The organism is Brevibacillus schisleri, assembly GCF_055685845.1.
The window spans coordinates 5,321,903-5,435,427 of sequence record NZ_JBVNDM010000001.1 but is presented as its reverse complement, the minus strand read 5'-3'; the positions used below and the strand labels follow the sequence as shown (position 1 = coordinate 5,435,427).

The following is a 113,525-nucleotide window of genomic DNA, read 5'->3' as shown; positions in this document are numbered from 1 at the left end:
TGTTGATCGGGGTATGGGTTGTTGTTTTGCTGTACGTTATGATCCTGATCACAAGCGTAGCTTATTTTTCCGAATGGCAAATGGACAATCTCATTTATCCCATTTTGAATTTGTTTAAGGCTGTAGAGCTGTCTTTTTTGGAACGGATCGAAAATCTCGGGATTGGTCTTTGGGTCTTCCTCATTCTTAGCACGAGTACGGGATACTTGTGGGTTGCGCGTACAGGTATTGAAGAAATGGCAGAAAAGACTCGGCTGTGGCATCTGCTTTTACCGACCATCATTTCGTTTTTATTCATTGTGGGGCCATTATCTGTAGAAAAACAACGCTACATTTATGACAAGGTGACTGTTTATATAGCCTATGGATTGATCTTGTGGCCGATTTTTTTGTTATTGCTTCATTCCTTGAGGTTCGGTAGAGGAGAGCGGATATCATGAAGAGGGCGAGCTGGTTCATTGTTACGGTTATCCTCTTGCTCAGCCTTTGTGGGTGCGGGGGCGAACTCGAACGGCCAGCACTGGAAGACATGGCCATGATTGGGGTTATGGGCTTCGATTATGTGGATCGGGAAAAGATAGATGTCACCGTATCCGTACCGGTTCCCTCCAAAAATAAAGAATCCACGCAGGTGTACTCGACTTTTTCCTCGATGACGAGCGAGGCGATGCTGAATCTCGCGACAAAAGCAGAGAGGACCATGTCCCTCTCGCAATTGCGGGTGATTTTGTTCAGTGAAGAATACGCCCGCAAAGTAGGGATCGGAAAAGTCATCCTTGATCTCTATCGCAATCCGATTGTAGGAGAAAATGTATACATTGCCATCGTAAAAGGAAAAGCGAAAGATGTCATCAAAAAAACCTATAACCACAGGCCGGAAATCAACACGTATTTGAACAACTTGCTTCGTCCGCGAGTGGAAACGGCCTTTTCGTCTTTTGCGACCATTCACGATTTTGTTTTTATGATGACCAGCAACACGATGGACCCCAATCTTCCTTATCTCATTCATAGAGACGGAGAGATTCAGATCACCAAGGCGGCCCTTTTTCGAGTAGACAAGATGATCGGAATGTACTCACAGCGAGAGGGGAAGCTCGTTCAGGGGTTTCTGGGAAGAGAACGCTTGCCACGCATGAGCTTCGAGTTTCAGCACGAGACGAAAACTGGTAAAAAACAAACAGAAAAGGTCGTCTTCGATTTTGTGCGGGCAAAAACGAAAGTAAGAAGTGTAGGCAGCCTGAAAAAGCCTGTTATCCACATCGATCTTAAGGTAAGAGGAATGCTGGTAGGCTATTCAGGCAGCAAGGATTTGGAGAAGCGGGCTCAATTTCGGACATTGGTTCAAGAGCTTGAGAAACGGATCAAAAAGGAAAGCATGGAGATGTTGGTGCGTTTTCAAAAGCAAGGGGTTGACCCGGCGCAGCTAGAGGAGAGCATTCGCCAAAAATATTATGGCAAATGGACACGCGAAACGGGTCTCGCCCTTTATAAAAAAGCGAAATTCAACGTCAAGGTACATGTGGATATCGTCGGTTTTGGCACATTGAAATAAGGAGCAGCAGCATACCAGTGTGGTTAGAACAGACGCTTGAATTCGCGCCAGATCGCACTCAAAGTCCGGCGATTTACATTTTGGAGCTTGCCGTACAACAGGTTCGTCAACCCGATGAAGGTGAGCTCCTGATCTTTCGTATACGGATACCAATTGAACTCACGCTTGCGTTTGCCCGGATCATGGATGACAGAAATACTATGCGTAAAGGCTTGCAATCCTGAAGGCCCGCGATAACGGCCGATGCCACTCTGTTTGACCCCACCAAAAGGAAGATGGGGATTGGCGTAGCTGATAATAACGTCGTTGATGCACACATTGCCGCTGTCGAGCTGACGAGCTACGCGATCCGCTTTTGTTTTATCGCCTGACCAGACGGAGGCATTCAGTCCGTACGGTGAGCTGTTAGCCAGACGAACAGCCTCCTCTTCGGTGGCAAAAGTCATGATGGGCAGCACCGGACCAAAGGTCTCTTCCCGCATGATTTTCATGTCAGATGTCACGCTTGTGAGAATGGTCGGCGCGATATACATGCTGTCAGAGGAAGGAAGTCCTCCAGTGACCGCGGTCGCCCCAGCGGCCAGTGCTTCGTGCACATGTTCACGGACAATTCCGATTTGTTGGGAAGACGTCATCGAACCGACCTCGGCCTGATCCGGATAGCTTTGGCGCAATGCTTTTGTCTTTTCGGTGACCAGCTTGAGAAAATCAGGATATACCTTTTCATGGACAAAAAGCCGTTCCACAGACATACATACCTGTCCCGAGTTCGTAAAAGCCCCCCACACCGCGCCATTTGCTGCCCGCTCCAGATGAGCGTCTTCGAACACGATCATCGGGTCTTTGCCACCTAGCTCCAATTCAACAGGGATCAAATGCTCCGACGCCGCAGCCATAATTTTTTTGCCTGTCGCAACAGAGCCTGTAAAAAATATTTTATCTGGGCGAGCAGCTACTAGCGCCTGTCCAGCTTCGCGTCCCCCATGAAGGACGGTCACGACTCCATCTGGCATTAAAACAGCGGAAAACACCTCCTCAATGAGCAGTCCGGTAGAAGCAGTCACCTCGGAAGGTTTTAAAAGAACGGTATTGCCTGCTACGAGGGCTGATAATACAGGAATAATGGCAAGCTGAAACGGATAATTCCACGGAGAGATGACCGCGACGACACCCATTGGCTTGTAGTGGATATACGATTTCTTCGGCCACAGCACGATAGAGGTTGGTACCGGCTGATCGGCCAACATCTGATAAGCATGTTTTTCATAAAAACGGATCGTGTCGACAGTGACGAAAATTTCGGTCATGTACGCTTCCAGCGTAACCTTTCCGGTAGCCTCACTAATTTTTCGGGCGATTTCTGCGCCGTGATCGACTAAATAGTGCCGCAACCGTGTCAAATAGTCCAGACGCTCGGCCAACGATGTAGTAGACCAAGCTGGAAAGGCAAGGCGCGCACGTGCCATCGCGTCTTCTACTTGTGCTGGAGTCGCTTCCTGTAAAGAGCCAAGCTGTTCACCAGTGGCGGGATTTTGCAAAGACATGACTGTCATCATGATTCACCTCGATTCAGGAGATTAGGATTCAGTTGAGAAGAGTGTATACATCAAATGGGCAAAGGTCTGTTCAAAGCGGGCAATCGCTTCTTCCGGATTCTGTAACTCATCGAGTAAAAATTGAAAGAGGAATCCGTCGATTGCAGAGTAAATGAGTGAGATTGCGGAGTCTTCATCGATGGTCAAGGAAGTTTGTTCTTCGAGCCGCAATCGTACGAGCATACAAGAGATGAGCTGATGCAGACGGGATCGAATGACTTTTACCTGTTCACCAAATACTGGAACGTACATGGCCTGTACCTGCAAGTCATACCAGAGCCGATGCAGCTTTCGATCTTCTTGTAGACTACGGCACAAAACACGGCCTAAAGCTGAAGACCATTTTCCGGATGGAGCTGCGAGTACTTCGCGTTCCAGCTCCTCCATAAAACGTCCTTTGTAGCTAGAGATTACAGCGAGCAAAAGCTCTTCTTTGCTTGCAAAGTAATAATGCAGAATGCCAAGTGAGACGCCAGATTCCTTGGCAATGTCACGCAAGGAAACAGCGGCATACCCTTTTTCAGCCAAACAAGCAGTCGCTTGCTCAATCAAAAATGCCCGTTTTGCTTCGGCTTTTTTCTGGGTAGTCACTTTCTCACCTCTTTTTTGGACAACTGTCCAGTTTTTCTGTTTTTATTGTATTTTACGGATGATGTCTGTCAATGAAAAGAGCTGCCCATAAAAAAAGAAAGAAGCGGCTTCATTGCCGCTTCTTTTGCCGTTCCCATCGTCGTAAATACGGATAAGGATCAAATGACCAATCTGCGCCACCTGTCTCCCGGTACATACCGTAATGCAGATGGGGAGGGAATTTGCCGGAAGTGCCGGGCTTCCCATAACCAGAGCTGCCAATATATCCGAGGACTTCTCCTGGCTCCACGATGTCACCTGGCTTCAACCCCTTTTTAAACGAGGACAGATGTGCAAAGTAATGGTACACATTGCCCATGTCACGCATGCCAATTCGCCATCCGCCAAATCTGTTCCAGCCGATTACTTCGATGACTCCGTACGCTGTGCTGAGGACAGGGGTGCCGTGACTTGCAAAAATATCTGTCCCCTCATGGATGCGACGACCACCCCAGCCGCGTGGCGCCCCCCATGTACTGCGGTAGCTATAATCGTACCTCGCGGGGATAGGAAAATGCCGCTCATCTAGGTCCAGGTGTTGATACTTTGCATACACCTGTGCGAACTGCCTGATCGTCTTCACGGAACGATCCCGCTGATAGTAAGACCAGAGACCGATTTGCCAATCTTCGTGGGAGAAGCCGTACTGGGATAGGTAATGAATGAAAGTAGTGAGTGCATCGAGATCGTTGTGACGATCTGCGACACCATCGCCATCTCCATCCATCCCAATCCCTTGAAAAAATTGGATAGATACCGGATTCGTATCCTCCGTGTCAGGATTGAACGCTCCTGCCCAACGATCACTTGGGATGTCCACAGCTGTTAGCCGCGAAACGTTTTCCTGCTCCTGCTTCTTTCGGCGTATTTTCATGGTACGCTCGTATTGATCAATGGCTGCCAAATAATTCCACGGGATGCCGTACATCGATTCCAAGCGCAAAAAAACTTGCAGGCGCTTTTGAAGAACCGGGTCTTGCTCTTTGACGGACGGAGCGATTCCGGCGGCGGATTCTAGTGGAGAAATAGCTGCAACCACGCACAAGCTGATCTGAATGATTAGGCGGAAAACTCGCATGCCGTCTCCCTCCTGCCTCGTAGTCTTTTGTTGTAGTTTCTGCCAGTTGGAGTGAATTATCCAAGATACTTTTGGAAGGGCTTTTGGTTGTTACCGAGGAAAGTTTTGTGAATTTACGGTGATAGAGGCAGGAGCACACCCTATCGTCAAAGAATTGAAATCAGGAGGAGTGTATTCCTTAAAAATCGTCATGAGGAGGCTGTGTGATGAGCAAAAAAGTGTTGATTGTAACAGGCGACGCTGTAGAGGCACTGGAGGTTTTCTATCCGTATTACCGCTGCTTGGAAGAAGGGTATGAAACGGTCATTGCAGCGCCCAGCGTGAAAACCCTGCACACCGTTTGCCATGATTTCGAAGCACACAGTGAGACATACACAGAAAAGCCAGCTTATCAGCTTCCCGCCCATGTTGCCTTTTCAGACATTAATCCTGAGGCGTTTGATGCTTTGATTATTCCGGGTGGACGGGCACCAGAGCATATCAGGCTCAATGAACACTTGAAGCCGATTGTCGCGCACTTCTTCGAGACGAACAAACCAGTCGCAGCCATCTGCCATGGCTCTCAAGTATTGACGATTGTTCGCGAGCACTTAGCCGGTCGTGAAATCACAGCGTACCAGGCTTGCAGACCCGATGTAGAAGCGTGCGGAGCGATTTACCAAACGGAAACGCTCCATGTCGATGGCAATCTTGTTTCCGGACATGCTTGGCCAGACTTGCCAGGCTTCATGCGTGAATTCCTCCATTTGCTCAAGTAAACAACCAGTTCCCCAAACTTCCGTCATTGCTGGCGGAAGTTTTTTTCGTTCTGACAATGCTTTTCATCCAGCCTGTTCCTCTGTATCATAAAGGGAAAATATGTTCGTCTGTTTCATGTGAGGAGTGGTAATGATCGTGCTGTCATTTATTCATACAGCGGATGTCCATCTGGATGCGCCGCTTCAAATGTTGGGGGAGCGATACGAGCTGCGTCAGGATGATTTTCGTCAAACGATGAAGAGAATCCGTGACCTCGTTCGGGAAAAGGAAGCAGACTTCTGGCTCATTGCTGGAGATTTGCTGGAATACCACGGGGGGAGACGATCCACTGCCTTATTTTTACGTGATCTTTTTGCCAGCATCGCACCAATCCCTGTCGTGATCGCACCTGGCAATCACGATCCGTGGCGAGCGGATTCGTTTTATCAAACATTGGAATGGTCGGGGAACGTCTACTGGTTTACACCCGAGTGGGGGGTGTATGAATTTCCCGAAAAGTCGTGCGTGATTTACGGCTGGGGCTTCGGGCAGCCACATGTGTACGAGTCGCCACTCGATACATTTCCAGGAAAATTGGAAGGGTATACCCATCATCTGATGGTTCTGCATGCCAGTGTGCTTTCCAATTCAGGAGAAGGAGAGCATCATCCGTATGCGCCTGTCACCTTGCAGCAGCTTGTACAGACGGGAATGGATTATGTTGCGATGGGACACATTCACAAGCCGGAATCATTCATGCATCCTGTCAAAAAACAACCGTTCGCAGCTTACCCAGGCTCTCCAGAAGGATTGACGAGCAAAGAAGCGGGAGAACGACATGTTTTGTATGGAGAGCTGGATCATGATGGTAGGTTGCAGCTCACGGCGATTCCTGTCCAGTCACGCAAAATTCAAAAGCTGGAAATCAAAGCGAATGGAGTCGAAACAACTGAGCAGCTCATTGATCGAATGGAGCAGCAACTCATGGAGGAAAACGACTCCGATATGATGTACATCACGCTGATAGGGGAGCGAGCAGCCTATTTTCAACCTCCCTTGTCCGTCCTTCAACAGCGATTTTCCCGATTTTTTTTGTTGCAGCTGACAGACCAGACCTGGCCTGATGTGGATGAGGACAAGCTGATCGCAGATGGTGGCGTTTGGGGGAGATGGCTTTCCAAACTGGCAGAGGCGGAGTCCCGTGCGCAAAATGAGGACGAGCGAGAAATCGTCAGGCTAGCCAAACAAGAGGCTCTGGCGCGGATCGGAGGGACCATTCGATGAAAATAGAGGAGTTAGTGCTGGGGAGCTTCGGAAAATGGCAGGATGCTTCCTTTCGTTTTGCTCCGGGCATCAATCTGTTTTATGCTCCCAATGAGTCAGGAAAATCAACCATCCTACAAGGTATTTTCGCTGCCCTATATGGAATGAAACGCGATTACGTCAAAACGGCGCGATACTTGCCTGAATATGAAAAGTACCGTCCGTGGCAGAGTGGCTCATATGAAACGATCATTACGTACAAATTAGCGGGCAAAACCTATCGTCTGCACCGTCAATTGACGAAGGAAAGGGAGGAGGCACGCCTCTTTTTGGACCCGGAATGGACGGAGCTGACTGATCTTTATTTGGAAGACAGGCGCAAGGAACGGAATTTTATTGAAAAGCATACGGGCCTTACACGAAGTCTATTTACGGATTTGACGTGGATCAGGAGGGAACCGCTTCAAGCGGCTGAGCATTTGATTCCGACTTTTACGACTGCGGAAGAAGCCAATCCGGCTGTCCAACAAATTTTGGTGGAGCTGGATCGAGAGCTTACCCTCATCGGGAAAAAAGAACGGGCCGAAAATACGCTTTTGGGAAAAGCCGCTACGAAGGTGGCACAAAAAGAGCAGGAGAAAGAAAACGCAAAAGCAGCTTGGCGTACAATCAGCCAACTGACGCTGCATATAGCGGAAGCGAAAGAAGAATGCCAGCAATTAGAGCTGCGGCGAATCCGATTGCAGCAGCATCTGGAGCGTTCGATTGGACAAGCAAAGGCGTTGCAGGAACGCTGGCAACGCAGCCATGCTCCTGTCAGTCAACAAGACTGGGAGTGGTGGGAGCAAACAGCTCATTCAGAGGGCGAGTTGGCCATTCATCAAGAGGCAAGACGAGGTCTCACGCAGGTAAACATGCCGACGGTAGCGGTACAACAGATGGATGACCAGCTTATCCCCTTGCAGCACGATTATGAAAAAGGGACACAATTGCTCAAACAGCGAGAAGCACTGCATATTCGTTTGGCGACATTGGCGGTATCTGCCCTTTCTACAAGTCCGCGAAGATCAGCATCACGCAGCACCCGACAAGACAATGAGGCAAAAAGGAGACGGGGAGCTGCCCTTATGTGGGGCGGCGCAGGGATATTGTCTGTTCTCGGGTTAATCGGCTTCGTGAGTGGACATCCCATTCTGGGAGGGATTTCTGCGACTGTCGCTTTGTTGCTGTTTGGTTTTGGGGTTTTCTTGCTGCGAGCAGGCGGGAGTAAGGGCGAAGTCAAACAGACAGCAGATCAAGCTGCGGTACAGGATAGTCAAAGGGTACAAGAAGAGATCGCTTCCATCGATGCGGAGGTCGCCACACTTGTTCAGAGATGGGGTGCGAGTAATTGGGATACATTTTTGGAAAAACGGGAAGGGCTACTGAAAAGCACAAACAAGCAACAATCTGAGCAGTTTCTATCGGAAATGGCGAAAACGAAGCAGGAAGCTGATCTGTCTGCAAGCTGGGGTGAGGCACTTCGCAACTTGCTGGATCAGGAAAAAAACGTGCTTGAAACCGAGCAAGGAAAATTACGTATCGAGATGGCAGGGATTGAGGAGAGACTACAGGAGCTGCGGGAACAAATGGCAAGAGGAAGTGGGGAGATGGCGGTTCACGAGAGCCTGTCATTATCTCGCGCAACGGATGAGCTTGAGGAAGCGCAGGCAGCACTTCGTCAGCTGCAAAATAAGCGGGATGCCCTTCAGCTGGCTCGGGAAATGCTGCAGGAGGCAGTAGGAGAATGGCGGCGAGATAGCACACCCGCTGTGAATCAGCAGGCTTCGGAAATCATCGAGCATATTACAGGGGGAGCGTATCGGGATGTCAGACTCGATCCCCGTGACGGATTTGCCGTTCGTTTGCTTGCGCCGACCAAACAAATGGTGCTCGAGCAGGACCAATGCTCCACTGGGACCATCGATCAGCTTTACCTTGCCCAGCGTTTGGCCTTGGTGCATCATGCCAAGCAGTCGGAGCCATTGCCTCTCTTTTTCGATGATCATTTTGTCCATTATGATGAAGAACGCCTTTGTCGAACGCTTGACTATGTCACAATGCTGGCACAAGAACATCAAGTGTTTCTCTTCACCTGTCATGAGCGAGAGCTACGCATGCTTGCGCCATTGCTTCGCCAAGAGGAGGGCCATGCCGTTCACCGAATCGGGTAATTGTTTCCGGGGCAGGAAAGAGGTTGCCCCTCCGAAATCCAACCTCTATAATGGAAATTGTTATTGTCTTGTACCATGATGTCACATGAGGAGTGAGCCCTATGACGCAACGCAAGCCGGAGTGGCTCAAGATCAACCTTGTTTCAGGATCAGAACTAGCCAGCTTTAAAGAGCTTAAGCAAACCATGCGCACGAAGACGCTACATACCGTTTGTGAAGAAGCAAAATGCCCCAACATTCATGAATGCTGGGCAAGCGGTACAGCAACTTTCATGATTTTGGGTGATATATGTACCCGTGCCTGTCGGTTTTGTGCAGTAAAAACGGGATTACCGACGGAACTGGATACAGCTGAACCGGAACGTGTAGCAGAAGCAGCCGAACAAATGCGTTTGAAGCATGTCGTTGTTACTTCCGTTGCTCGTGATGATTTGGCAGATGGAGGCGCACAGATTTTTGCCGATACGATTCGTGCGATTCGTCGTCGACTGCCGTTTGCTTCCGTAGAAGTATTGATTCCCGATTTTATGGGGAACTGGGATGCGTTAAAAGTGGTCATGGACGCAAAGCCTGACGTACTCAACCACAACATTGAGGCGGTTCGCCGGATGTCAGATCGCGTACGGGCAAGAGCCAAATACGATCGGACGCTGGAACTGTTGAAAAAGGCGAAGGAATTCCAGCCGAGCATTCCGACGAAGTCCAGTCTGATGATTGGTGTAGGCGAGACGATGGAGGAAATCATCGAAACGATGGATGACCTGCGTTCTGTCGATGTCAACATCATGACGATTGGTCAGTATTTGCAACCGACCAAGAAGCATTTGAAAGTAGAAAAGTTTTACCATCCAGAGGAATTTGCTCGCTTGAAGGACGAAGGCATGAACCGTGGTTTTAGCCACGTGGAGTCAGGACCATTGGTGCGCAGTTCGTATCACGCTCACGAGCAGGCGAGTGCGGCGAAGGAAACGATTGCAAAAGAATCCATGCCGAAAGCGCAATAATAAGTAACCCCCTCAACCGCCCATAAGAGCGTTGAGGGGGTTTTTTTACTACTTGGGGGAGAGGGCTTTTAGCGGCTGGTTGTTGTCTTCACGTTATGGGATGTTCCGCCCATACGCTTGACGAGCGTGTCAATGCTTTTCGCATCTTCTGTACGCGCTGTACTCACATTGCTGGAGCGACTTGCTACACGAGCGATTTCTTGAATGTCATTCGGATTATCGGTGACATACACTTTGTAATAGCGTGGTGAAACCGATTCGGCGTTCATTCTTGCCTGTTTTTTCGCTGTGCGCGCATCTGCTCCTTGTGTATGCAAGCCTACAAAAACTTCTTTGTCCGTTACCAAGACGGTAGAACGCTGTACGCCAGGGCAGCTAGCAGTGACATTCCCTACAGCTTTTGCCAATGCTTCACGGTCTACATAGACGTTTGTTACACTGGCAGTTCTCATATGCTGACGGTCAGTCTGCACATAACCCATGTGTGGCATTCCAGTTTGCATGACACCTGCTCCACCGCGGTTTGTACCATGCTGCTGGTAAATGGAATGGTTTGTACCAGTTGGCGCATTGTAAACACCCGTTGTACCCATACCAGCTTTATGATCCGTAAAGGCATTGTACGGTCTCATTCCACTTGTGTAGGCGTTGTAGTTGTTTACATGTGGGTAAGTACCGTTTGGATATGCACCATAGTTATTCCCAGCATTGTTGGTCAGTCCCATGCCATTACGAACATGAAGTCCATCACGAGTGCCGTCGTAGTTGCGGACGTGGAGCCCGTCGAAACTAGTGGTTCCAGCACCAGTGTAATTACGGGTATGATGATACCCGTCAATGTTCGTCGAGCGCATGCCATCGTAGTTACGGACGTGCATTCCATCAAAATTTCGGACGTGCGGAGCAGACTGGTTCGACATCGTCTTGTTCGGATGCGTGTAATTAGGCGCAGCATTATTTGCACAACCAGAAGCCAACAGCACAATACCTGCAATTGCAGGATACAACCATGTCTTTTTCAATGGTAACACCCCCTACACGATAGAATGTCCAAAGGCACAGGTCAGTTATCGTGGGAAATTTAGCTCATGTTGCGTGAAATATGATAAGATGGACGTAGTATACATGCGTAAGGAGGAAGCGAGTTTGATTCGCACGCAAGCCGGTACTTATGAAGTCATGGAAGTAAATCGAGACGGCTGGAACCTTGAGGCGTTCAAGGAGCGCTATAGCGACATCCTCGACAAGTACGATTATATTGTAGGGGACTGGGGCTATGGTCAGCTTCGTCTTCGTGGGTTTTATATTGACGCTAATCGCAAAGTACCGTTCGAGCAGCGGATCGCCGCTTTGGATGAGTACCTGCATGAGTTCTGCAATTTTGGTTGTCCGTACTTCGTTTTGCGCAAGGTAAAAGCAAACGTTGGCAATGGTGACGACCAAAGCGGGCAAGACGAAGCTGGTTTTGATGCCATCATTGATATTCGTCAGGACATTCCTCGTGAAGAGGGTGGCTCTTCGCCTTATGTAGAACGAAAAGAACGTAGACGTTATCACCCGCGTCAAAATAAACAGGATCGCCAGAACAATGCTGGCGCCGATCGCAATGGGGCAGGGAGAAACGAACGTGGGGAGAAGCCAAAGTTCCAAAAGGATCGCCCTGATAAAAATGGCAAGGATTCCAACTCACGAGAGCGCCGTCCCAATCAATTCAAACCCAATCGCGAACGCGATAAAGTCCCAACAGGACCAAATACACCAAAGCGTGAATCCTAAAAATGAATCAGAATAACCGAAGCATAAAGAAGAGCCCTGGATGTCAGGGCTCTTTTCGTTTTTCGATCTAAAAACCACCGAGTCCGCCAAAACCACCGGGTCCACCGATACCACCGATACCGCCGGGTCCACCGAAGCCGCCGGGTCCACCGAAGCCGCCGGGTCCACCGAAACCACCGGGTCCACCGAAGCCACCGGGTCCACCAAAGCCACCGGGACCCCAACCAGGCCAGCCCCATGTGGGCCAATAACCAGGCCAGCAAGTACTGCATCCCCACCAAGGATATGGCTGTGGGACGACAACGACCTCAGGACCGCGTCTTCTACGGAAAAAGACTGGATGAGCCTGATCTTCTGGAATGTATTGAAAATCCTGGCCTGATGAGTAATAAGGTGGTTGATCATATTGTGCAGGAACAAATTGGTTTTGATCGTATTCGTTTTGATCATATTGAACTTGATCGTATTGGTTTTGGTCATAAGAACTTTGCTCATAAGAGCTTTGGTCGTATGGATAAGATTGCATGATGCGATTCGCACTCCTCTCGTTATCTGTCTGTGCATCTGTGCAGTAGCAGTATACGAGGCATACGCCTGTAAGGAGCATTGTCCAGCAGGAAATGGGCGGAGGTTATCAATAAAAAAAGGAAGAGCCCGCAATGGCTCCTCCTTTGGTGAATTAAATGGCTGCTTCCAAAAATGCTTTCAATTCTTCGGCTTCACTCTCATTCAAGTTGAACGCGAATTCCAGATAGCCTTCTTCTTCCAGATCATCATGTCCAATAATCGCGGAGCGTCCATTTTGAATGTTGATGACAATCGCCTTCCCATAAAAACGGTTGGTCGTTGTAATCGCGAGGTCAAAACGCGTAGCTTCGCCCGTGAAGCTGACAAAGCGCGTTCGAGTATCTTCGGCTTCGTCGTACAAGTAGAACAAATCATTTGCCATGTAAGTGTCCCTCTACTTCCATAAAAGATTTGGTTTGTGTTCGGTATTGTGTACAGCGCGGACAAAGCGAATGGTTTTGGTTTTGGCACGCATGACGATCGAATGTGTTTCCACCATATCATCGCCGAGGTAGCGTACACCTTGCAACAGCTCTCCATCAGAAACGCCTGTTGCCGCAAAAATGGCGTCGTCCCCTTTGACCAGATCGTTTAGCGTCAAGAGCTGCTCTGGATTATCGAGCCCCATTTTGATGCAACGCTCGCGTTCGCTATCGTTTTGTGGCTTGAGCTGGGCTTGCATGTCGCCACCCAGGCACTTGATCGCTGCGGCACTGATTACGCCCTCTGGCGCACCACCGATCCCCAAGAACAGGTCAATCCCTGTATGCGGCAGACAGGCAGCAATCGCTGCACCCACATCGCCATCTCCAAAAAGCTTCACGCGCGCACCCTTTTCACGAATGGCATCAATAATCGACTGATGGCGGTCACGTTCCTGAATAATGACCGTCACATCTTGTACGCGCTTGTTGTTTGCTTTTGCTACAACCTCTATCATTTTATCCACGGGATCGTAAAGGTTGATTTGTCCGGCAGCACGTTTGCCGACGGCCATTTTCATCATGTACATGTCTGGTGCATGCAACAGGGTGCCACGGTCCCCGATAGCGATAACAGACATGGCATTGTTGTGACCCTTGGCGACAATCGTCGTTCCTTCAAGCGGGTCAACCGCCACATCTACCTCAGGCCCGTCTGCTTCCTGGTTACCGAGCTTTTCACCGATATAGAGCATGGGGGCCTCATCCAGTTCACCTTCGCCAATGACGACAGTACCCCTCATGTTGATCGTGTCAAACATGGCGCGCATGGCGCTGGTCGCTGCTCCGTCTGCTTCATTCTTTTTCCCGCGTCCCATCCAGTGAGAAGAGGCGAGTGCAGCCATTTCCGTTACCCGCACAATTTCCAGTGCCAATTCGCGTTCCACAGTGTGTTCCTCCCCTTATGCTTGCCGACAAAAATTCACCCCATCATTGTAACATAAAGTGAACATCAAAAAGTCGTCTTTTCAGCACCGAGAAAGTTGAAGGTGAACGCCACTTTCGATGTCGGATAATCCCTTAGTACAACTGCGTGATCAAAAGACGAACGTGATTCGTGACAGGTCGTACAAATTTGGTATACTGAGGGATGAAAAGAGGTGAAACCGGTGAGCAATTCCTATTTGCAGGAAGGGGAATTGGTGCTTCTCGTCCTGGTGCTAACATTTGTGTTTACTGTTTACTACTCAAAACGCAAATCAAAAAAGCGAAAGTAAGGAGAAATATATGTACGACGTGAATACAAAACGAATCGACCAAGTATTGGAACATATGTCTCGTATGCTGGATCTGTTGAACAAGCTCAGTGAACGAGGAGCCAAAGAGGTTTTGGCAGATGAAGTAGCTGTTGCTGCGATGGAGCGAGCCCTGCACTTGTCTATCGAAGGAATAGTGGATGTCGGAAACGCGCTGATCGATGGATTCATTATGCGAGATCCGGGAAGTTACAGCGACATCGTGGAAATTTTGCGGGATGAGCAAGTTATCACGGATGAACAGGCTTTGATCCTGACACGTGTAACTGATTTCCGCAAGCATCTGGTCAATGATTATACAAGTGTGCCGATCAATGAGATGTACAGTCTAGTAGAAGAAGCGACCAGTACTATTCGTCAGTTTGAGCCACAGGTAAGAGCCTTCTTGAAAAAAGAACTTTTTTAAAAAGTCGTTTTTAGTCTATCGCCATGTAGCGGATATTTTATACAAAAGACTTTCGTTTGTTTACTAAAACGTCTTCATCCACTACAATAGGTAGAAAGGACGGTGATACGTATGACAAACGAAGGAACGTCCACTCGTGATCAAATCCTGCACATGCTCAAGGTCAAAGGTTCACTCCCTGTCAGCGACATGGCCGTCGAGCTGGGGATTACTGAAATGGCGGTACGGCGTCATTTGAACACCCTGGAGAGAGATAATTTGATCAAGTCTACGCTTGTTCGCCAAGCGATGGGACGCCCAACGAATGTTTATTCATTGTCGCAGGAAGCAGACGAACTGTTCCCGCGCAATTATTCTCATTTGACATTAGATTTTTTACAAGACATAAAAGAAATCGACGGTTTGTCCAAAATAGAAATGCTATTTAGACGCCGCGAGAATCGCTTGGAAGAGACTTATCGCTCCTACATGCAAGGCGACCTGGAAAATCGTGTAGCCAAGTTGGCCGAGCTGCAAAACGATAAAGGCTACATGGTGGAATGGGAAAAGGACGAAAACGGAGACGGCTACCGGATTCAGGAGTTCAATTGCCCAATCTCACAAGTAGCCCGTGAATTCAACCAAGCGTGTAGCTGTGAGCTTTCCTTGTTCCGTCGGGTTTTGAAAGCCAATGTGGAGCAAACCACGTGCATGGCAAAAGGCGGAGACAAATGCGTGTTTCACATCAAGGAAGCGAAATAAAATAGTCATAACGAAGGTCCACTCGAGTCGGGGTGGATTTTTTCTTTTGTTTACAACCGACTATTCTAAATAAGAACGATGCAGGCACAGGATTCGGTTAACGTCCTGTGCTTTTTTCTATACTCAGGCAGGTATTAAGTACCTTTTTTTCTTCATTCTAGAAATCTTAATGTTGGTTTAACGTTTTCTTTATGTTGGACATTTACTATTTATCATGTAAAAAACAACAAAACACACAAAAAAAAACAGGAAGGCGGAGTTTTAACAGGGTAAAACTGGTAAACCGGACAGAAAAACAGATGAGGAGAGATCCGTAATGAAAAAAATGGTATCAAGTATAGCTGCTTCTGCCATCTTGTTGGGTGGAATCCTGCCAGTCGTTGATTTTGCTCATGCAAAAGACAAAATTCCTGAGAAAAAGATGACGATGACATTTGACGTGATCAGTGATATCCAGGGAGACCTCCGAGATTTTAGTCACGTTTTGCAAGACATCAATGAGGAAAATCCAAAATCCAAAGCGCTGATCATTAACGGTGACATTACTCCTCGCGGTTACGATTTTGAATATCAAGCTGTACAAGATGTGCTCGATAAAAATCCTCATCCCGAAAACGTGTGGTCCAGCATCGGCAATCATGAGTTTTATGTGCCGAAGTGGAAGAATCCCCAAACGCTTGCACAAAGTTCATGGCCAAACGGCACAACGGAAGAAGAGCTGTTCGATAACTTTTACCAATTCAGTGGAGAAGACAAAGTCTATCACCAAAAAGAAATCGATGGATATCCTTTCCTCTTCCTCGGCACAGAAAAATACATGAAATACCACGATCCAAAATTGTGGGATGAAGTATACATGAGCGACGAGCAACTGGATTGGCTGAAAGATAATCTGAAGCGTTATACCAAGAAGGACAAGAATAAGCCCATTTTTGTATTCTCCCACCATGTGCTCCCGGACAGTATCTCCGGCTCCAGACAAAGTCCATACACGAACGATTACCTGGATGTGGACAAGCTTCTTGACATCTTGAAAGACTATCCGCAAGTTGTTTTCTTTTCGAGCCACACTCATTGGGATCTGAACCTGCCGGATTGGGCAGGCAAAAAGAAAGTCAAAGGCGGAGACAAACGCGGCTTTACCGTTGTAAACACGGCCGGCATTGAAACGGGATGGATGTCAGCAGGTCCAGACGGGGGCGAAAAAGTCACGCCGGATGGAGGAGCTTTCAAGCAAGGACTACGCTTGCAGGTGTACGGTAATGATGTCGTCATCCAAGCGTATGACTACCAACACGACAAAGTAATTAAGCAGCTCAGCATCCGTTATGGAAAAATCGAGCAGTTGCCACCGGATGTACAGGCGGATGATGAGAATAATGTGCTTGTGAACGCGACGGAATACATGGAGTACGCAGTTGGCAAGCAAAAAAACTGGCGGGATTATGATCCCGAAAATCCACCGACATTTCCAGGATACCAGAACGTGTATGTCCGTCATAAAGGGGAAATGAACCTGGAAGCCGGCACGCCAGTCATGGTCAAATTCAAGAAATAACGGGACTTCCGTACATTGTTCGTGATAAGAGGGCCGATGGGTCCTAAACAAAAAGCAGGAAGCGGTGGATGCCGTTTCCTGTTTTTTGCGATAGGAAGGAGGAAGGATTACACTAAGAGGGGAGAGCCTGTTCAACCGGCTTAGGACAACAGATGGGAGTTGGAACAACGTGAAACCATATAAAGGCTATTTGCTTGATCTGGATGGGACGATTTATCGGGGAAAAGAAGCGATTCCGGGCGCAGCAGCATTCATCACCCACTTGAAAACTCATCAGATTCCGTATTTGTTCCTGACAAATAATTCATCAGCCTCTGCACAGCACGTCGCAGAACGGCTGGTAGCAATGGGCATAGAAGCACAGGCTCGGGACGTGTATACCACGAGCATGGCGACCGCTACCTATTTACAAGAGCATGCACCAGCGGGTACACGCGTCTACGTGATTGGAGAGGCGGGCTTGCATGATCAGCTGACGAATGCAGGCTATGTGATTACCGATGAAGATCCGGCTTATGTCATTGTCGGGATTGATCGTGCTTTTACGTATGAAAAGCTTGCGATTGCCGCACGCGCTATCCGTGCAGGAGCAACTTTTCTCGCTACAAATGCAGATGCTGCCCTGCCGACAGATGCCGGTCTGTTCCCCGGCAATGGTTCACTGGTGGCAGCCGTCTCCGTTGCCTCCGCTACCAAACCAATCGTGATTGGCAAACCAGAGTCCATTATCGTCAGGTACGCACTGGATCAGCTTGGTACTGCTGTGGCTGACACGCTGATCGTCGGGGACAATCTATATACGGACATTGAGGCAGGTGCCAACAGCGGCTTGGACAGCTTGCTCGTTTTGACAGGCTATTCCACGCGCGAAGAAGCAGAACAGCATCATGCTGCTCCTACCCATATCGCGGAAGATTTGCCGGAATGGCAGCAGCGAATCTCACTATGATTCAGCGCATTCTTCCTGCTGCTTCTGGCGGTGGGCAATGCGGCTGGAGGCGGCGGCTGCGACCGCACCAACAAGATCGTCCAAAAAAGTATGGACACCATTACGCTTGTCGTTGAGATCGGCGAGTTTGCCGTGCTTCAGCTTGTCTACATAACCGAAGTTGGTGAATCCGATGCTTCCGTACAGGTTGACGATGGCGAGGGCGAGTACCTCGTCTATGCCGTATAGCGGCTCGTCTGTTTCAATAATCGCCTGGAGCGGGGGAAGCAGCTGCTTTTGTTCAGCGAGGATATCGAGCTGAATCCCGGTCAGCAACGCGTTTTGGACTTCGCGTTTTTTCAAGACGGACGACACACTGTCGAGACACATGTCCAAGGTGATGTCCGGGATATATTTTGACTGTAGGAACATGACAATTTCAGCAATGTCGTTCATGCTGACTCCTCGTTTTTCCAACAGCTCAAGAACGAAATCTAGACAACTCTCACTATTTAGTGGATGCTCACTCATGCTTGTCGCTCCTCCTTTTCCGCATGAATGCATCTAGTATCTGCATACAGATAGGCACCTATCCCGATCTACCGACATACAATGCCAGAAGAGCAGTATGCAAGGAGGGTGAACAGCTGTATGGAAGAAAAAGAGCTTCTTCAGGAGAAGTACGGTTTTGAACTCCAGGGATATCGTACGACGGGGGCAAGCAAGGTACTGGAAACCGATCGAGGCCTTTACTACATGTTCGAGGCGCCAGCCGGATATAAATACAAAAGCAAATTTATTGAGAAAGTAAAACAGCATTTGAGTCAACAGCAAAACATTCGCTTGTTAAAGCTGGTGAACACAACAAGCGGGCAGGCTCACATCGTTGATGATGAGCAGCTTTACTATTTATACAGGGGCGTGCGAGAGACGGTTCCTGAAAATCCCTATTATGCCGGTGGGCAGTCGCTCGCAAAGTTCCATCTGGCCACGAGTGATTTTTCATCTGACAAGATGTTTATCCCCTACAGTTCCCTTGGCAACTGGCCGAGCACGTGGCACAAAAAGCTGCGGAATTTTCATGAGTACCGGGATGAAATGGATGAGGAAAATGTAGAGCTCGCGCCAATGGATGAATATTTGTTGACCTGCTTCACGTACATTACTCAGCTCGGGGAATTGTCCGTTCAATATTTGTTGGATGCTGGTTACGATAAAGTCGTGAAGGAAACTGCTAGTCTCGGGAAAGTAGCCTACCAAAATTTTGATCAAGGGTATATGCTATGGAAAGAGAAGGATGTACGTCTAGTGGCAGGCGAATGGAACTGGGTTCTTGATATGCGTACGCGAGATGTGGGGCAGTGGATCAAAGCCGAGACAAAGCGAAATGGCTGGAATGAAGAGGCTGTGTCCAGCTTTCTCGACGGCTACAACAGCGTCTCTGCTCTGTTGCCAGATGAATATGCCGTGATTTATGCGCTCATGCTCTACCCAGGCAGGTTTTTGAAGCTCGTGGAGACTTATATGGAGTTGCCGGTAGAAGAGCGCCAGGAAGTCAACCTCCAAGCATGGCAAACGCAGTTGGAAGACGAGCTAACCAAAATGGAAGACGGACTTCGAAAGTACCCGCTATTCATTGCTGAGCGTTATGACGTATCCATTCCACAAATTGATTGGTTGTGGAGGAAAAAAGATGATCAAGCAACAAGTTTTCGTTACGAGGAAACTCAATCCTGAAGTGATCGCGATGCTTGAAAAAGTAGCCGAGGTCGAGCAATGGACAAAAAATGCGCCGATCCCGCGTGAATTGTTGCTGGAAAAGATTAAACATGTAGATGCCGTCTTGACCATGCTGACAGAACGAGTGGACGAAGAATTTTTGGCGAGTACAAAACGACTCCGTATCGTGGCGAACATGGCGGTCGGTTACGACAATATCGATTTGGAAGCGTGCAGACGACACGAGGTCATCGTAACCAACACGCCAGATGTCCTGACAGAGTCTACTGCCGATTTGTCCTTCGCTTTATTGATGGCGACAGGCCGCCGCTTGACGGAAGCCAACCGATTTTTATTGCAGGGGGAATGGACATCGTGGAGTCCGACCCTCATGGCTGGGCAAAATGTATATGGTTCGACTCTGGGGATTATCGGGATGGGGCGAATTGGGGAAGCTGTGGCAAGACGCGCCAAAGGATTTGGCATGCGAATCCTGTATCACAACCGGAATCGCAAACCGCAGGCTGAGCAAGAGACAGGAGCACAGTATGCTGATTTGGCGGAGCTTCTGCAAGAGTCCGATTACGTCGTTCTGCTTACACCGTTGACAGAGGACACACGCATGTTAATGGGGGAAAAACAGTTTTCGCTCATGAAAGAAACCGCTGTTTTCATCAATGTTTCTCGTGGTGGGACAGTCGATGAGTCCGCACTGTATCAGGCGTTGGTAGATAAAAAAATTTGGGCGGCCGGACTGGACGTTTTTGCGGTCGAGCCAGTCCCGATGGATAACCCGCTCTTGCAACTGCCGAATGTAGTCGCATTGCCACATATCGGTAGTGCAACTGTACAAACAAGGGCGGAGATGGCGAGGTTGGCTGCTGCTAATATCGTAGCGGTGTTAAGTGGAAGGGGACCACTGACTGCCGTATGAACACGTTCTTTGTTTTGATTACAGGACTCTTCGTGCTGCTCTTGATTGCAGCAGTAGCCGTTTCGTTTCACGTAACCTGGCGCTTGACGCATCCTGTAAGAAAACCGATTCACATGGAACCCCGAGATTTTGGAATCGAACAGGTGGAGCCCGTTGTTTTTTCAAGCAGGGAAACAAAGATTTCGTTGGCTGGTTGGTACGTGTCGGCAGAAAAAAATGGGCAGGTTTCGAATGGAAGTACGCTGGTCTTTGCTCACGGCTATAGTCAAAACAGATTAGAGCCACATCTGCCAGCGTTGTCTCTGGCTGCAAGACTGGTTCAGGCTGGTTTTGATGTATTGATGTTCGATTTTCGCAATGCAGGGGAGTCCAGCAAAGCACTGACTACGATTGGTCTTCGAGAACAGCAAGACCTCCTTGGGGCCATCGATTTTGTAGCAGCGAAGAAGCTCGAGCACAGACTTGGTCTCGTCGGATTTTCCATGGGGGCGGCAACCTCTTTGATGGTTGGCGGAGTAGATGAACGCGTCACAGCGATTGTAGCAGATTCACCATTCTATTCCTTGCGTGAGTACTTGGCTGAGAACTTGCCGCAGTGGACGGGCCTGCCCCGGTTTCCGTTCAACTGGCTCATCCTTACCTTGTGTCCAGTTTTGCTAGGAGCCAACCCGCGGGACGTCAATCCGTATCAGGCAGTCCAGCAAGCGAACAAACCGATTCTTTTTATACACGGGACAGGCGATACGACGATCCCGCTTGTTAACAGCGAACGACTTTTTGAGCTGACCCAAGACGACAATTCCGAGATTTGGATCGTACCGCGAGCGGGCCACGTCCGCAGTTATGCGTTAGTTCCTGAAGAGTATGAGAATCGTGTCATTGCCTTTTTGGAAAAAGGAATGGGAAAGGGAAAATGAAAAAAGCAGCTACGCGGTTGCTGTAGCTGCTTTCATGTCGATGTGACTGGATTAGAATACTTGTTGAACTTCTTTGATGCCTGGGATTTCTTCCACCAGTGCACGCTCGATTCCTGCTTTCAGGGTGATGGTAGAGGAAGGGCAGCTACCGCAAGCACCCATCAGGCGCAGCTTCACGATGCCATCTTCTACATCAACGAGTTGTACGTCTCCGCCGTCACGTTGCAGGTAAGGACGCAGTTTATCGAGAACTTCTTGTACTTGATCCATGATATCCATGTTACATTCACTCCTTTCCAACCTCTCCTTTATTATAATCATACCATGGTGAGAAATCCATGGCTTACATGCCCTGTTGACACTTTGAAATTCAGCTGGCAAACCGAAGTTTAGTAGCATGGACTTTTTGTAATCTTTGCATGTTATAATGAAAAAGAAAGAAGCAAGTACTTCAATATAAGGAGTCAGATCTTCGTGAACGTATTTCGCAATGTAAAGGAACTGATTGGTAATACGCCGATCGTCGAAATTACTCAATTTGAGCTTCCAGAGGGTGTCCGCTTGTTCGCCAAGCTGGAGTATTTTAACCCAGGAGGCAGCGTAAAAGACAGACTCGGCATAGAGTTGATTCGTGCCGCAGAGGAAAACGGTCAGTTGGCCCCAGGTGGTACTATTATCGAACCGACAGCAGGTAATACAGGAATTGGTGTAGCGCTGGCCGCTGTAGGAACAGGTTATAAAGTCATCTTCTGCGTACCAGCGAAGTTTTCCGAGGAAAAGCAAGAGCTGATGCGTGCCCTAGGAGCAGAAGTCGTCAATACACCGACAGAGCTAGGGATTAAGGGTGCAATCGCAAAGGCAAAAGAACTCGCAGAATCCATTCCAGGTGCTTTTGTTCCACAGCAATTTGCTAACCCGGCGAATCCAGACGCACACTACAAAACAACAGGTCCAGAAATTTGGAGTCAAATGGACGGACAAGTAAATGTATTTGTGGCAGGCGCTGGTTCTGGCGGTACTTTCATGGGTGCAGCTCGCTACTTGAAGGAACAAAATCCAAACGTAAAAACGGTCATTGTCGAGCCAGAAGGTTCCATCTTGAATGGGGGAGAATCTGGCCCGCATAAAACAGAGGGGATCGGCATGGAGTTTTTGCCTCCATTCATGGATACGAGCTACTTCAATGCCATTCACACGATTCTCGATGTGGAAGCATTCGATCTGGTCAAGCAGCTGGCTGCCAAGGAAGGCTTGCTCGTAGGCAGCTCCTCAGGTGCAGCTATGGCAGCGGCACTGCGCGAAGCAAGAGAAGCAGCTCCAGGGACAAATATCGTTACACTGTTTGCCGACGGCAGCGAACGTTATCTAAGCAAGAAAATTTACCAGGGGGGAATTTAAGATGCGCATCAAAACTCGTCTGATCCACGGCGGAATCGATGGAGATCCACATACAGGAGCCGTATCCGTTCCAATTTACCAGGTAAGTACGTATAAACAGGAAGCCATTGGCGTCCACAAAGGCTTCGAATATTCCCGTACAGGGAACCCGACCCGCCACGCATTGGAAACATACATCGCAGAAATCGAAGGCGGCGCACGCGGCTTTGCATTTGGTTCTGGGATGGCGGCACTTTCTACCATCCTTTCCATGTTCAATAAAGGTGACCATCTCGTGGTAGGTGACGATGTATACGGTGGTACTTACCGCGTCGTTACACGTGTATTCTCCCGTATGGGTCTGGAAGCAACCTATGTAGATACGAGTGATCTGGCAGCAGTAGAGGCGGCAATTCGCCCGGAAACCAAAGCAATCATTATGGAAACACCGACAAATCCACTGCTGAAAGTAAGCGACATCAGCGCGTTGGCAGGAATCGCGAAAGCAAAAGGCGTGCTGCTCGTAGTAGACAACACGTTCATGACGCCATACTGGCAAAATCCGCTGGATCTCGGTGCTGACATCGTGTTCCATAGCGCAACGAAATATTTGGGCGGACACAGCGACGTAGTAGCTGGTCTGGTTGTAGCAAAAGATGCGCAAGTGGGCGAAGACCTCCATTTTGTGCAAAATGCAATTGGCGGTGTGCTTGGACCACAAGATTCTTGGCTCTTGCTGCGCGGTATGAAGACGCTGGGAATTCGGATGGAAGAGCATGAACACAACGCTCGTACGCTCGCAAAATGGTTGTCTGAGCGCAGCGACATCAAACGCGTCATTTACCCTGGATTGTCCAGCCATTCCGGTCATGAGCTGATTCAAAAGCAAGCGCGTGGCTTCGGTGGCATGATTTCCTTCGACGTAGGTAGCGCAGAGCGTGCTGACGAAGTGTTGGCAAAGGTTAAATACTACACGCTGGCAGAATCGCTGGGTGCAGTGGAGAGCTTGATCAGCGTACCTGCACGTATGACACATGCTTCTATCCCGGCAGAACGCCGTGCTGAGCTGGGTATTACAGATGGCTTGGTGCGCATCTCTGTTGGTATTGAAGATGTTCAGGACTTGATCGAGGATCTGGACCAAGCATTGTCCTAAGCTAGCTGACCCGGGGGAGGGCGGATATAGTGACTGTCGATATCAAGGTTTTTGGGACAGAGCAATTGTGCGCGAGTTGCGTCAATTTGCCATCTGCAAAGGAAACAGCCGAATGGCTGGAGGCGGCACTCTCTCGCAAGTATGGGAGTGAAAGCATCCGCATCGTTTATAGCGACTTTCAACAGCCGCAGACAGACGATGACAAAAGCTGGGCGAATCGCATTATCGAGGAAGATTTATGGTATCCGCTTGTCGTAATTTCCGGGGAAATTGTCGGTGAGGGAAATCCGAAATTAAAGGATATCTATGAAAAGCTGGAGAGCATGGGCTTGCAGCCGATTGCTTCGACAGCAGAAGCCGAATAAACGCATAGAGGGAACGACAATCACTTTTTAAAGCGACCAGATGCATGAGCCTGGTCGCTTTTTTCAATTGCGTATGGGACTGGAGCCGCGATCTCATCCACCAAAAGCAAAAAATCGTAGATGCCGTCTATCAGGCGGTCAGACAGCAATATCAAAAGTGTGCTGGATAACGTCAAGTAACGTACTGTTTACTTTTTGTATATCATTCGTAAACATTCTGTAACGAAATAGAGCAGGCCTCATCCTATAGTAGTAAATGTAACCAATAACTTACCATCTAGTGGAGGCCATAACGATGAATAAAAAATGGATGAAGCCTGTTACATATTTGCTGCTCGCAGGAGTTGTAGGCGTAGCTGGATTTTCTGCAATGAATACACAAGTAGCTCACGCAGACTCTGAAAAAGGAAAGCTGTTCTCTGCCGCAACTGAATTGAAGCTCGCGAAAAACACCTATGTGATTGATCAAAAAACGGCTGACGTGAACGGCGATAAGAAAGATGACGTCGTATACCTGATTGGCGAAAAAGAAAAAGCGGATGACATCTATTCCTCCAATATGAACATCGTAGTGAAAGACGGAAAATCCGGCGCATATAGCCAAACGGATATCAAAGAGCTGGGCGGCTATGAAGGCGAGCTGACCCTCGTTGACTTCACCGGTGACCATGTTGCGGATGCCTTCGTGAAAACAGCGACTGGCGGAAGCGGCGGTGTTTACAGCCACGTAATCGCTACCTTTGAAAACAATAAGCCAGCCGTGATTTTTGGTGAAAAGGAAAACGAAGGAATCCGTTACGAGGGGAAATTCGTAGATGGCTTTAAAGTAGAGGGCAAAGGCTCCCACCTGGATAAGCCGCTGACGCTTGATGTGAGTGCCAACCAAGATGTATACGTAGCTGCCAAGCTGTATGACAAGGCAGGAAAAGTACAGCAAACAGAAGATGCTGTTTCTGTATTCTCGTATCCATTCGGTTCTTTGACGCCAGTCGATATGGATGCGAACGGTACATTTGAGCTCGTAGGGGAGCAACGACTTGTAGGTATGAACAACACAGATACTGTTTCCCGCATCAACTCCGTTTGGGGCTACCAAGGGGAAGGCAAATGGAATCCATGGGAAGTAGAGTACTCTACTTTCTTGAAAAAGCATCCAGGTGAAGCGATCAACACCATGATTGAAAAGTAATAATAGTAGAGCTTGATCCGCAGCCTCCTTTTCATGACAGAAATGAAAAAGGAGGCTGTTTTTCGTTGCCAGCGAATGGTTCTAGCAACCGACTTTTTCTCATATGGATTTTGGGTACAGGGGTAACCAAAGGAGGAAGAGCGGATGGACCAACCAATTGCTCGCTACTACGAGTTAAAGGAAATTCAAAAGCAGCTAGAGGATGAATTGAACGAGCTGCGGAGTAAACTAATTGAAGCTTACAGCGAAGCCGGCAGCGTAGAGGAAGGCGAATACAAGCTGCAGATCTCTTATCAGGAGCGGCGAGAATACAACGACGATCGCCTTTACAATGCCTTGCCAGATCCTTCGCTTTGGCGCCTCATGTCGAAGGCCGATACCGGGAAAATTTCGAGCTTGCTCAAGCTGAATGTCATTCAAGAGAAGATACTGGCAGACACCTTTGAACCGAAAAAAGTACCTGTTTTACGTGTCCAAAAGCGATAAGCCAGCAAAATCCAGGGAACCGTCAGGATTAATCTTGACGGTTTTTTACGTTCAAACAATTATCTTGTATAATGGAATGATATTGCCAATTTATGAGAGGAGGATCGTGCAGATGAAAGTCTTATTTTGCAGTCAGCCATTTCAAGAAAACAAAGTCGATGAAACCTACGAATATGAGTATACGTGCGCAAAACAACTTGGCTTGGATATTCATCTGATCAGCCTGGAACAACTGATATACCAGAACAACCCGTTAGCGGCTGTGAAACAAATCCAACCCTCTCCTGAAAAAGTTTTGGCTATCTACAGGGGATGGATGCTAAAACCGATCCTGTACCAAAAATTATACGACGCCTTGCTAGCCAAAAATATAGAGTTAATCAATACACCCGAAAAGTACGTGCATTGTCATTACCTGCCTGAATCTTATGAGGTCATCAAAGATTTTACCCCGCTGTCGGTCTGGCTACACAAAGAAGAGATAGACGCGTCATTTGAAAACGTGTATCGGATCGTAAATAGATTTGGACAGGCTCCGATCATGATCAAAGATTATGTGAAATCTCGAAAACACGATTGGAATGAGGCGTGCTATATTCCCAATGCTTCCGATAAAGAAAAGGTACAGCAAGTGACCAGCCGATTTTTGGAGCTGCAACAGGATGAGCTGAATGAGGGGGTCGTCTTTCGAGAATTTGTAAAGCTTCAGTTTTTGACCCATCACTCACAGAGCAACATGCCATTGTCCCAGGAATATCGCGTTTTCTTTTTGGATGGCGAACCCATGTACATGGCAAATTACTGGGAGGAAGGACAATATGACGATACGCCGCCAGACCTCCAGCCATTTTTAGAGGTAGCGAAAAAAATCAAGAGTCGCTTTTTTACTATGGATATCGCCAAGCTGGAAAATGGCTCGTGGACCATCCTCGAGCTAGGGGATGCACAGGTGTCTGCTCTGCCTGAACAGGCTGATAGATGTGAATTTTTCACGAGGTTAAAAAGAAATTTTCTGTAGAAAGAGGGATTTCCCATGAAAATAGGCCTGGCTCAGACGAGGTTCCCCCAATCAGCGGCGGAGGGGCTTGCAATCATTAAGCAGCAGATGATAAATGCTGCGCAAAACAATTGCGATTTGATTTGCTTTCCTGAATCGATGATTCCGGGGCTGCGCGGTGTTGGCTATGAAGTGGAAGCATACGATCATGAGGTACAACGGAGAGCTTTGGAAGAGATTCGTGCTCTGGCGAAGGAACGCCAGCTCGCCGTCATTTTACCGATGGAATGGAAGGATGAGCGCGGCTATCGTCTAGTCGCCTTTGTGGTGGGGAAACAGGGAGAAGATCTTGGGTTGCAAATAAAAAATCAGATCGACCCAGATGAGGATCAGTTTGACTATATTCCGGGCGAAGGGCGGCAAATGTTTACGATAGAGGATGTGGCGTTTGGCATTGTCATTTGCCATGAAGGATGGCGATATCCAGAGACGGTACGGTGGGCGGCACGCCGTGGAGCGAGCATTGTTTTCCATCCGATGTTTACAGGGGAGGTCAGCAATCCCGATTTTTACAACGGGGCGATGGTTTGCCGAAGCTTGGAAAACAATATCTACTTCGCCAGCGTGAACTACGCGATTCCGAATCAACAGGTGACGACGGCTTTGATCTCACCGACCGGGGAACGGCTGTGTGTGGCGGCTTCAGGGGTCGAGGAGCTGCTTGTGTTAGAGATTGATCCTGCGAAAGCAACGCGATTATTGGCCCAGCGATTCCAGCCCGGGTTGGTTGAATAGGAAAAGGTATCTTCTAACCAACCATAAAAAGCTGACGTCCAACCATCCCGATGTCAGCTTTTTTGCCAATCTACATCTTCTTGTCCACATATCGCCCGTACTTGGGGACAGCTACCCGTTCAAACTCCGCAACCAATTGGACCAATCCATCGGCCAATTCCTCGCCATACATAGGTTGACCGTGACCAGTAATTGCATACGCAGGGGCGAGATTGGCAAGCTTTTCGACGGATTGTCGAGCTGCCTGCCAATCAGTTGTCAAATAAACAGGGGGACCGGTCAGTTGCTTTTGCTGAGTCACGACTTGATACAGAGAGTCCTGTTTTACCGTAACAAAAGCGTCCCCTGCGAGGAGAGTTCTGTCTTCATCTCGAAAGAAGGAAATGTGCCCGGGGGAATGTCCAGGTGTATGTATCCAGCGCCATCCAGGCATTCCCGGAACACTCCCGTCTTCGGGCAAAGGATGAACATGGCTACCCAAATCGATTGGTTCATTTGGAAACAACGGGGATATCTTCGCAAGCAGCCCACCTTCAACAGTTCCATCTGGCTCCGGATAGTATGTTTGGCCTGTCAAATAGGGGATTTCAAGCGAATGGGCATAGACGGGCACTCTCCACGCTTTTACGAGCTCGATGACTGCCCCAACATGATCGAAATGACCGTGAGTGAGCAGGATGGCCCTCGGCTTGGCATCCTCACCAAAGCGCTCCTGGGCAATCCCGATGATTTGTTCCGCCGATTGTGGCATCCCCGCATCTACCAGAACCCATGATTTTGCATCTCCGACCAGCACGATGTTCACAATTTGAATGGTGTAGCATTCTACATCTGGTCTGACTGTCTCTTCGACGCCATTACGAAAGGAAGTCATCGGCATGTAATTGTCGGCTAGTGTATCTTTCATATCCTCATATGTGTTGGGTTCCACTAAAAAACCTCCAAGCTGGTTATTCCGGTCTACGATATTATGTGGGTTTCGCTCGGAGATTATCATCGACACGTTTTTTTGAATTATTTGACGATAGGTCCCGTAAGCCCTTCCGCCCAATCCAATATAAACGCTGCCTGACCGGGATTGAGTGTTTGCGGGAGATTGTCTCGTGTAAAGAACGTATGCTCAGAGCTCTCAGGGCCCTCTTGTTTGAGTTCACCATGAAACGAGGTTACTCGAAAGATGATTTGCACACTGAACACTTTGTCGCCGTTCGGGTATTCTCTGCAACCCGATGGGCCGGAGTATATTCCAAACAGCTCTGGCGCCTCAATGATCAGATTGGTTTCTTCTTCTACTTCACGAAATAGTGTCTCTACAAAGGTTTCCCCGATTTCCATCAGACCTCCAGGTAGACACCAGTTGTTCTGGTCTTTGCGCCTTTGCAGCAAAATACGTCCAAGCTCGTCCTCGATGATCGCTCCACAGCCTACAGTTATCAGCCGTTCTTGCCCGATCAAACGGCGCATTGTTTGAATATAATCATTCATCTGGAAAAATCCCCCTCCTAATCCTTTAATTATACAAAAAGAAAACCTGTTAGACCATCCGGTCAACAGGCTTGTTTGCTATCCCATATGCTTTTTGTACATCCATAGCTGACCGCTCTTGATGACACGAGCCATCTGACCAACCAGAGACATTTTCCCCATGCTGGCAAAGCCTTCCTTTTTGCCGAGGGAACCGAGGAAGCCTTTGTGCTTGAGAGCAGGCAATGAAGCTGGATACTCCTCACCTTTGATGTCTTTTTTCAACATCAAGGCAATTTGATCGCCTTGGATCTCAGCAGTTTGTGCGCTCGGCGCGATGATGGTGCTTGCACAGTCACCTACCACATACACGTTTGTATGGGATGGGATTTGATGGTACTGATTGAGTTTGGCGCGTCCGATGTTGTCTGTTTCGATCGGCAGAGAGCGCACGATTTTGTTCGCTTGAATACCTGCTGTCCATACGATAACATCACTTTCAACAGGCTGGTTGTGGTTGTACACGATCCCTTGCTCGATGCCAGTGACATTCGCCATGGAAACAAGCTGTACATCGTGCTCAATAAACCATTGAGAAGCATATTCCTGAAGCTTTTTCGGGAATGGGCTCAAAATGCTTTGACCGCGGTCGATGATGCGCACATTCAGGTCGGGACGGCTCTCGCGCAGCTCAGCAGCCATTTCCACTCCGGAAAGTCCACCGCCCACAACGCTAACCGTGCCGTATGGGTTCACATTATTGATTGCCATGTATGTGTTGCGAGTAGCTCCCATGGTTTGAATCGAACACGTAAATTGATCAGCACCAGGGATATCATGGTAACGATCCTCACAACCCAATCCGATTACAAGCCAATCGTAGGAGAGGGTGTCCCCGTCAGCAAAATTGACGACCTGCTCGTCCATTTCCACGCCAGCAATTTCACCGTATTTGACGGTCAGACGCGGATCGTTTGGAAAAGTAACACGCAGGTGAGATTCCGGTGTAGTACCTGCCGCCAGAGAGTAATACTCTGTTTTCAAGCCATGAAACGGCATACGGTCTACGAGGGTTATAAACACGTCATCTGGTAAATCAGGGGACAGGACTCGCTCAATAATACGAAGACCCCCGTATCCTCCTCCAAGGATCACAAGTCGTTTCATAGAAGGTCTAGTCCTTTCTTCTGTCCGTTTTTTACAGCACCCACTCTATTTTTAGTCTCTTTCACTAAAAATGCAAGCAGAATCTTTTTCCCGTTTTCTCCGCTGGATTTTTATCAAAGTCGCGGTACAATAAAGTACGTGATGATGTCGAAATAATCGGTAGGTGACAATAGATGAAACCACTAGTAGAATTTTGCGCGAGCAATGTTTCCTCTTATACGCAATCCGTCGTGGATGCATTGGAAAATGATCCTGATCTGGATGTGGACGTACTCGAGTACGGCTGTCTGGGGTATTGCGGTGAATGCTACATGGAGCCATTCGCGCTTGTAAATGGCAGCTTGGTACAAGCTCCAACAGCCGATGAATTACTGGTGAAAATCAAGAATAAATTCCGGGAGGAAGAAGAGCTGCTGGATGCAGATTTTCCTCTGTAGATTGTTCTCTTAGGATGTTCATTGGGAAGCATGATCAACCGCGCACGTATCAAAATAGTAAAGCTGATGCCCAAGTGATCTGGAGCATCAGCTTTTTTTTGGATTAATGTTCTTTGATCACGTTGTAGAAGGTATCGCGTTCCAGAGCGCGTTTTCCTGCGCCTTTGATCAACCAAACCAACTCATCTACTGTCAGGGCTTGCTGGGTAAGTGCACCGGCTGAGTGGCTGATGCGCTCCTCGATCAAGGTTCCGTGAGCATCGGAAATTCCCATTTGCAGAGAAAGCTGTGTGAGCTGGGTACCGATGTTGATGAAGTATGCTTTGACATGCTGGAAGTTATCGAGCATCAGACGGCTGATCGCCATTGTTTTCAAATCATCAATGGCAGAGTTACGGCGTTTGATGCCTGCTGTTGCTTTGATCGGTTGAACAGCCAATGGAATAAATACCATGAAGCCGTTTGTGTCATCTTGCAGCTCGCGCAGGCGGAGCATGTGGATCACGCGCTCTTCCAATGTCTCGATGGAGCCGTACAGCATGGTGGTATGTGTTTTCAAGCCCAACTCATGAGCCGTGCGGTGTACTTGCAGGTACATGTCTGTACTTGCTTTTTCCGGGCTCATTTTCATCCGATAGCGCTCAGTCAAAATTTCAGCGCCACCACCAGTAAGGCTTTGAAGACCAGCCTTCATCAGCTCTTGCAAAACCTCGCGGATGGAGAGACCGGAAATGCGGGAGAAGAACTCAATCTCTGCACCTGTATACGATTTAATCGTCACATCCGGGTAGGCTTTTCTCAAGGTACGAAGGGTGTCGAGGTAGTATTCAAATGGCTTGTGCTGGTTATGTCCGCCAACGATATGGAATTCACGGATACCTGGATGGAAGCGCGTTTCTACATAATGAAGCAACTCTTCCATGCTCATTGTGTAGGCACCTTCATCCCCTTCATCGCGGCGGAAGCCACAGAATTTGCAATGAGCTTCGCATACGTTGGTTGGGTTGATGTACAGATTTTGCAAAAAGTAAACGTTATCCTGATTCTTGCGATAGTTAACAACGTTAGCCAATTGTCCAATCGTCAAAAGATCGTTGGAATTAAAAAGGGTGACACCATCTTCCAAGGTAAGTCTTTCGCCATGCATAACTTTTTCAGCGATTCCGGCGAGAGATTTGTCTTGTATGGCAATCGTTTCAAGCGCCATTCCAAACACTTCCTTTCAAAGTCAATGGTTCTTAGATGAAAGAGCTTAATCCAGTCGTACCCAATCGATATTCGTTCCATGGGAGTGGAAAGCTCTTAGGAATAAAGTGAATCTCGGGCAACAAGAGCACCTATATTATAAACCTCTTGGTAAGTACGAACAACATCATAAGTTCTCCAACTCTACACTTGGCTCCTTCTCGCCCTATTTTCCCACTCGTTTGGTCATGAGAAGCTGTTATTTCTTTGTGTGAAATATTGTAAAAAACTAACAAATATCGGCATTAAATGGGGAAAGTAGGAATTTTACGTTTGCGAAATTCTAGCTGTTCTTGTAAAATATAGTAAGAAAGCCTGATCTATTATTAGGAGGAGCTTCAAATGCGGGACGTTTTGCTCGAGAAAATCGAACTCCTTCGACAGCGTATGGTAAATATGGGGTTAGAGTTTGGGTTAGATCATCCAGATGTCCTAGAATACAGTATACAAATTGATCAACTACACAACGAACTGAACCAGATCGATCATAGTCTGTCTAAGGCAGAGAACCGGAAGAAATCGTATAGATTTTATTTAATGGAAAACAATGCACATTTTGCATAGGAAGGGGAAACCCTTCTTTTTTATTTGGAAAAGAGAGAATGAGCGCGTAAAGTGCAGGGGAAGCTTGTGGGAAGAAGCGTTTCTTAGTAAACTGAATATACTGGTTGTAACAAGTGCAGGAATGATGAGCCTGTGAAGGAGGGAAAGAAGCATGATTACATTGACAGAGCGCGCCAGTCTGAAAGTAAAAGAAATGTTGGCAGCAGAAGGCAAACCCGATGTGTTTTTGCGGGTAGGTGTCAGAACAGGTGGTTGCAGCGGCTTTACCTACGGGATGGGCTGGGACGAAGAGATGAAAGAAGGCGACGAAACCTTCGAGCAAAACGGTGTGAAAATTGTTGTCGATAAGGACAGCTACCCATACATTAAAGGTACAGAAATCGATTTTAAGGAATCGATGATGGGTGGAGGCTTCTCCATCGAGAATCCGAATGCAGTCGCTTCTTGTGGTTGTGGATCTTCGTTCAAAACAGCGTTGGCTGAAGGAAAAGCGGAGAAATGTGACGACTAAGACAAAAAAGTCAAATAAAACGGAACCCCTTCGACTTGTGTGAATGATTGCGCACGAGTTGAAGGGGTATTTTGTTGTGCAAAATAAAACGAATTTACAAAATATGGACTTAAACTTATATTAGAAATAATTGGAAACGTACCCGCAATCCATACTTCGGTATGGATTTTTTTGCGGCAACCTGTCACAAAATGACAGCTTTGTTTGTTATACCTGCGAATCGGAGGTGAGAGGGCTTGGATCATAACGAAATGGAGCAAGTGCTAAAGGAGGTCAGATCCGGGGATATCGACCAATTTGGTTTGATCATCGATGCGATGCAAAAGCCGTTGTTCGTGTATTGCTATCACATGCTGGGACACCGACAGGAAGCGGAGGATGCTGTCCAGGAGGTTTTCTTGAAGGCATTCGAGCAGTTGGACAGCTATCGTCACAACGTTTCTTTCTCGGCATGGATGTACAAGATCGCGTATCATCATTGCCTGAACTTGTTAAACAGGGCGAAGCTGAATCGCGTGGTCACTTTTTTGCGTGCGGGGATTCAAACCGTCAGTCGCCATGAGGGTGAAAAGAAGATTGAAGATACGGAGTACTTGAACAACCCTCTTCATGTAGCGATATCAAAGCTATCTGTAAAGGAGCGGAATCTCCTAATCTTGCGCGTGGTGGAAGAACGCAGCTACGATGAGCTGGCCTTGTTGTTTGATATAAAGCCAGCTACGCTGCGAAAACAGTATGAGCGGGCATTGAAAAAATGTAAATCTTACATGCTCGTGAGTGAAGGCGGTGATAGACATGACTCGATCTCAGCAACCCGATGATTGGAAACAGCAGTTACTAGCAGCCGCCGATGATTTCGATGTCAAGGATCAAGTCCTTCAAAAAATCAAGGAACGAAAAAATATATCGGAGGGAAAACAGATGAAAAAAAGATTAGGATTACTTGTCGCGGCTATTCTTGTGTTTGGGGGAACATCCGCTTATGCAGCTATAAAGGTATACGAATTGAAGAATGAAAAAGGGGAAGCAGTAGTGAAAGTGCAACAGACTACTGCACCACAAGAAAAAAGTAGCGAAGAAACGATAAAAACCTTTGAAGACGCACGAAACTCGCTTAAGCAAGGAGAAGGTGCAGCGATTTATATACCTGGACCGGACAATCCGAAAAAACGTGTTTCCTTCACATATATTCCTGTTGAACATCTGACCACACCACCGTTGCAGAAAGAAGTGGGAAGCTTTTACGAGGTACCGGCAGAGATAGCGGGTGGCTACAAATTCGTAAAAGGACATGTTGAGTATCCATTTGATTATAGCCAACCAGAATTATTCGCTGAAATGCACAAGGAGGCTGAGAAGGACAAGAAACAAATCGTCATGCGAAAAGTATCTCCTAAGCCGACATTAAATAGAGTCTTTACGTTGTACAAAGGGAGTGAAGGCACAGAGACAGACGGAGACGTGTACATTGCCATCACGAATTTTGAAGGGGTGAAATGGATCGAAGAAGCAGCAGGAGAGGATGCAATTGTAGAAAAAGTGAAAGTACAAAAATATGAGGGAATGTATGTGGCCCAGAAGCTATTGGATGGAAAAGAACAAAAACTTGTAAAAGTTTATCAAGAGGACAAAAACAGACTCATTGAAGTGGGTGCCCTGAATCCTGCTTTGACGAAAAAAGATTTACTGATGATTGCCGAGAATTTAAAGTAGATACACGACGGAGACGAGGGAATCTATCGTCTCCGTTTTGTTTGGAACCAAAAGAGATAGAACAAGAATCCTACAGCGATGATGACCACGATTCCTGTAAAGACATAATCAGTCCAGAGTCTGTAAAATATTTTGTGTAAACTCTCAACCTCTAAACTACAATTAGGAGTAGAAAGGTTGGGAGATTTTTATGATGTCAAAAGAGCAGATCAAGCAGTGGATCAAAGAGAAAAACATGAAGTCAGTGGACGACGTGCAGTCAGCGTTAAAGGATCTATTCGCAGACACGATCCAAGAAATGCTGGAAGCTGAAATCGAGTCCTCTCTTGGATACGCCAAGCATGACATGAAAAACAAGCGGACAACCAACAGCCGCAATGGGTATAGCAAGAAAACCGTCCGTTCTGAGTACGGGGATGTTGACATCCAAGTCCCTCGAGATCGAGAGGGTGATTTTGAGCCGAACATTGTAAAGAAACATCAATCCAATGTGACAGGGATCGAAGATCAAATTCTCGCCCTCTATGCCAAAGGCGTATCCACACGCGATATCCAAGACCATCTGCAACAGCTCTATGGCATCGAAGTCTCACCAACGCTCATATCCAATGTAACGAATAAGATTGTACCGATGATCAAAGAGTGGCAAAATCGCCCCTTACAAGCGGTTTATGCTGTTGTTTTCCTTGACGCCATTCACTTTAAGGTAAAACAGGACGGAGCTATCGTCAATAAAGCCGCCTATATGGTCATTGGTATTGACCTTGACGGTCATAAAGATGTGCTCGGGATCTGGATTGGGGAGAATGAATCAGCAAAATTCTGGCTGCATGTACTCAATGAACTGAGAAATCGTGGAGTGCAGGATATTCTCATTACGAGCGTCGATAACCTTCGAGGCTTTACAGAAGCCATTTCAGCATGTTATCCGAAGACGGAGATTCAGAAATGTGTCATCCATCAAATCCGAAACTCCATCAAGTATGTTTCCTATAAGGATCTAAAAAAGATTACGTCCGAACTGAAACCCATCTATAAGGCTCCAACGGAGCAAGCTGCATTGGAAGAACTCGAGCAATTTGAACAAGCCTGGGGCAGTAAATATCCCTTGATGGTTCGTTCCTGGCGAAATAACTGGGATGAGATTGCGACTTTCTTTAAATATCCCCCAGAGATTCGAAAGCTGATCTATACAACCAACGTCATCGAGAGTTATCATCGACAGCTCCGAAAAGTGACAAAGGGAAAAGCCATGTTTCCCACAGACGATGCCCTTCTGAAGATGCTATATCTCGTGACCATGGATGTTCTGCGAAAGTGGACGGGACGCGTCCAGAACTGGGGACAGATTCTCTTGCAGCTATCCGTTTTCTTTGAAGATCGAGTACAGCCGTACATTCGGTAACAAATGAAAGGCTTCATCCCCGAAGGGATTATCTTTCTCTCCACCAATGCGTCAAGGGTTCGCTTCGCCTTACGCCCTTGACTCTATTGGCTTCGAAAAAGAGGTCCCAATTAGGGGGATGAAACCTTTTCATATATCGGTTGATTGAGTTTACACAAAAATCTTGACAGACCCTCAGTCCATACTAGATTGGTGGAACGGATCGGTATGGCACCAGGACCTAGCGCTTGCAGATCCCCTCCGGCATCGGACTTAATGGCTGTTCGTGTACAGATATTGGTTTCCAGCTCATTTAGCTCCCAATAAGAGGCATAGACAAGATATTCTTGACCCGGTTGAAAAGGAATGCCGCATGAACCTCCAAGACCGCTGGTGACGATCTGAACTTGTGTCTGATCCACTCCTTTCCACGTGGACTGCACCTCGAAAATAACATCAAAGCCCCCTCGCTCTGGTTTATCCCAAAAGGGAAGCCAACGAAGCCAGTCTGTTCGCTCATTTACCTGGAGCACCTTGCCTGTAAATACAGCAGCAGACTGATCCTTTGCTGTTAAAGGGTCAGGAGGTCTGGCACAACTACAGGCCGACGCAGGAAAAGGATGGATGAAAAAGGTGAAAAGAAGCACGAACGAGAAAATGATAAAAATACATTGAACGTTCCTGAAAATCATCACTAATCCACTCCTCTAAACCATAAGACGGAGAAAAGCGAGGATTGTTCCGAAAATGATGGCAACGATTTTTTTGTGTATCCTGGTGGGAATAATCTTTCTCGCCTACCATACGACTTATGTCAAAACATCGACAGTGAAGCTGACGATCCCTTCTGTCCCTCCACTTACAGTGGTTCATCTTTCTGATCCTCATGGACGAATACGCTTTTGGAATGGAGAGCTGCACAAACTGGTGAATGTCCACGAGCCGGATTTGGTGATGGTGACGGGAGATTTGACCCAGCACAGTGGGCAGTTGCCGCGTGTGTTAAATGAGCTAGCAAAAGTAAAGAGCAAGGACGGAATCTTCTTTGTTCCTGGCAATTACGAGAGAGAGGCAGGAAGATTTCAGAAAAGGATCTATTCCGCTGCTGTTTCCCGTTCCCAAAAAGAGGCCTGGCGGCAGGTGATGACGGTATTGGAAAACGAGAGTGACGTGATAGAAAAAGACGGAACTCGCATTTGGATATACGGCTTTGATAACTCGATTTACGGCAATGAACGGCATACGGAAAAAGAGATTCGGCAGGCGAACTTGACGATCTTTTTAGCTCACTCTCCGAACATTATCTCGTTGATTCACAACGAGGGTTTGAAAGCTGACCTTCTCTTGACCGGACATACCCACGGGGGACAAGTCCGCATGTTCAATCGTACTGTTGGTGCTTACAAGCATTTTCATATCGGGCAAAAAGAGGATCCATTCGTTGGTCTATTTTGCATTAGTCGCGGATTAGGTGCTTCCAGGCTGCCAATCCGGCTCAATTGTTTTCCGGAGATCACGGTATATATGATCAATCCATCATGAACGCTCAAGTTCAACAATCGTTCCCCATTTCGTCACTGTTCGTTCACAGGATGTCAGATTTTGGATTGGTCTCATCGAGTAAGATGGAAGTGTAGAAAAAGAAGAAAGAAGGGGTCAAAAGTGAACAAGAAGTGGGGTCTATTGATTTCTTCAGTTGCATTGTCTGCAATGTTGATGACAGCATGCGGCGGAGACAAGGAGCAAGCTGCTAGCACGGATGCTGCTGCGACTACTGGCACACAAGTGAATATCGAAGCTAGTAACTGGAAATTCAATCAAGAAACCTATGAAGTAAAAGCTGGCGAAGAGTTCACGCTCAACTTCAAGTCGACAGAAGGCTTTCACGGTATTGGTATCCAAGGGCTGGATGTAGACCTTCAAAAAGATGGCAGCAAAACGATGAAAATCGATGCCGCTGGTGAGTACACCATCTTTTGCAACGTGATCTGTGGACCGGATCATGGCAAAATGGTAGCAAAATTAGTCGTGAAATAATTCGATTCTTTTATGGCATAAAAAACAAACAAGCACTTTGGCCTGCATAGCAGGTCAAGGTGTTTTTTCATTTCACTAGTGGGGACATACTACATGGGCAGCCACTCATCGAGTAAGGGAGGGAACCACATGTCCAAGCACAACAACAAAGACAAACGCCCAACGGAAGCATCCGCTGGCTCACGCAGCACTCCTCCGAAAACGGGAGAGAACACTGGGCATAATCTGCGGAAAGAAGACCGATCGTAACATACAGGCTAAAACGAAAGTAGGAAAGAGTCCTCCCTGACGGGGCTGTTGACAAAAAGGGTTAGGGACCCAATGCCCTAACCCTTTTGCCGTTTTTTCACTTATACGTCGTCGGATTGTTTTGTTTCGTAACCTGTGATTAGTTTGCTTTTATCATTCGTTTAATGTTAATTGCCATTGCAGAAAAGAGGCAGTGTTCGGATACATTTCGAATGCCTCTTTTGTATGTTTCTTTTAAGTTATGCTGCCTTTTCATTGTACCGAAGGTACCCTCGCACCATATTCTTCTTTGCCTTTGGATAACACTGTACTCTTGGCTTTGCTTCCTTGCTTGGTTGCGTTCTTTAGCCTCTTGGAATAATGGTCTTTCTATTGTTTTGCGAGATGCGGTTTGTCCAAAACATTGTTGGCGTAACTCACAGGACTTACAGTCCTTTGTTTGGGCAGCATAAATTTTGCTATAACTTTGTTTCCAACTGTGCCACTTAACATGAGTAAATTGAAGTGCCTTGCCATTCGAGCAATAATAGGCATCGTTCATTTCATCAAATGTAAATTGTACTGACCTTTCGGTCTGATCAATAACACCTTTTATCGGAGAGATATAACCGGTTATCTTTAAATTTTCTAATTCATGGTGTACTCCAGAGCGATCATACCCTTTATCTGCGCCTACTTTGCCAATATGTAAACCAAATTTCTCTTTTTGTATCTGTAATCGCTTTATAAATGGTTCGTGGTCATTCACATTAGCAGCCGTAACGTGTATATCAGTTATGATTCCATGCTTAACGTCCACACTGGTATGCGCTAAATAGTGAAATCCCTTGGGTTTATTAGGACGGTTCAATAAACCTGACTCCGGGTCTGTTGTGCTCTGTTTTACTTCCTTCTCAGGAGGAGAGGTTTTAGGTTTTCTTCCTCGTTTTTTCCTAGTGGGATCGTTATCTCTGTCTTTTTTAATTCTCCGTGCTTCCTTTTCTAGCTCTTCAAGGTACTCAGTAGGCTTTTTCTCCACTAAAACTTTTTCTGACCTATTAATCGATGCATTCGCTTTGATGTGAGTAGAATCAACAACAATTATTTCCCCAGTAACTAAACCAGTTCGAATACATTCCGAGACGATGTGATCGAAGATCTCCTGAAAAATATGACTTTCTTTAAATCTACGACGGCGGTTCTGGCTCAGTGTGGAATGATCGGGAACAGTGTCAGTTAAGTCCAATCCTAAAAACCATCGATAGGCCAAATTCACTTGGATTTCTTGTTCCAACTTCCTTTCGGAAGGGATGCCATAAAGATACCCGATAAGGATCATTTTCATTAACAAAACTGGATCAACTGAGCGACGACCTACAGGCGAGTATAAGTGTTGCACTTTCTCATAGATAAAAGAAAAATCAATCTTATTACGAACAACACGTAAAAAATGATTCTCGGGTACAAGATCATCCAAATTTAAGAACATAAACTGGTGCTGTTTGTCTCCATCGATTCCCATCATGAGATAGCCCTCCAAAATAAAAAGAACCGTATAGAAATGATTTCTACACGATTCCCAGAAACCCCTATCTCTACGGCAATTTGTCAACAGCCCCTGACGGAGGGCTTTTTTGCTTGTTATATACATGTTTTCGCGATTTTTGCACATCGTAAGGAGGAAAAGTTTTCAAGTCGGTGATGCGATCCAAAAAGGAGATGAGTGACACTGGATAAGAAACACTACTACGTGACCTTGCAAGCGGGAACGACCGTGGCAGAAATCCGCGATGAAAAAGGCTCCGCCACGTACGATTTTGAGATCGAAGCGACCGATGTAGAAGTTGGCATGATGCGCGATCTCTTCAATAACTGTATGCACGGCGATTTCATGATGTGGATGCATGGACATACGCTATGGTCTGACATGCCGGATCGGGACAACGACGAATACGATGACAACCTGCGGGCCATCTATCAGCTTATTTATGAGTATGGCACGGAAAAAACGAAAAGCGATCTGGAGCAAATGGGTCTGGTAAAGCTATTGGGGTTGGATAGAGAAGAATTGCGTCCTTTTTAACGGATCAATCATAGACGTTTTCTAAAAGAAGAAGGAGTGAACAGCATGAAGATGTGGAAGCAAGGAATGATGACTACAGCGCTGGTAATGGGTCTCGCGATGCCAGGAGTCGCGTTGGCCCAAGATGTGTCTGCAACAGTTGCGCAGGTGACCAAGCCGACTCACGGCCATGATGAGCATGGAGAAAAGCACATGAAGGTGCGACATAGCTCAAACAGAGGCGTTCATCAAAAAATGTACATGCGCTTGCTGGCGGAAAAATATGCACCAGATAGCGTTGGGAAATGGCAGTCAGCGTTTAAAGAACGCGATCGTTTAATGAACGAGTTCGGGGCGTTGAGTGACGACCCGAAGTGGCAGGCGAAGCGTGAAGAACGCAAGCAACTGATCAACAAGCTGAATGAACAAGTGAAAAAGGGCGAAATCACCAACGAACAGATGGAAAAGCAGTTCAAGGAATGGAAAGACAAAAACATGGGGCCGAAAGAAGAACGTGACGCCCGAAGAGCCCGAATCGAGCAAATGAAAAAGACACACGAAGCTTTTGACTCGGCGATTGAATCTGGTGATACTGCCAAGATTAAGGAGTCGCTTCAACAAATGCTGGAACAAATGCAAGCAAACAATTCTCGCATGGCGGAAAAGCTGGCCATGAAGAAAAAATAACGATTCGAACAAAAAAAGGACGTGGCCGACTTACTGGTACGCGTCCTTTTCCATATCGGTTACAAGCATAACGGGGGTCCATTCGTCCAGAAAGACCTTCTCTTCCATTTGGCAGGAAGGACACCAGCCTGTATGGACGCATTGGTGGCGCGTACGATCTAAGTAACCGTTGTCCATCTTGGCATCGTCTATCTCCCGGTATGGGCTGTAACTCCCATAAAAGTCATACAAACGGCCTGCATCTTGCAGAGCTTGACCGCATGCTGAACAGGCTTGTTGGAGCGGTGTGAAGCCATTGCAAACTGGGCAGAGATGATTCAAAGTGTAATCGCCTCCTCGTTGCTTCTACTGTGCACGCCAACAAAAGCGGTTATGCAATGGAATGAAAAATCCCTGTCGCAGCCATCGGAGGCAACAACAGGGACGAAACATTTTTACGATTTGAAGTTGTCCATGCTTGAAGAATGACCAGGCTGCAATTTGGCATCCGGATTAAAGTAGGAGACCGCATTGTTTACAGCGGTAGGTGCCTCACCAAATCCGACAGCAATCAGCTTGACCTTACCAGGGTAAGTAGCGATATCGCCTGCTGCGAAAATGCCAGGGATGTTTGATTCCATGCGTGTATCGACCACGATGGAGCCTTTTTCAAGTTCCAGCCCCCAGTTCTTGATTGGACCGAGAGAGGAGATGAAGCCGAAGTTGACAATGACTGCATCGACTTCCAGATCCATTTCTTCTTTTGTCGTGCAATTGGCCAGCGTGAGTTTTTCGATGCGCTCCTCGCCGTGCAAAGCTGAAATTTCGTAAGGTGTCGTGACGTTTACTTTGGAGGACATAAGCATTTCTACGCTATGTTCATGTGCGCGGAACTTGTCTCTGCGATGGATGAGGTGTACTTCTTTTGCGATAGGTTCTAGCATGAGGGACCAGTCCAAAGCGGAATCACCGCCGCCAATAACAGCTACACGCTGTCCCTTGAAGGAGTTCAGATCGGTAACAAAATAGTGCAGATTGGATTTTTCATATTTGACGGCATCTGGGTGTTCCAGCCTGCGAGGTTCGAACGCTCCTACCCCAGCAGTGATGATGACGGATTTGGAGTAGTGAGTGCCTTTGTCCGTAGTGATTTCAAACACATCGTCTACTTTTTTTACGACATTTTCCACTTTTTCTTCCAGGCAAACGGTCTGCTGAAAGCGGGAAATTTGATCTTTCAGATTATTGATCAAATCTTGTGCTAAAACCTTTGGAAATCCGGCAACATCATATATGTACTTCTCCGGATAAAGAGCGGATAATTGCCCGCCTAGCTGGGGCATGCTCTCAATGATTTTTACACTGGCCTGCCTCATCCCGCCGTAAAAAGCGGTAAATAACCCGGCAGGGCCTCCACCAATGATCGTAATGTCGTAGATTTGCTCGTCCTTTTGCAGAAAATTCAATCCAAAGCACCTCCGAATTAATCGTAAGCGAACTCCTCAACCATTATAACCCATCTAAGTGGAAAAACAGGAGAGAAAATTCGAAAGATGATAGGCAAAAAAACCTTGCAAATCCAATTGGTTGTCGATAAGATGAGGATGACTGTAAAGAAATTGTCACATTTTTCTATGGCTGACTTTGTGCATTTTTTCACAGAGTGGTTCAGATGGCATCGGAGGGCAATAATTCCGATACTACACGGATCATAAATTGGGGCATCTTAATTTGTACCAGACCACGTGAAAAATCGCACAATCTTCCTGAAGTTACCATGAATAATGACATCATACATGATTGGAAGGGATACTGATGGGTACACCCAAAATCCTGATTCTTGGCGCTGGATACGGTGGTTTGCTCACAACGTTGCAGCTTCAGAAAAAGCTCAACTACAATGAGGCGGAAATCACCTTGGTCAACAAGCACAACTATCACTACATCACGACTTGGCTGCATGAGCCGGCTGCAGGTACTGCACCAGCGGATCACGCCCGCGTCAGTCTGGATGGCATTTTGAACAAGGACAAAGTCAACTTTGTCAAAGGAACGGTGCAAGCCATTCAGTCAGAAGAGCAGACCGTTACGCTCGATAATGGCGAGGTGCTGTCGTATGACTATCTCGTTATCGGATTGGGAAGCGAGCCAGAAACGTTCGGAATTGAGGGACTCAAGGAGCATGCGTTTAGCATTCGCAGCATCAATGCGGTCCGCAATATTCGCGAGCATATTGAATACATGTTCTCCAAATTTAAAAATGAGCCGGATCGTATGGACTACCTTACGTTTGTCGTGGGTGGAGCTGGCTTTACAGGTATTGAGTTTTGCGGAGAGCTCGGCGATCGTCTGCCAGAGCTGTGCCGAGAATTTGATGTTGATCCAGAACTGGTGAAAGTCTACTGCATTGAGGCAGCACCAACTGCATTGCCTGGCTTTGACCCAGAGCTGATCCAATACGCCATGGATGTATTGGAGAGAAAAGGCATTGAGTTCAAAATTGGAACACCGATCAAGCAGTGCACCCCAGATGGCGTACTGTTGGCTACCGGAGAAGAAATTAAATCGAAGACTGTTATCTGGGCAGCAGGTGTTCGCGGCAACAGCATCGTGGAAAAAGCAGGCTTCGAAGTCATGCGCGGTCGCGTCAAGGTAGACGAATTCTTGCGTGCACCTGGTCATGAAAATGTTTTTGTCGTAGGGGATTGTGCTTTGATTTTCAACGAAGAAGGACGTCCGTACCCGCCAACTGCACAAATCGCGGCGCAGGAAGGCGAGACGCTGGGTGAAAATCTCGCTGCCTTGATCCGTGGCGATCTTCCGCAAAAATTCATCCCGCATCTGCAAGGGACACTAGCTTCTCTTGGAAAAGGTGAGGGTATCGGGCAAGTTGGTTCGAAAAAGCTGTTCGGCAGCACAGCAGCCATGATGAAAAAAGCGAGCGACCTGCGCTACTTGTACAAAATTGGCGGCGTCGGTCTCGCACTGAAGAAAGTAAAGCTGTAAAACGATGCGTCACGCGAGCATTCAAGTCCGAGGGCTCATGGTCCGCGAAGAGATGGATCGGTACAACGCTATGATGGAAGTGGGCCTTTATCTGGAGGAGCAGGGGCGACACGATTTGGCATGGCATGTACAGCGTGAAGTAGATATTCTCATCCTGCCTGCCATCGAACGGCTCAAGGAAAAGGGCCGCGAGAGGGATCGGGAAAATCTGCGATACATGATCGATAATGGGCTCCTAGATGACGAGGATGATTGAGAGGTACCCCCGGCGATGAAGAGCCGGGGGCTTCGTTTAGTTAAGACATGAAAGGAGCGAGACGGATGCGGGAAGGGAAGGTTTGGCTAGGCGCCTGCGGAATTGTCATTCGCGGGCAAGAAGCATTGGTTGTCAAAAAAACATACAGCGGACTAAAAGGGCAATGGTCATTTCCTGCGGGATTCGTGCAGGAGGGTGAGACAGTAGATGAAGCAGCAGTGCGTGAGGTGCTGGAAGAAACGGGTGTCGAGGCAGTCGTGCGACAAGTAGCGGGAATCCGTTCAGGCGTCATTCGAGAGTCCATTAGTGACAATATGGTCGTTTTTTGGATGGATTACATAGGGGGAGAACCGCGTCCGCAGGAAGGTGAGATCGCGGAGGCGAAATTTATGCCCATACAAGAGCTGCTTCATGATCCGTTGTCTTCGACTTATTTGAAAATCATATTGCCGGACTATATCAAACGGGAACAGGGAATGACAGGTCAATCGTTTGCTATCGATCCCATTTTTCAATACACTTCCTATAAAATCTTTAAGTAATCCTGCGAATAAGCTAGATAAACTGCAATGTTTCCGTTTACATTGCGGTTTTTTTATGATTTTTTCGCGATGAACTGCATTGTAAACCAAGGGGAGATTCTGATATAGTTAGATACATCTAAATAATCTGAAAATACATGCAATTAATCTTCACGCATGTATGCCGAAAGGGGAGCTCAACATGAGACAAAAACAAGAACAGTGCCCATACTGCCATGGCCAAGGGTATTTCCAACTGCTCCTGGGGGGCTCGGAGAATTGCCCTAACTGTGACGGAGCCGGTACACAGGAAGCTCAGAAGGAAGCTGTTTCTTCTCATCCATAATGAGTAAGGAACCTCGTATAGAAAACCGTCGAAGCGAATGCATCGGCGGTTTTTTCTGTCAGGCGTGCAACACATACGCTTGGCTTCTCTTATTGACCGATCCCTCGCCTTTTTGCTACACTTAATACCGAAAATAGCCCGCCTTTCCTGTATTTGCATAAAAAGTGGCAAAAGGTGGAGAAGGTGGCAGGAGGTCTATTTCGTCGATGAACTTGATGCAATTTATGGTATCCATTGTTCTGTTCTCCGTGCTAGGGTTTGGCATTGGGTTTATTTTAAACATGATTTTGAAAACGACATGGTTTCCAGTTGTGATCGGCGTTGGTGTAGTCGTAGGTGCACTTGTCTATCAACAAATCGTTCCGGGAATTTGGGATTCGCTCATTTTGGGCTGCGGCATGGCAGGTACAGTCGCGAGTGGCTGGACCATTCACACGCTTCGCAAAAAAGGATATCGGATGTTTTAAAACAAGCACAAGCAGGCCGTCGTTTCGGGCCTGTTTTTCTTTTGGCATTTGATTGGAAAAATGGGGTAACAGACTGAATATTTCTATAATCAACCAAAATTTGTGTATACTTTCCTCCTCGTCGGGACATGACTAGAAACGAGAGGAGGTTTACCAAGAAATGAATGGAAAGCAGTTCGTAAGTATCGTCGCGCTGTTCATCCTGGTCTTGACGGCCTTCGCAAGCGATGGATACAGCTATAATGTTGTGGGAGACTACGGTGTCTCGTCCACTTTTGGAATCAAGGAAACGAAAGAGGGGCAACGTGTCGTCAAAAAACGGACGGTATCTGCCAGTTCTCTTACTCAAGTGATTGATAAAGCGGATGTATTTCACGATCAATATCCAAAAGTACGTGTAGTGGCAACAGGCTACTATGCCGGATACGAATCGACGGGCAAAAATCCATCTCACCCGTCCTATGGCATTACCTATTCAGGTGTAAAAGTACGTAGAGACGACTATTCCACGATTGCAGCTGATTTGCGCGTTTTCCCGCTGGGGACCATTTTATACATTCCCGGTTATGGATATGGTGTGGTAGCTGACAAGGGTGGAGCGATTCGCGGCCATAAGATTGACCTGTATTTCGAGACCAAGCAGGACGTATTCTCGCAATGGGGGAAAAAGTCGGTGGACGTGTATATCGTAAAAAAAGGCGAAGGCAAAGTAACGGAAGCTTTTCTGAATAGCTTGAATGAAAAAGGAATCGCAGCCATGGCGGAGCCCGTCAGCGGCCAACAACAAACTGAATAGCAACGAATGAAAACAAATGGATGCCGCATCGGTGGCATGAAAGAAAAAAGAAAAAACGTTCAAGGCACAAGCTTTGAACGTTTTTTGTGTCATTTTGTATGAATCAAATCAACCAGCTTTTCCAATCCTTCCAAAATGCGAGGAGAAGGGCGGCAATAGAGGCCTTCTTCCAACAAGTGGACCTGATTGTTTCGAATCGCGGTCATATTCATCCACTCTGGGCGATTGGTGATCAGATTAGGCTTGATTCGCTTCAGGTCAATTCCGCACCAGACGACGCAAATATGATCCGGATTGCGTTCCATGACCATTTCCCGCGTAGCCTTGACGTTCGCGACAGGATAATCTGCAAAAATATTGATGGCACCCGCAATGTCACTTACATCGGTCAACCAGTTTTCCTGACCCGGTGTGTAGATGGGATTCGGCCACCATTCCCAGTACAGCTTTGGGCGTTGCTCGTACGTTGCTGCCTTTTGCCGGATGCTTTCAATGGTTTCGTCAAATTGGATCGCAAGCTGCTCGGCTTGCCTCTGTGTTCCTGTCGCCTCACCGACGAGTTGGATATCATGAGCGATATCCCCGATGCGGGAAGGGTTCAGGACGATATGAGGAATGTCTCTGTTACCCAAAGCTTCTATATTCTTCTCCATGCCAGGAACAGAGAGGGACGCTACGACCAGATCCGGTTGGAGAGCAGCGACCCGGTCCATATCGATTGTCAAATCGGGTCCAACCCGGGGGAGATGCTGCCACTCCAGCGGCCAGTCAGAGTGATCATCCAAACCGACGACATGCTCATGCAGGCCTAAATAATACAGGATTTCGGTATTGCTGGGACAGATGGAAACAATGCGCATAGGAGCCCTCCTTTAAAAAAACGGATGGAGCAATAACGCAATCATGACGCCTAACCAACCGCCGATCAATACCTCGATCGGTTGATGACCGAGCAGTTCTTTCAATTTTTTCGCTTTTTCTTGGCTAGGGCGTACTTTTAACGATTTCATTCCTTCTAGCAGGTGGTTGAATTCATCGACCAGCTTATTTAAGACAACAGCTTGCATACCGGCATGGCGGCGGACACCTGCGGCATCAAACATCACAATCACACCGAGAATCGCGGAAATAGCGAACATGTTGCTGCCAAAGCCCTCACGCAGTCCCACGGCTGTGGATAGGGCTGTCACGGCAGAAGAGTGAGAGCTGGGCATACCGCCTGTACTCATGAGCAATGACCATTGCCACGTTTTTGTGGCAAAAAAATGGAGGGGAATTTTGATAAATTGGGCGATCCCAATGGCTAGCAGTGCTGCCCATAAGGGGAAGTTTTCAAAAAAATCCGCCACGGAAAATCCATTCCTTTCTACTGTGCGCTTATCTCTAGGATTATTGTAACAGAAGGGCGTTGTCTTAATCCGTGAAGTTTTTGTTTGGATGTAAAGTGACTGCCAATCTGTGTTACCATGAAGATGGAGGTTCGAAACGGAGGCATGCATCCATGGGATATCCTGAGCAGTATTTGCAGTTCATTGAAAAATTCAATGATGGAGAATACTATGAATGCCACGATCTGTTGGAAGACATCTGGATGGAAGACAAGTCAGACAAGTTTTTGCAAGGATTGCTGCAATTGTCAGTCGGACTGTACCACCAAGAGTACGGCAATATCAAAGGTGCTCGCTGGATGTTAGGCAATGCACGAAAGTATTTGACTCGTTACCAGCCAGTTCATTGGGGACTGGACGTAACAAGAGTTCTTCGTTACATAGATGAATGCGAGAAATTGTTGCCGGAAAAGGATGTCATTTCTTACACAGAGGCAAAAGCCATGACGTTTCCACCCTTGCGCTTATATGTCGACACATCCTGTTAAACAAATGTGCCCATATAGTATCCTACCACACAGAAAGAGGGAAGAGTATATGAAAGTAGCAGTAGAAAATCGCATACAGCTTGTAAATATCGCGTGTGATGAACTGATTGTCCCGCTATGGAAGGGTGAGGAGCTTTCGCAAGTATACCCGGAATTGGACGAAGCTTTTGGGGGCAGTCTGAGTGGCTTGCAGCAGGACAAGGAAATTACGGGTGAGGCAAAGGAAATTACGGTTGTTCACGGGATGAACAAGGTAGCTGCAAAAAAACTATTGATCGCCGGGATGGGTGAACCGGGGAAATTTGATTTCGTCGCAGCCCGAAATGCATGGGGACGTGCAGCCAAAACGGTTGTAGGAAAAGGCAACGGGAAAACAGTCGTGATTGATTTGCCAACAACAGAGCATATGAGTGCCGACCGTCTGGCGCAGGCAGTTACGGAAGCCTTTGGACTTGCCGAATACAATTACGAGGGCTACCGTCAAAAGGCAAAGCGTGAGTTTGACCCAATTGCGACGGTGCAGATTTTGGCAGCAGATGCAGATGCTTCATTGGTACAGGCGGGTGTTGCTCGTGGTTCGGCGCTCGTATCCGGGACGAATCTGGCGCGTACGCTCGTCAATGAACCAGCTAACTACTTGACTCCACGCGCTTTGAAGAATGCAATGGTCGAGGTAGCAGAGCGCTATGGCATGACTGTGGAAGTCATGGAAAAAGCGAAGCTGGAAGAGCTGGGAATGGGCGGGGTTCTCTCTGTTGCACAAGGCAGCGAGCTCGAGCCTTATGTCGTCGCAGTCAAATATCAAGGAAGAGACACGTGGGACGATGTCATTGGCTTGATCGGTAAAGGCGTGACGTTTGATACAGGTGGGATCTCCATCAAGCCAGTAGCAGGCATGGAAGACATGAAGTCGGACATGGGTGGAGCGGCTACGATGATCGGCGCATTGGAGGCGCTGGGACAGATTAAACCAAAGGTAAACGTACTGGCTGTCGTCGGTACCGTGGAAAACATGCCATCCGGAACGGCATTCCGTCCAGGCGATGTCATCACGACCATGAGCGGCAAAACGGTTGAGATCATTACGACAGACGCAGAAGGTCGTCTCGTACTGGCTGATTGCATCACCTATGCAAAAGAGCAAGGCGTGTCTTGCCTGGTGGATGCCGCTACCTTGACAGGTGGTATCGTGGTCGCACTCGGTCATTTCTGCTCAGGTGCTATGACCAACGACAAAGCACTGTTGGATGAGCTGATGAACGCAGCAGACGTGGCGGGTGAGCGCTTGTGGCAGTTGCCTACCTTCGATGAGTATCGCAGTCTGAACAAGAGCCGTTTTGCCGATTTGAAAAACTCTGGTGGACGTTATGGCCACGGCATCATCGGTGGTGTTTTCCTGCAAGAATTCGTTGGTGATACACCGTGGGTACATCTGGACATCGCGGGTACGGCGTACACAGCAAGCGCTGGCGACATGCAACCAGCTGGTGGTACCGGAGCGATGACGCGCACCATTGTTGAGTTTGTTTCCAGCCGTAGTGAATAAGAGGTAGTTCAATTTCCCATTTCAACATAAAAAGGAGTGTTTTCACATGGCACAAAATCCAAGCAACGAAGTACGCCGTCAACTGCTGGAGGATGCAAAAACGATCGGAGTAGTGGGGCTGTCCAACAAGCCGGACCGCACCAGCTATATGGTATCGCAAGCTATGCAGAACGTGGGCTACAAGATCATCCCGGTCAATCCTGTCATCGCGGGTGAAACGGTTTTGGGTGAAAAAGTGGTTGCCAGCCTGTCTGAGATCGATCAGCCAGTCGACATCGTTGATGTGTTCCGCCGCAGCGAAGACATGATGCCTGTTGCCGAGGATGCATTGAAAATGCAGCACAAGCCAAAAGTGTTCTGGATGCAACAAGGCATTGCCAACGAAGACGCGGCAAAATTGGTTGCAGATCAAGGCATCGAGGTTGTCCAGGACATGTGTATCAAGGTAGACCACGCGCTTTTGCGGGTTGGAAAATAAGAGACTTAACAATCGGGGAGTGGAAACAACATGTTTATCAACCCAGCGGCTGATACCAAGCGCGATCGCATTCCACCGAATCAAAAACAGACGACAGGCTTTCCTGTCCTGCACTACGGAGAGGTTCCCGGATATACAGATCTCTCTACGGAGTGGAGCTTTCGCCTTTTCGGTCTCGTCGAAGAAGAAGTAACATTGACCTACGAACAAATGATGGCCCTGCCAAAAGGTGGCACCACCAACGATATTCACTGCGTGACAGGCTGGAGCAAGCTGGACAATGAATGGGAAGGCATTCCGGTGGAGGAAGTTCTCAAACTGGTCAAGGTGAAGCCCGAAGCGAAGTACGTCATGCTGCACGCTGAGCACGGATGGACGGTGAACATTCCGCTTGTCGACTTCATGAAAAACGGCAACCTGTTCGCTACGAAACATAACGGCGAGGATTTGACCCCTGAGCACGGCTGGCCGCTGCGCTTTGTCATCCCGCATCTTTACTTCTGGAAAAGTGCCAAGTGGGTGCGTGGGATTGAGTTTATGGAGAAAGACAAGCAAGGGTTTTGGGAGAAGAATGGATATAATATGTACGGTGATCTCTGGAAAGAGCAGAGGTTTGCTTGGGATTGATTGGGGAAAAGAGGCGGTGATTATCTGTCTCTTTTTTTGTTTTTCATTAGGCTTACATGCGAACCAAGGTGCTGAACGGCCTGAAAAAGGGAGATATTGTCGAGCATATAAAATGCCATCGCAGTCAACGGAAACATTTGAATTGCGGTAACGTAGATGGTGATGGTGTGTCATTGTCTTAATATCCAGTCCAATCTTCAGCATTATAAGAATAGATTCCAAGTATAAACAAAACAACTATAAATACGATCACATAGAACCATTTAGTTTTAGAAGACCTTGAATTTAAGATGAGAGCCCACGCGATAAGAAGGATCAACGCAAAAGTCATTTAATTTTTGTTCCTCTCAATAGTAACTGTATACTCATCCTCATTTGAGAGTAATGTTAGTGTACACAACAAAATTTAAGACTCCTATTAGAATCTGGATGCAAAGGGAAGCAGCAGCAATATATAAAGCTGTTCTTCCTACACTTTTAAATTCCTGATTTTGGTTGAAAAATGAAGTGATCCATACGATTAGTCCGATGGGAAAGAAAATAAAGCTAAAGAGATAAACAATTCCTTTTTCGAATTTGTTCATTTGGATTACCACCACTTAGTTTTTAAAGCATTTTACAATATTTGGATTAAATTAACAAACCACACGATTTGTTAACGGTATCGGTCTTCGGAAATTCGCTTCAGAGCATGAGTTCGTAGTTCATCGTTATTATCTTGACCCAGTATTTGTAGAGCTTTAAAAGTAGCTTTCTTGTTATAAGCAATACGTTGTCGAACAAAAAATTCGGGATCGCTGGCAAGATTGATTTGCAACTCTTCTGGAAGCTTATTCTTCGAAGCAACCATGCTTCGAACATTCTCCTCCGGGTGGCTGGCAAGAATGATAAGAATCTCAACAGGTACTGATTTATTTTGAGCAACCCAAAAAGACATGTCTGGATATTTTTGAATTACTTCTTGCCAAACCTCCAATGGAGCTTCATCCCAAGCTGCAGTAAGATATTCATCAGGATTCTCACTTGTTCTCAGTCTTACAAATTCTTCGGCGGATGTAATCACATAATCATTCCTCTTAACTGACGGTATTGGGATTGTCTTACAACAACACTAGTGTGAAAACATTAGCTTAACAAAACATTACTGAAATAAAAGAAAGCCTAATCTTCCCAGAAAGAAAAGATATCAATCCCATCACACCATTTTTTGTAATCAAAAAGTTCTGGGTTTTGAATGAGTTGAAACGATCGAGAAACCCATTGTTGGATGTAGTAATTTCGATTGGATGAAGCTTGCTCTACAAAAAGTCGGACTTCCTCAAGGTGTGTTCTATCTTTTACTATTCCCACTGCATCACCTACTAATAGGTATAGACAAGCTAGAAAGACTTTCCGTTTATCCTTTGCTACTTCCGGATTAATTGATAGTGATAATAGTAAAGGAGCAGTACTTATATCAGTAATAAAAAGGTCCCAATCTTGATGAGGAAACTCTGTATCATTTGAGAAGGCCCAGGCATTGATGTCATAATTCATCGTCTCAACCACTCTCCGTAAAAAACCTAATTGTGGGATTTGTGGATAATTGCTCTACTAAGTAAATTATACCACAGGGGCTTAACGACTGTGGGATTAGGGAGGGGAACGGGATGGTCGTAATGATACAAGATTATTTATCTATGGATTATTCCGGCAAGATTAGGCGAATGCCCGAACGAACAAGTTGAACTCATGCGTATCTTAAGGGGTACTGAAATATAGGAGATGGGAGTACACTCTTCAACGGAATCTGTGAAGGGTGTTTTTGTCTCTTAACTGCAAAAAAACGAAATTCATTGTCACGAAATCCTTCCAGCTGGATCAAATAAGTGATCTGAAAATAGAAGGGAAGTCAACGAAATGAAAAAGCAAACGTTTTTTGCCGTTAGTATGATGACAGTGCTGTTGTCAGCAGCAGTTCCATTTGCGAGTATGCCAGCACCAGCTTATGCAGACACTCAAAAGCAATTGGCGCCAGAACCAATGAAGAAACTTGCACAATTGGACAAAAATGTCGTAGAGGCTGCCAAACAAGCCATGCAAAAGGAGGCAGGCAGTCTGCCGATCGAGTTGGATGAGATTACAGGGATGAACGCCGATTGCTGGGCGATCTCAGCCAAAGACAACAGAGGCGAGGTTCTGGTTACCAAAAAAGAAGGAACGGTCGTATCTGTACATGTTAACTTCAAGTTCAGCGAAGTGGCTACAGATTTGCAAAATACTGTCATGAGTACGTTGAAAAGCATGGATGGCACACAGGCTTTTAGAATTGATCAGGTAGATCGAATCAGCTCGGATGTAGAAAACAGTTGGGTGTTTAGAGGGGAGAATGTAACGGCATCCATCGACGCGACAACAGGGAGGCTCAGCGTTGTTTCGATAAAATATACAAGCCAAAAAATTAACCCCAAGTTGGTCGATACAGCGCAAAAGGCAATGAAGGCACTATCAAACGGAAAAGCATCAGCATTGCTCCCTGAGGTCTCGCTCCTGAAAAATTCGGACTATCACCTGGATCAGGTGTGGAGCTTCATGGATCGTGACAGTACACATAGTGTCTTCATCGGGGCGAAAACAGGGAAAGTTGTTTCAGCCATCAACCACAATGATTTCAGAGATAGCAACTATGTCGCGGACGAAGATATTCCAAAAGTGTTTGCCAAACCGTTCTATACGAAAGAAAAAGCGATTGCTGCCGCTAATCCAATGGTGAAGAAAATCTTTCATATGGATTTGACAGGATACAATGTTTCAACGAAATACAACGAGTATACCTTTACGAAAAAGGGAAGACCGACCGTTACGGCATCGATCAATAAAACAGGGGTTTTCTATGATTTTACCGTCACTCCGGAAAACGGCATGATCAACTAGACCGTTGATTCCAAAAGGATGTAGAGGTTCAGTTGCGGAAGCTCCCGCTAAGCAAAACCTCTGTTGGTGATTCTTGTATATAGGAGCCAGTTAGGGAGGATGGGTGGGAAGGTACGGCTTAATAATTCTGTACGACGCCAAACAGAAGGCGAACGGGAGCACATAGTATGTAGCGAGGATTACAGCAGCAAAAACCCGTCAGGCGAAATGTCTAGGCGGGTTCTCTACTTTATTTGCTATATTCTATATTAAAGTTGTCATAAAAATGAAACCACTATACAATTGGTGATAAATCCCATTTGATACGGAAAAAATCATGCTTAAAGAATGTTTTTATTCAAACGAAAGAGCCATAAAGGAGGGGAAGTATGCCAGCTTTTCTTAATTGGTTACTATTCATTGTGTACTAATTGGAAGTGGCATTCAACTATTTCTTAATTTGCTTATGGGCGCAGATATTCCGGTAGTACTAGATGAAGGGGAGTTTATTCGGTTTATAAAGTATTCTGGCGTATTGTTTTCACTATTTGTGGTTTTCTTATCGTTACAACGAAAAATCTCTATACTGATCATCAATACTTTTGTTCAAATCATTATATTTGGTTGGTGGTCAACTAGCCTAGAATCGTCATTAGAAATGGAAACAAGAGTAGACGAGTTAATTTATAGTAGCCTAACGGGATTGGGCAGTTCGATGCTAATCATTACTTATTCCCTTGTTCTTTTTGTTAAATTACTGAAGGAAACCGGGAAAATCAAACTATAATGCCTTTAATACTTAAACTACTCGACTTATTTGGCTTAGGACATTCTTCATATAATAAGCACGTACATAAGTTTACTTTGTATCGACCGATTTCATGTCGATCATCTCTAAAATTTCATCATAAGTCATTTTTTTAATCACATTGTAGTCAAGTGCCCTAAGTATAAATTCACGACGTAATCTCTCTTGTTCATTTTTAGGTTCAGGAAGATTTTCACCAGTAGCTATAGTGTTAAAACGAGGATTAAAAGTTTCCATATTGTCGTCTGCATGAAGTTCTACCCAAATCTCTTTCGATGAGCCGTCATTTAGTGTGAGAAGGTAACATGCTTTTACGAGATAACCGTCATTATCGGGGGTTCTTTCAGCCATAATATTCTTTATATGTACTTCCTTTGCGGGAAGAATGCCTTTTTTCTGCATATCCAAGTAAGTTGCGAGTTCTTTATGGGTTGTAGATAATTCTTTTTTTATTCGTTCTTTTTCGTCAGGACGTAAATTCCAAGTGAGATAAAAGTATGTATTCCACAGATCCTCTTCATTCTTTTGTGTAAATAAATGATGCCATTCAATTGTTAGTATTTCCGTCATTCGACTTAAGGTAGTGTCGTGGTTCTCTAATCGATCAAGAATTTCTAGCTTTTTATTATAGTCGACCAATTGAGGCTGGGGACTTGCTTGCATGGATAACGCATTTTTACTAGTAGTACATCCAGCTATTGTAACTACGGAAAGCAACAAGAATACTTTTAACGTTTTGTACAAGTAAATTACCACCTTTTTCTTAGTCTAGCTCTCGCAATATCAGCCGTTGTCAGTACGGGGAACGGAACTACTTACGCATAGGCATAAATCCATATGACGATTTTAATTGGCAGTAGAGGAAAAGAAATTGTGGTATCTGGTAATACAGGTACAGATACTACTGGACCTCATTTACATCGATACAAATAATAAAGGGAAGTATAACGGGAAGTATATTACCTATTCAAATATCGATAGACCCTAAATACTTCTTGCCTCGCTACTTTGATAGCCCGACCTTTGCGCCACATGGAGAGCATCAAACGGAAGATGAATTATTACGTAAATTTGACAGTGAAGAATACTTTTTTGAAGACACCTTATAAAGTATGTAGGGGAAATGGAAAAGAAGCGGGAAACCGCCTCTTAATTTGTATCAAATGAAATAATTTTGCATGCTGCTTTTCTACCAGGACCCCCAACAGCTTCACCATATGTATCTGCTACGATTCTGGAGTATACAGTTTGCATAATTACTTTCTTGTGTTCAAGTTCAAGATGTGGCCAGTTTTCCTTTTTGCTCTTTGCAAATGTAATGACATCTTGTTTTGACAATTTAGGTATCATTTTGTCCATAGATGATTCTGCCATGAGTTGTGCCCTGATAGTCTCTTCACGTTCATTTTCTTCATGCATGTGGAGTTTGAGGTCATCTAGGCAAATTACATCATTAGCAAAAGCCATCTGCCATTTTTGCCATGAACCATCTAAATCGATATGGTGCCAGCAAAAGGGCAGCAAGGACTCTGAAATTGGGGGAAGGGAACCGGTTTACTTCTCAAATAGGTGGCAAGGAATGGGCGTTCTAGTGGAGGAAGCTGAAAAGCAAGGGATTTACCTTGAATACGAGCATTTTCAGAAAGGCTGATACCTTGGCCGAGTTTGGAAATACTGCGAAGAATCTGAGGGCTGGGTGAGCATGCCAAAGGACAGTGCGATAAAGCCACCTGTCACCGAAACTGTGCCTCACGCGGTAAGTTTGGCATTCCTGAAGCACAAAGGGATCACTATTTAACAAAAGAGAAATTGATTCTGGTGAAAGCCTCTTTCAAAAAAGTTTAGGTTTATAGTGTAGTGACTGAAATAGTCCCAGAAGTTCGGCCACGCTGTTTGCTTTTATAACGAATGAAATATTCGCCAGCAGGTAGTGGTTTACTAGTTGTGAAGCTAAAAGAGCCATTTCCTTGGATGTTTGAAGCGCCATGGGAGGTTGTAGTACCATCCGGGAGGTATGTAACAATTGAATAGTACATGTAAGCTGTTTTCGTACTATGGTTCTGTGTCACATTAACTGTAACATAGCCAGGTGTAGTTACATTGAAGGTTGCAGAATTCCCACTCGGATCATTTGATCCAAGGTTTGAGTAATCTGCTACTTGTTTGGTTGAAGCTGGTACAACCGTATTAGAAGTTTGTTGAGAACTTGCGGCTTCTGCCCCTGTTGGAATAATAAAAGATGCAGTGAGTAATGCGAGCAAAGCTGCTTGAGCAAACTTTTTCACATCTGTCATCTCCTAGTTTTCGGATTACACTAAATGTTACATGTATATACAAAATTTAACAACATTTTTCTGCAAGAAATACCTTATTTAATAGTTAAAACATGAATAAACTGACCCAACAATTGTTTGTTGCAGATACTCTGTAGTTCAACTTAACTTACTATTTCAAGTGGAGAGTGGACAAGAAAGTTGCGGAGACGTTAGGGTGGGAACCTTATCTCGATGAAGATTTCACTGACTGGGCCACAGACGGTAATGGAAGGGTGCCGAAGTTCTTCACGTCAGGGGAAGGAATGTTAAGACTAATCGAGGAAGCGCGGAAACAAGGCATTTTGATCGACATTGATACCATGAATGAACTTTTAAAACGTTGAAATGCACCAATATAGGAAAAAAAGAGGCCTTCTGGTGAAAGCCTCTTTCAAAAAAGTTTAGGTTTATGGTGTAGTGACTGAAATAGTCCCAGAAGTTCGGCCACGTTGTTTGCTGTTATAACGGATGTAATACTCGCCAGCAGGTAGTGGTTTACTACTTGTGAAGCTAAAAGAGCCATTTCCTTCGATGTTTGAAGCGCCATAGGAGGTTGTAGTACCATCCGGGAGGTCTGTAACAATTGCATAGTACATGTAAGCTGTTTCCGTACCATGGTTCTGTGTCACATTAACTGTAACATAGCCAGGTGTAGTTACATTGAAGGTTGCAGACTTCTTAGTCGGATCATTTGATCCAAGGTTTGAGTAATCTGCTACTTGTTTGGTTGAAGCAGGTGCAACCGTATTAGAAGTTTGTTGAGAACTTGCGGCTTCTGCTCCTGTTGGAATAATAAAAGATGCAGTGAGTAATGCGAGCAAAGCTGCTTGAGCAAACTTTTTCAAATCTATCATCTCCTAGTTTTTGGATTCAATAAAATGTTACATATATATACAAAATTTAACAATATTTTTTTGCGAAATACCATATTTAATAGTTAAAGCATAAATAAACTAACCCAACTATTTGGTTCTCCAACAAAGATAAACAAAAGCGAAACAAATTAGTTCAAAAAATTAAGAACCCGTCCCTATTTTAAGAAGACCCGGTTTAGACGATTTATAATCACTCAATGGTTACACAAGTATATGTACGGTGATCCCTGGTAAGAGCAGAGGTTTTCTTGGGATGATTAGAATTGAAAAGGCAGATCATTTCCGCCTCTTCATGCGTTTTAAAAGTCTTAAATTCACAAGCTACTCGTCTTATTCCATTTACGACTCGTCATATGAGTCTATGACAAATAATAGCCGCCCAATCAAACAGATAAATGTAATGAAAAATCCGCCCAGAAATCTGAGCGGATTCAGGCTGTCGAGAAAAACACAGTCAGGGGTGCTTTTTTATGATTTCGTGGACTTATCAATAGGTGAAATACCCCAATATATTTATTGGGAAAGATGAATTATTTATATACTTCACTGTGTATGTTCCAGGCTGAAGGCAAAAGTTTTTCTCATACGTGCCCATCCCAGTAATCCCGTCAAAGGAATAGATTTGCCCATTGTTCCCTAGCAGATTCACCGATGTGTTTAAAAAACCACTATTTTGGGAATTTGCTGGAACTTGATTGACATTTAGCTTCCCGCACACAGTTGAATTGAGATTCACCTGAAAAGGGGCATCCTTCCAATAGCTGTTGGCTTCCAAACCATTATGCCAAAAATTAAATAAATAATTTTGATTTGCCTGAACTTTATTTGGCTGGTTAACCTTGCTTACTTCATTTGATGCCGCTTGAGTTGAACTAGCTAGTGTAAATACCATCATTACTGCCATCATACCTTTTACAAACCTTTTCTTAAACATCGTACCACTCCTTAGATTAGTTAGGGTTTTCCTTACACTTCCATAAATCTAACCTGTTCACTTTTTGTCTATTAATTTCATCACATCCTCCCTTTCCCTTTATTTGAAAAAAGCATTGGCAATAAGTCGTAGAGGTCGAGACAAGCATGCTTTTATATATTAATACGGATGTATTGGAAAAAAGTTACAAATCATTGTGGAAATTTAAAGATATGTAGAAACGTTGTCCAGTTCGATCCAAGTTTCATAACTGGACGAAGAGTAGAATGCTACGCTCTCCCGTATTCGTCGATTTTATTTTAGTTGTCTAGAAAATAACCCGTCCCTGTTTTACGGAGACGGGCAAATACCAGAGTCAGTTTGGTCAGCTTGGAGGAAAAATTCATTCCCAAAAATCGAGGATGGTTTTTGCACTATGTTCTCGTAAGCAAAAAGGAGAACGTACGTGCATAGCTGTTACTGAGGATCATAAAAGTAGACACCCCATTAGGCTTCGTGTCTTTGCGCGTTGTTTTTGTTTTTACAGTGGGATCACAGCACGTATCTAAAAATGAATAGTATTTTTTGTTTGATAGGAAGGGAAAGGGAATTATTATGTAATTATGGAATTTAAGAGGAGGTAAGAGAATACCCGGTTTTACAATTCCAACAGCAAGTTATGTCAAGGACATTGATTCCTATATCACTTGCTTCAGTTTCAGATGAGAATCTACTAGGTACTGTTACTGAAGCTATAGAAGACTATGAAGAAAAGGCATTTGCAGCAAGGAAAGTTGAGCCTTACTGATCCTACGAGATTAGACGAAAATAATTTATCCTGGAAGAACCAAGAGAAAGCAGGTGGAGTTATGAAAAAATTGATTGCTGTTTCTGTTGCTACAATTGCTTTGCTAGTGGGAGGAGCATTTTCTTATAAAGAATTAAACACTACTGAAAAAGATTATCGAGTTGCTATGAATCAGGCCGATTTTATTTTGTTTGAAAATATCGAAGAGGTTGAAAAGTACTCCGGCTATATAGTGCAAGCTGAATTTACTGGAAAGAGATCCTTAAAAGAATGGAATCTTGGCGAAGGTGATGTAAAAACTGCTTCAGAGTCCGAAGTAAAAATACAGAAGGTTCACAAGGGAAGTCTTAAAGAAGGAGATACAATCTCTGTATATGAGCCTGCTTATTTCGAGGGGGATGTTTTTGATACAGTGGAAGGCTATAATCTCATGAATGAAGAAGGGACCTACGTATTATTCTTGAGAGATACAGGTGATAAAGAGGGATATGCAATTATTGGAATGTATCAAGGTAAATACGATATCAGTGCAGGGATGCAGAATACAAAGGCTAAAAAAGCACAACCAACTGATACTTACCGTAGTTTAGAGGAAAGTGAATATTTTGGTGAAAATGTTGAGCAGTTTAATAAATTGAAGAAAGAAGTTTTAGAGAAATATAATTAACCATTAGCTAAATTGTTGCCTCCGAACGATTCGCGGGCTTTTTTGTAACGGAAGATGATTTCTCGCGACGACAAAAAATAAGCATAAGGACCGTTGTTACTATGTGGATAAGCGTGCAGGCGATTTCATAAAGATCATCAACTAGAGCGGCATTCTTCGATCACCAGTATTTGTCGACTTTACTCTTTCAGCATAGATCAGCGTCTTCAAAAATTTGAGGCACCTTCCTGTTAGATAGGAGGTGCCTCGCCGTGTTATTTGGTATATTCCATGACTTCAAAGGATTGAATCTTGCTGAATGCCACATAGTCTTTGCGTGAAGTAAATGGCCCCTTGTTAAAGTTCTTATCGAACATATATGTTTCTTTGCCATGTCCGTCTGCACGGCCATTATACCAGTTGATGAAGTCCTTTACTTCGGATGCAGTTAAATCAAATTCTTTCTCAAGTCCACTGATCATTTTAATAACAAGAAGTGCATTGTCCCCAGTTGGTTCTGGATCAGTACCGGGATCAGTACCCGGATCGGTGCCTGGATCAGTGCCAGAATTGTTCTTTTCAAACATCTCCAGTTCAGCAATAATACTTGCGTTACCTTGGGCAAATACAGATGCCGTAATATTTAGGCGATACTTAATATAGGAGTTATCGTTACTAAAAGAGAATTCTTGCCTTTTTGATGGGATAGTATACCAGTTTCTTATGTTTACTTGCTTATCGAGTTGAACCCATTCTGTACCATCCCAGCCATCAAAAGTCCAATTTGCTGGTGCAGTATTCTCATTCCAATAGGTAATGGAATATTTCTCGATTTTTTTTGGAGTTGGAAACTCATATTCTAGAGCTCCAGGAAGAACGGTGGCATACCAGCCTGTATTGGGATTATGGTCAAAGGCTTTCCATGGATAAAAAGCATCCCAAAGTTTGGAGGAAGAAAAAGCATGACCTGAAGGTGTAGTTTCCCCAGTCATAACTGGAATTACGTTATCTGTATACTCATTATCTGCCGCTTGTACGAAACTATTACCAGAAAAAATAATGCCTAACATGAAAACCAGTGCTAAAACATTTCGAGTACCTTTCCATCTTCTCTTTACAAAATTCATAAAAACCTCCTTGAACTGTTAAATATGGATAATTCCACATAGAAATATATTACAGTTCGTTAAATTGAGCAAAACAGTAAAAGGAATAAATTCAAATCAAAGGAATAATCAGTTAAAAAGTTCAATATATATTCAAAGAAATAGCAAACCCGTTCCTGTTTTAAGGAGACGGGTTTGCTTGGGATTGACCATACAAGAAGAGCAGATTCACATCCACACCTAAACAGCCATATCATAATCAAAGACATTTGCAGCGTATACACCACATGCATTTTTTAACCTGTATTTATGTTTGGAGTGAAGCATTTCAATGAGAGAATAGCTGCCTGTATTCCTGTAAGAAAGGGTGAATCCAATTTGGCCTGCCCATTTTTTCAGACCGCTGTCGAATATGATACGGGGGGGACATCTCCATCCAGCATTACATCTGCTGACTTTAATGGAGACGGTTTAATAGACCTGGCTGTAGTGGATATTGGGTCCAACGATGTTTCCATTCTTCTTAACAATGGGTCCGGCGTGTTTTCCGTATTCCAAACGATACCCTTCAATACTTTGTTCCCTGGGTCTTTATTAGGGCAAATTGCAGCAGCAGATTTTAATGGAGATGGCCACATTGATTTGGCTGTAACGGATCAAACTCCCAATGACCGCGTTTTTATCCTATTGAATAACGGGGATGGCACCTTTGCTGCACCTGTAGCTTATAGTACAGGTGTGTTTCCTGCTGTTTCGCAATCTTTTGCTATTGCTACAGGGGACTTTGATGGTATAAACGGTGTGGACTTAGCTATAGCAAATGTAGGCCAAATTACAGGAACTAGCTTCATTACTGTCTTGTTGAATAATGGATCAGGTGTATTTACCATGGCGCCAGGAAGTCCTTTTGCCACTACTCCTGGTTTGGCCCCTTTTGATATTGTAGCGGCCGACTTTAATGGAGATGGCAAGCTTGATCTGGCCACTGCCAATCGGGACACGAATGATATAACGATATTTATCGGGAATGGGGACGGTACGTTCCAGACTCCTGGAGTGAGTTTCTCTGTACTTCCAGGGGGATCATCCCCACTTAGCCTTGTAGCAGCTGACTTAAATGGTGATGGGTCTATCGATATTGCTGTCGCTAATATTGCTACGAGTAATGTAACCGTCTTTCTAAACAATGGGTTCGGTTCTTTTACAGAAGCAGCAGGAAGTCCCTTTTCCTTGGGCACTGATGCCTTTCCTTTTGATATAACGGCGGCGGACTTTAATTGTGATGGAGCCATTGATTTGGCTACCCCAAATGCAGGTTCTGATAACGTTTCTGTACTTATAAACAACGGGTCAGGAGGGTTCTCGACTCCCTTTCAGTTTCCTACAGGAGCAGGTCCTTTCAGCATTACAGTAGCTGATTTTAACGGAGACGGAAGAGTTGACATTGCTACTGCAAACGAGGATTCGAGCAATGTTTCTGTTTTGCTAAATGGCTGCGTGCAGCCACCAACCTGCCCTCCTGACATGGTTGTACCCTGCCCTATCGTAAACTATCCAACACCTGTTGCCACCTGCCCTGGAGTCACTGTTACCTGTTCTCCGCCTTCTGGCTCCCTTTTCCCAGTGGGAGATACTGTTGTCACCTGTACGGCACAAGATATATTTGGGAATACGGAAGTATGTTCATTTACCATCACGGTTATTGACGAGCCTCCAACCATCACTTGCCCTGAGGATATCACAATCCCTGTTTTACCTGGGCAAACTTCCGCTACGGTTACCTATGAAGTCACTGCCACTGATACTTGTGGGGTAACCTCAATTACTTGTCATGGGATGACACGTTCCTTCTCCCCTCCTGCCCCCATTGCAGTTGCAACTTTTACCATGGACTTTCCTGTAGGGATGACGATGCTCACCTGCACAGCCAGGGATCAGTCAGGAAATACGGCCTCTTGCAGCTTTGTGGTTACCGTCACCTTTGGAGTCCCCAACAGTATTCAGCCGGAAATCATTCGCGTAAAAAAAGTGTATGATTGGGTTGTCCTTCAATCTAATTTTAGGCTCATACTGGATTTGAATCATAGTCGTGATGATCAAGGTAATCAAAAATGATGGAACCCGTCTCCTTACAAAGAGACGGGTTTTCTTCGTAGTTTATGGCTTACTGGATACTGCTTCATTTCTTTAACCGGTATGGAACCGTAGCAATTTTTACATCTTGGCGGGCGAATAAATACGCGCGGATTAATAAACTCGTTTGGTTATGAAGTAAGTTATGCCACCAGCGCTTGGTAATAAACTGTGGAATCATGACAGTAACATGGTCTGTTTCTGCCTTTTTCCATTCAACCGTATCAATAAACTTAAACAAAGGTCTTATTATACTGCGATAATGGGAACGCAGGACAATCAAGCGTATTCCCGGATTCCAGAGATCCCATTTTTCTTCCATTTTTTTCATGTCTTCATCACTGAACCCGACGTAGACCGCGACAATGTCGTCTGACAAGGATTGCGCATAACTAATAGTATTTTTCACTACCTGCGAGATCCCAGCCACAGGAATAACGATGACACTCCCTTTGGGTTCGGGCTTTTCTGTTTCTATATCGAGTCGTAACTCATTTGCCAAATCTCTATAATGCTGATTTATCTTCCTAAAGATGAAAATGACGATGGGAAGGAACACAAAAATTGGCCATACCTGCGTGATTTTTGTAAGGAAAAAGATCAGGCAAATGGTAAGGGTCGTTAGCATTCCTAACGTATTAATAACAAAAGGTGTGAACCACCCTCGGGGCTTTTTGGAAATCCAGCGTTTCATCATTCCTGCTTGTGACAAGGTGAACGGTATAAAAACACCGAGCGCATACAAAGGGATTAAGTTTTCCGTTTCACCTTTAAACGCGATCACTAATAGGGCAGAAAGAACAGCCAAGAAAATAATCCCGTTTGAAAACCCAAGACGATCTCCTCGAACCATGAACATGTTTGGCATAAATCTGTCCTTGGCAAACATAAAGGCGAGTAAAGGAAAGGCTGCAAAAGCAGTATTAGCCGCCAGGAATAAAATAAGCGCTGTAACAGCTTGTATCGAGTAATACATGATTCCTCGTCCAAAAACAGTAGAAGCGATTTGAGATACCACCGTTTCCTTAGGATTCGGTGAAATACCATACAAATAGGCCAACAGGCTAATGCCCATGAACATAACTCCGAGGATAAGTCCCATCATGATAAGAGTCAATGCTGCATTTTTGGGTGCGGGGTCCCTGAAGTTGGGAATGGCATTGGATACGGCTTCTACTCCTGTTAATGCGGAACACCCTGAACTAAATGCTCTCAATAGAAGAAATAAGGTTATACCTGGAACAACTGCCCCATATTCTGGGGGATGAGTTTGAACATTCCCCACCAGCCATTGATATCCGCCGCCAATAATTAGGACGAGCATCGCGACAACAAACAAATAAACAGGATACATTAAAATCGTTGCCGATTCTGTGATTCCACGTAAATTTAATACCGTCACGATGGCAATCATGAACAGTGCAATCAGAACGCGATGCTCATGTAGGACTGGAAATGCCGAAGTAATAGCGTCTGTAGAAGCAGACGTACTAACAGCGACCGTTAACATGTAGTCCACGAGCAAAGAGCCGCCTGCAACCAGTCCTGTAGTCGTTCCTAAATTGTCCTTGGCGACAATGTATGCTCCACCGCCTGTTGTATAAGCAAAGATGGTCTGGCGATAAGACAAAATGAGGATGGTTAAAAGACAGACAACCGCAATGGAGATGGGGAGAGAGTACCACATCGCTACTGCTCCCAAAGAAATTAACACGAGAAGAATCTGTTCTGTTCCGTAAGCGACAGAAGACAGAGCATCAGATGAAAGTACAGCCAAAGCCTTTACTTTATTTAACTTTTCTTCGGCAAGCTCACTTGATTTCATAGGTCTACCGAGTAAAAATCGCTTGAATTCTGAGATCATATGTAGTCTCCTTATCTGACATTTCTCGTTAGTTTTCCCTCTACCACCTGAAAATTAGTCAAATGATAAAGGCCATTAAAAGAAGGAACCTGAATAGCTGATGATCGAATAATACAAATACCATAATGTCAAAACTAAAAATTGACATGACACCAACGAGATGAGGGGTGTTCCTTAATGACGACAAGTAAAACGAATCCTAAGGTTGATGAATTTTTAGGCAAGGCGAAAAAGTGGAAGGCAGAATACGAGAAGTTGAGAAGGATTGTTCTGGACTGTGAGTTGACCGAAGACTTCAAGTGGATGCATCCCTGTTACACGTTTGAGAAAAAAAACATCGTTTTAATACATGGATTTAAAGAATATTGTGCACTACTGTTTCAAAAAGGTGCTTTGTTAAAAGATCCAAATGGGATTCTCATTCAACAAACGGAGAATGTACAGGCTGCCCGCCAAATCCGGTTCACCAGTGTGGAAGAAATCATGGAAATGGAATCTATTTTGAAGGCCTATATTCAGGAAGCCATTGAAGTTGAAAAAGCCGGTTTGGAAGTGGACTTTAAAAAGCATGAAGAATATGCCATTCCTGAAGAATTTCAAAATAAATTGGATGAAATCCCTGCCTTGAAAACTGCCTTTGAAGCATTGACTCCGGGACGGCAAAGAGCTTACCTGCTCCATTTTTCAGCACCCAAACAAGCCAAAACGCGAGAGTCAAGGGTGGAAAAATGTATGCAGCAAATTCTCGAGGGAAAGGGATTAAATGATTAATGGAAAGAAAAGAGGCGGAAACTACCGCCTCTTTTTCGTGCTTCGCCATAGGGCTCGTTACACTTTGTAAAAAAATACGAAGAAAACCGAACCTTTTTTCGATCGAGAGACAATATAGGGTGTAAGCTGCTTACTCAGGAGGGCCCTCTGAATGGAAAATGAAGAGATGTACCAATTACTTATAAAAATGAAAGAGGGTGATCAACAGGCATTTCATGCGATGTATGATGCCACCTTTCAGGACGTATACCGGACCGTCTCCTTTCTGGTCGATCATAAGCAGGATCGGGAAGATGTCATGAATGAAATCTATATGCAAATGTGGACCTCACTTCCTAATTACGATACGAACCGTCCTTTCCAGTTTTGGCTGCATGGCCTGGTAATCCGTCAAGTGCAGAGATTTCGGGTCAAGAGCTGGAGGAGATTCCGCATTTTTGAACGAATTCGTGCCTTCTCCCATGAAGAGTCTTATTGGGATGAACATACTGCGTTGATGGATGGTACAAACCAAATGATATCCCAGTCCATACGAAAACTGACCGACAAACAGCGGACAGTGATTATCTTTCGCTTTTATCACGACTATACTCTTGAGGAAATCGCGACTTTGCTTGATATTCCGCTGGGTACAGTCAAGTCCAGATATCATGCCGGCCTCCAGGCGCTTCGAAAAAACATAGGGAATCTCCCCGTGGAAAGGATGGAAAAGATCAATGACTATTGAACGCAAAATCCGTGAACATCTGCACGAAGAGGCAGAAACAATAGAGTGCCCGCCGGCCATTTCCAAACGAATCGAACAATCTTATTCTCACTATTTGCAACGAAAAAGGAGCGAAATAACGATGAAAAAACGATTAATTGGTGGAATGGTTGCTGCTGCGATTTTGATTCCAACCGCAGCATTTGCGGCCCCTGTTGTGATTGACATGCTTACTCGATCACCAATAACTTCTGAACAAGTCAAGCTGGATGAGGCTGGAAAAGCAACACTTGAGAAGCTGTATCGTGCCATTCCTGAAACAAAATCATTTGAGATTATCAATGCAAGCTACCTTGGCGACCCCAATGATTCAACCAAAAAGGTTCAACTAAGCATCGTCTTGCAGGAAAAAGGGGGGACTGGCAAAAAGATTACCCTCCATACAAACGGCAATACGGATGAGATTCAAGACCTGACGCAAGAGAATTGGGAGCCGAAGGAGAAGCCGCTCATTACGTTACCCGATCAGGAAATCAAGGGGAAGGTAGATCAGCTCATTGATAAATTGTATGGCAACATCAAAGATTACGAGGTTGCCATGGAGCAAATGGACAATCCAGATCAAAAAACATTTATCTTGAATTACACCAAGAAGGGATCAGAAGGATTTGAAGGAGGGGGTTACCAAGTATTTGTTCAGGGTAATTCAATTAGTCTTTCTCCGGTAGCTCCTGAACCAAACACGGAAGTAGAAGGCTATTTCTCATTAAATGGTAAGCCGGATTATACTGCTGATAACTTCTTAAACGATGAAAAACTGTTTGCTTTACTAAAAATGAGCCCGACAGAGTTAAAAGAAGAACTAGCAAAAGGAAAAACTGTTGTGGAGATTGCAGCAGCGAAAAATATCCCGAAACAACAAGTAATGGATGTGATTACAAAAACACAGGCAGAAGGACAGCTTCAAGATGGGAAAAATAAAGTAACAATCAGCGATGAGTTACTGAAACAAATGATGAAAGCAGTTGAACCAAAAGTCGTTTGGGTAATTGAACACAAAACGGAAACGGAATGGAAATAGTCTATTGGGAATGGATTGGAAGAAGGGGCGGGAAACCGTCTCTTTTTGCGTCAAAAATAAAGTTGTGCGTCCGCCTACGGGAAGATTCATGATGGCGACGTATACTGTATCGTACATTTTGACTTCAAGCTCAAGTCAATCGAAAGGAGAGGTCGACCGTGGCAATTGGACAGATGACTCGGGTCAGCTTGCCGTACCCCTCTACATGGGAAATTCAAGCGAGCTTCGGTGGAAGACCAACCACGTTAGGCACATTGGTGTTATCCAATGTCTCGAATGGCAGGGTCAGCGGTACCGTTAATTTCCGTGGTACTCCGATTCCCATACAAGGAAGTTGGGATGAGAGATCCAGGCAAATCACGATTGAATCACCTTATGCCAATTTTGTTGGCACCTTTGCTTACAAAGACGAGCCAACCCTTGGGCTGCGACATTATGTATTACGAGGAACGGTTCGAATGAAGCCCCCATCTGTGCGGGCAGGAGAAGTGGGAACATGGACGGCCGCTACGCATTTGCCGCTGTAAGGAAATAGGAGGCACCTTCCTGTTAGAAGAAGGTGCCTCCTTTTGTGATGTGCGGTTACAGGTGACAGCCTATTGAGTGATTCCAAGCATTTGCTTCATATCTTCTTGAGCATCACCAATCAACTGAATATGGAACAAGTCTTGTAATACTTGCAGAACACCGGGCTGAATGAACTCAGGCAATTTTGGGCCAATCCGTATATCTTGTATCCCCAGGCTAAACAGACCGAGCAGGATGGCAACCGCTTTTTGTTCAAACCAGGAAAGAACGATACTTACCGGCAGCTCGTTCACTTCACACTCGAAGGCATCGGCTAATGCAGCCGCAATCGTAATGGTAGAAACCGAGTTATTGCACTGTCCCAAATCGATATATCTTGGGATGTCGGTACCTGGCACGGTGCCGAAATCTACATCGTTAAAACGGAATTTCCCGCAGGAGGTCGTAAGAATGACTGCTTCTGGCGGTAAGGACGTAGCCAATTCACGGTAATACTCGCCACCCTTGCCAGGGGCGTCACAACCAGCGATGACGAAGAAGCGTTTGATCTTTCCTTCCTTGACTGCCTGAATAATTTCAGGGGCGATGCCCAGGACCGTTTTATGATGATAGCCAGTCGTCAATGTCAGTTCCGATTCGATGGAAACCTCAGGAAGAGACAATGCTTTTTCAATGAGCGGCGCAAAATCGTTTTCTTCGATTTTCGTTACATTTTCCAAACCGGTTATATCATACGAAAAGAAACGATCGGCGTAGCTGCCTCGAATAGGCATCACACAGTTTGTTGTAGCCAGGATAGCGCCGGGAAATTTCTCAAACAACTGGCGTTGATCGTACCATGCTTTCCCGATGTTCCCTTTCAAATGAGGATATTTCTTCAGTGCGGGATAGCCATGTGCAGGCAGCATTTCGGAATGCGTATATACATTGATCCCTTTGCCTTCTGTCTGTTTTAACAGCTCTTCGAGAGCAAACAGATTGTGTCCCGTAACAGCGATGCATTTTCCTTCTATTTTATTTTGCGAGACAGTGATTGGCTGTGGCACTCCGAAATGATCCGTATGAGCCCGATCCAAAAGCTCCATGACTTTTATCGCGGCCTTCCCTACTTTCATAGCCATTTGCAAATGTTCATCCAAGTTGAAATTCACATTCGTCAATGTAAAATAAAGAGCTTCCTGTGTAATCCCGTCCACTTCAGGATCGATATATCCCAGTTGTCGAGCATGTGTGGCATATGCTGCAATTCCTTTTAAAGCAAAAATAATGGTATCCTGAATACTCGCAAGATCTTCATTCTTTCCGCAAACACCGATGACCTTACAACCACCTGATGGAGTCTGTTCACATTGATAACAAAACATGTATAATCCACTCCTTCGATTCAAGATTTCGCTTTGATTATAAGCGGATTGCCGGGAAGGAGCTGTGATTAAAATCACAACGAAACCAAACTTTGCCTCTTATCATAGTGGATGAAGAAGATTTCCCAAGTGAGGGGTGTTGTTTATGGTACGAAAATGGCAGTTGCCATTACAGACGTTGAGTCTTACGGTCGGTTTCATGGTATGGGTCATTCTGTCATCGCTCATGCCTTTTATCAAAGAAACCGTACCCATGAGTGCAAGCGAAGTGGCGTGGGTGACAGCGATTCCTGTTCTTCTTGGATCGCTGCTGAGAATCCCAGTTGGATATTGGAGTAACCGATTTGGCGCGAGACTATTATTTAGCATCAGCTTTCTCTTGCTGCTGGCTCCTGTCTTCTATATTAGTCAGGCGACCACGTATACCGATTTGTTAATCGGCGGGCTATTTATAGGGATAGGCGGAGCGGTGTTTTCCGTTGGTGTCACGTCTCTACCTAAATACTATCCGAAAGAGAAGCATGGTTCTGTAAACGGAATCTACGGTATGGGGAATATTGGTACAGCGATCACCACTTTTGCAGCGCCAGTTCTGGCTAAATCGTTTGGATGGGCAACCACTGTACAGATGTTTATGCTATTGCTTGTGGGATTCGCAGTGCTTACCTTCTTTATGGGGGATAAAAATGAACCTAAGGTAGTCACTCCTCTTGGTCAGCAGATAAAGAGTGTCTACAAAAACGAAAAGCTATGGTTAATCAGCTTGTTCTACTTTATTACGTTTGGGTGCTTCGTCGCTTTCACCGTGTATCTCCCGAATTTTTTAGTGAGCCATTTCCAACTGGATAAAGTAGATGCAGGTATGAGAACGGCAGGGTTCATTCTTTTGGCGACACTTGCGAGACCATTGGGGGGCTGGCTTGGAGATAAGTGGAACCCCTTCAAGGCATTGATGATTGTGTTTACCGGGCTCGCCTTGTCTGGTCTTGTCTTATCGTTTTCGCCATCGATTTTGATGTATACAGTAGGGTGCTTGTTGGTAGCGGTATGTGCCGGAATCGGTAACGGTGCTGTGTTCAAGTTGGTGCCGATGTATTTCTCGCGACAAGCGGGGATTGTGAACGGGATCGTATCTGCCATGGGGGGATTAGGAGGATTTTTCCCGCCGTTGATTTTAACGCTGCTGTTTAATCTGACCGGGCATTACGCGATTGGTTTCATGGCGTTATCTCAGTTTGCGCTGGTAAGCTTGGTCTTGGTAATGTGGATGTTTTATCAAGAGAAGCTACAACTTGCCGCCACCATTATGGAAAAGACGGGAGAGGCGATACTGATTACCGATACACGTGGAGTCATTAAAAGTGCGAACCACGCTTTTACGAAAGTGACCGGTTATGAGATGAATGAAGTGATTGGCAAGTCCCCTAATATTTTGAAATCAGGCAGGCAGAATGCCGATTTCTATCAAAAGATGTGGGACTCGATCAAGAAGAATGGCTATTGGCAAGGAGAGATCTGGAATCGCCGGAAGAATGGGGATCAGTATCTGCAATGGTTAACGATTAGCGCGATTCTGGACGATGCAGGTGACGTCGAGTACTATGCTGGCATGTTCAGCGAGCTCGCGGAGCAAAGACATGGATAAAGCAGCTTGAATCACTGATGAAAAAAAGTCTTGGACGGACAAGTCCAGGACTTTTTTTTTGCAGGAAAGGATGTAGACTTTGCTCACATTTGACAAATATCAGGTGGGCAATCATCACAATAAATCGCTTCTTTTAAATAGGCAAGGTCCTTAATCAAGATATGCCCGTGGGGAAGCAGATCGATGGAATCCTGTTTTTTTAGATCGGAAAGCATCCGGTTGACACTTTCTCGTGTCAGACCAATGAATTGTGCCAAATCACGATTGGTAAGGGAAAGGTCGATGAGGATTCCGTCGGGGTGTGGCTTGCCGTACGTGTTACTCATGCGGATGAGCGTTGAATACAAGGCGCCGATTTTGCCATTGAGTAGCAAATCGCGAAATTTGGACTGCATCCGCCTATTCATCAATCCCATCCAACGCAGGAAGTCTACGCAAAATTGGCCGTTTTTGATGAGCATTTTTTCCAACCCTTGTCGCGGGATGATCCATACCTCACCCTCCATCAACATGGTCCCTGTGGAGGTATACGTCAGTTCCTGTTCGAAGAGCCCGGAAACGCCAACTAGCTCTCCTGCACCAAATACTTGCAGTGTTAATTCTTTTCCATCGTTCGTGTTTTTTGTGAGCTTGATTTGGCCCGACGAAATTAAGAATAGCTGATCGGCACTTTCACCATCCAAAAAAAGAACGGCTCCGGGAACGAAATTTTTCCGAGCAGAAAACGTCTCAAGGCTATTCACAAAATCGGAAGAAATCTGCGCGACAAACGTTGTACCATTTCCGGTCATGTGGGTCCCCCTTACAACAAGGATACATAGGTAACTCATTATATCATCATAAATTGATAGTTTGGGAAGAGGAAATCGTCCTGTATGTGGCAGGGGTGTGAGATAAATCACAACCTGGGTTTCGAGCCATTGCTACAATGGTCTCGAGCGAAAGGAAAAAATGAGCAGCAGCAGGGAGGGTGTTGTATGAACTATCTATTTGCTTCCAAGGTGGCGAAGCGTGCTTTTATCATCATTGCTTGCTTGTTCGTCCTAAGTTACGTGGGAACACGTTTTTTCACGCATATTGATTTGGCGCTTTACGGCTATATGGTGGGGACCCTTGTCTTTATCGGAGGTTTCCTTTATCGATTTTCTGCGTGGGCAGATCGCCCGCCAACGAATGTCATTTTGAAAAAGGGGCTACGCCTTCTCTTTCGTAAAAGCACGGCGAATACAGCAGTGGATCATCTGGCCATCTATCGCTTTATTTGGAATCGGGGATGGTACCGCTGGACACAGCACATTTTGCTGGGATGGGGATGCATCCTGGCCGCGTTTGTCACCTTTCCGTTAGTGTTTGGCTGGATGTACTTCACGATGACGGACAATGGCTACTATCAGGTCGTGTTCATGGGTGTGGATGTTCTGACCGTACAAGCGGATGGCTGGATTGCGTTTCTCTTTTACAACGCGTTGAACATTACTGCTTTTATGGTCATCGGTGGAGCAGTCATGGCATTGTATCGCAGATTAAAGAACATGCAGGCACGGGCTGAACAATCCTTTGTCTACGACTTTTTGCCTTTATACCTGCTGCTGTTTATTAGCGTGACAGGCTTGATGTTAACCGCAAGCAACATGTTCTTAGGGGGCTTTGGGCACCCGGTCATATCAGTCACTCATCAATTTGCAGTGATTGTAACATTGATTTATCTGCCATTCGGAAAACTGGCTCACATACCATTCCGTCCCATGAGTGTGTTTGCACGCAATTATCGCGAGCACTATGGCGAGCAGGAAATGAAAAAGTGCAAAGTGTGCAGCAGCGAGTTTGTTTCTGCGGAACAGTCCGCAGATGTAATCAACGTGCTGGGTAAAAACGAAATGGCTTTTCAAATGGAAGAAGGATTCCACTTGGCTGAACTTTGCTTGCCGTGCCGCAGAAAATACCGGATGTTCCGCTTCACAGGAGTTCCTACGCACGAGATCAATGCCAGGGAGGCAAATCAACATGCCAAAGGATAAATTTTTTAAGGTAATTGAAAACAAGATACATCCGAATGAGAAATTGGTCAGCACGCACTGCAGCTACTGCGGTATGCAATGCGGGATGAACCTGCGTGTAGATACAACGACGAACAAGATTATTGGAGTGGAGCCACGATACGATTTCCCTGTTAATCTGGGGAAGATGTGCCCAAAAGGGGTGACGGCTTATCAGCAGGTGAATCATCCGGATCGGATACAGCGGCCGTTGATTCGAACAGATGCTTCATTAAAAGGCACGGCGGAAGGTTTTCGGGAAGCGTCATGGGAAGAAGCGCTTGACTTGATCGTTTCCAAGTTCAAGGAGTTGCAGCACAACTATGGGAAAGATACCTTGTCTGTTTACTCTGGCGTTTCCATGACGAACGAAAAATGCTACCTCACGGGTAAGTTTGCGCGGGTCGCCTTGCAAACTCGCTATATCGACTACAATGGCCGCTTCTGCATGTCCTCCGCCGCGGCAGGATTGAATAGAAGCTTGGGGATTGACCGCGGTTCTACCATTCCCTGGACGGACATTCACCAAACAGACTGCTTGTTTTTGGCCGGATCAAACGCGGCCGAGTGTCACCCAACCAGCATGTTCCGTATTTGGGAAGTGCAAAATCGAGGCGGCTATCTGATCGTAGCCGATCCAAGGGAAACACCTTTGGCACGTCGAGCTGATATCCACCTGGATCTGCGGCCCGGTACAGATTTGGCGTTGGCAAACGGAATCGTTCATCTCCTGATCGAGAATGGGCATATAGATGAAGACTTTATTCGAAATCATACGAATGGTTTTGAAGAAACAAAAGAAGTAGTTGCTACCTTCACACCGGAGTATGTCAGCGAAATAACAGGGGTTTCGGTGGAGAAGATTGTGCGGGCTGCCGACATTTTTGGGAGGGCACCCGATGCGATTGTGATGTTTTGCCGTGGTGTGGAACAGCAGGCGAAAGGAACGGATAACGTATCGGCCTATACGAACATGTCACTCGTCACAGGCAAGATTGGCCGCCCAAAATCAGGGGTAGCAACCCTTACTGGTCAAGGAAACGGTCAAGGGGGGCGGGAACACGGGCAAAAAGCCGATCAATTGCCTGGCTACCGCAAGCTCGACAATCCTGAACATGTGCGTGAAATAGCGTGTGCATGGGGCATTCCCGCGGAAGAGATGCCGCCGAAAGGTGTCTCAGCCTATGAGATGTTCCAGCTCATGAAGGATAAAACGATTCGCAGCTTATACTTACTCTGCTCCAATCCGGTTGTAAGTGCGCCAAATCTAAACCATGTTCGGGAGTCCCTGAAAAGTCTGGATTTTATGGTTTGCTGCGACTTTTACTTGTCCGAGTCAGCTGAATACGCCGATGTTGTTCTTCCCGTTACGACTTGGGCAGAGGACGATGGAACCACAACCAATCTCGAAGGACGCATCATTCGTCACCGTCAGGCACAGGAATGGTTTGCCGAATCTAAGCCTGACTGGTGGATTCAGATCGAAATCGCCAAAAGAATGGGGCGCGGACAATTCTTTACTCACTTGAAGTCTCCTCAGGATATTTTTAATGAAATACGTCAGGTCTCCAAAGGCGGAGTAGCTGACTACTACGGCGTCACCTACGAGAAAATTGATCAAAACAATGGTGTTTTCTGGCCGTGCCGCGAGGAAGGCGACGAGGGACAGCCCCATTTATTCCTGGATAAAAAATTTTATCACCCGGATGGCAAAGCCAAAATATGTGCGCTGCCTTACCGTCCGCCAGCGGAGGAGCCGGATGAAGAATATCCTTTGCGGTTAACGACGGGACGAGTTGTGTTTCACTATTTGTCCGGGAACCAGACAAGACGAATCCCGTTTTTGAAGGACATGTATCCTGATCCGCTGCTAGAGGTTCACCCAAAAACAGCGACACGTTACGGTATTGAACACGATGAGTTGGTCACTCTGAAAACGAGAAGAGGAGAGGCGCAGTACCGCGTGAAAGTGATCGAGGCGATTCGAGAGGATACGGTGTTTGTTCCGTACCATTGGGGAAAAGCGCAGTCTATCAATCTGCTGACCAACCCGGCATTGGACCCATATAGCAAAATGCCAGAGTTTAAAGCGTGCGCCGCGAAAATCATCAAGCACAAACATGGAGGAGTTCGCCATGGGTAAACAAGTCTTATACATCGAAATGGATAATTGCATTGGTTGTCGAAGCTGCTTGGCGGCGTGTACACAGTGTGGAGGTCACGACAACCGAAACCGAAACTACGTACTGGATGTCGACCCGTTTATCAGCAGACAAACGATTCCGCTCATGTGCTTCCATTGCGTTAATCCTGCTTGTGCCCGCAGCTGTCCTGCTCAGGCGATTCAAATCGCAGATAATGGGGCCGTATTGTCAGCCTTGGTAGAGAAATGCATCGGTTGCCAAAATTGTACGATTGCCTGCCCCTATGGGATTCCCAAATTTGATGAAGAACAGAATCTCATGTACAAGTGCGATCTATGCTACGACCGTACGAAAGAGGGAATCCCGCCGATGTGCGCTTCGGTTTGCCCGACAAACACCTTGCAGTGGATTGAGGAAGCAGAGCTGGAAGAAAAACGGGCACAGATTCCTTTGGCCAATGGCAAATGGACTGCCAGCCACGACCCGGATGTGCTGGAAGGCGAAACCAATGTGAAAATTAGCCTGCCTGGCATTCTGCAGGGCAAACAGAAGCTATTCTAGAGGGGAGATATACCTTATGGAGAACGAGAAAACCCGCCCCATTCCGTTGAAGGATGACAATTACACGCATAACATCAATCGTTCCAATGAGCGTAGTCTGGATCGACGGAGTTTTATGAAAACAATGGTAGGAGCGGCCGGTTTTTTCGCGGCATCTACTCTGCCATGGGGAGCATTAGCTGCCAAGGAGCTGATGAGTTCATCCAGCAAGTCGTATCCCACACAAAAAATCGCGAATCTCAGCGATATAAAACCCGGAGATGCGATTGAATTTGCTTATCCAGGAGAGCATGACAGCGCGTTGTTCGTTTATGTGAAGGAAAAGGAATACAAGGCGTATCAAAATGCATGTACCCATCTACGTTGTCCGGTATTTTGGGACCGGGATGAGAAAGAGCTGCTATGTCCTTGCCATCATGGGAAATTTGATATCGCCACAGGTAATCCGCTCGCTGGTCCCCCAAGAAGACCACTTCCGGAAATTTTGCTGCAAGAGAAAGATGGAGCCGTATACGCTGTAGGGGTGAAGAAATATGAAGAGCAGCTATAGAGGTGTCATCCTATTAGCATTGATCTTGTTCGCCAGCATTGTTTGCACGCAGTACACAGTCAACATGTATTTTGCACAGCGATATATGGAGGTGCTCTTGCTCAGCGGTGCAACGGTAGTGTTGTTCCCACTGGCATGGATGGTATTGAGAAAAGACCAGCGAGATCGAAGAGAACAAGGGAAATAATCTGGGAAAGGGAGTGTGATCAGTTGCCATGAATCCTAGTAAGCAAACGATTGCCGAGCTTCATCAGGAGCTGCCTGCCTTGGTGGATAAAAAAATGGGGATACTCATTCAAGATTTAGCGGATAATGCCGAACCACACAGTCCGGCTCTCTTGGAAAGGCAGCTGGCAAAATGGGAGATCACGGAGGATGAGGAGCATCTGCGACTCTATTTTAATCCTTGCCAGTTTGTTGCGATTCCCATCCAGAATGGACCGGTTTCTTTTTCGCAAGAGGATGACTGTATTCGCATGGTTGCTAGGGACAATCGGGGACAGCTAGCGTATCGCATTTTCTTTTGGTAACTAACTCCCACTAGTAGATGGAGGGATTGTAATGGGACCACCGCCTATAGGATGTATGGGGATGATGCAGGAGTTTGAAGGGAGAAGGAAGCTGTGTCCAGCCCTGGAAAAACTGAAAGACGAGCATCTAGCATTAGCTGAGCAGATGAATGAGCTCGTACATCTGGCAAATAACCTGAAAGCTACTGCCAAACCTACGAAACGAAAAAAAGGCTTAACAGAGCTCTATGAGCTGGCGTCCTCATTTCGAGCGGAACTGGAGAAACACTCCAGACGCGAGGAGGAAGACCTGTATCCCCTGATGGCTAACTATATCGAACGGGAGATGGGACCGATTGCTGTCATGGAGGAAGAGCATGATCTTATTCATGAAAGCCTGATGTCGTTCATGCGAATCGTAGAAAAGGAAAAGTGTGAACCAGTTGAAATAGAAGCGGTCCACACTCATTTGTTGAAGTCAATAGAAATCCTCATGGAACATTTCTTTAAAGAAGAGAGTGTGCTCTTCCCGATGGCAGAATACGTATTGAGTGACGCGGAAAAAGAGCAGTTGCGAGTACTGTTTCAAGCTTAGAAATCATGTAACCCTCCTACTGGTAAAAGTGGGAGGGTGGTTTCGTTTTCCAATTATATTCTTTTAAGGGGAAATGTGCTTGTTTCTACTGTCATTTGTCGGTTTCATTCAGATGAAACCAATCATTTACTAGTAGGGATTAATTAGAGGAGGAGGTGTTCAATGTGCCGATTGTTAAACCGTATCTAACCTCATTGAGATTTACGTCCACCATGGGTGCTGGAACTGGTACTGGTGCAGCGTTTGCCATTGCGGCAACTGCATTTACCACTGACGCTGGCGCTGCTGCGACAGCATTTCCTAGTACGTTTGCTTTTTATAATCTCTACGTCAATGGGGTCATTCAGCCAGGCAGTACTTCCACAATCACAACAACAGCGATCACGATTCCAGGTGGAGATGCCGAAAACGGTGGTACACCCGTAGTTGTAGAGTTTGTCGTTAACTAAGAGGAATAGGATGGTGGCCCCAGGTGGATGGAATGTGCCTGGGGTTCACTATATGTGTAAATCGGAGTGAACGGTCGAAGCACTTCGAGAAAGGACGAGTGATTTCATGAGGCGCTATGTCACACAGTCATACACCGTGAGGAGACAGTGTCTGCAAATCGTCCAGCCATTAGGTTGTCCCGGGATTTTCCCAGTAAAGCCCTCCCCCACGTGTCCTCCCTGTCCCCCATGTCCATGTACGCCTGGTATCATACGAACAGAAACCTATCAGTATACAGCAATATCAGATGGAGTCAAAAATGTGTATACCAACAGTGATGCTGTCATGCCATTCAGTACTTCCGGGATTCTGGATCCGAATGAAGTTTCGGTTGTGAATCTATTCATCAATGGAATGCTACAACCTCCCAATTTGTATGTGGTCCAGCCGGGAGTTTTGATCTTGAGTGACATTCCTGTACAAGGGGTTCCTGTTATACTTCAGTTCATTAAAATGATTGTCTCATAAAGGGAAAAGGTCATGTCATACATAAAGGCCATTTTCCTTCCATGTTGTGCCCTTGATGGCGTACACGGCGCACATCAAGAAGGGTAGGCGAATATCATGGCGATATCGACTGAAACCGTACAGGAGGTATTTTCCATGTATCCGAGATACCCATACTATAGTTACAAAACTACTTGCGAAGAAACTCCCCTCACGTTTCCGCCTCAGCATCAGGATCGACAACCGGGGATGGAATACTTGATGGTCCCGCGACCGATTTTCGATAATCCTGACTATATCGGAAGCGGAAAGCTTCGGGGAAAGGTAGCGATTATAACGGGTGGAGATAGCGGGATCGGCCGTGCCGTAGCGGTTGCTTTTGCGAAGGAGGGGGCAACTGTAGCGATTCCTTATTTGGATGAGCACATCGACGCCGAGGAGACCAAGCAAGTCGTTGAGTATTACGGAGGGCAATGTTTGCTGCTGCCGGGAGACTTGCGCGACGAGGCTTGGTGTCGGGAGGTGGTACGCCAAACGGTTGCCTGTTTTGGCAAAGTGGATGTGCTTGTTTTGAATCAAGGCGTACAGTTTCCACAAGAAAGCATCCTCCAGATAAGTCGCGAGCAACTGGAAGACACGTTTCGCACCAACCTTTTCCCCTTATTTTACATCACACAAGAGGCGTTGCCGCATTTGCAGCCTGGCAGTTCCATCATTAGTACGGCATCGGTTACTGCCTATGCCGGTCATCCGCAATTGGTTGATTATTCAGCAACCAAAGGGGCCATCGTCTCCTTTACCCGCTCCTTGTCCCTTCAATTGGTCAAGCAAGGCATCAGGGTGAATGCAGTTGCTCCTGGACCAATCTGGACACCGCTGCAAGTATCCAGCTATTCGGCAGAATACATCACAACTTTGGGTGTCGACACGCCGATGCGTCGCGCAGGACAGCCGTTTGAGCTGGCTCCGACCTATGTCTACCTGGCCTCGGATGATTCGGGATATGTCACGGGCCAGGTATTGCATGTTAATGGTGGAACGATTACAGGGACGTAGCGGTGAATTAAAAGTCTCTCGTCTTCGATTTGGCAGGCAAGATCGCTTGCTCTGCTTTTTCATAGAAAGCCAGTAGAGTATGGACAAAACTCAATCTCGGCACGATTATATAGACCGCCAAGGCAGACCCAATGCTGATCAAGGCACCCACAATGACATCTGCCGGATAATGAACGCCTACCAAAATGCGAGAAAGCCCGACACAAGCAGCAAGCAGCATCCAGAGTGGCCCCGTCGTCTTTCTAAAAAGCCAGTAGGTCATGCAAAAGGAAAAAAACAAGATCGTATGGTCGCTGGGAAATGAATTGTCGACCGCTTTTTGTACCAATTGATTGACATTCGCAAGCTCTGTGAATGGCTGATTATTCGAATGAAGGCTTCCAGCTACTTTCCCGAATAGCTCAGCGATGACAAACGTAAATGTCGCACAAACGACCATGATGCGATTCTCATGTTTTCTCGTAAACCAATACACCAAAGCGCTCAACGCCAGAATAAACACCGTATATTCCGCTACGTAAAAAGACACGGGATTGAGAGCCGGATACTCTTTCCCCAAGTCATTAATCAAGCGAAAATAGTGAATGTTGATTTCCATGCCATTCATTTTGGAGATCCCCCTTTACATGTAACAGGAGAATTTTAATCGATAAGAGAGAAATGGGAAATTGATTTACCTTACGAAATATTACAGGGTTGTAAGGTTGGTTCGGTAGCATCAAAAAAGAGACGGCAGAACCGTCTCTTTTTCATTGGGCAAAAGTTTTTTGTTTTTTGTTTTTGCCCGCTGCTTTGGGATAAATGTCTTTTTTGACAGCCTTTAATTTTCCGGCACGATCCAGGGTCACGTTGATGGTATGATCCGGGGAAGTATAAATGACAAGAACCTGTGTCTTGTTATCCTGGACAGTAGAGGAGTTAATCTGTGAGAACTTGTATTTTTCTGCTTGCTTTCCAAACAAAAGCTTGAGGTGCTCCTTGCCTTTTTTGATCGCTTCCTCATCACCTAAAACTTCTTTCGAAGAGGGGAGTCCGTTTTGAATGTCGACGCTGATCAACTCTCCTGTACTTGCGTTTACATGGACAACTCCGAAGTCTGGGGTAGTACCGTCTGGTTTGCTCGACAAGATTACTTCCAGACGTTCGATCGGACCAGAAGTGGCGGCAACTTTCTCTTTTACGATGGAGGTGATGTGATAGTTCTTCAGGTCAGGGATGGCTTCTTTGACGTGATTCAGAGTCGCTTTTGCTTTTTGATTCAGATCGTTTATGGAAAGTTCCTCTAACTTGGTCGCAGTTACAGTTGCTTTCTCTTTGTGGGAAGAGGCTGCTGCGGCTTCGTTGGTCAGAATAGGTGTGTTTGGCAAAAGGAGTGCCGCTATCAGGGTGAATGCGAGTACCTTACGCTTGGTCATTTTGATCATCCCCATTATTTGTCAGTTGGGTGTACATGATTTAATACGGAAAGAGATTCGAATAAGTAACGGGACAAATTGTGAAAATTTTATAACAGACGAACGGAGGGAGAAAGTGTCGAAAAATAGTTTTGAAATTTTATTTCAAATCTGACAATTCATCTTGATATTTTATTTCAAGCGTCTATAATACAAAATATGTAATCCATTACCATGTCTCACCAGAATGTAAGCGCTTAATAAATCTGCAAACTAAAGGGGTGATATCGTGTTGAATGGCGGGCTGCTGCGCATCCGCGAATCGTTGCACAATATCAAGCGTTCTGAACAAAACGTAGCACCTGTTCCGAGCCATTCTGATTCCCACTTCCTCCTTAGACTACACAAACTCCTGCCTTTATCCTTTTATCCTATCATCAGTAAAAAGTCCATTACCTTCAAAGTATCCACATGTAGCTAGAAGTACGTGAGGGCGTTTGGAAATATCGTTAGCTATGCAAGTTTTCACTTATTGCAATTGGGGAGGTTTTCCATGAAAAAGAGAAGGTTTCTCTCAGTACTCGGTTTGATTGGCTTAACTGCGGCATTGCTTATTTCCGGATGTAGCAGCCAGTCCTCCACACAGCAGGGGGACAAAGTCGAATTGTATATGGGCTACAACTCTGATCCGCCCACGAAGAAAAAGATGGAAGAAATTATCGCAAAATTCGAACAGTCACATCCGAACATCAAAATCAAAACAATGACAGCACCATATGATGACTTCTATCAAAAGCTGACGACTCAGATCGCGGCTGGGAATGCACCTGATCTTTGGCAGAGCGACGGGACAAAAGTATTTGGCTACGCCCAACGTGGCGCGATTCTCGACATCACCGACTACGTCACGAAAGAAATCAGCAAAGAGGAGCTCAACGGTCTGGAGTTCAACAAAGACTCTGACGGGAAGTATTGGGGTGTGCCGCAGGGCATCCAAGTCGGAGCGCTTTTCTACAACAAGGATTTGTTCGACAAAGCGGGCGTACCATACCCTACGGCTGACTGGACCTGGGATGATTTGAAGGCGGCTTCCGTGAAGCTGACCCTCGATGCCAACGGGAAAAATGCAGACGATCCTGCTTTTGACAAAAAATCAGTGAAGCAGTACGGCTTCGCGTTTTTCGGTAGCTCACGCGGGGCGTTTAACATCTTGAAAGCGTATGGTGGCGGGGTATTGGACCCGACGTTGAAAAAATCGATTATCAACAGCCCAGAGAACAAAAAAGCGGTCGAGTGGATGGTCGACGGCATGCAGCGCAAGCTATTCCCGAATCCGGCTGATCTAAAGGCGTTCCAAAGCAACTTCAAAGCGTTTTTGAGCGGGGCTGTAGCGATGCAAATCGATATTTACGCAGCAACAACCTCGATGAATGGTGCAGGGTTGAATTACGATGTCGCTCCTATGCCAAAAGGGCCGGACGGCAAACGCTTCGCACCCGTCATCGCCAACTCATGGGTCATCAACAAAAAAGCAGAGGAAGAGAAGGTCAAGGCCGCTAAAGAATGGATCACCTACTGGACGACATCTGATGAAGCGCAAAAAGAGTGGACAGAAGTAGGCGAAGCTATTCCAGTGAAAAAATCAGTGGCGAATTCCGAAATGTTCCTAAACCCAGCCACGAAGCCGGAAAACAAAAAAGTGTTCCTCGATACCTTGGAGTTCGCAGGCACGATTGATACCAACGCTGTCTTTACCGAGTGGGTGAAGGTTTTCACGGATAATCTGGCGGAGCTGTTCATGGATAAATACGGAACGGACGACTTCATTACGAAAACAGACCAAGGCATTCAAAAAGTTCTGGATGATTTCTTCAAGAAGCAGTAGTCATCTATCAGTGAGGATGTGTGCCAACCATGCTAGAGCTGCAAACCAAGCAACAGGCGAAGCCTGCTGTGAAAAAGAGAAAATGGTTGGATAGCGAGGGGAGATGGGGACTGCTCCTGGTCTCCCCTTATCTCATCCACTTTCTCGTTTTCGTCGTGGGAACATCGGTCGCGTCATTGTACTTTAGCTTTTCGGATTACGATATTTTAAATCCGCCCAAATGGACGGGCTTGGACAACTACGCAAAGCTGTTTGAAGACCCGCTGTTTTATCACTCGTTATGGAATACGGTCTATTTTACGATCCTGTACGTCCCGGCCAAAACGTTTTTGGCGTTGCTGTTAGCGGTAGCCCTGAATCAAAAGCTGAAGGGACTGAAATTTTTCAGGATGGTTCACTTTTTGCCGGTTATCTCCTCATGGACCGTGATCGCGTATGTAGCGGATGCGGTATTTAACCAGCGGATCGGTTTTGCCAATGCTTTTCTGACCAAACTGGGCATCGCCCCGCAAAACTGGCTGATTGATGAATTCTGGGTCATCCCGGTCTTGGTTCTCATCGCCATCTGGAAATCAGTCGGTTACATGATGATTATTTTTCTCGCTGGGCTGCAAGGAATTTCTTCTGACATGTATGAGGCAGCCTCGATAGATGGAGCGAACGCTTGGCAAAAGTTTTGGCGGGTGACAGTCCCGATGATTTCCGGCACGACGTTTCTGGTCATCATCTTGAATACGATTTACTCCTTCCAAAACTTCGAACAGATTTTTGTCATGACGGGAGGCTCTACAGAGGCAGGCTCGACAGGTGGTGCGAATAACGCCAGCCTCGTCCTGATGCTATTCATGTTCCGTCAAGCATTCAGCTTTTTCAAAATGGGCTACGCCTCTGCTATCGCGTGGGTGTTGTTCCTTATCCTGCTTGCCATTACGCTCATCCAATTCAAGCTGCAAAAGAAATGGGTTCATTATGATTAAGAGGCAAGGAGGTAACCATGCAAAAGCGTTTTCCACTCAATAAAATCGTCGGATACCTGTTTGTCATAGCGAGTGCGTTGATTATGCTGGTACCGTTTTTGACGACTGTGTTTAACTCGCTGAAAACCTACAAGCAGTACATGCAATTTCCGCCAGAATGGCTGCCCAATCCAACACAATGGAGCAACTATACAACCGTGTGGGAACAGGCGAATTTTAGCAGCTATACGATCAACAGTCTGATTGTCGCGATTCTTTCTGTTATCGGGGCCTTATTGTCCAGCTCGATGATTGCCTTTGCCTTTGCTAGGCTGCGTTTTCCTTTCCGCGACACGCTGTTCATGATCGTGCTGGGAACAATGATGATCCCGGGGATCGTCACGATAGTCCCGCAGTTTATTATCTTTAAAAATTTGGGACTGCTCGACACGTTGGCTCCGCTTTGGATTTTGGAGTGGCTCGGACAGCCGTTTGCCATTTTTTTAATGAGGCAAGCATTTTTAAATATCCCGAAGGATTACGAGGAAGCGGCAAAGCTGGATGGCTGCAATCCGTTCCAGATTTACTGGCGGGTGTTTTTGCCGATGTGCAAGCCTTCCTTGGCAACACTGGCGGTCTTTACGTTTATGGGGAAGTGGAATGAGATTTTGGCGCCAGTCATTTATCTCATTTCGGACGAGAACTTTACACTGCCGATTGGGATTTTGTCTTTGAGTGGTCAGTACAAGACAGAGGATCAACTGCTGGTAGCAGGGGCCTTGATCAGCTTGATCCCGATTTTGATCGTGTTTTTGTTTGCGGAGAAATATTTTGTGGAAGGCTCTAAAACTTCTGGATTGAAATAGGGCGTAAGGGAGGCTGACATCCGATGCAATACGTACCTTGGGACGATCAATATGCGGACGCTCTGTGCGAGCTGTGGAATCAGGAGTTGGGTGATCGCTTTCCCATGCGGACGGAGCTCCTGCGGCAAAATAGCTTCGAGGATCAGAATGTAGTCAAAGCCGGGTCGTGGATTGCGCTAGATGCTGTGACAAAGCGTCCCGTCGGTTTTGTCGTAGCCAAATGCTGGCAGGAAAGGCTCGACATTCAATTGGGAAGAGGCATTGGCTGGATACAGGTCTTGCTCGTGTCTACAGCACATCGCGGACAAGGGGTCGGGCGTGAATTGCTGGCAAGAGCAGAAAATGCGTTGCGAGAGCAAGGGGTGGAAAAGGTCTTGCTGGGGCGCGATCCGTATCATTATTTCCCTGGCATACCCGATGAATCTGCGGAGGTAAAAGCGTGGTTTGAGCGACAAGGGTATCATTCGGAGGATCGGTTGGAGAATGATCTGTTAGGACAATATCCCGAACCAGCAGAGCTGGAGTTGCCAGAGGTACCAGATGGCCGTTTTCGCCTGTTGACGAGGGCGGACGAAGATGCCTTTTTGGCCTTCTTGCATCGATGCTTTCCCGGACGCTGGGAGTATGAAGCCATACACTATTTTGAGCGGGGAGGAACCGGACGCGAATTCGTCGTGGTGGAGCTGCACGGTGAGATCGTCGGTTTTTGCCGGATCAATGATGCCAATTCCCCATTTATTGCCCAAAACGTATACTGGGCACCATTGTTTGCAGATGGGCTGGGCGGCATCGGTCCGTTGGGCGTGGATTCGGAGTACAGAGGACGGGGCTTGGGACTGGCGATTGTGGAGGCAGGCATTGTGGCTTTGCGAAATCGCGGTATCTCAAACATTGTCATCGATTGGACGACGCTGGTCGACTTCTATGCGAGGCTCGGCTATCGCAGCTGGAAGCAGTATGCGAAGTACGGCAAAGCATTCTCTTAACAAGAGTAAGTCGATAGGGAGGAGGATTCCATGCAAGCCGAACATATGACGGTGGAACAGAAGGTCGGGCAACTGCTGATGATTGGTTACCCTACGCTGGATATTCCCGAAGAAATGGAAGTGTGGATCAAACAAAAACAGATTGGCAACGTGATTCTTTTTAGCCGCAATATCGGGACACCGGAGGAGACCTATGAGCGCGTACAAAAGCTCCAGAGCTGGGCGTATGAGTCTGGGCATCCCTATCCGCTGTTGGTCGGGACTGATCAGGAAAATGGCGTGGTTTCCCGTCTGCAAAAAGGGGCGACGCGCTTCCCCGGAGCGATGGCTTTGGGGGCCACAGGCAATCTCGATCAAGCCAAGCGCATCTACCAGGCAACAGGTGAAGAGCTGCGTGCAGCTGGGATTTCAGTCAATTTCGCCCCGACGGTCGATGTGAACAACAATCCGGACAATCCTGTCATTGGGGTGCGGTCTTTTGGAGAAGCGCCAGAGCAGGTGGCGCGGTTTGGAGAGGCCGCCATTCAAGGCTTGCTTGCGAGTGGTGTTATTCCCTCTATCAAGCACTTCCCCGGTCATGGTGATACGAGCATCGATTCACATGAAGCCGTTCCTGTGCTTGGGCATGATCGGACGCGACTGGATCAGGTCGAGTTGGTTCCATTCCAGCGCTGCATTGCGGCTGGAGTCCCCATGGTGATGGTTGGACATATCAGTTTGCCCAGCATGGATGCGTCAGGCTCTCCTGCTACGTATTCCAAGGAGATCGTAACGGGAATATTGCGTGAGTCTCTCGGCTTTGATGGGGTCGCGATAACCGATTGCATGGAGATGGCTGCCATTGCGGGTACCATCGGGGTTGCGGAAGCGGCGGTTCGTTGTGTGCAGGCTGGGATTGATCTGGTGCTGGTCTCCCACACGCATGAAGTTCAGGAAAAGACGTACGATCGACTCGTTGCGGCTATTCATTCGGGGGAGCTGTCGGAGGAGCGGGTCAACGAAGCTGTAAATCGCGTGCTTCAATTAAAGAAACGATTTCTTTCTTGGGAACATTGCTTACGTGCAAAAGGCCCTTCCTTTGACCGTGTCCAGCATGCAGACATGGCGAAAAGTGCGCTCGCCCAAGCCATAACCTTGGTGAAAAATCAACATCAGCTACTTCCTTTACAGAGAAGCACGCAACCGCTCGGTGTCATTTTTCTGGGGCTTGCCAATCTTACTTTGGCAGAGGATGGGCAAGCAGCTTCTGGCGATCTGGTCGAACCATTGAGAAAATACCGTGAAGTTGAATACTATATGATGTCGACGCTCAACCCGACAGAGGATGAAGGGGAGATGGCGGCGCATGTGATGGCAGCCACGGAGCAAATCGTCGTTTTTACGTACAATGCCCATATCTTTAAAGGCCAATCGCTGCTGGTGAATCGGCTCATTCAACAGGGGAAAAAGGTCGTGGCTGTTGCCCTGCGAAACCCGTATGATCTCTTGGTAATGCCAGAGGTGGATGCGTATCTCGCCGTTTACGACCATTCGTACTATGCCATAGAGCTTGTGGCAGACATTTTGTTTGGCGAACGAAAGGCCGCTGGACATCTTCCGGTTAGCCTGTTTCCATCGGAGAAAAAGCAGCATGGTGTGGGGTAGAAAGAGAAGATGAGTGTAGATGGGTGGGAGGTAACTGGATGAAGTTTCACCTGCGTGATTTAACGACAGAAACAAGGAATCGGAATACGGAAGAGCTGGATAAATTCTCTACGATGGAAATTGTCCAGATTATGAATGAAGAGGATAAAACAGTTGCGTTTGCCGTTGAAAAGGAACTGGCTTCGATTGCAGCGGCCGTTGACTTGATCGCAGAATGTCTGGAAAACGGCGGAAGACTCTTTTATTTTGGAGCAGGAACGAGTGGGAGATTGGGCTTGCTCGATGCTGCTGAATGCCCCCCGACCTTTGGGACGGACCCCTCATTGGTGCAGGGAGTCATAGCAGGCGGAGAAAAAGCGATCGTCAGGGCAGTCGAAGGAGCCGAAGACGTGGAGCAGAATGGCAGGGAAGATGTGATTGCCTATGGCGTTAAGGCAGGGGATGCTGTGGTGGGAATTGCAGCGAGTGGTCGGACACCTTATGTCATCGGAGCATTGGCGGAAGCAAGAAGGCAGCAGGCAAAAATCATTTCGGTGTCCTGCAACCAGGTGGCGCAGATCAGCCAAGGTGTGGATGTAGCGATAAATGTGGTAGTAGGGCCAGAGGTGGTGACCGGATCGACTCGCTTAAAAGCAGCGACGGCGCAGAAGATGGTTCTCAATATGATAACGACCGGATGCATGGTACGGTTGGGGAAAGTGTACAAAAATTTGATGGTCAATGTGCAGGTAACCAATGAGAAACTGAAGGAACGGGCAAAACAAATCGTGGCAGAAGCGACCAACGTCTCCACTGATGAGGCTGACGTACTGTTGCACAAGGCAGATGGTGACGCAAAACTGGCGATCGTCATGCAAAAAACAGGGCTGCAAGCAGAGGACGCAAGCCGCTTGCTCACCCAGTACAAGGGCAATATCCGACGAGTTTTGGAAGGGAATCACAATCAGGAATGATCAGCCTAATCCTTTTGGATGAGGCTTTTTTGTTTTGGTACAACATGACTGGTAATGAAAATCACTTGTATGATCCATAAAATGTTCATTTGAATATTAGCGAAAAAGAGGATATGATTATATTCATTCTTATATTGTAATTTTTATAAATTAAATGGACAGAGGTGATAGGTATGAAAAAGGGTGATTTTCACCATCTTGATCATGTGAAAGAACAGCAAACATCGAAGAAAACACTGTGGATTACGCTCCTATTGACGTTGTTTTTTACGATCGTGGAGGTTGTGGGGGGCTTGATGTCCAATTCACTCGCGCTCCTGTCTGACTCCGCCCATATGATTTCTGACGTCTTTGCCTTAGGGTTGAGTATGACCGCTATTTATATGGCGACACGTAAGCCGACGAAGAAGTACACGTTCGGATTTCTCCGCTTTGAAATTATTGCTTCGTTCTTGAATGGCTTGGCTCTTGCTGTAATTTCGATTGGGATCGTGATTGAAGGGATCAAGCGGATGATCAATCCGCAAGATGTTGATTTGCAGTTGATGCTGACCATTGCATCCATCGGTTTGGTTGTAAACATCGTGTTGACCATCGTGCTTTCTCGCAGTATGAAGGAAGAAGACAACCTCAATGTAAAAAGCGCGTTATGGCACTTTATTGGGGATTTGCTCAGCTCTGTCGGTGTAATTACGTCGGCGATTCTCATTTACATGACAGGCTACTACTTGTTTGACCCGTTGATTAGCTTGGTAATTGGGGGCATCATTTTTACAGGTGGTGCCAAAATCATTCGTGAGTCGCTGCTTGTTTTAATGGAATCTGTTCCAGAGCAATTTGATCTCGATCAAATCCGTCAGGACCTTAGTGAAGTAGAGGGTGTGGAGGATGTTCATGAGCTGCACCTGTGGGCGGTATCCACGGAACATTACTCCCTGACAGCGCATGTGTTCGTTCGTGAAGGAATCCAGCCGTATTGTGTCATTCTGGCGATTAATCACATTTTGCAAACGAAGTACGGAATTGACCATTCGACGATTCAAATCGAGCACCCGACGATTCTGGATCACGGGGAATATGGCAAACAGTTTTTGCTTAAGCAAGTATAAATGACCATGAGAAAAAGGCTGTCTCCAAGCAAGCTCAGGAGATAGCCTTTTTTTATTTATCTCCCCATTAAAGAAACTGATTACATAGGGTGAACGTCTTACTAGAAAGGGGAGGTTTTTTTATGAGAATCACAACCAAATTGCCACAGTATCATGAAAATGTACATGTTGAGTTGATGAAAAATGAATGGGTTCCACTGAATGAACCACAGAGTTTGGGCAGGGCAACTCTTTTATCGATTCCTTTCATGCTGATTAATGCACTCATCGTTTTTGGGATCATCCATATTTTTTCGCCAATAACTTTGGAGGAATTGGGGCTGACATCTGATTCGCTATCCATATCCATTGACTTGGGTGCGATATTCTCTCTACTCGCCTTGGTCATTATTCATGAATGCTTGCATTTGATTTTTATCCCGAATTTCTTGAGATCAGAAAAAACATGGATGGGGCTAACGTTGTTTGGCGGGTTTGTAGCAACGGAAGAAAAGATTCCAAAAGCAAGATACATCCTGATTACCATCGCTCCATTCATTCTCATTTCGATTATGTTGCCTGTTCTTCTAGGGTTTTTGGGGCTGTTCACTACTGTATTAAAATTTATGATTTTGATAAACGCAATCGCTTCTTCGGTCGATATGCTGAATCTTTTCCTGGTGATGAAGCAAGTTCCGAGACAAGCAATCTTGATCAGTAACGGACAAAAAACGTACTGGAAAGCGCTCGGAAACGATTAAAGCCAAAGGAGAAGCAACGAACAAATAAGCATAATTCCTGCATTTATCGCCATGACGGGTTTATGCTTTGCCCGAAAAAGATGGGCATGGATAGCACCGAGCATGAGGATGGCGAACAGGATACAAGCGAATGTTAATACTCCAGGAATCCAAAAGGAGCTAACTACACCGATGACTCCGACCAGCTCAAGTGAGGCAATCACGTCCATAAACCAAAGGGGGTACCCATATTCCTTCCAGTGCTGAAGCATAGAGTTTGCGCGTAAAAATTTCATTAACACAGAGATGGAAAACATCAAAGCCAAAATCAGTGAAAGAATCATGATGAATGTGTTCAACGATTTACACTCCTTTGTTCATTCGAAATCCATTGCTTAACGAGGAGTATAATGGGTGTGATCCATACAATATGTAGTCCAGCCTACAGTGAGCAGGAGGAAGTGCACGGTGATCGAAAAGGAGAAGTTTTTATCCCGCATCAATTTGTTTCAGTCGTTAAGTGAAGCAGAGCTAGCCCAATTGGAACCGGCGACTCCTATGGAAGTAGTCAAAAAAGGAACGATAATTTCCTCTCCTCACTTGGAGCTAAAAAGGTTGTTTTTGATCAAGGCTGGGAAGGTTCGTCTATACAAGCTTTCGGCTGACGGCAAAGAGCTGACGATTGATTTGCTCGGCACGGGACATGTGTTTGGCGAGATCGGCTCGTTTACGATCAGTTCAACCAATATGTACGCGGAAGCGTGGGAAGATTCGGTGATTTGTTCGATTGATAAAGGACAATTTGAAGAGCTGATGCTGGAGAAGCCGAGGCTTGCCTTGCATTTTATCGAGATTGTCTCGAATCGTTTGCAAGAGGTAGAAGAAATGATGGAGCTCATGGCGTATGGAAGTGTGCGACAGCGTCTCGTATATTTGCTTGGCAGGCTGTGCGAGAAATACGGAGGAGAGCGCCAGGCTGACGCACCGGAATGGATCGAGCTGGCAGTGAACCTGACGCATCAGGAGCTGGCGACGATGATGGGGTGTATTCGTGAAACAGTAACAGAGACACTCCATGAGCTAACAGGAGAAGGTATCGTGAAGAAGGCGGGACTGCGAAAGCCGTTATGGGTGCATCGGGACCGATTGAGGGAAGCGCTGGACCCTTATTCATTCACAAATGTATTCTTTACTCGTATGGACAAGCGGAAATAGGGAACCCAGATCATCGCGGTGATGCAAGTATGAAGCAAGCTTAGTCCCGATTGCTTGACATACTGACTTGTGTCTCCGAAAAGATTGTCAAAGCTCGCCCAAGCCAGCAAATCGATCATGTTCAAGATGAGATAAAAAAGAATCAGGCCAACAAATAAATGGGGAGCACGTTTCTTCTTCTGGAAATAGAAAACGAGAAGGAACAGCGAAAATACGAGTAATCCTATCTCTAACAAAATGTTGCCGTAGTAATACAAAGTGAATGACAGGCTTTGCTCCATAAACGGTGCGAGCCCTTCAATTGCTTCAGCATAATCCAGAAAAATGCCGATAACGGATAAAAGCAAGGAAAGTGGGCTCAGAACGACAATAATGGTCGACCAGATTAACCAGCCGCCCAATCCTTTTGGCTTATTTACATTTGCTTCTGTTTGGACATTCATTCGTGTTTTCTTACCTCTCTGATCGTAATGATATTGATACCAGATAATGGTATATAATCAAAGAGGTAAGGTCAAATGCAAAAATTAAGATTTTTGCGAAGGAAGTTGGCAAGAGTTAATCCCAAAGATACGATAGAAGAAGCACTGTTTGGTCAAGGCTGTATACAGGAGCGGAATGCCCATCAACGAAAGGTATTGATAGCCTCCGTCCAGAAAGAAGAACAAGGACAGAAAGACTAATCCAGCAATGATACGAAGCATTTGATCAAAACGACCGACGTTTTTCATTCTTATCCCTCCGGTTATGGTGTTTGTGATTGATGAGACTTATTGTACCGGAGTACTTTTTGGTTGCATGTAACAAAGTCACATAACGCAAAGCAGAAGGGAAGAAAAGAAAAGCATGAACAAAATCCGTTACCATCGCAGAAAATACACGCAGGGTCATACACCAATCGAAAGGCTGGAGCGATTATCCAAAGAGTTAGGCGGACCGAGTATTTCTATCAAGCGAGACGACATGCTTGGCTTGACAGCAGGTGGAAACAAGACGCGAAAGCTGGAGTATTTGGTGGCGGAGGCAATCGAGCAAGGGGCAGATACGTTGATTACATGCGGAGCTGTCCAATCCAATCACTGTCGGTTGACACTTGCGGCGGCAGTTCGCGAAGGTCTGCACTGCCAGCTCGTGCTGTCCGCGCCTGAGACGGGGGACTACCAACCGCAAGCGAGTGGCAATCATCTGTTGTTTCACTTGCTCGGAGCAGAAAAAATCGAGGTCATTCCCGCAGAGGCAGATTTGCTTGCAGCTATGGAAGAGCTCGCTGAAAGTCTGCGAAAACAAGGCAGAAAACCATATCTGATCCCTGTAGGAGGCTCCAACGAAGTCGGGTCCTTGGGGTACATGGCGTGTGCGGAAGAAATCGAGCAGCAGGCTTGGGAAACGATGACTCCGTACGATTATGTCGTGACGGCAACGGGAAGCGGCGGTACCCAAGCAGGCTTACTCGCGGGATTTATGGCGCGTCAGTCTAACACAAAAGTAATCGGGATCAATGTCAGCCGCGATCGGGCTGCACAAGAAGCAAAGGTGATGGGGTTACTGCACAGTACAGCTGCACTGATCGGTTTGAAAGGGGACATACGAGCAGAAGCTGTGCTTTGCGACGACAGGTTTGTCGGGCCAGGCTATGCGATTCCGACAGATGGCATGATCGAGGCTGTTCAGCTGGTTGCTCGGACAGAGGGAATTTTGCTAGATCCTGTCTATACCGGAAAGGCGATGGCAGGGGTGATTGGCTTGATTCGCGAAGGGCATTTTAACAAGAGTGATCATGTAATGTTCCTTCATACGGGTGGTTCCCCTGCACTCTATACGGTTCCACAGTTGTTTTTGCCGTAAAAAGACAGGCAGGGGTAGCGATGTCAATTATTTGTTCAGAATACCTAAATATTCGCTCCATGGCCCTACATCAGCCGTGTACCTTTTTGCCATGACCCGTACGATTTGCGCCGTATGCGTTAAATCGTGAACGACCCACGTAGAGAGCAATTCTCGTACTTTTACGACGCCAAAAGCAGGATGGAGTCCGGTTAATTCCAGATGCTTTTCCGGTTCCACGAGCGTTCGCAGCTTGGCTATGTTTTGGGCTCGAAGCGTTTTGAAGTCCAGCAGCTTTTGTTCGAACGGTCTAACCGAGTTGTCCTGTAAGTGAGCGTACCGATCAAAGGGAGGAAACGGTTTACTCTCTCCCTCTTGCAGAATGATTTCCAGACGTGGGAGCCAATTCGTTTTCTCAGCTTCAATAAGGTGTTCGATCACTTCGGTGGCATTCCAGGTGTCGTCGCCTTCGTTGTGCAGCAACCACCCATCCGATAAGCCTGTTAACAAGGATTCCAACGCTTGTGGCGTACGCGCTAGAACCTCAATCGCTTCATCCAGATTGAAATTCATGGTACGACTCCTTTCGGTAGGGAATCCGGAGTTATTCGCTTTTCACCGATGTTATCCCTTCCCATTTGTTTGGAGAAGGGTGGATTTGTTTGTGTGAATCTGTATAGAATGGTCGTAAGCAAAGGCTCGTCTAAATAGAAACGCAGAGGTTGATAGATGGATGTTTAAAATCGGCGTGGTTGGTCCCAAGCAATCGGTAGAAAGGATTCTTGCGGTTGCAAAGGAATTCGAGGAAGGAATGAATTTTGTTCCGTATCCGTATACAGAGACAAAAGAGACAGAAAAAATCGTCTTGGAAAATGACCAGTACGTGGATCATTGGCTTTTTTCCGGACCGATTCCGTACCTGATTGCCAAGCAAGCATTAGATGACGACAAGCGGATGGAACATATTTACCCGACGGAGTCTAGCATCTATAAAGGCTTTTTGGAAATGGTCTACACCCATCGGAAATTAATCGATCGCGTCAGTATCGATATGCTTTTATCCACAAAATTCATGGAAGATTCTCTCCACAGTATCAACATCTCTGTGAGCGATATGTATATGAAGACGTTCGAAGCTACGATCGATCCGCAGGAGCTGCTCGATTTTCATCTTGCGCTATGGAATGAGAAAAAGACAGACGCTGCCATGACCTGTTATCCGACCGTCTATCAAGCGCTCGTAGAAGCTGGTATCCCAGCTTATTGGATCTCGCCCAGCCATATGGAGATCCAGCAAACGGTACGCGTGTTTGTGGAGAAAGTGCGGACATCGTATTTCAAGGATACACAAATCGGGATCGAGATGATTGAGGTCGAGCAATTTGACAGAATCAAGGAAAGTGCAAAGACCCCGTATCATTTGCAATATTTGGAGCTGCGTATTAAGCAAGCCTTGATCAAGCTGTGCGAGCAGGTGGATGGATCACTTCTGGAGCAAGGGAATGGCCGATACGTCATCTACAGTACGCGCGGAACAATTCACAAAGAGATTCCTACCTTGCAAAACACAGTGGAGTTTTTGGCGAAGGAAGCAGATACGACGGTCGCTGTCGGAATCGGTTTTGGAGAGACGGCTTTTGCAGCAGAGATGAATGCCCACCGTGCATTGCGCCAATCGAAGGAAAAAGCAGCGCGTGATATTGTCATGATTCAGGATGACGGAACGATTGTGGAGTGGGTCGGTCAGGAAGAGGAGCTCGTCTACTCGTATCGTGCTGACGATGATGAGGTTTTGGAAAAGCTGAAAAAGGGGAACATCAGCGTCAAAAGCTATAAAAAGCTCGATGCCTTGCTGCAAAAAATGGGTTGGGCCGATTTCACGACAAAGGACCTAGCTAAATATTTACAAATGAGCGAGCGAAATGCACAGCGAATCGTCGCGGATTTGTGCGCCGTTGAGCTGGCGGAAAGCTCAGGGGAGGAATCGCAATCAACGCGAGGAAGACCCGTCAAACGATACCGACTTTTGTAAGCACCTGTTACGGGTGCTTTTTTCATTGCCAAGAACGGAATGGTAAAAAAAACGTTGCCAATAGTCTCAACATTTCGTAGAGTATATATAACGACATGTCGTAATATATGCGGTAAATAACGGAGCTGGACCATATTTGCGCGAATCGTCAGTTATCGAACGAGATGAATGCGCTTTCGCCAAAATGAAAGACTAGCTTAGTCATGCATCTAGAAGGAGGTATCCACACATATGGTATCAGCACGCACGAGAAACTGGATTTTAGCGTTACTCTTTTTAGGCTGGGCATTAGGGAACCTGGATCGATACGTCATGAACTATGCCATTTTGTCGATCACAGAAGACTTGCAGTTGAGTGCTTCATCTACGGGATTATTGCTCAGTAGTTTTTTTGCGGGTTATGCACTCATGCAAATGCCTGGAGGTTGGCTGGCAGACCGATTTGGTGCCAGAAAAGTACTCATCGCTTCTGTTGTCATGTGGTCTATTTTTACGGGGCTAACCGGAGCCGCTTGGTCTATGGCTTCGATGATTCTCATCCGCTTTCTCTTCGGGATTGGCGAAGGTGGTTTCCAACCAGCCAGCTCGAAGATTATCGCTACTATCTTTCCTGTCAAGGAACGCTCGCGAGCCATGTCCGTGATGCTCTCCTCTAGTGCGATTGTTGGACTTTTCTCTCCGATTTTATCCGTTTGGATGATTCAAACCATGGGCTGGCGAACTATGTTCCTCGCCATTGGAGCTATTGGCGCCATCATTGCTTTCCTGTTTTGGCGCTATATTACACTTCCACAAGCAGAATCCGCAACGAATACAACTGGCTCCGATCAACCAAAAACCTCAGTGGCGATGCTGTTTAAAACACCACTGCTTTGGAGTCTGTTAATCGCTTACTTTAGCATTTATGCAGTAAACTGGGGCCTCGTAACCTGGATGCCAACTTATTTGAGCAAAGTACGTGGACTGGATATGATTTCACTCGGCTGGCTGCAAACGATCCCAGGCTTCGCTACTTTGGTGGGTATTTATGTGAGTGGCTATGTACTGGACAAGCTGCCTAAAGGTCGCGAAAAAATTATTGGTAGTTTCTCCTGTGTGGTAGTGGCGGTCCTCTTGTACTTCATGTTTACTGCATCGAGCGTGACGATGTTTATTACGTATCAAGCAATTGTGTCGCTGTTCCTTTCCTTTGTGATCATTCTGTTGCCATCTGTTGTCCTGAAAAATCTTCCGGCTGCCGTAGCGGGAACAGGGATGGGCATCGTGAATACAGGAGGACAGCTAGCTGGGTTTATCACGCCGATGGCGATTGGTTTTATCGTAGAAGCGTTTAACGGTTCATTTGATGCAGCGTTCTGGATGCTGATCGGCTTCGCGGTCATCTGCATTGGCGCACTATTATCGTTGAACTATGAAAAAGGCGAGCTGTTGAAGCAAAACGCCGACAGTGCATCCGCCTGAACATCGAGAGAAAGGAGTGTATGAAATGAACAGAACCGAGATCATTTCAGCGTTAATTGAACAAAAAAGAGATGCGTTTATTCGCGTTAGCGATAAAATTTGGGAAACACCAGAGATTTACTTCGAGGAGCATCGTTCTGCCGAGTACTTGTGTCAAGCGCTGGCAGCAGAGGGCTTTGAAGTGGAGAAAGGAATCGCTGGATTGAATACTGGCTTTGTTGCCAGCTTCGGAAGCGGCAAGCCCGTCGTAGCCATTCTGGGCGAGTATGATGCGCTCGCAGGCTTGAGCCAGAAAAAAGGCGCCATTAATCATGATCCGATTGTCACTGACGGTCATGGACATGGTTGCGGACATAATCTCCTAGGGGCTGGAGCGTTGGCAGCAGCGGTTGGTATTAAGGATTACATGGAGCAAACCGGCTTACAGGGTACAGTTCGTTACTATGGGTGCCCAGCAGAAGAAGCGGGCTCTGGAAAAGCGTATTTGGCAAGAGCCGGCGTATTTACTGACGTAGATTTTGCACTCTCCTGGCACCCTGCGACAACGCCAAGCATCATGAACATTAGCTCGCTTGCGAATTACTCCGTTCGTTTCCAGTTTCACGGAAAAAGCGCGCATGCAGCCGCCGCTCCGCATTTGGGACGCAGTGCCTTGGATGCCGTGGAACTGATGAACGTAGGCGTGAACTACATGCGAGAGCATATGATTCCGGAAGCACGGGTTCACTACGCGATTACAAATACAGGTGGAATTTCGCCAAACGTCGTCCAGCCGTTTGCGGAGGTCGTCTACTTGATTCGCGCTCCGAAAAAGCAGCAAGTGAAGGAACTGTATGAAAGAGTCTACGACATCGCACGGGGAGCCGCCTTGATGACGGGAACCACTATGGAAGCGGTGTTTGAGGGGACAGCTTCTGATCTCGTGCCGAATACGGTATTAGCAAAGCTCATGCACAAACATCTGGTTAAAGTCGGCGTACCTACGTACGATGAAGCAGACCAACAATATGCCAAACAAATTCAGGCAACGTTAACAGCTGAGGATATGAGAGCTTCGTTGTTCGGGTTGGATCGTGAAACAGCGAAGCAACTGAAGGACAAAGCAATTGCGGATGTGATTGGGCCACTATCAACGCACGAGCTTACGCTTGCCGGGTCTACGGATGTAGGAGATGTCAGTTGGCAGGTTCCGACGATGCAGTGCATGACGACGTGCTGGGCACTGGGAACGCCTTTCCATACGTGGCAGGTCGTCTCGCAAGGGGCCATGCCTATCGCACACAAGGGAATGCTGCAAGCAGGTAAAGTCATGGCTGCTACAGCGATCGAGGCGATGGAAAACCCGGCGCTGATCGAACAGGCAAAAGCCGAATTGCAGGAACGTTTGGAAGGAGAAGAATATTTCTCGCTCATTCCCGACGATGTTCAACCACCTCAAAAAGCGTAAATCGATGGTGAAAAGGAAGTTGGTTAGTCAAGTGGCGCAGCAAACAAGAACGAGCGAAACAGACTGCTTGGAACAATGGATCGAGCAATATCGCGGGGAGTCCAGCAAGGGAAAATGTGCTGCTTATATCCCTGCTTTGAAAGAGGCTGACCCAACACAGCTAGGGATCTGTGTGATGGGGCCAGATGGACAAATCAGCAGGGCAGGCAACTACGATGCTCCTTTCACCCTGCAAAGCATATCCAAAGTCATTAGCTTTCTCGCAGCATGCACGCACCACGGGATTGCGAATGTATTGGAGCAGGTGGATGTAGAGCCCACGGGAGACGCATTTGATTCGATGGTTCGGCTGGAAATGCATAAGCCGGGCAGGCCGTTTAATCCGATGATCAACGCAGGAGCCATTACGGTTTCTTCCTTGTTGCAGGGGAACGGAGTCCAGGAGAAATTTCGTTCCTTCCAAGACATGGTCGAGCGCATGACAGGACGCAAGCATCCGATCAACGAGGAAGTGTATCACTCCGAGTGGCAAACGGCCAACCGCAATCGTTCCCTCGCCTACTATCTTGCAGCTACTGGCTTTTTGGCTTGTCCGGTAGAGGATGCTTTGGATGTGTACATTCGGCAATGCTCTCTGGAGGTAACGGCGGAGGGCATTGCAAAAATCGGCTTGATCCTGGCCTATGATGGCTATGATCCGATAGGCAAGGAACAGCTTTTCGGCAAAGAACTGGCTCGTGTAACCAAAGCACTGATGGTTACATGCGGCATGTACAACGCTTCCGGCAATTTTGCCGCTTTTGTGGGGGTACCAGCGAAAAGTGGCGTGTCAGGAGGCATTATGGCTGCCATACCACCGCGTGGGCGTTCAGTGGAGCTGCCTTTTGCTGGCGGCTGCGGAATTGGTGTGTATGGCCCTGCAATTGACCCGTACGGAAACAGCGTAGCAGGGGTAGCACTGCTCAAGCATATGGCAAGTGAGTGGGATTTGACGATCTATTAAAAAGAAATGGCTAGAGATCACAGATTATGTCTGGATCTTTAGCCATTTCTTTTTACAGCCGCTGGCTTTCATTGGCAAAAAAAAGAACCTGTGACATACTGGAGCTATCACGGTCATCGGAGGAAATCAACATGGTAGATGTGGTTGCATGTGGAGAGTTATTGATTGATTTTACACCTGTACAGCAGAAGGAAAAGCCGGGCAGCATTGCATTTGAGCAAAACCCTGGAGGAGCGCCTGCCAATGTACTTGCCACTCTGTCGCGCTTTGGGAAACGGACTTCCTTTATCGGTGCGGTAGGAAACGATGTGTTTGGGCGTTTTTTGCAACAGACTTTAATCCGACTGAATATTGGCACAGAAGGGCTCGTACTCACGGAGGAAGCGCCTACGACGTTGGCTTTTGTCCATCTCGATGAGACAGGCGATCGTTCTTTTCACTTTTACCGTAATCCGGGTGCGGACATGATGCTGCGGGAGCAAGACGTGAACGAGGCGCTGATTGCTCAGGCAGCGATTTTTCATTTCGGTACGCTGTCCTTGACGCATGAGCCAGCCCGATCAGCAACCTGGAAAGCAGTCGAGTACGCCAAACAGCATCAGCGGCTCCTTTCATTTGACCCGAATATTCGAGCGTCCTTATGGGCGGATCTGGAGGAAGCAAAGGCGTTGGCCCTCAAAGGAATGGCGCAGGCAGATATCGTCAAGCTGTCTGAGGAAGAGCTGGCTTTTCTCGTGGGGAGCGAGGATGTCGTGGAAGCGACAGCGTGGATGCTGGGGCAATATGATCTGCAAGCTGTTTTTGTCACGTTGGGGGAAAAGGGGTGTTTTTACCGTACACGAAATCATTTCGGCACAGTCGGTGGCTTTCAAGTAACCGCGATCGATACGACTGGCGCGGGAGACGCGTTTGTGGGCGCGCTGCTCTATCAGCTTCTTGAGGTGGGGGAAAGTATGCTGGATATCCTACAAGCCACGTTAGAGGACATGGTGCGCTTTGCGAATGCCGCAGCTGCACTCACGACAACGAGATTAGGTGCCATTCCCGCCATACCTACGCTGTCCGAAGTAAAAAGCTTCATAGAAGCAGCGCGGTAAGGGGAAGAATCATGATTTTTTTGGAAGTCATCCTGCCCGTCCTACTCATTTTTCTTAGCGGCTATATTTTGCAGCGCATTTTCAAAATGGATTTGAAACCGATCTCTTCCCTGGCGATTTACATCTTGTCGACGGCACTCGTTTTTCGTACGTTTTACAAAACAGAGCTCGACTTGCAATTATTTTATATCGTGGTGATTTCGCTGCTTTTGCTGGCCGCTCTCGTTGTGATCACGCAATTGACGGCACGCATGTTCAAATACAACAAGCAACAGGAAAGCGCACTGATGCTCGCGACCGCCTTCATGAACAGTGGCAATTATGGAACGCCGATTATTTTGTTTGCCTTCGGGGAGGCCGGCTTTACGTATGCGGTGCAAATCATGGTTTTCCACTCGATCATGATGGGCGTATTCGGCGTGTATTTTGCCTCTCGAGGCGGGAATGGGATGGGGACGGCCATCAAGGCGATTTTCAAACAGCCGTCCAATTACGCTGTGGTTCTCGCAATTTTGCTACAACAGCTGCAAATCGTCATCCCGCAAAGCTACTACCAGGCGATTGATCTCGTTGCACAGGCGGCGATTCCAGTTGTGATGCTCATCTTGGGCATGCAGCTCGCCAATGTTTCTACCAAAGCGCTAGAGTGGCAGGGACTCAGTGCTGCGAGCGTCATTCGGCTAGTGGCGTCACCACTTTTGGCGTACCTCATCTGTCTGTTATTCCCGATTGATCCGCTTCTGCAAAAGGTATTGGTCGTTCTGGCAGCCATGCCTTCTGCCGCCACTACAGCGATCTATGCGATCCAATTCAACATGCGACCGCAATTCGTCTCCAGCAGCGTGTTGGTTACGACAGTGATCAGTATAGGAACATTAACGTTTTTGCTAAACATTTTGCACTAGTCCTGATGTGGACAAGGGAGGATGAAAACATGAACAAGACAGAAGTATTGCGGCTTTTTGACAAAGAGATGAGGCTGGAAATCACCTATCCGCCCCTTCGCCGGGAGGAGACAGAACACCTCGTTCGTCACGTCTCACCCACCCCGGATGATTCTGGAGTCGTCTTGTATTCCAGGCTGTCTGAAGAAAATGCAGAGGAAGTGATCAAGCAGGAACTCGAATATTTCTCGAGTCTTCAGCAATCCTTTGAGTGGAAGCTTTTTGACTATGACCAACCGGCTAATTTGCTTGAGAGGCTGAAAGGTCATGGTTTTACAGTTGATGAGGAGGAAGCGACGCTTGTGTTGGAGGTGGCGCAGGCAGAGGAGTTACGAAGCCTTGTCATTCCGCCAGAGATACGGCAAATCACCGACGCGGCGGGCATTGATGATATCATGCACTTGAAGGAGCAGATATGGGGCAGTGCTAATGAGGAGCTTGCTGCGAGATTAAAACGGGATTTGGCCGAAAATCCTGAGCAGCTGCTCGTTTACGCTGCGTACAATGGCAATCAGGTAGTGAGCGCTGCTTGGATGTACTTGCATGAGGATACGTCTTTTGGCAGTCTGTGGGGAGGCTCTACTTTGCCTGACTTCCGAAACAAAGGCTATTATACAGCCCTCGTAGCAGTCAGGGTACAAGCAGCACAGGAACGCGGGTATCCGCTGTTGATGGTGGATGCGAGTCCGATGAGTCGACCGATTTTGGAGAAAAAGGGCTTTAAATTTCTCGCCTATTCTTATCCTTGTTTTTATAAGTATAAATAGTATCCGCGGTAAAGGAAGCTGCCCGTTGTTGTGAGGGGCAGCTTTTGTAGTTGCAGAGATACGTATATGCAAAAAAAACATTTTACACTTGAAGCTTACGTAACGTAATGAATTATGCTGTAAATACCGGTAAAAACCTCGCGCGAAACGTACGCTAAGCATCAAAATGAGAGGGAGTTGAAGAGAATGATGAAACAAACACGAATTGGTAAAACAGATTTAGTTGTCAATTCAATCGGACTTGGAACAAGCGCTGTAGGTGGCCACAATATTTATCCGAATTTAAATGAAGAAGTAGGAAAAGATTTGGTGCGGGCTGCGATCAACCATGGAGTGAATTTTTTAGATACAGCGTTTTTTTATGGAACAGGACGTTCAGAGGAGCTAATAGGTGAAGTGATAAAAGAAGCAGGAAAGCGGCATGAACTCATCCTTGCAACAAAAGGTGGCCTTACACTTGTCGGCAATGATGTTACCATGGATAATTCACCTGCTTATTTAAAACAAGCCGTTGAAGATAGTTTGAAAAGGCTACAAACAGATTACATAGATTTATTTTATATTCATGCTCCAGATCAGGATACACCAAAAGATGAGGCGGTTGGAGTCTTAAAACGGCTAAAGGACGAAGGTAAAATCAGAGCAATTGGCGTTTCTAACTTCTCACTGGAACAATTGAAAGAAGCAAATAAGGATGGATATGTCGATGTAATACAGGGAAACTACAATTTGCTGCAGCGTGAAGCAGAACAAGAATTCTTTCCATATACGACAGAGAATAATATCTCGTTTATTCCATACTTTCCACTAGCATCAGGCTTGCTTGCCGGTAAATACAAGAAGGATATGACATTCAATGATCTACGCAAAGATATGCCTCACTTCCAGGGCGAAAGATTTAAAAAAAATCTAGAAAAGGTAGAGCAGCTCCGTGAAATTGCAAATAAAAAAATGCCGAAGTTGCCCATATAGTCCTTGCTTGGTATTTCACACATGATTCAATTGAGGTTGTCATTCCCGGAGCACAAAGAGCAGAGCAAGTGCTGGATAATTTAAAAACAGTAAACGTCTACCTGACAGAAGAAGAAATCAACGAAATTGATCGTATTTTTAAATAGGTCTCTGTGGCGAATCTTCTTACTACTACCCTTTCGTATTAGGAGGTTAGGGGTCTGTCAAGATTTTTGTGTAAACTCAATCAACCGATATATGAAAAGGTTTCATCCCCCTAATTGGGACCTCTTTTTCGAAGCCAATAGAGTCAAGGGCGTAAGGCGAAGCGAACCCTTGACGCATTGGTGGAGAGAAAGATAATCCCTTCGGGGATGAAGCCTTTCATTTGTTACCGAATGTACGGCTGTACTCGATCTTCAAAGAAAACGGATAGCTGCAAGAGAATCTGTCCCCAGTTCTGGACGCGTCCCGTCCACTTTCGCAGAACATCCATGGTCACGAGATATAGCATCTTCAGAAGGGCATCGTCTGTGGGAAACATGGCTTTTCCCTTTGTCACTTTTCGGAGCTGTCGATGATAACTCTCGATGACGTTGGTTGTATAGATCAGCTTTCGAATCTCTGGGGGATATTTAAAGAAAGTCGCAATCTCATCCCAGTTATTTCGCCAGGAACGAACCATCAAGGGATATTTACTGCCCCAGGCTTGTTCAAATTGCTCGAGTTCTTCCAATGCAGCTTGCTCCGTTGGAGCCTTATAGATGGGTTTCAGTTCGGACGTAATCTTTTTTAGATCCTTATAGGAAACATACTTGATGGAGTTTCGGATTTGATGGATGACACATTTCTGAATCTCCGTCTTCGGATAACATGCTGAAATGGCTTCTGTAAAGCCTCGAAGGTTATCGACGCTCGTAATGAGAATATCCTGCACTCCACGATTTCTCAGTTCATTGAGTACATGCAGCCAGAATTTTGCTGATTCATTCTCCCCAATCCAGATCCCGAGCACATCTTTATGACCGTCAAGGTCAATACCAATGACCATATAGGCGGCTTTATTGACGATAGCTCCGTCCTGTTTTACCTTAAAGTGAATGGCGTCAAGGAAAACAACAGCATAAACCGCTTGTAAGGGGCGATTTTGCCACTCTTTGATCATCGGTACAATCTTATTCGTTACATTGGATATGAGCGTTGGTGAGACTTCGATGCCATAGAGCTGTTGCAGATGGTCTTGGATATCGCGTGTGGATACGCCTTTGGCATAGAGGGCGAGAATTTGATCTTCGATCCCTGTCACATTGGATTGATGTTTCTTTACAATGTTCGGCTCAAAATCACCCTCTCGATCTCGAGGGACTTGGATGTCAACATCCCCGTACTCAGAACGGACGGTTTTCTTGCTATACCCATTGCGGCTGTTGGTTGTCCGCTTGTTTTTCATGTCATGCTTGGCGTATCCAAGAGAGGACTCGATTTCAGCTTCCAGCATTTCTTGGATCGTGTCTGCGAATAGATCCTTTAACGCTGACTGCACGTCGTCCACTGACTTCATGTTTTTCTCTTTGATCCACTGCTTGATCTGCTCTTTTGACATCATAAAAATCTCCCAACCTTTCTACTCCTAATTGTAGTTTAGAGGTTGAGAGTTTACACAAAATATTTTACAGACTCGAGGTTAGCCAGTTTTTACTGGTTAACCTCCTTAGTTAAACAACTTTACCGTTACTTGTGATACGGTTCACCGAGTTTTGAACAACGACAACGCCCCCCCAGACCGAGACCGTTGACGTCACTTATTTACGCTTGAGCAAGTTTTGAAGAACATGAACGAAAAAGCTGCGCTTGTCTAAAGAACACCGTAGCTTTTAAATAGAGTCATATTTCCTTATTTTCCATAAGCTTCAGTACATCTTTTTCGTAGTTTCCAACAAATCATTTTCATAATCTAAATTGTAAAAAATATAAATTTCTTCTGAGTTATAAGGGAATCTAGCTAATGCTCCTCCTTCTGAAGTCAAATACTGAAAAGTTTTATACGAAGATGTGTATCAACTTTTAACGGGATAGTTTGAGATTCAACTGCTATATAATCAACTTTCACGTCACCACCAACTACATTTTCTCTTTGTAAATTGATTCCACCCAGCCATTCAAAGTAACCATCATCTCCTATCTTAGAAGGTAAAAATTCTGTTTTGAATGGGGGAATCAGGATTTTCAGTATCGAATTGTTTCCAATGATATCAGCATCTTTCTTTGGTTTACTGCCACCATACTTTAGCTCTTGCAATTATTCCTGAAAATAATCCCGACCAAACATTTAGAAAGCAATAAGCATCGTAAACATCGATATCATATTTTTGGGTTTTTGAAATATTGCATCTACAAGTTCCTGTGAATATGTACTTTTTTTAAATTCTTTAGAGTCTTAAACAACAATTTCCTGTACTCTGGTTGTTTAATAATCAGGTCATCAACAACTTCTTTAATCGTTTGCTCAATAATAGTTCCAGCCATTTAGAATCACCCCTGTAATTTGAAAACATCCCATTTTTTCACATAGATAGAAAAGATACTATTAACCCATAATTAATAAATATAAACTATGCATTCACTTAGTTAATTGATCGATCATAAGTTTTCAACCATATGCCTAAGCATCAACTGATTTGTCAAATCTCTTGTAATTCACTTTGTTCCTTTAGAGTTTGTTTATACACGTATGCTCTAAATTTTTTGTTCAATTAAATCTATCTGCAACAACTTTCCTCCTTATTACTCCAATAGAGTAATCAAAACTGTTAACTTTTCCACTTATAGTTGCCGTAACTTATGATAAGGTTCGCAACTACAATATTTCTAATCATTCTACTAAATATTACAAAGGTCTAGTATAATTAGATTATTGAGGGGCTTTTGGGGGAAAGGAAATGGACAATTACTATTTATTTCTAGATGAATCAAAACCAAATGGAAGCAATATAAACCATTTATGTTTAGCCGGTTTAATTATAAAACAAGAAACATATGAAAAAGAAATTATTACTGAAGTTAAGTCACTAAAAACCAAAATATTTGGTAGTACCGAGGTTATTTTACATGAAACAGAGGTTAGAAAAGCACAAGATGAATATTCAAATATGCGTATAAGAGAAAAACGTGAAGAATTTTGGCAAGGTATGGAGCGAATTTTCTCCAATTTTCCTGTAACCACAATTGGTGCTTCTATTCACTTAAATGATTATAAAACCTTTTATCCTGAAAACCATTTAAATGATGAGTATTTTATTGTATTGCAAATAGTCCTTGAAAATTTTGTTCATTTTTTATGGCAAAACAGAGGGAGGGGATCGGTTTACATTGAATCTACAAATCCAACAGATGACACAAAATTAAGAAACCTCTATCATAAAATCATAGCAAATGGAACTCTTTATTTTAGCCCAAATGCTTTCCAAGAAAAGCTATTGAATATTAATTTTCTTATTAAAGCAGATAACAATATTGGTCTCCAATTAGCTGACTTTATACCTGGAACCTTAAATCGCGCGTGCAATGGTTTAGAACCTAAAAAACCAAGTATAGCTCATCTTGTAGAAAGTAACCTTTATGATGGACAACAAGGTCTACAAAAGCGATTTGGCTTTAAAATCTTACCCTAAATTTTATTGACATTTATCTTTAGGCATAGTAATATAAGATTCGAGGTATACGATAGTTTTCCTCAAAATGAAATTAGAATGTGGGAATTACGATAGTTCTTCGCACATTTATTGTAAGATACCTCTGCTGAATAGTTGAGGTGTTTTATTTATGCATATATTTATTAGTTTAGCATAACATATTATTGGGAATTACGATAGTTCTTCCCTCAATTATACTAAAGCTGAATTATGCATATTCTTCAGCTAAGTTCAGTAAAAACGACCTTTTCAGATTAGTCAAGGTCGTTTTTACTTTTTTAGGTGCAAACTTGCATTCAGTATCAGATTAATAACGGAGCCAAACTTAAGTTTTTTTATTAAAGATAAACAAAATAACTTTACCGTTACTTGTGATACGGTTCACCGTACATGATCCTAAACTATCGACCCCGTTAGTTGAGTCTCTTTCATTTGGTTTTGCATTGATTTCCGTTTAAGTTCATGCATCACGAAGTCCCACCGATTTAAGGCAGCTTGCTGCTGGCCGCAATGCTTTGTTTATAAGACACTGCTTTTCTGTTTCTATTTTTACTCTAGTAATGTCAGTTAAGTCTTCTTTTAAACGGCACTTATTTATTACCGAGCTGTTCCGCCAAACCGATTAGAAGTCCTTCAATTCCACGAATGTAGCAAAGCCGATACGAGTCCTGGTACTGAACCACTTCTCCGACGAGCTGAGCGCCATGCTTAGTGAGCCTGGATACCATTTCGTCAATGTCTTCAACGGTGAACATGACCCGCAGATAACCGAGGGCATTTACAGGAGCAGTTCGGTGATCTGATATAGTCGGTGGGGTGAGAAATCGCGAAAGTTCAAGTCGGCTGTGGCCATCTGGGGTAACCATCATAGCAATCTCTACACATTGTGAACCCAGCCCGGTTACGCGACCAGCCCATTCACCTTCGACAGTAGCGCGTCCTTCGAGCTTCAAGCCAATCTCCTCGAAGAAAGAGATGGCGTCATCAAGGGATTCTACAACGATACCAACATTGTCCATTCTTAGTAATTTGTTATTTGCCATTAGTTTTATCTCCTTATGTGTACAAATTTATTACCTGATCATCTTTTGAAGCACAATCAGCCCAGCCTAGGATTCATTGCTTACGTATAGTAGAATGATACAAAAAAGGGAACAGAAGGTGTAAGCGATGTGCCGAAACATCAAAACCTTATTCAACTTCGACCCACCCGCGACAGAAGATGAGATTCAAGCAGCAGCCCTGCAATTCGTGCGAAAGCTTTCGGGCTTCAACACGCCTTCGAAGGCCAATGAAGAGGCTTTTCATCGTGCGGTCCAAGAGGTCTCCGTTGTTGCGAAAAATCTCCTAGATTCGCTCGTGACGAATGCAGACCCACGCAATCGAGAAGTTGAAATCGAGCGAGCTCGCGCAAGAAACGCCAAACGGTTTGGCACGACAGAGTAGTGAGACGATAAAGATGAACAGTCTAGTTAACGGGCAGGCCTTCAGGGTAACTGCCTATTTTTGTTTAGTATATCAGAAATTTCAGTATCTTATCATCTCCTTATGAGATGATTTATCATTTCGTTACTATGTCTCTCTCCTGCAAATTATATTATCGTAGAGTGCAAAGGGGAGAGGATCATCATGGAAAAGGTGAACGTCGCACAACATTTATCACGCTTGCAAGATTCCTGGAGCTCTCTGGTTGTCGGAGAGATGAATGATACGTCTATTAAGCTAGAGAAGCTGCAAGGTGAGTATCCTTGGCAACAAAATGACCAAAAAGATGAACTGCTGTTTGTCGTCAAAGGCAGACTGCTGCTGATGTACCACGAGCGTAATATATGGGTGGAAGCCGGAGAGTTTATCGTTGTGCCAAAGGGAGTGTCCTACAAGCTGTTTATTCCGAATGGCGATTGTCATCTACTGGCGATTGAACCGAAAAAATTTGCTGCTCTCAAGCGCTGCTCCTAAGACGATCAACATAGAAAATCGAGCGCTATTCGTTTGTGGATAGCGATGATATAGAGCTGTCAATCGACCGGTCACTTTCGTTGTCTGGACAATTGGCGGCTTTTTTGCTATTAATATATGTTCAAAAAAGTGTTGACTTATGCGTACTTTGTACTGTAATAAATACTGATGATAGCTCCAACTCTTTTCGAGGTGATGAATGTTGGACGACGGCATATATGTATTGATCAAAAAAGGAGACCCCGAACAGCTTCAAAAGCGTCAGTTTCTACATAAGGAAGAGTGTACGATTGGGAGACGGGGCAATCAATTTCAGCCAGACATTGCTTTTTCCAGTCCGTATATATCCAGAAGGCATGCAGTGATAAGGAAAATCAATAACCAATATTCCATTTCTGATTTGCAAAGCAAGCATGGGACAGAAGTAAACGGAAATCCAATACAGCAAGCACCCCATTTTCTTTATCATGGTGATCATATTACGCTGGCCAAAGGCGTGGTCGAAATGATATTTTTCGCAGAGGGTAGCGAGATGGATGTGACGAGGGAGTTCTCATTCCCTTTGATGAATCCAAAAGAAACCACCTCCACTTCCGGCTTGGTCATCAATCTGGAACGTAGAGAAATCCGTCTCGATGGCGCAAGAATCCATTTGACCGGAAAAGATATGGACTTGCTCATGCTTTTGTACCAACGTGCGAATCAGGCGGTCAGCTATGAGGAAATCATGGTACTCGTCTGGCCGGAGCGGTTGCTGAATACGGTAAGCAGCGTTCCTGATGTTGGACGAGCCGAGATCAACGCGCTCGTTTATCGCTTGCGTAAGCGGCTAGGCAGATATGGCGAGAATGTCACCACGATCCCGCGCTTTGGTTACATGTGGGAAGAATAGTAGGCAGTACGGCAGACACAGGATGCATTTCCTGTGTTTTTTTGCATTTGATGTAACTCTCTGACACTTATCATCGTACTATGAGAATAGTCTCATCCTGTCATCATCTTTTTTCCATATATTATGGTATCTGACTGTAATATCGTGTGTTAGGGAAGGTGAATGACTAGTGAAAAAGACATGGATAGTATTTTGGACGGTTTTTGTCGTTGTTCTTTCAGGGTTTTTCTATCTTTTCTGGGACTTTTGGAAGGACACCACGCAGTCGGATGGTGAGAGGGCAAAGGCCGCATTCACAGCATATACGACAAAATGGAAAGAACAGAAGTTCTCTGACATGTACGAGCAGCTTTCTTTACATACAAAAAAGACTATCAGTAAAGAAGAATTCGTTTCGCGTTACCAAAACATTTACGGAGGAGTCGATGCCAAAGCGATTGTGGTTGAGCCGATGTACAATGGCGACGTCATGCCAGGTGAGGATGGACAGATCAACTTTCATTATCGGCTGACGATGGAAACCTTCGTCGAACCGATTTCTTTTACAGGGAAAGCAAAGCTTGTCAAAGAAACGCAGAACGACTTGCAGGACTGGTACATTCATTGGAATCCTACTTTTATTTTTCCCGAAATGAAAGAAGGGGACAAAGTAAGAGCCAATACGGTGTATCCCAGACGAGGTGAAATCACGGATCGGGCAGGGCGTCCGTTGGCAACAGAGCGTGTCGTGATAGATATCGGGATAAATCCGGGAGAATGGAACCAGACGTCACAAACCGGGAAAATGGCGGTCAGCAAGCTCTTGCAAATACCGTTGGATGACCTCACCTCGAAGGTCCAAGCGGCGACAAGCAAGTCGACCAAGTTTATCCGGATCGCTACGCTGCCGCAGAACGATGCACGCATCAAACAATTAGAAAAAACTGAAGGGCTCCAATTGCAAAAAAAGAAAGTCCGCTACTATCCCTATCAGGACGCGACGGCCCATCTGGTTGGCTATGTAGGAGCGATCAGTCAGGAAGAGTACGAGAAGCGAAAGGATCAGGGCTATATAACGTCCGATGTGATTGGAAAATCAGGACTGGAACAGATTTTTGAGGAGAAGCTAAGAGGGAGTGCAGGTGGGCGTATCGTCATCACGGATGCAGATGGAACGGAAAAAAAGACCGTGGTGGAACGCTTCGCCAGGCATGGACAGCCACTGGCATTAACCATAGATGCAGAAGTACAGCAGACAATTTACCAGGAGCTGAAAAACGAAGCAGGCACGGCTGCGGCCATTTCACCAAAGACCGGGGAAATACTGGCCCTCGTCAATTCCCCGTCCTTTGATCCGAATGCGTTTGTGCTTGGGATGTCGGCTACAGAATGGAAGCAACTGAATGAAAACCCGCAAAAGCCGCTTCTCAATCGATTCGCGCGCGGGTTTGCGCCGGGCTCCACCTTTAAGCCGATTACGGCAGCGATTGGCCTTGGGTCAGGAGCCATTACCCCTGCGGATAGTATCCAAGTCCGCGGACTACATTGGCAAAAGGATGTGTCCTGGGGTGGATACGAGGTAACGCGGGTCAGCGATTACGGGGGACCTGTCAATTTGGAAAAAGCATTGGTTTACTCCGACAATATTTATTTTGCGAAAGCGGCGCTCTCCATTGGGGAGGAGCCATTCGTGAAAAAGAGCGAGTTGTTTGGATTCCATGAAGCACTTCCGATTCCATATCCACTAGAAAAGTCGAAGCTGTATAACGACGGTTTCAAAAACGAGATTCAATTGGCAGACTCCGGTTACGGTCAGGGCGAGGTAACGATGACGCCGCTTCACCTTGCGTTGGTGTACAGTGCTTTTGCAAATGACGGGAATATCGTGAATCCATCTCTGTTGCAGGGAGACAAAAAAGATGGGTATTGGAAGACGAATGTCATACCTGCCGATGTGGCGAGCACGGTGAAGCAGTATTTGATACAGGTTATGGAAGACCCGCGCGGTACCGGTCGAGGAGCACGCGTGCCTGGTATTCGCATGGCGGGTAAGACTGGAACTGCTGAGTTGAAACAGAAAAAAGGCGAGCTTGGGTTGGAAAACGGATGGTACGCCGTTTTTAATGTAGATGATCCGCGTTTGCTGGTTACCATGATGATAGAAGATGTCCGTGGTCGGGGTGGCAGTCATGTACTCGATGCACGTATCAAACGGATCTTCACGAAGGCACTGAAAAATTAGGGAGAGCAAGTATGAAAGAAGCAAAAAACGATCGTGTGAAACGACTGCAAATCGTATATATCGTCGTATTTCTGATGTTTGTGGGTATCATTTTGAGATTGGCGCAAATTCAAATCCAGCAAGGGAGCATTTATGCAAATGAGCTGGCAGACAGATCGTACAAAAAAGATTACATTCCGGCTATGCGAGGAAACATTTATGACCGTAACGGATATGTCATTGCCGAAAGTCGGCCTTCTCATCTCGCCGTCTTTCGTGAACAAGAGATCATGGAGAAGAAAGCGTACTTTGACCTGGTGGAAAAGCTGGGGAAAATACTGAGTCTCGACAAGGCCACACTGTTAAAAAAGATGGATGTCGGCTATGCCTACGAGAATGGCAAGTACGTGGAAGCGGCACGACAATTGCCGCGCTATTTGGAGAAAGAGCTGAAGGTGGATTTGACTGCTAAAGAAATCGCTGTACTGGGTGAGCATCGTGGCGATCTGCCAGGGATTGAGGTGGTGACAAAACCCATCCGAAAATACGATCCGAAGCAAATCGCTGTACAGGCGGTTGGATATGTCCGGCCCTTTCATATTGCTGAAAATGTGAAGCTCGCCTCCTACAAGGATGAGAGTACACGGTATTTGCCGAACCAGTTAGTCGGGCTCGATGGGATTGAGCTGTCTTACGAAAACGAGCTTCGCGGGAGCAACGGTTACCGGATGTATGAGGTCGCAGCAAATCAGACGGTTGTGAAGCAAGTGGAGGAAGTTCCATCCGTCCCGGGCAATCATGTGTATCTCACCATTGATCAGCGGGTACAGCTAGGTATCCGGGATTCGATCCGAGAGTTTCTCCCGAAGCTGCGTGCAACCATCCCTGAGGCGAGGGGGGCAAAGGGAGCGTACGTCGTGGCAGTCGAGGTTAAGACAGGCAAGGTCGTTGCGATGGTCAGCTATCCCGAATACGATCCAAACGTATGGATTGAGGGACCGGATCAAAAAATGTATGACCAGATCAAGCTGGCGGTGACGAATGGAGCCATTCGGGAAGCCCCATACAATACACAGCCATTAAAAGGAGAGGCAGCCATCCAGGAGGGCTACAAGCACCCGGGTTCAATTGTGCCATCTGGGTCTGTCATCAAGCCGATTACGGTATTGCTCGGTTTGCAGCAAGGCATTATTACTCCCTCCGATCGTTGGAATGATGGAGGTGTGTATCACTATGGACGTGGTACGGATCGGATTAAGAATGACAGTTCCAAAGCGCATGGCATGATTACCCCAGCGATTTCCCTGCAAAAGTCATCGAATACATATATGGCGAGAATCGGAGAGGAGCTGTCCCGGCGAAAAGGAAAAGAGTCAGCGTCCGTCCTGCAATCGTACTATCATGCGTTCGGATTAGGCGTTCAGACTGGTGTAGATTTGCCGAATGAAAACAAAGGCAAAGAAGACTATTTGGTGATGGATGAAAACTACGGACCATTAGCAGCGATGGTGCAGGCTTCCTTTGGGCAGCAAGTTCGGGCAACGACGATGCAATTGGCACAGTAT

The 113,525-nt window shown here is 46.1% G+C and carries 122 protein-coding genes and 1 pseudogene (2 of these 123 running past the window's edge); 84 read left to right on the top strand and 39 right to left on the bottom strand.

Annotated elements, in window-relative coordinates:
• Positions 1-440: the end of a GerAB/ArcD/ProY family transporter gene (locus ACUUHJ_RS25855; RefSeq protein WP_472300352.1), read on the top strand. It extends 649 nt beyond the left edge of the window; only the last 440 of its 1,089 coding nucleotides appear in the window; its start codon lies off the left edge, out of view; the stop codon is at positions 438-440.
• Positions 437-1,555, top strand: a complete 1,119-nt coding sequence (locus ACUUHJ_RS25850) for a Ger(x)C family spore germination protein (RefSeq protein WP_289674427.1) — start codon at positions 437-439, stop codon at positions 1,553-1,555. Before ACUUHJ_RS25855 ends, ACUUHJ_RS25850 begins: the two co-directional genes overlap by 4 nt.
• Before the next feature lie 23 nt (positions 1,556-1,578).
• Here the strand turns inward: ACUUHJ_RS25850 and ACUUHJ_RS25845 are convergent, their stop codons facing one another.
• From ACUUHJ_RS25845 to ACUUHJ_RS25835, 3 genes are all read right to left on the bottom strand, one after another.
• Positions 1,579-3,111, bottom strand: coding sequence for an aldehyde dehydrogenase family protein (locus tag ACUUHJ_RS25845; protein ID WP_472300350.1), 1,533 nt, complete (start codon positions 3,109-3,111; stop codon positions 1,579-1,581).
• Positions 3,112-3,132: 21 nt separating this feature from the next.
• Positions 3,133-3,741 (bottom strand): TetR/AcrR family transcriptional regulator, encoded by a 609-nt coding sequence (locus ACUUHJ_RS25840; protein ID WP_472300348.1) that lies wholly within the window; start codon positions 3,739-3,741, stop codon positions 3,133-3,135.
• A gap of 109 nt (positions 3,742-3,850) precedes the next feature.
• The gene (locus ACUUHJ_RS25835) at positions 3,851-4,858 is read right to left on the bottom strand and encodes a M23 family metallopeptidase (protein WP_289674424.1); all 1,008 of its coding nucleotides are present in this window, start codon (positions 4,856-4,858) and stop codon (positions 3,851-3,853) included.
• 206 nt (positions 4,859-5,064) lie between these two features.
• On the opposite strand from ACUUHJ_RS25835, the gene ACUUHJ_RS25830 reads away from it, so the two are divergent.
• The 4 genes from ACUUHJ_RS25830 to lipA all read left to right on the top strand — a co-directional run bounded on the left by ACUUHJ_RS25830 (position 5,065) and on the right by lipA (position 10,076).
• Positions 5,065-5,616, top strand: a complete 552-nt coding sequence (locus ACUUHJ_RS25830; protein ID WP_015893041.1) for a DJ-1/PfpI family protein — start codon at positions 5,065-5,067, stop codon at positions 5,614-5,616.
• Positions 5,617-5,752: 136 nt separating this feature from the next.
• A complete protein-coding gene (locus ACUUHJ_RS25825) occupies positions 5,753-6,880 on the top strand; it encodes a metallophosphoesterase family protein (protein WP_472300346.1) in 1,128 nt (375 codons plus the stop codon).
• A complete protein-coding gene (locus ACUUHJ_RS25820; RefSeq protein WP_472300345.1) occupies positions 6,877-9,072 on the top strand; it encodes an ATP-binding protein in 2,196 nt (731 codons plus the stop codon). The genes ACUUHJ_RS25825 and ACUUHJ_RS25820 overlap by 4 nt, the downstream gene beginning before the upstream one ends.
• Positions 9,073-9,173: 101 nt before the next feature.
• Positions 9,174-10,076, top strand: coding sequence for a lipoyl synthase (gene lipA, locus ACUUHJ_RS25815; RefSeq protein ID WP_472300344.1), 903 nt, complete (start codon positions 9,174-9,176; stop codon positions 10,074-10,076).
• 68 nt (positions 10,077-10,144) lie between these two features.
• Here the strand turns inward: lipA and ACUUHJ_RS25810 are convergent, their stop codons facing one another.
• Positions 10,145-11,107, bottom strand: a complete 963-nt coding sequence (locus ACUUHJ_RS25810) for a YhcN/YlaJ family sporulation lipoprotein (protein ID WP_289674420.1) — start codon at positions 11,105-11,107, stop codon at positions 10,145-10,147.
• Between the two features lie 79 nt (positions 11,108-11,186).
• On the opposite strand from ACUUHJ_RS25810, the gene ACUUHJ_RS25805 reads away from it, so the two are divergent.
• Entirely contained in the window at positions 11,187-11,852 is a 666-nt protein-coding gene (locus ACUUHJ_RS25805) for a YutD family protein (protein WP_172141208.1), read from the top strand.
• A 67-nt stretch (positions 11,853-11,919) separates the two neighbouring features.
• Here ACUUHJ_RS25805 and ACUUHJ_RS25800 read toward each other — a convergent pair whose 3' ends face one another.
• The 3 genes from ACUUHJ_RS25800 to glpX form a co-directional block, all read right to left on the bottom strand.
• Positions 11,920-12,378 (bottom strand): hypothetical protein, encoded by a 459-nt coding sequence (locus tag ACUUHJ_RS25800; RefSeq protein WP_472300342.1) that lies wholly within the window; start codon positions 12,376-12,378, stop codon positions 11,920-11,922.
• Positions 12,379-12,531: 153 nt separating this feature from the next.
• Entirely contained in the window at positions 12,532-12,801 is a 270-nt protein-coding gene (locus ACUUHJ_RS25795; RefSeq protein WP_015893034.1) for a DUF3055 domain-containing protein, read from the bottom strand.
• 12 nt (positions 12,802-12,813) lie between these two features.
• Positions 12,814-13,788: a class II fructose-bisphosphatase gene (gene glpX, locus ACUUHJ_RS25790; RefSeq protein WP_289674418.1), complete on the bottom strand. Its 975-nt coding sequence runs from the start codon at positions 13,786-13,788 to the stop codon at positions 12,814-12,816.
• A 340-nt stretch (positions 13,789-14,128) separates the two neighbouring features.
• Here glpX and hepT point away from each other — a divergent pair, with 340 nt between their 5' ends.
• From hepT to ACUUHJ_RS25770, 4 genes are all read left to right on the top strand, one after another.
• A complete protein-coding gene (hepT, locus tag ACUUHJ_RS25785) occupies positions 14,129-14,563 on the top strand; it encodes a type VII toxin-antitoxin system HepT family RNase toxin (RefSeq protein WP_472300340.1) in 435 nt (144 codons plus the stop codon).
• A gap of 111 nt (positions 14,564-14,674) precedes the next feature.
• The gene (locus tag ACUUHJ_RS25780; RefSeq protein ID WP_064201373.1) at positions 14,675-15,304 is read left to right on the top strand and encodes a helix-turn-helix transcriptional regulator; all 630 of its coding nucleotides are present in this window, start codon (positions 14,675-14,677) and stop codon (positions 15,302-15,304) included.
• Between the two features lie 316 nt (positions 15,305-15,620).
• A complete protein-coding gene (locus ACUUHJ_RS25775; RefSeq protein WP_472300339.1) occupies positions 15,621-16,862 on the top strand; it encodes a DUF4073 domain-containing protein in 1,242 nt (413 codons plus the stop codon).
• 169 nt (positions 16,863-17,031) lie between these two features.
• The gene (locus ACUUHJ_RS25770; protein ID WP_472300337.1) at positions 17,032-17,811 is read left to right on the top strand and encodes a TIGR01457 family HAD-type hydrolase; all 780 of its coding nucleotides are present in this window, start codon (positions 17,032-17,034) and stop codon (positions 17,809-17,811) included.
• Here ACUUHJ_RS25770 and ACUUHJ_RS25765 read toward each other — a convergent pair.
• Positions 17,806-18,321, bottom strand: coding sequence for a phosphatidylglycerophosphatase A family protein (locus ACUUHJ_RS25765; RefSeq protein WP_064201376.1), 516 nt, complete (start codon positions 18,319-18,321; stop codon positions 17,806-17,808). The genes ACUUHJ_RS25770 and ACUUHJ_RS25765 overlap by 6 nt on opposite strands.
• A 120-nt stretch (positions 18,322-18,441) precedes the next feature.
• On the opposite strand from ACUUHJ_RS25765, the gene ACUUHJ_RS25760 reads away from it, so the two are divergent.
• The 3 genes from ACUUHJ_RS25760 to ACUUHJ_RS25750 are packed head-to-tail and all read left to right on the top strand — an operon-like array spanning position 18,442 to position 21,360.
• Entirely contained in the window at positions 18,442-19,527 is a 1,086-nt protein-coding gene (locus tag ACUUHJ_RS25760) for a hypothetical protein (RefSeq protein ID WP_472300335.1), read from the top strand.
• Positions 19,484-20,443 carry a 2-hydroxyacid dehydrogenase gene (locus tag ACUUHJ_RS25755; protein ID WP_472300334.1) on the top strand — a complete coding sequence of 320 codons (960 nt, stop codon included), beginning with the start codon at positions 19,484-19,486 and terminating at the stop codon, positions 20,441-20,443. Before ACUUHJ_RS25760 ends, ACUUHJ_RS25755 begins: the two co-directional genes overlap by 44 nt.
• The gene (locus ACUUHJ_RS25750) at positions 20,440-21,360 is read left to right on the top strand and encodes an alpha/beta hydrolase (protein WP_472300332.1); all 921 of its coding nucleotides are present in this window, start codon (positions 20,440-20,442) and stop codon (positions 21,358-21,360) included. Before ACUUHJ_RS25755 ends, ACUUHJ_RS25750 begins: the two co-directional genes overlap by 4 nt.
• 51 nt (positions 21,361-21,411) lie before the next feature.
• Here ACUUHJ_RS25750 and ACUUHJ_RS25745 read toward each other — a convergent pair whose 3' ends face one another.
• On the bottom strand, positions 21,412-21,639 hold the full coding sequence (locus tag ACUUHJ_RS25745) for a NifU family protein (protein ID WP_007715787.1): 228 nt from the start codon (positions 21,637-21,639) through the stop codon (positions 21,412-21,414).
• A gap of 195 nt (positions 21,640-21,834) precedes the next feature.
• On the opposite strand from ACUUHJ_RS25745, the gene ACUUHJ_RS25740 reads away from it, so the two are divergent.
• From ACUUHJ_RS25740 to ACUUHJ_RS25710, 7 genes are all read left to right on the top strand, one after another.
• A complete protein-coding gene (locus ACUUHJ_RS25740) occupies positions 21,835-22,758 on the top strand; it encodes a PLP-dependent cysteine synthase family protein (RefSeq protein WP_015893023.1) in 924 nt (307 codons plus the stop codon).
• Between the two features lies 1 nt (position 22,759).
• Positions 22,760-23,893 carry a bifunctional cystathionine gamma-lyase/homocysteine desulfhydrase gene (locus ACUUHJ_RS25735; RefSeq protein WP_015893022.1) on the top strand — a complete coding sequence of 378 codons (1,134 nt, stop codon included), beginning with the start codon at positions 22,760-22,762 and terminating at the stop codon, positions 23,891-23,893.
• A 29-nt stretch (positions 23,894-23,922) separates the two neighbouring features.
• Positions 23,923-24,258 carry a YuzD family protein gene (locus tag ACUUHJ_RS25730; RefSeq protein WP_472300331.1) on the top strand — a complete coding sequence of 112 codons (336 nt, stop codon included), beginning with the start codon at positions 23,923-23,925 and terminating at the stop codon, positions 24,256-24,258.
• A 295-nt stretch (positions 24,259-24,553) separates the two neighbouring features.
• Complete coding sequence (locus tag ACUUHJ_RS25725; RefSeq protein ID WP_472300330.1) at positions 24,554-25,447, top strand: hypothetical protein; 894 nt, start codon at positions 24,554-24,556, stop codon at positions 25,445-25,447.
• Between the two features lie 144 nt (positions 25,448-25,591).
• Positions 25,592-25,933 (top strand): hypothetical protein, encoded by a 342-nt coding sequence (locus ACUUHJ_RS25720; RefSeq protein WP_289674407.1) that lies wholly within the window; start codon positions 25,592-25,594, stop codon positions 25,931-25,933.
• Positions 25,934-26,045: 112 nt separating this feature from the next.
• Positions 26,046-26,951, top strand: a complete 906-nt coding sequence (locus ACUUHJ_RS25715) for an ATP-grasp domain-containing protein (protein ID WP_472300328.1) — start codon at positions 26,046-26,048, stop codon at positions 26,949-26,951.
• 15 nt (positions 26,952-26,966) lie between these two features.
• Complete coding sequence (locus ACUUHJ_RS25710) at positions 26,967-27,725, top strand: carbon-nitrogen hydrolase family protein (RefSeq protein WP_199926609.1); 759 nt, start codon at positions 26,967-26,969, stop codon at positions 27,723-27,725.
• A 70-nt stretch (positions 27,726-27,795) separates the two neighbouring features.
• Here the strand turns inward: ACUUHJ_RS25710 and ACUUHJ_RS25705 are convergent, their stop codons facing one another.
• The 3 genes from ACUUHJ_RS25705 to ACUUHJ_RS25695 all read right to left on the bottom strand — a co-directional run bounded on the left by ACUUHJ_RS25705 (position 27,796) and on the right by ACUUHJ_RS25695 (position 30,356).
• Positions 27,796-28,656 carry an MBL fold metallo-hydrolase gene (locus ACUUHJ_RS25705; protein WP_472300327.1) on the bottom strand — a complete coding sequence of 287 codons (861 nt, stop codon included), beginning with the start codon at positions 28,654-28,656 and terminating at the stop codon, positions 27,796-27,798.
• Positions 28,657-28,739: 83 nt separating this feature from the next.
• Complete coding sequence (locus ACUUHJ_RS25700) at positions 28,740-29,210, bottom strand: NUDIX hydrolase (RefSeq protein ID WP_372678493.1); 471 nt, start codon at positions 29,208-29,210, stop codon at positions 28,740-28,742.
• 78 nt (positions 29,211-29,288) lie between these two features.
• Positions 29,289-30,356, bottom strand: coding sequence for an NAD(P)/FAD-dependent oxidoreductase (locus ACUUHJ_RS25695; RefSeq protein WP_472300326.1), 1,068 nt, complete (start codon positions 30,354-30,356; stop codon positions 29,289-29,291).
• Between the two features lie 173 nt (positions 30,357-30,529).
• On the opposite strand from ACUUHJ_RS25695, the gene ACUUHJ_RS25690 reads away from it, so the two are divergent.
• Positions 30,530-30,793, top strand: a complete 264-nt coding sequence (locus ACUUHJ_RS25690) for a DUF1450 domain-containing protein (protein ID WP_472300325.1) — start codon at positions 30,530-30,532, stop codon at positions 30,791-30,793.
• 103 nt (positions 30,794-30,896) lie between these two features.
• On the opposite strand, the gene mqnE is transcribed toward ACUUHJ_RS25690, so the two are convergent.
• Positions 30,897-32,000 (bottom strand): aminofutalosine synthase MqnE, encoded by a 1,104-nt coding sequence (gene mqnE / locus ACUUHJ_RS25685; protein ID WP_199926606.1) that lies wholly within the window; start codon positions 31,998-32,000, stop codon positions 30,897-30,899.
• Between the two features lie 380 nt (positions 32,001-32,380).
• On the opposite strand from mqnE, the gene ACUUHJ_RS25680 reads away from it, so the two are divergent.
• The 5 genes from ACUUHJ_RS25680 to ACUUHJ_RS25660 all read left to right on the top strand — a co-directional run bounded on the left by ACUUHJ_RS25680 (position 32,381) and on the right by ACUUHJ_RS25660 (position 36,231).
• On the top strand, positions 32,381-32,602 hold the full coding sequence (locus ACUUHJ_RS25680) for an aspartyl-phosphate phosphatase Spo0E family protein (RefSeq protein ID WP_041749614.1): 222 nt from the start codon (positions 32,381-32,383) through the stop codon (positions 32,600-32,602).
• 151 nt (positions 32,603-32,753) lie between these two features.
• On the top strand, positions 32,754-33,113 hold the full coding sequence (erpA, locus tag ACUUHJ_RS25675; protein ID WP_007716763.1) for an iron-sulfur cluster insertion protein ErpA: 360 nt from the start codon (positions 32,754-32,756) through the stop codon (positions 33,111-33,113).
• Positions 33,114-33,349: 236 nt separating this feature from the next.
• Positions 33,350-33,934 carry an RNA polymerase sigma factor gene (locus ACUUHJ_RS25670; protein ID WP_289674401.1) on the top strand — a complete coding sequence of 195 codons (585 nt, stop codon included), beginning with the start codon at positions 33,350-33,352 and terminating at the stop codon, positions 33,932-33,934.
• Positions 33,909-34,826, top strand: coding sequence for a hypothetical protein (locus ACUUHJ_RS25665; protein WP_472300324.1), 918 nt, complete (start codon positions 33,909-33,911; stop codon positions 34,824-34,826). Before ACUUHJ_RS25670 ends, ACUUHJ_RS25665 begins: the two co-directional genes overlap by 26 nt.
• 190 nt (positions 34,827-35,016) lie before the next feature.
• A complete protein-coding gene (locus ACUUHJ_RS25660; RefSeq protein ID WP_289673754.1) occupies positions 35,017-36,231 on the top strand; it encodes an IS256 family transposase in 1,215 nt (404 codons plus the stop codon).
• A 110-nt stretch (positions 36,232-36,341) separates the two neighbouring features.
• Here the strand turns inward: ACUUHJ_RS25660 and ACUUHJ_RS25655 are convergent, their stop codons facing one another.
• Positions 36,342-36,902 (bottom strand): hypothetical protein, encoded by a 561-nt coding sequence (locus ACUUHJ_RS25655; RefSeq protein WP_472300323.1) that lies wholly within the window; start codon positions 36,900-36,902, stop codon positions 36,342-36,344.
• A gap of 55 nt (positions 36,903-36,957) precedes the next feature.
• Between ACUUHJ_RS25655 and ACUUHJ_RS25650 the strand changes: the two genes are divergently transcribed.
• On the top strand, positions 36,958-37,752 hold the full coding sequence (locus tag ACUUHJ_RS25650; protein WP_472300322.1) for a metallophosphoesterase: 795 nt from the start codon (positions 36,958-36,960) through the stop codon (positions 37,750-37,752).
• A gap of 120 nt (positions 37,753-37,872) precedes the next feature.
• The gene (locus ACUUHJ_RS25645) at positions 37,873-38,247 is read left to right on the top strand and encodes a cupredoxin domain-containing protein (protein WP_015892999.1); all 375 of its coding nucleotides are present in this window, start codon (positions 37,873-37,875) and stop codon (positions 38,245-38,247) included.
• A gap of 388 nt (positions 38,248-38,635) precedes the next feature.
• Here the strand turns inward: ACUUHJ_RS25645 and ACUUHJ_RS25640 are convergent, their stop codons facing one another.
• A complete protein-coding gene (locus ACUUHJ_RS25640; protein WP_472298067.1) occupies positions 38,636-40,000 on the bottom strand; it encodes an IS1182 family transposase in 1,365 nt (454 codons plus the stop codon).
• Positions 40,001-40,198: 198 nt separating this feature from the next.
• Here ACUUHJ_RS25640 and ACUUHJ_RS25635 point away from each other — a divergent pair, with 198 nt between their 5' ends.
• Positions 40,199-40,558 (top strand): hypothetical protein, encoded by a 360-nt coding sequence (locus ACUUHJ_RS25635; protein ID WP_015892997.1) that lies wholly within the window; start codon positions 40,199-40,201, stop codon positions 40,556-40,558.
• Positions 40,559-40,603: 45 nt separating this feature from the next.
• Positions 40,604-41,224 (top strand): hypothetical protein, encoded by a 621-nt coding sequence (locus tag ACUUHJ_RS25630; RefSeq protein WP_472300321.1) that lies wholly within the window; start codon positions 40,604-40,606, stop codon positions 41,222-41,224.
• Between the two features lie 30 nt (positions 41,225-41,254).
• Here the strand turns inward: ACUUHJ_RS25630 and ACUUHJ_RS25625 are convergent, their stop codons facing one another.
• Together ACUUHJ_RS25625 and ACUUHJ_RS25620 are read right to left on the bottom strand one after the other, a co-directional pair.
• Positions 41,255-41,545 carry a hypothetical protein gene (locus tag ACUUHJ_RS25625; protein ID WP_289674395.1) on the bottom strand — a complete coding sequence of 97 codons (291 nt, stop codon included), beginning with the start codon at positions 41,543-41,545 and terminating at the stop codon, positions 41,255-41,257.
• A gap of 113 nt (positions 41,546-41,658) precedes the next feature.
• The gene (locus tag ACUUHJ_RS25620) at positions 41,659-42,669 is read right to left on the bottom strand and encodes an NAD(P)/FAD-dependent oxidoreductase (RefSeq protein ID WP_015892994.1); all 1,011 of its coding nucleotides are present in this window, start codon (positions 42,667-42,669) and stop codon (positions 41,659-41,661) included.
• Between the two features lie 349 nt (positions 42,670-43,018).
• On the opposite strand from ACUUHJ_RS25620, the gene ACUUHJ_RS25615 reads away from it, so the two are divergent.
• From ACUUHJ_RS25615 to ACUUHJ_RS25590, 6 genes are all read left to right on the top strand, one after another.
• Positions 43,019-44,209, top strand: a complete 1,191-nt coding sequence (locus ACUUHJ_RS25615; RefSeq protein WP_472300320.1) for an NAD(P)/FAD-dependent oxidoreductase — start codon at positions 43,019-43,021, stop codon at positions 44,207-44,209.
• A 4-nt stretch (positions 44,210-44,213) separates the two neighbouring features.
• Positions 44,214-44,465: a hypothetical protein gene (locus tag ACUUHJ_RS25610; RefSeq protein WP_007716742.1), complete on the top strand. Its 252-nt coding sequence runs from the start codon at positions 44,214-44,216 to the stop codon at positions 44,463-44,465.
• A 65-nt stretch (positions 44,466-44,530) separates the two neighbouring features.
• Entirely contained in the window at positions 44,531-45,007 is a 477-nt protein-coding gene (locus ACUUHJ_RS25605; RefSeq protein WP_188069717.1) for an NUDIX domain-containing protein, read from the top strand.
• 160 nt (positions 45,008-45,167) lie between these two features.
• Positions 45,168-45,332, top strand: a complete 165-nt coding sequence (locus tag ACUUHJ_RS25600) for a YuiA family protein (RefSeq protein WP_015892991.1) — start codon at positions 45,168-45,170, stop codon at positions 45,330-45,332.
• 206 nt (positions 45,333-45,538) lie between these two features.
• The gene (locus tag ACUUHJ_RS25595; protein WP_015892990.1) at positions 45,539-45,799 is read left to right on the top strand and encodes a YuiB family protein; all 261 of its coding nucleotides are present in this window, start codon (positions 45,539-45,541) and stop codon (positions 45,797-45,799) included.
• Between the two features lie 160 nt (positions 45,800-45,959).
• On the top strand, positions 45,960-46,595 hold the full coding sequence (locus ACUUHJ_RS25590) for a 3D domain-containing protein (RefSeq protein WP_015892989.1): 636 nt from the start codon (positions 45,960-45,962) through the stop codon (positions 46,593-46,595).
• A gap of 89 nt (positions 46,596-46,684) precedes the next feature.
• Here ACUUHJ_RS25590 and ACUUHJ_RS25585 read toward each other — a convergent pair whose 3' ends face one another.
• Together ACUUHJ_RS25585 and ACUUHJ_RS25580 are read right to left on the bottom strand one after the other, a co-directional pair.
• Positions 46,685-47,455, bottom strand: a complete 771-nt coding sequence (locus tag ACUUHJ_RS25585) for a cobalamin-binding protein (protein ID WP_472300318.1) — start codon at positions 47,453-47,455, stop codon at positions 46,685-46,687.
• A gap of 12 nt (positions 47,456-47,467) precedes the next feature.
• Positions 47,468-47,944, bottom strand: a complete 477-nt coding sequence (locus ACUUHJ_RS25580) for a divergent PAP2 family protein (protein ID WP_015892987.1) — start codon at positions 47,942-47,944, stop codon at positions 47,468-47,470.
• A gap of 152 nt (positions 47,945-48,096) precedes the next feature.
• On the opposite strand from ACUUHJ_RS25580, the gene ACUUHJ_RS25575 reads away from it, so the two are divergent.
• Genes ACUUHJ_RS25575 through ACUUHJ_RS25560 form a run of 4 tightly spaced genes read left to right on the top strand, consistent with a single transcriptional unit; the run spans position 48,097 to position 51,122 of the window.
• A complete protein-coding gene (locus tag ACUUHJ_RS25575; protein ID WP_017251328.1) occupies positions 48,097-48,471 on the top strand; it encodes a DUF309 domain-containing protein in 375 nt (124 codons plus the stop codon).
• A 49-nt stretch (positions 48,472-48,520) separates the two neighbouring features.
• Positions 48,521-50,017, top strand: a complete 1,497-nt coding sequence (locus ACUUHJ_RS25570; RefSeq protein WP_472300316.1) for a leucyl aminopeptidase — start codon at positions 48,521-48,523, stop codon at positions 50,015-50,017.
• 46 nt (positions 50,018-50,063) lie between these two features.
• Entirely contained in the window at positions 50,064-50,495 is a 432-nt protein-coding gene (locus ACUUHJ_RS25565) for a CoA-binding protein (RefSeq protein ID WP_472300314.1), read from the top strand.
• A gap of 30 nt (positions 50,496-50,525) precedes the next feature.
• Positions 50,526-51,122 (top strand): sulfite oxidase-like oxidoreductase, encoded by a 597-nt coding sequence (locus ACUUHJ_RS25560; RefSeq protein ID WP_472300313.1) that lies wholly within the window; start codon positions 50,526-50,528, stop codon positions 51,120-51,122.
• A 655-nt stretch (positions 51,123-51,777) separates the two neighbouring features.
• On the opposite strand, the gene ACUUHJ_RS25555 is transcribed toward ACUUHJ_RS25560, so the two are convergent.
• Both ACUUHJ_RS25555 and ACUUHJ_RS25550 read right to left on the bottom strand, forming a co-directional pair.
• Entirely contained in the window at positions 51,778-52,185 is a 408-nt protein-coding gene (locus ACUUHJ_RS25555; protein ID WP_472300312.1) for a hypothetical protein, read from the bottom strand.
• A 98-nt stretch (positions 52,186-52,283) separates the two neighbouring features.
• A complete protein-coding gene (locus ACUUHJ_RS25550) occupies positions 52,284-52,658 on the bottom strand; it encodes a hypothetical protein (protein WP_472300311.1) in 375 nt (124 codons plus the stop codon).
• Between the two features lie 363 nt (positions 52,659-53,021).
• On the opposite strand from ACUUHJ_RS25550, the gene ACUUHJ_RS25545 reads away from it, so the two are divergent.
• On the top strand, positions 53,022-54,035 hold the full coding sequence (locus tag ACUUHJ_RS25545) for a hypothetical protein (RefSeq protein WP_472300309.1): 1,014 nt from the start codon (positions 53,022-53,024) through the stop codon (positions 54,033-54,035).
• 838 nt (positions 54,036-54,873) lie between these two features.
• Here ACUUHJ_RS25545 and ACUUHJ_RS25540 read toward each other — a convergent pair.
• From ACUUHJ_RS25540 to ACUUHJ_RS25530, 3 genes are all read right to left on the bottom strand, one after another.
• Entirely contained in the window at positions 54,874-55,566 is a 693-nt protein-coding gene (locus ACUUHJ_RS25540; RefSeq protein ID WP_472300307.1) for a hypothetical protein, read from the bottom strand.
• Positions 55,567-55,971: 405 nt separating this feature from the next.
• Positions 55,972-56,289, bottom strand: coding sequence for a hypothetical protein (locus ACUUHJ_RS25535; RefSeq protein ID WP_472300306.1), 318 nt, complete (start codon positions 56,287-56,289; stop codon positions 55,972-55,974).
• A 380-nt stretch (positions 56,290-56,669) separates the two neighbouring features.
• Positions 56,670-57,116 (bottom strand): hypothetical protein, encoded by a 447-nt coding sequence (locus ACUUHJ_RS25530; protein ID WP_472300305.1) that lies wholly within the window; start codon positions 57,114-57,116, stop codon positions 56,670-56,672.
• Between the two features lie 167 nt (positions 57,117-57,283).
• Between ACUUHJ_RS25530 and ACUUHJ_RS25525 the strand changes: the two genes are divergently transcribed.
• A complete protein-coding gene (locus ACUUHJ_RS25525; protein WP_472300304.1) occupies positions 57,284-57,481 on the top strand; it encodes a hypothetical protein in 198 nt (65 codons plus the stop codon).
• Positions 57,482-57,544: 63 nt separating this feature from the next.
• On the opposite strand, the gene ACUUHJ_RS25520 is transcribed toward ACUUHJ_RS25525, so the two are convergent.
• Together ACUUHJ_RS25520 and ACUUHJ_RS25515 are read right to left on the bottom strand one after the other, a co-directional pair.
• On the bottom strand, positions 57,545-57,991 hold the full coding sequence (locus ACUUHJ_RS25520) for a hypothetical protein (protein ID WP_015892972.1): 447 nt from the start codon (positions 57,989-57,991) through the stop codon (positions 57,545-57,547).
• Positions 57,992-58,499: 508 nt separating this feature from the next.
• Entirely contained in the window at positions 58,500-58,946 is a 447-nt protein-coding gene (locus tag ACUUHJ_RS25515; protein ID WP_472300303.1) for a hypothetical protein, read from the bottom strand.
• A 758-nt stretch (positions 58,947-59,704) separates the two neighbouring features.
• Between ACUUHJ_RS25515 and ACUUHJ_RS25510 the strand changes: the two genes are divergently transcribed.
• On the top strand, positions 59,705-60,400 hold the full coding sequence (locus tag ACUUHJ_RS25510) for a hypothetical protein (RefSeq protein WP_472300302.1): 696 nt from the start codon (positions 59,705-59,707) through the stop codon (positions 60,398-60,400).
• Positions 60,401-60,654: 254 nt separating this feature from the next.
• Here the strand turns inward: ACUUHJ_RS25510 and ACUUHJ_RS25505 are convergent, their stop codons facing one another.
• On the bottom strand, positions 60,655-61,506 hold the full coding sequence (locus tag ACUUHJ_RS25505; RefSeq protein ID WP_472300300.1) for a discoidin domain-containing protein: 852 nt from the start codon (positions 61,504-61,506) through the stop codon (positions 60,655-60,657).
• Positions 61,507-61,863: 357 nt separating this feature from the next.
• Here ACUUHJ_RS25505 and ACUUHJ_RS25500 point away from each other — a divergent pair, with 357 nt between their 5' ends.
• The gene (locus ACUUHJ_RS25500; RefSeq protein ID WP_472300299.1) at positions 61,864-63,600 is read left to right on the top strand and encodes an FG-GAP-like repeat-containing protein; all 1,737 of its coding nucleotides are present in this window, start codon (positions 61,864-61,866) and stop codon (positions 63,598-63,600) included.
• Positions 63,601-63,664: 64 nt separating this feature from the next.
• Here ACUUHJ_RS25500 and ACUUHJ_RS25495 read toward each other — a convergent pair whose 3' ends face one another.
• On the bottom strand, positions 63,665-65,482 hold the full coding sequence (locus ACUUHJ_RS25495; protein WP_472300298.1) for an APC family permease: 1,818 nt from the start codon (positions 65,480-65,482) through the stop codon (positions 63,665-63,667).
• A 177-nt stretch (positions 65,483-65,659) separates the two neighbouring features.
• Between ACUUHJ_RS25495 and ACUUHJ_RS25490 the strand changes: the two genes are divergently transcribed.
• From ACUUHJ_RS25490 to ACUUHJ_RS25475, 4 genes are all read left to right on the top strand, one after another.
• A complete protein-coding gene (locus ACUUHJ_RS25490) occupies positions 65,660-66,253 on the top strand; it encodes a YdeI/OmpD-associated family protein (RefSeq protein ID WP_064201415.1) in 594 nt (197 codons plus the stop codon).
• A gap of 151 nt (positions 66,254-66,404) precedes the next feature.
• Positions 66,405-66,980 (top strand): sigma-70 family RNA polymerase sigma factor, encoded by a 576-nt coding sequence (locus ACUUHJ_RS25485; protein WP_289674368.1) that lies wholly within the window; start codon positions 66,405-66,407, stop codon positions 66,978-66,980.
• Complete coding sequence (locus ACUUHJ_RS25480) at positions 66,970-68,040, top strand: hypothetical protein (protein WP_472300296.1); 1,071 nt, start codon at positions 66,970-66,972, stop codon at positions 68,038-68,040. The genes ACUUHJ_RS25485 and ACUUHJ_RS25480 overlap by 11 nt, the downstream gene beginning before the upstream one ends.
• A gap of 158 nt (positions 68,041-68,198) precedes the next feature.
• Positions 68,199-68,567 (top strand): hypothetical protein, encoded by a 369-nt coding sequence (locus ACUUHJ_RS25475; RefSeq protein WP_472300295.1) that lies wholly within the window; start codon positions 68,199-68,201, stop codon positions 68,565-68,567.
• 69 nt (positions 68,568-68,636) lie between these two features.
• Here ACUUHJ_RS25475 and hcp read toward each other — a convergent pair whose 3' ends face one another.
• On the bottom strand, positions 68,637-69,932 hold the full coding sequence (gene hcp, locus ACUUHJ_RS25470; RefSeq protein ID WP_472300293.1) for a hydroxylamine reductase: 1,296 nt from the start codon (positions 69,930-69,932) through the stop codon (positions 68,637-68,639).
• Positions 69,933-70,077: 145 nt separating this feature from the next.
• On the opposite strand from hcp, the gene ACUUHJ_RS25465 reads away from it, so the two are divergent.
• On the top strand, positions 70,078-71,577 hold the full coding sequence (locus tag ACUUHJ_RS25465; RefSeq protein ID WP_472300292.1) for a nitrate/nitrite transporter: 1,500 nt from the start codon (positions 70,078-70,080) through the stop codon (positions 71,575-71,577).
• An 83-nt stretch (positions 71,578-71,660) separates the two neighbouring features.
• Here the strand turns inward: ACUUHJ_RS25465 and ACUUHJ_RS25460 are convergent, their stop codons facing one another.
• Entirely contained in the window at positions 71,661-72,368 is a 708-nt protein-coding gene (locus ACUUHJ_RS25460; RefSeq protein WP_472300291.1) for a Crp/Fnr family transcriptional regulator, read from the bottom strand.
• A 186-nt stretch (positions 72,369-72,554) separates the two neighbouring features.
• Between ACUUHJ_RS25460 and ACUUHJ_RS25455 the strand changes: the two genes are divergently transcribed.
• The 10 genes from ACUUHJ_RS25455 to ACUUHJ_RS25410 all read left to right on the top strand — a co-directional run bounded on the left by ACUUHJ_RS25455 (position 72,555) and on the right by ACUUHJ_RS25410 (position 79,964).
• A complete protein-coding gene (locus ACUUHJ_RS25455) occupies positions 72,555-73,595 on the top strand; it encodes a hypothetical protein (RefSeq protein ID WP_173605162.1) in 1,041 nt (346 codons plus the stop codon).
• Entirely contained in the window at positions 73,582-75,756 is a 2,175-nt protein-coding gene (locus tag ACUUHJ_RS25450; protein ID WP_472300290.1) for a molybdopterin oxidoreductase family protein, read from the top strand. The genes ACUUHJ_RS25455 and ACUUHJ_RS25450 overlap by 14 nt, the downstream gene beginning before the upstream one ends.
• Entirely contained in the window at positions 75,749-76,318 is a 570-nt protein-coding gene (locus ACUUHJ_RS25445) for a 4Fe-4S dicluster domain-containing protein (protein WP_088909171.1), read from the top strand. Before ACUUHJ_RS25450 ends, ACUUHJ_RS25445 begins: the two co-directional genes overlap by 8 nt.
• A gap of 16 nt (positions 76,319-76,334) precedes the next feature.
• Positions 76,335-76,868 (top strand): Rieske 2Fe-2S domain-containing protein, encoded by a 534-nt coding sequence (locus tag ACUUHJ_RS25440; protein ID WP_472300289.1) that lies wholly within the window; start codon positions 76,335-76,337, stop codon positions 76,866-76,868.
• Entirely contained in the window at positions 76,852-77,055 is a 204-nt protein-coding gene (locus ACUUHJ_RS25435; RefSeq protein WP_048034491.1) for a hypothetical protein, read from the top strand. Before ACUUHJ_RS25440 ends, ACUUHJ_RS25435 begins: the two co-directional genes overlap by 17 nt.
• Positions 77,056-77,083: 28 nt before the next feature.
• The gene (locus ACUUHJ_RS25430; RefSeq protein WP_472300287.1) at positions 77,084-77,398 is read left to right on the top strand and encodes a hypothetical protein; all 315 of its coding nucleotides are present in this window, start codon (positions 77,084-77,086) and stop codon (positions 77,396-77,398) included.
• Between the two features lie 61 nt (positions 77,399-77,459).
• Positions 77,460-77,972 (top strand): hemerythrin domain-containing protein, encoded by a 513-nt coding sequence (locus tag ACUUHJ_RS25425; RefSeq protein WP_472300285.1) that lies wholly within the window; start codon positions 77,460-77,462, stop codon positions 77,970-77,972.
• Between the two features lie 164 nt (positions 77,973-78,136).
• Entirely contained in the window at positions 78,137-78,421 is a 285-nt protein-coding gene (locus tag ACUUHJ_RS25420) for a DUF4183 domain-containing protein (RefSeq protein ID WP_289674356.1), read from the top strand.
• 106 nt (positions 78,422-78,527) lie between these two features.
• Positions 78,528-78,929, top strand: coding sequence for a DUF4183 domain-containing protein (locus ACUUHJ_RS25415; RefSeq protein ID WP_472300284.1), 402 nt, complete (start codon positions 78,528-78,530; stop codon positions 78,927-78,929).
• 135 nt (positions 78,930-79,064) lie between these two features.
• Complete coding sequence (locus ACUUHJ_RS25410) at positions 79,065-79,964, top strand: SDR family oxidoreductase (protein WP_472300283.1); 900 nt, start codon at positions 79,065-79,067, stop codon at positions 79,962-79,964.
• Positions 79,965-79,971: 7 nt separating this feature from the next.
• Here the strand turns inward: ACUUHJ_RS25410 and ACUUHJ_RS25405 are convergent, their stop codons facing one another.
• Positions 79,972-80,571 (bottom strand): undecaprenyl-diphosphatase, encoded by a 600-nt coding sequence (locus ACUUHJ_RS25405; RefSeq protein ID WP_472300282.1) that lies wholly within the window; start codon positions 80,569-80,571, stop codon positions 79,972-79,974.
• 142 nt (positions 80,572-80,713) lie between these two features.
• On the bottom strand, positions 80,714-81,379 hold the full coding sequence (locus ACUUHJ_RS25400) for a hypothetical protein (protein WP_472300281.1): 666 nt from the start codon (positions 81,377-81,379) through the stop codon (positions 80,714-80,716).
• A gap of 532 nt (positions 81,380-81,911) precedes the next feature.
• Between ACUUHJ_RS25400 and ACUUHJ_RS25395 the strand changes: the two genes are divergently transcribed.
• From ACUUHJ_RS25395 to ACUUHJ_RS25360, 8 genes are all read left to right on the top strand, one after another.
• Positions 81,912-83,243, top strand: a complete 1,332-nt coding sequence (locus ACUUHJ_RS25395) for an ABC transporter substrate-binding protein (RefSeq protein ID WP_015892947.1) — start codon at positions 81,912-81,914, stop codon at positions 83,241-83,243.
• Between the two features lie 29 nt (positions 83,244-83,272).
• Positions 83,273-84,220, top strand: a complete 948-nt coding sequence (locus ACUUHJ_RS25390; protein ID WP_289674350.1) for a carbohydrate ABC transporter permease — start codon at positions 83,273-83,275, stop codon at positions 84,218-84,220.
• A 17-nt stretch (positions 84,221-84,237) separates the two neighbouring features.
• Entirely contained in the window at positions 84,238-85,065 is an 828-nt protein-coding gene (locus tag ACUUHJ_RS25385; RefSeq protein WP_015892945.1) for a carbohydrate ABC transporter permease, read from the top strand.
• Between the two features lie 23 nt (positions 85,066-85,088).
• The gene (locus ACUUHJ_RS25380) at positions 85,089-86,051 is read left to right on the top strand and encodes a GNAT family N-acetyltransferase (protein ID WP_472300280.1); all 963 of its coding nucleotides are present in this window, start codon (positions 85,089-85,091) and stop codon (positions 86,049-86,051) included.
• Between the two features lie 30 nt (positions 86,052-86,081).
• On the top strand, positions 86,082-87,695 hold the full coding sequence (locus ACUUHJ_RS25375; RefSeq protein WP_472300279.1) for a glycoside hydrolase family 3 protein: 1,614 nt from the start codon (positions 86,082-86,084) through the stop codon (positions 87,693-87,695).
• Between the two features lie 38 nt (positions 87,696-87,733).
• Positions 87,734-88,648: an N-acetylmuramic acid 6-phosphate etherase gene (gene murQ, locus ACUUHJ_RS25370; RefSeq protein ID WP_015892942.1), complete on the top strand. Its 915-nt coding sequence runs from the start codon at positions 87,734-87,736 to the stop codon at positions 88,646-88,648.
• Positions 88,649-88,821: 173 nt separating this feature from the next.
• Positions 88,822-89,757 carry a cation diffusion facilitator family transporter gene (locus ACUUHJ_RS25365; RefSeq protein ID WP_472300278.1) on the top strand — a complete coding sequence of 312 codons (936 nt, stop codon included), beginning with the start codon at positions 88,822-88,824 and terminating at the stop codon, positions 89,755-89,757.
• Between the two features lie 122 nt (positions 89,758-89,879).
• The gene (locus ACUUHJ_RS25360; protein ID WP_289674345.1) at positions 89,880-90,497 is read left to right on the top strand and encodes a DUF3267 domain-containing protein; all 618 of its coding nucleotides are present in this window, start codon (positions 89,880-89,882) and stop codon (positions 90,495-90,497) included.
• Here ACUUHJ_RS25360 and ACUUHJ_RS25355 read toward each other — a convergent pair.
• Entirely contained in the window at positions 90,494-90,835 is a 342-nt protein-coding gene (locus tag ACUUHJ_RS25355) for a DoxX family protein (RefSeq protein ID WP_173610112.1), read from the bottom strand. The genes ACUUHJ_RS25360 and ACUUHJ_RS25355 overlap by 4 nt on opposite strands.
• Positions 90,836-90,944: 109 nt before the next feature.
• Between ACUUHJ_RS25355 and ACUUHJ_RS25350 the strand changes: the two genes are divergently transcribed.
• Positions 90,945-91,691 carry a Crp/Fnr family transcriptional regulator gene (locus tag ACUUHJ_RS25350; RefSeq protein WP_289674344.1) on the top strand — a complete coding sequence of 249 codons (747 nt, stop codon included), beginning with the start codon at positions 90,945-90,947 and terminating at the stop codon, positions 91,689-91,691.
• Here the strand turns inward: ACUUHJ_RS25350 and ACUUHJ_RS25345 are convergent.
• Together ACUUHJ_RS25345 and ACUUHJ_RS25340 are read right to left on the bottom strand one after the other, a co-directional pair.
• Positions 91,643-92,134, bottom strand: coding sequence for a DUF2569 domain-containing protein (locus ACUUHJ_RS25345; RefSeq protein WP_472300276.1), 492 nt, complete (start codon positions 92,132-92,134; stop codon positions 91,643-91,645). The genes ACUUHJ_RS25350 and ACUUHJ_RS25345 overlap by 49 nt on opposite strands.
• Positions 92,135-92,218: 84 nt before the next feature.
• A complete protein-coding gene (locus ACUUHJ_RS25340; RefSeq protein WP_289674342.1) occupies positions 92,219-92,422 on the bottom strand; it encodes a YgaP family membrane protein in 204 nt (67 codons plus the stop codon).
• A 115-nt stretch (positions 92,423-92,537) separates the two neighbouring features.
• Here ACUUHJ_RS25340 and cuyA point away from each other — a divergent pair, with 115 nt between their 5' ends.
• Entirely contained in the window at positions 92,538-93,536 is a 999-nt protein-coding gene (gene cuyA, locus ACUUHJ_RS25335; protein WP_289674341.1) for a D-cysteate sulfo-lyase, read from the top strand.
• A gap of 27 nt (positions 93,537-93,563) precedes the next feature.
• Here the strand turns inward: cuyA and ACUUHJ_RS25330 are convergent, their stop codons facing one another.
• On the bottom strand, positions 93,564-94,088 hold the full coding sequence (locus ACUUHJ_RS25330) for a DinB family protein (RefSeq protein WP_472300275.1): 525 nt from the start codon (positions 94,086-94,088) through the stop codon (positions 93,564-93,566).
• Between the two features lie 160 nt (positions 94,089-94,248).
• Between ACUUHJ_RS25330 and ACUUHJ_RS25325 the strand changes: the two genes are divergently transcribed.
• The 8 genes and pseudogenes from ACUUHJ_RS25325 (at position 94,249) to ACUUHJ_RS25290 (ending at position 103,384) form a co-directional block, all read left to right on the top strand.
• Positions 94,249-95,547, top strand: a complete 1,299-nt coding sequence (locus tag ACUUHJ_RS25325) for a hypothetical protein (protein ID WP_472300273.1) — start codon at positions 94,249-94,251, stop codon at positions 95,545-95,547.
• 231 nt (positions 95,548-95,778) lie between these two features.
• A complete protein-coding gene (locus tag ACUUHJ_RS25320) occupies positions 95,779-97,008 on the top strand; it encodes an MFS transporter (protein WP_289674338.1) in 1,230 nt (409 codons plus the stop codon).
• Between the two features lie 25 nt (positions 97,009-97,033).
• Positions 97,034-98,455 (top strand): M20 family metallopeptidase, encoded by a 1,422-nt coding sequence (locus ACUUHJ_RS25315; RefSeq protein ID WP_289674337.1) that lies wholly within the window; start codon positions 97,034-97,036, stop codon positions 98,453-98,455.
• Positions 98,456-98,474: 19 nt separating this feature from the next.
• Positions 98,475-99,458 carry a glutaminase gene (locus tag ACUUHJ_RS25310; RefSeq protein ID WP_472300271.1) on the top strand — a complete coding sequence of 328 codons (984 nt, stop codon included), beginning with the start codon at positions 98,475-98,477 and terminating at the stop codon, positions 99,456-99,458.
• A 131-nt stretch (positions 99,459-99,589) separates the two neighbouring features.
• Complete coding sequence (locus ACUUHJ_RS25305; protein ID WP_472300269.1) at positions 99,590-100,555, top strand: carbohydrate kinase family protein; 966 nt, start codon at positions 99,590-99,592, stop codon at positions 100,553-100,555.
• Between the two features lie 11 nt (positions 100,556-100,566).
• Positions 100,567-101,460, top strand: coding sequence for an AEC family transporter (locus tag ACUUHJ_RS25300; RefSeq protein ID WP_472300267.1), 894 nt, complete (start codon positions 100,567-100,569; stop codon positions 101,458-101,460).
• A gap of 29 nt (positions 101,461-101,489) precedes the next feature.
• The gene (locus ACUUHJ_RS25295) at positions 101,490-102,266 is read left to right on the top strand and encodes a GNAT family N-acetyltransferase (RefSeq protein ID WP_472300266.1); all 777 of its coding nucleotides are present in this window, start codon (positions 101,490-101,492) and stop codon (positions 102,264-102,266) included.
• A 186-nt stretch (positions 102,267-102,452) separates the two neighbouring features.
• Positions 102,453-103,384, top strand: a pseudogene (locus ACUUHJ_RS25290) (aldo/keto reductase).
• 224 nt (positions 103,385-103,608) lie between these two features.
• Here the strand turns inward: ACUUHJ_RS25290 and ACUUHJ_RS25285 are convergent.
• Both ACUUHJ_RS25285 and ACUUHJ_RS25280 read right to left on the bottom strand, forming a co-directional pair.
• Positions 103,609-104,823 carry an IS256 family transposase gene (locus tag ACUUHJ_RS25285; protein WP_289673754.1) on the bottom strand — a complete coding sequence of 405 codons (1,215 nt, stop codon included), beginning with the start codon at positions 104,821-104,823 and terminating at the stop codon, positions 103,609-103,611.
• Between the two features lie 417 nt (positions 104,824-105,240).
• The gene (locus ACUUHJ_RS25280) at positions 105,241-105,516 is read right to left on the bottom strand and encodes a hypothetical protein (RefSeq protein ID WP_472300264.1); all 276 of its coding nucleotides are present in this window, start codon (positions 105,514-105,516) and stop codon (positions 105,241-105,243) included.
• A 640-nt stretch (positions 105,517-106,156) separates the two neighbouring features.
• Between ACUUHJ_RS25280 and ACUUHJ_RS25275 the strand changes: the two genes are divergently transcribed.
• Positions 106,157-106,888 (top strand): DUF3800 domain-containing protein, encoded by a 732-nt coding sequence (locus ACUUHJ_RS25275; RefSeq protein WP_472300263.1) that lies wholly within the window; start codon positions 106,157-106,159, stop codon positions 106,886-106,888.
• 611 nt (positions 106,889-107,499) lie between these two features.
• On the opposite strand, the gene ACUUHJ_RS25270 is transcribed toward ACUUHJ_RS25275, so the two are convergent.
• A complete protein-coding gene (locus ACUUHJ_RS25270) occupies positions 107,500-107,952 on the bottom strand; it encodes a VOC family protein (protein WP_056491477.1) in 453 nt (150 codons plus the stop codon).
• A gap of 127 nt (positions 107,953-108,079) precedes the next feature.
• On the opposite strand from ACUUHJ_RS25270, the gene ACUUHJ_RS25265 reads away from it, so the two are divergent.
• The 5 genes from ACUUHJ_RS25265 to ACUUHJ_RS25245 form a co-directional block, all read left to right on the top strand.
• On the top strand, positions 108,080-108,355 hold the full coding sequence (locus ACUUHJ_RS25265; protein ID WP_015892925.1) for a DUF2277 domain-containing protein: 276 nt from the start codon (positions 108,080-108,082) through the stop codon (positions 108,353-108,355).
• A 183-nt stretch (positions 108,356-108,538) separates the two neighbouring features.
• A complete protein-coding gene (locus ACUUHJ_RS25260; protein ID WP_064201449.1) occupies positions 108,539-108,868 on the top strand; it encodes a cupin domain-containing protein in 330 nt (109 codons plus the stop codon).
• Positions 108,869-109,067: 199 nt separating this feature from the next.
• The gene (locus ACUUHJ_RS25255) at positions 109,068-109,760 is read left to right on the top strand and encodes an FHA domain-containing protein (RefSeq protein WP_289674327.1); all 693 of its coding nucleotides are present in this window, start codon (positions 109,068-109,070) and stop codon (positions 109,758-109,760) included.
• Between the two features lie 169 nt (positions 109,761-109,929).
• Positions 109,930-111,981: a penicillin-binding transpeptidase domain-containing protein gene (locus ACUUHJ_RS25250; RefSeq protein ID WP_472300262.1), complete on the top strand. Its 2,052-nt coding sequence runs from the start codon at positions 109,930-109,932 to the stop codon at positions 111,979-111,981.
• Positions 111,982-111,992: 11 nt separating this feature from the next.
• Positions 111,993-113,525 carry the 5' portion of a peptidoglycan D,D-transpeptidase FtsI family protein gene (locus tag ACUUHJ_RS25245; RefSeq protein ID WP_472300261.1) on the top strand. It continues 477 nt past the right edge of the window, so only the first 1,533 of its 2,010 coding nucleotides appear in the window; it begins with the start codon at positions 111,993-111,995; its stop codon lies off the right edge, out of view.

Excerpts from the sequence above, each read along its gene's own strand:
- ACUUHJ_RS25850 (WP_289674427.1), top strand. The coding sequence starts at position 437 with ATGAAGAGGGCGAGCTGGTTCATTGTTACGGTTATCCTCTTGCTCAGC.
- ACUUHJ_RS25845 (WP_472300350.1), bottom strand. The coding sequence starts at position 3,111 with ATGATGACAGTCATGTCTTTGCAAAATCCCGCCACTGGTGAACAGCTT.
- ACUUHJ_RS25835 (WP_289674424.1), bottom strand. The coding sequence starts at position 4,858 with ATGCGAGTTTTCCGCCTAATCATTCAGATCAGCTTGTGCGTGGTTGCA.
- ACUUHJ_RS25830 (WP_015893041.1), top strand. The coding sequence starts at position 5,065 with ATGAGCAAAAAAGTGTTGATTGTAACAGGCGACGCTGTAGAGGCACTG.
- ACUUHJ_RS25820 (WP_472300345.1), top strand. The coding sequence starts at position 6,877 with ATGAAAATAGAGGAGTTAGTGCTGGGGAGCTTCGGAAAATGGCAGGAT.
- lipA (WP_472300344.1), top strand. The coding sequence starts at position 9,174 with ATGACGCAACGCAAGCCGGAGTGGCTCAAGATCAACCTTGTTTCAGGA.
- ACUUHJ_RS25805 (WP_172141208.1), top strand. The coding sequence starts at position 11,187 with ATGGACGTAGTATACATGCGTAAGGAGGAAGCGAGTTTGATTCGCACG.
- ACUUHJ_RS25800 (WP_472300342.1), bottom strand. The coding sequence starts at position 12,378 with ATGCAATCTTATCCATACGACCAAAGCTCTTATGAGCAAAGTTCTTAT.
- ACUUHJ_RS25795 (WP_015893034.1), bottom strand. The coding sequence starts at position 12,801 with ATGGCAAATGATTTGTTCTACTTGTACGACGAAGCCGAAGATACTCGA.
- hepT (WP_472300340.1), top strand. The coding sequence starts at position 14,129 with ATGTACGACGTGAATACAAAACGAATCGACCAAGTATTGGAACATATG.
- ACUUHJ_RS25780 (WP_064201373.1), top strand. The coding sequence starts at position 14,675 with ATGACAAACGAAGGAACGTCCACTCGTGATCAAATCCTGCACATGCTC.
- ACUUHJ_RS25775 (WP_472300339.1), top strand. The coding sequence starts at position 15,621 with ATGAAAAAAATGGTATCAAGTATAGCTGCTTCTGCCATCTTGTTGGGT.
- ACUUHJ_RS25765 (WP_064201376.1), bottom strand. The coding sequence starts at position 18,321 with ATGAGTGAGCATCCACTAAATAGTGAGAGTTGTCTAGATTTCGTTCTT.
- ACUUHJ_RS25760 (WP_472300335.1), top strand. The coding sequence starts at position 18,442 with ATGGAAGAAAAAGAGCTTCTTCAGGAGAAGTACGGTTTTGAACTCCAG.
- ACUUHJ_RS25755 (WP_472300334.1), top strand. The coding sequence starts at position 19,484 with ATGATCAAGCAACAAGTTTTCGTTACGAGGAAACTCAATCCTGAAGTG.
- ACUUHJ_RS25750 (WP_472300332.1), top strand. The coding sequence starts at position 20,440 with ATGAACACGTTCTTTGTTTTGATTACAGGACTCTTCGTGCTGCTCTTG.
- ACUUHJ_RS25745 (WP_007715787.1), bottom strand. The coding sequence starts at position 21,639 with ATGGATATCATGGATCAAGTACAAGAAGTTCTCGATAAACTGCGTCCT.
- ACUUHJ_RS25735 (WP_015893022.1), top strand. The coding sequence starts at position 22,760 with ATGCGCATCAAAACTCGTCTGATCCACGGCGGAATCGATGGAGATCCA.
- ACUUHJ_RS25725 (WP_472300330.1), top strand. The coding sequence starts at position 24,554 with ATGAATAAAAAATGGATGAAGCCTGTTACATATTTGCTGCTCGCAGGA.
- ACUUHJ_RS25720 (WP_289674407.1), top strand. The coding sequence starts at position 25,592 with ATGGACCAACCAATTGCTCGCTACTACGAGTTAAAGGAAATTCAAAAG.
- ACUUHJ_RS25715 (WP_472300328.1), top strand. The coding sequence starts at position 26,046 with ATGAAAGTCTTATTTTGCAGTCAGCCATTTCAAGAAAACAAAGTCGAT.
- ACUUHJ_RS25710 (WP_199926609.1), top strand. The coding sequence starts at position 26,967 with ATGAAAATAGGCCTGGCTCAGACGAGGTTCCCCCAATCAGCGGCGGAG.
- ACUUHJ_RS25700 (WP_372678493.1), bottom strand. The coding sequence starts at position 29,210 with ATGAATGATTATATTCAAACAATGCGCCGTTTGATCGGGCAAGAACGG.
- ACUUHJ_RS25695 (WP_472300326.1), bottom strand. The coding sequence starts at position 30,356 with ATGAAACGACTTGTGATCCTTGGAGGAGGATACGGGGGTCTTCGTATT.
- ACUUHJ_RS25690 (WP_472300325.1), top strand. The coding sequence starts at position 30,530 with ATGAAACCACTAGTAGAATTTTGCGCGAGCAATGTTTCCTCTTATACG.
- mqnE (WP_199926606.1), bottom strand. The coding sequence starts at position 32,000 with ATGGCGCTTGAAACGATTGCCATACAAGACAAATCTCTCGCCGGAATC.
- ACUUHJ_RS25680 (WP_041749614.1), top strand. The coding sequence starts at position 32,381 with ATGCGGGACGTTTTGCTCGAGAAAATCGAACTCCTTCGACAGCGTATG.
- erpA (WP_007716763.1), top strand. The coding sequence starts at position 32,754 with ATGATTACATTGACAGAGCGCGCCAGTCTGAAAGTAAAAGAAATGTTG.
- ACUUHJ_RS25665 (WP_472300324.1), top strand. The coding sequence starts at position 33,909 with ATGACTCGATCTCAGCAACCCGATGATTGGAAACAGCAGTTACTAGCA.
- ACUUHJ_RS25660 (WP_289673754.1), top strand. The coding sequence starts at position 35,017 with ATGATGTCAAAAGAGCAGATCAAGCAGTGGATCAAAGAGAAAAACATG.
- ACUUHJ_RS25655 (WP_472300323.1), bottom strand. The coding sequence starts at position 36,902 with ATGATTTTCAGGAACGTTCAATGTATTTTTATCATTTTCTCGTTCGTG.
- ACUUHJ_RS25650 (WP_472300322.1), top strand. The coding sequence starts at position 36,958 with ATGATGGCAACGATTTTTTTGTGTATCCTGGTGGGAATAATCTTTCTC.
- ACUUHJ_RS25640 (WP_472298067.1), bottom strand. The coding sequence starts at position 40,000 with ATGATGGGAATCGATGGAGACAAACAGCACCAGTTTATGTTCTTAAAT.
- ACUUHJ_RS25630 (WP_472300321.1), top strand. The coding sequence starts at position 40,604 with ATGAAGATGTGGAAGCAAGGAATGATGACTACAGCGCTGGTAATGGGT.
- ACUUHJ_RS25615 (WP_472300320.1), top strand. The coding sequence starts at position 43,019 with ATGGGTACACCCAAAATCCTGATTCTTGGCGCTGGATACGGTGGTTTG.
- ACUUHJ_RS25610 (WP_007716742.1), top strand. The coding sequence starts at position 44,214 with ATGCGTCACGCGAGCATTCAAGTCCGAGGGCTCATGGTCCGCGAAGAG.
- ACUUHJ_RS25605 (WP_188069717.1), top strand. The coding sequence starts at position 44,531 with ATGCGGGAAGGGAAGGTTTGGCTAGGCGCCTGCGGAATTGTCATTCGC.
- ACUUHJ_RS25600 (WP_015892991.1), top strand. The coding sequence starts at position 45,168 with ATGCCGAAAGGGGAGCTCAACATGAGACAAAAACAAGAACAGTGCCCA.
- ACUUHJ_RS25595 (WP_015892990.1), top strand. The coding sequence starts at position 45,539 with ATGAACTTGATGCAATTTATGGTATCCATTGTTCTGTTCTCCGTGCTA.
- ACUUHJ_RS25590 (WP_015892989.1), top strand. The coding sequence starts at position 45,960 with ATGAATGGAAAGCAGTTCGTAAGTATCGTCGCGCTGTTCATCCTGGTC.
- ACUUHJ_RS25585 (WP_472300318.1), bottom strand. The coding sequence starts at position 47,455 with ATGCGCATTGTTTCCATCTGTCCCAGCAATACCGAAATCCTGTATTAT.
- ACUUHJ_RS25575 (WP_017251328.1), top strand. The coding sequence starts at position 48,097 with ATGGGATATCCTGAGCAGTATTTGCAGTTCATTGAAAAATTCAATGAT.
- ACUUHJ_RS25570 (WP_472300316.1), top strand. The coding sequence starts at position 48,521 with ATGAAAGTAGCAGTAGAAAATCGCATACAGCTTGTAAATATCGCGTGT.
- ACUUHJ_RS25565 (WP_472300314.1), top strand. The coding sequence starts at position 50,064 with ATGGCACAAAATCCAAGCAACGAAGTACGCCGTCAACTGCTGGAGGAT.
- ACUUHJ_RS25560 (WP_472300313.1), top strand. The coding sequence starts at position 50,526 with ATGTTTATCAACCCAGCGGCTGATACCAAGCGCGATCGCATTCCACCG.
- ACUUHJ_RS25550 (WP_472300311.1), bottom strand. The coding sequence starts at position 52,658 with ATGAATTATGACATCAATGCCTGGGCCTTCTCAAATGATACAGAGTTT.
- ACUUHJ_RS25545 (WP_472300309.1), top strand. The coding sequence starts at position 53,022 with ATGAAAAAGCAAACGTTTTTTGCCGTTAGTATGATGACAGTGCTGTTG.
- ACUUHJ_RS25535 (WP_472300306.1), bottom strand. The coding sequence starts at position 56,289 with ATGGCTTTTGCTAATGATGTAATTTGCCTAGATGACCTCAAACTCCAC.
- ACUUHJ_RS25530 (WP_472300305.1), bottom strand. The coding sequence starts at position 57,116 with ATGACAGATGTGAAAAAGTTTGCTCAAGCAGCTTTGCTCGCATTACTC.
- ACUUHJ_RS25520 (WP_015892972.1), bottom strand. The coding sequence starts at position 57,991 with ATGATAGATTTGAAAAAGTTTGCTCAAGCAGCTTTGCTCGCATTACTC.
- ACUUHJ_RS25515 (WP_472300303.1), bottom strand. The coding sequence starts at position 58,946 with ATGTTTAAGAAAAGGTTTGTAAAAGGTATGATGGCAGTAATGATGGTA.
- ACUUHJ_RS25505 (WP_472300300.1), bottom strand. The coding sequence starts at position 61,506 with ATGAATTTTGTAAAGAGAAGATGGAAAGGTACTCGAAATGTTTTAGCA.
- ACUUHJ_RS25495 (WP_472300298.1), bottom strand. The coding sequence starts at position 65,482 with ATGATCTCAGAATTCAAGCGATTTTTACTCGGTAGACCTATGAAATCA.
- ACUUHJ_RS25490 (WP_064201415.1), top strand. The coding sequence starts at position 65,660 with ATGACGACAAGTAAAACGAATCCTAAGGTTGATGAATTTTTAGGCAAG.
- ACUUHJ_RS25485 (WP_289674368.1), top strand. The coding sequence starts at position 66,405 with ATGGAAAATGAAGAGATGTACCAATTACTTATAAAAATGAAAGAGGGT.
- ACUUHJ_RS25480 (WP_472300296.1), top strand. The coding sequence starts at position 66,970 with ATGACTATTGAACGCAAAATCCGTGAACATCTGCACGAAGAGGCAGAA.
- hcp (WP_472300293.1), bottom strand. The coding sequence starts at position 69,932 with ATGTTTTGTTATCAATGTGAACAGACTCCATCAGGTGGTTGTAAGGTC.
- ACUUHJ_RS25465 (WP_472300292.1), top strand. The coding sequence starts at position 70,078 with ATGGTACGAAAATGGCAGTTGCCATTACAGACGTTGAGTCTTACGGTC.
- ACUUHJ_RS25460 (WP_472300291.1), bottom strand. The coding sequence starts at position 72,368 with ATGACCGGAAATGGTACAACGTTTGTCGCGCAGATTTCTTCCGATTTT.
- ACUUHJ_RS25455 (WP_173605162.1), top strand. The coding sequence starts at position 72,555 with ATGAACTATCTATTTGCTTCCAAGGTGGCGAAGCGTGCTTTTATCATC.
- ACUUHJ_RS25450 (WP_472300290.1), top strand. The coding sequence starts at position 73,582 with ATGCCAAAGGATAAATTTTTTAAGGTAATTGAAAACAAGATACATCCG.
- ACUUHJ_RS25445 (WP_088909171.1), top strand. The coding sequence starts at position 75,749 with ATGGGTAAACAAGTCTTATACATCGAAATGGATAATTGCATTGGTTGT.
- ACUUHJ_RS25440 (WP_472300289.1), top strand. The coding sequence starts at position 76,335 with ATGGAGAACGAGAAAACCCGCCCCATTCCGTTGAAGGATGACAATTAC.
- ACUUHJ_RS25435 (WP_048034491.1), top strand. The coding sequence starts at position 76,852 with ATGAAGAGCAGCTATAGAGGTGTCATCCTATTAGCATTGATCTTGTTC.
- ACUUHJ_RS25430 (WP_472300287.1), top strand. The coding sequence starts at position 77,084 with ATGAATCCTAGTAAGCAAACGATTGCCGAGCTTCATCAGGAGCTGCCT.
- ACUUHJ_RS25425 (WP_472300285.1), top strand. The coding sequence starts at position 77,460 with ATGATGCAGGAGTTTGAAGGGAGAAGGAAGCTGTGTCCAGCCCTGGAA.
- ACUUHJ_RS25415 (WP_472300284.1), top strand. The coding sequence starts at position 78,528 with ATGAGGCGCTATGTCACACAGTCATACACCGTGAGGAGACAGTGTCTG.
- ACUUHJ_RS25410 (WP_472300283.1), top strand. The coding sequence starts at position 79,065 with ATGTATCCGAGATACCCATACTATAGTTACAAAACTACTTGCGAAGAA.
- ACUUHJ_RS25405 (WP_472300282.1), bottom strand. The coding sequence starts at position 80,571 with ATGAATGGCATGGAAATCAACATTCACTATTTTCGCTTGATTAATGAC.
- ACUUHJ_RS25400 (WP_472300281.1), bottom strand. The coding sequence starts at position 81,379 with ATGACCAAGCGTAAGGTACTCGCATTCACCCTGATAGCGGCACTCCTT.
- ACUUHJ_RS25395 (WP_015892947.1), top strand. The coding sequence starts at position 81,912 with ATGAAAAAGAGAAGGTTTCTCTCAGTACTCGGTTTGATTGGCTTAACT.
- ACUUHJ_RS25390 (WP_289674350.1), top strand. The coding sequence starts at position 83,273 with ATGCTAGAGCTGCAAACCAAGCAACAGGCGAAGCCTGCTGTGAAAAAG.
- ACUUHJ_RS25385 (WP_015892945.1), top strand. The coding sequence starts at position 84,238 with ATGCAAAAGCGTTTTCCACTCAATAAAATCGTCGGATACCTGTTTGTC.
- ACUUHJ_RS25380 (WP_472300280.1), top strand. The coding sequence starts at position 85,089 with ATGCAATACGTACCTTGGGACGATCAATATGCGGACGCTCTGTGCGAG.
- ACUUHJ_RS25375 (WP_472300279.1), top strand. The coding sequence starts at position 86,082 with ATGCAAGCCGAACATATGACGGTGGAACAGAAGGTCGGGCAACTGCTG.
- murQ (WP_015892942.1), top strand. The coding sequence starts at position 87,734 with ATGAAGTTTCACCTGCGTGATTTAACGACAGAAACAAGGAATCGGAAT.
- ACUUHJ_RS25365 (WP_472300278.1), top strand. The coding sequence starts at position 88,822 with ATGAAAAAGGGTGATTTTCACCATCTTGATCATGTGAAAGAACAGCAA.
- ACUUHJ_RS25360 (WP_289674345.1), top strand. The coding sequence starts at position 89,880 with ATGAGAATCACAACCAAATTGCCACAGTATCATGAAAATGTACATGTT.
- ACUUHJ_RS25345 (WP_472300276.1), bottom strand. The coding sequence starts at position 92,134 with ATGAATGTCCAAACAGAAGCAAATGTAAATAAGCCAAAAGGATTGGGC.
- ACUUHJ_RS25340 (WP_289674342.1), bottom strand. The coding sequence starts at position 92,422 with ATGAAAAACGTCGGTCGTTTTGATCAAATGCTTCGTATCATTGCTGGA.
- cuyA (WP_289674341.1), top strand. The coding sequence starts at position 92,538 with ATGAACAAAATCCGTTACCATCGCAGAAAATACACGCAGGGTCATACA.
- ACUUHJ_RS25330 (WP_472300275.1), bottom strand. The coding sequence starts at position 94,088 with ATGAATTTCAATCTGGATGAAGCGATTGAGGTTCTAGCGCGTACGCCA.
- ACUUHJ_RS25325 (WP_472300273.1), top strand. The coding sequence starts at position 94,249 with ATGTTTAAAATCGGCGTGGTTGGTCCCAAGCAATCGGTAGAAAGGATT.
- ACUUHJ_RS25320 (WP_289674338.1), top strand. The coding sequence starts at position 95,779 with ATGGTATCAGCACGCACGAGAAACTGGATTTTAGCGTTACTCTTTTTA.
- ACUUHJ_RS25315 (WP_289674337.1), top strand. The coding sequence starts at position 97,034 with ATGAACAGAACCGAGATCATTTCAGCGTTAATTGAACAAAAAAGAGAT.
- ACUUHJ_RS25305 (WP_472300269.1), top strand. The coding sequence starts at position 99,590 with ATGGTAGATGTGGTTGCATGTGGAGAGTTATTGATTGATTTTACACCT.
- ACUUHJ_RS25300 (WP_472300267.1), top strand. The coding sequence starts at position 100,567 with ATGATTTTTTTGGAAGTCATCCTGCCCGTCCTACTCATTTTTCTTAGC.
- ACUUHJ_RS25295 (WP_472300266.1), top strand. The coding sequence starts at position 101,490 with ATGAACAAGACAGAAGTATTGCGGCTTTTTGACAAAGAGATGAGGCTG.
- ACUUHJ_RS25285 (WP_289673754.1), bottom strand. The coding sequence starts at position 104,823 with ATGATGTCAAAAGAGCAGATCAAGCAGTGGATCAAAGAGAAAAACATG.
- ACUUHJ_RS25275 (WP_472300263.1), top strand. The coding sequence starts at position 106,157 with ATGGACAATTACTATTTATTTCTAGATGAATCAAAACCAAATGGAAGC.
- ACUUHJ_RS25270 (WP_056491477.1), bottom strand. The coding sequence starts at position 107,952 with ATGGCAAATAACAAATTACTAAGAATGGACAATGTTGGTATCGTTGTA.
- ACUUHJ_RS25265 (WP_015892925.1), top strand. The coding sequence starts at position 108,080 with ATGTGCCGAAACATCAAAACCTTATTCAACTTCGACCCACCCGCGACA.
- ACUUHJ_RS25260 (WP_064201449.1), top strand. The coding sequence starts at position 108,539 with ATGGAAAAGGTGAACGTCGCACAACATTTATCACGCTTGCAAGATTCC.
- ACUUHJ_RS25255 (WP_289674327.1), top strand. The coding sequence starts at position 109,068 with ATGTTGGACGACGGCATATATGTATTGATCAAAAAAGGAGACCCCGAA.